87 protein-coding genes (2 of these 87 cut by a window edge) are annotated in these 115,343 nt (G+C 66.1%); 37 read left to right on the top strand and 50 right to left on the bottom strand.

The genetic code is table 11. The features are described from left to right. Positions 1-1,397, top strand: partial view of a dihydrolipoyl dehydrogenase gene (locus O6Y00_RS10775; protein ID WP_353442588.1) — the 3' portion only. Its footprint begins 19 nt before the window's first position; 1,397 of the gene's 1,416 nt are visible here — the last part of the coding sequence; its start codon lies off the left edge, out of view; it ends in the stop codon at positions 1,395-1,397. Positions 1,398-1,576: 179 nt separating this feature from the next. On the opposite strand, the gene O6Y00_RS10770 is transcribed toward O6Y00_RS10775, so the two are convergent. Continuing rightward, the gene (locus O6Y00_RS10770) at positions 1,577-1,777 is read right to left on the bottom strand and encodes a hypothetical protein (RefSeq protein ID WP_253070429.1); all 201 of its coding nucleotides are present in this window, start codon (positions 1,775-1,777) and stop codon (positions 1,577-1,579) included. A 108-nt stretch (positions 1,778-1,885) separates the two neighbouring features. On the opposite strand from O6Y00_RS10770, the gene paoA reads away from it, so the two are divergent. From paoA to O6Y00_RS10750, 4 genes are all read left to right on the top strand, one after another. Further along, positions 1,886-2,530, top strand: a complete 645-nt coding sequence (gene paoA / locus O6Y00_RS10765; protein WP_353442587.1) for an aldehyde dehydrogenase iron-sulfur subunit PaoA — start codon at positions 1,886-1,888, stop codon at positions 2,528-2,530. Next, positions 2,527-3,477 (top strand): FAD binding domain-containing protein, encoded by a 951-nt coding sequence (locus O6Y00_RS10760; protein WP_353442586.1) that lies wholly within the window; start codon positions 2,527-2,529, stop codon positions 3,475-3,477. The genes paoA and O6Y00_RS10760 overlap by 4 nt, the downstream gene beginning before the upstream one ends. A 5-nt stretch (positions 3,478-3,482) precedes the next feature. After that, a complete protein-coding gene (gene paoC / locus O6Y00_RS10755) occupies positions 3,483-5,675 on the top strand; it encodes an aldehyde oxidoreductase molybdenum-binding subunit PaoC (protein ID WP_353442585.1) in 2,193 nt (730 codons plus the stop codon). 91 nt (positions 5,676-5,766) lie between these two features. Continuing rightward, on the top strand, positions 5,767-6,738 hold the full coding sequence (locus O6Y00_RS10750; RefSeq protein ID WP_353442584.1) for an NAD(P)H-dependent flavin oxidoreductase: 972 nt from the start codon (positions 5,767-5,769) through the stop codon (positions 6,736-6,738). 31 nt (positions 6,739-6,769) lie between these two features. Here O6Y00_RS10750 and O6Y00_RS10745 read toward each other — a convergent pair whose 3' ends face one another. Together O6Y00_RS10745 and O6Y00_RS10740 are read right to left on the bottom strand one after the other, a co-directional pair. Next, positions 6,770-7,204, bottom strand: coding sequence for a DUF1465 family protein (locus O6Y00_RS10745; protein WP_353442583.1), 435 nt, complete (start codon positions 7,202-7,204; stop codon positions 6,770-6,772). 132 nt (positions 7,205-7,336) lie between these two features. After that, on the bottom strand, positions 7,337-7,534 hold the full coding sequence (locus O6Y00_RS10740; protein WP_353442582.1) for a DUF465 domain-containing protein: 198 nt from the start codon (positions 7,532-7,534) through the stop codon (positions 7,337-7,339). Positions 7,535-7,760: 226 nt separating this feature from the next. On the opposite strand from O6Y00_RS10740, the gene O6Y00_RS10735 reads away from it, so the two are divergent. Beyond that, on the top strand, positions 7,761-7,916 hold the full coding sequence (locus O6Y00_RS10735) for a YdcH family protein (protein ID WP_353442581.1): 156 nt from the start codon (positions 7,761-7,763) through the stop codon (positions 7,914-7,916). 94 nt (positions 7,917-8,010) lie between these two features. Here O6Y00_RS10735 and O6Y00_RS10730 read toward each other — a convergent pair whose 3' ends face one another. From O6Y00_RS10730 to O6Y00_RS10715, 4 genes are all read right to left on the bottom strand, one after another. Beyond that, positions 8,011-8,394, bottom strand: coding sequence for a PilZ domain-containing protein (locus O6Y00_RS10730; RefSeq protein ID WP_353442580.1), 384 nt, complete (start codon positions 8,392-8,394; stop codon positions 8,011-8,013). A gap of 141 nt (positions 8,395-8,535) precedes the next feature. After that, entirely contained in the window at positions 8,536-9,006 is a 471-nt protein-coding gene (gene dksA / locus O6Y00_RS10725; protein WP_353442579.1) for an RNA polymerase-binding protein DksA, read from the bottom strand. A gap of 568 nt (positions 9,007-9,574) precedes the next feature. Continuing rightward, positions 9,575-10,108, bottom strand: coding sequence for a hypothetical protein (locus O6Y00_RS10720; RefSeq protein WP_353442577.1), 534 nt, complete (start codon positions 10,106-10,108; stop codon positions 9,575-9,577). A gap of 338 nt (positions 10,109-10,446) precedes the next feature. Further along, a complete protein-coding gene (locus tag O6Y00_RS10715) occupies positions 10,447-10,887 on the bottom strand; it encodes a host attachment family protein (protein ID WP_353442576.1) in 441 nt (146 codons plus the stop codon). A 117-nt stretch (positions 10,888-11,004) separates the two neighbouring features. Here O6Y00_RS10715 and serS point away from each other — a divergent pair, with 117 nt between their 5' ends. The 5 genes from serS (at position 11,005) to O6Y00_RS10690 (ending at position 15,947) form a co-directional block, all read left to right on the top strand. Beyond that, a complete protein-coding gene (gene serS / locus O6Y00_RS10710; protein ID WP_353442575.1) occupies positions 11,005-12,282 on the top strand; it encodes a serine--tRNA ligase in 1,278 nt (425 codons plus the stop codon). Continuing rightward, positions 12,282-13,046, top strand: coding sequence for a 5'/3'-nucleotidase SurE (gene surE / locus O6Y00_RS10705; RefSeq protein ID WP_353442574.1), 765 nt, complete (start codon positions 12,282-12,284; stop codon positions 13,044-13,046). Before serS ends, surE begins: the two co-directional genes overlap by 1 nt. Beyond that, on the top strand, positions 13,046-14,200 hold the full coding sequence (locus O6Y00_RS10700) for a peptidoglycan DD-metalloendopeptidase family protein (RefSeq protein WP_353442573.1): 1,155 nt from the start codon (positions 13,046-13,048) through the stop codon (positions 14,198-14,200). The genes surE and O6Y00_RS10700 overlap by 1 nt, the downstream gene beginning before the upstream one ends. A gap of 100 nt (positions 14,201-14,300) precedes the next feature. Then, positions 14,301-15,524, top strand: coding sequence for a tyrosine--tRNA ligase (gene tyrS, locus O6Y00_RS10695; protein WP_353442571.1), 1,224 nt, complete (start codon positions 14,301-14,303; stop codon positions 15,522-15,524). A 105-nt stretch (positions 15,525-15,629) separates the two neighbouring features. Beyond that, positions 15,630-15,947, top strand: coding sequence for a PilZ domain-containing protein (locus tag O6Y00_RS10690; RefSeq protein WP_353442570.1), 318 nt, complete (start codon positions 15,630-15,632; stop codon positions 15,945-15,947). A 2-nt stretch (positions 15,948-15,949) separates the two neighbouring features. Here the strand turns inward: O6Y00_RS10690 and O6Y00_RS10685 are convergent, their stop codons facing one another. Together O6Y00_RS10685 and recG are read right to left on the bottom strand one after the other, a co-directional pair. Next, complete coding sequence (locus O6Y00_RS10685; RefSeq protein WP_353442569.1) at positions 15,950-16,390, bottom strand: DMT family transporter; 441 nt, start codon at positions 16,388-16,390, stop codon at positions 15,950-15,952. Between the two features lie 52 nt (positions 16,391-16,442). Next, on the bottom strand, positions 16,443-18,494 hold the full coding sequence (gene recG, locus O6Y00_RS10680; protein ID WP_353442568.1) for an ATP-dependent DNA helicase RecG: 2,052 nt from the start codon (positions 18,492-18,494) through the stop codon (positions 16,443-16,445). Positions 18,495-18,566: 72 nt separating this feature from the next. On the opposite strand from recG, the gene O6Y00_RS10675 reads away from it, so the two are divergent. Together O6Y00_RS10675 and mfd are read left to right on the top strand one after the other, a co-directional pair. Continuing rightward, positions 18,567-18,833, top strand: a complete 267-nt coding sequence (locus O6Y00_RS10675) for a succinate dehydrogenase assembly factor 2 (RefSeq protein WP_353442567.1) — start codon at positions 18,567-18,569, stop codon at positions 18,831-18,833. A gap of 121 nt (positions 18,834-18,954) precedes the next feature. Next, positions 18,955-22,425: a transcription-repair coupling factor gene (mfd, locus tag O6Y00_RS10670; protein ID WP_353442566.1), complete on the top strand. Its 3,471-nt coding sequence runs from the start codon at positions 18,955-18,957 to the stop codon at positions 22,423-22,425. A gap of 96 nt (positions 22,426-22,521) precedes the next feature. Here mfd and O6Y00_RS10665 read toward each other — a convergent pair whose 3' ends face one another. From O6Y00_RS10665 to O6Y00_RS10650, 4 genes are all read right to left on the bottom strand, one after another. Further along, the gene (locus O6Y00_RS10665) at positions 22,522-23,148 is read right to left on the bottom strand and encodes a CC0125/CC1285 family lipoprotein (RefSeq protein WP_353442565.1); all 627 of its coding nucleotides are present in this window, start codon (positions 23,146-23,148) and stop codon (positions 22,522-22,524) included. Positions 23,149-23,271: 123 nt separating this feature from the next. Further along, positions 23,272-23,688 (bottom strand): secondary thiamine-phosphate synthase enzyme YjbQ, encoded by a 417-nt coding sequence (locus O6Y00_RS10660; RefSeq protein ID WP_353442564.1) that lies wholly within the window; start codon positions 23,686-23,688, stop codon positions 23,272-23,274. A gap of 295 nt (positions 23,689-23,983) precedes the next feature. Beyond that, the gene (secA, locus tag O6Y00_RS10655) at positions 23,984-26,722 is read right to left on the bottom strand and encodes a preprotein translocase subunit SecA (protein WP_353442563.1); all 2,739 of its coding nucleotides are present in this window, start codon (positions 26,720-26,722) and stop codon (positions 23,984-23,986) included. A 99-nt stretch (positions 26,723-26,821) separates the two neighbouring features. Continuing rightward, positions 26,822-27,073 carry a hypothetical protein gene (locus O6Y00_RS10650; protein ID WP_353442562.1) on the bottom strand — a complete coding sequence of 84 codons (252 nt, stop codon included), beginning with the start codon at positions 27,071-27,073 and terminating at the stop codon, positions 26,822-26,824. 146 nt (positions 27,074-27,219) lie between these two features. Between O6Y00_RS10650 and argJ the strand changes: the two genes are divergently transcribed. Further along, a complete protein-coding gene (gene argJ, locus O6Y00_RS10645; protein ID WP_353442561.1) occupies positions 27,220-28,440 on the top strand; it encodes a bifunctional glutamate N-acetyltransferase/amino-acid acetyltransferase ArgJ in 1,221 nt (406 codons plus the stop codon). Between the two features lie 132 nt (positions 28,441-28,572). Here the strand turns inward: argJ and trxA are convergent, their stop codons facing one another. From trxA to O6Y00_RS10610, 7 genes are all read right to left on the bottom strand, one after another. Next, positions 28,573-28,896, bottom strand: coding sequence for a thioredoxin TrxA (trxA, locus tag O6Y00_RS10640; RefSeq protein WP_055877560.1), 324 nt, complete (start codon positions 28,894-28,896; stop codon positions 28,573-28,575). A gap of 64 nt (positions 28,897-28,960) precedes the next feature. After that, on the bottom strand, positions 28,961-32,398 hold the full coding sequence (gene addA / locus O6Y00_RS10635) for a double-strand break repair helicase AddA (protein WP_353442559.1): 3,438 nt from the start codon (positions 32,396-32,398) through the stop codon (positions 28,961-28,963). After that, positions 32,382-35,342 carry a double-strand break repair protein AddB gene (addB, locus tag O6Y00_RS10630; RefSeq protein WP_353442558.1) on the bottom strand — a complete coding sequence of 987 codons (2,961 nt, stop codon included), beginning with the start codon at positions 35,340-35,342 and terminating at the stop codon, positions 32,382-32,384. Before addB ends, addA begins: the two co-directional genes overlap by 17 nt. Further along, positions 35,335-36,033, bottom strand: a complete 699-nt coding sequence (locus O6Y00_RS10625; protein ID WP_435368617.1) for a nucleotidyltransferase family protein — start codon at positions 36,031-36,033, stop codon at positions 35,335-35,337. Before O6Y00_RS10625 ends, addB begins: the two co-directional genes overlap by 8 nt. 53 nt (positions 36,034-36,086) lie before the next feature. Beyond that, positions 36,087-37,055: an aminoglycoside phosphotransferase family protein gene (locus tag O6Y00_RS10620; protein ID WP_353442689.1), complete on the bottom strand. Its 969-nt coding sequence runs from the start codon at positions 37,053-37,055 to the stop codon at positions 36,087-36,089. Then, entirely contained in the window at positions 37,052-37,501 is a 450-nt protein-coding gene (tsaE, locus tag O6Y00_RS10615) for a tRNA (adenosine(37)-N6)-threonylcarbamoyltransferase complex ATPase subunit type 1 TsaE (RefSeq protein WP_353442556.1), read from the bottom strand. Before tsaE ends, O6Y00_RS10620 begins: the two co-directional genes overlap by 4 nt. Positions 37,502-37,619: 118 nt before the next feature. Further along, positions 37,620-39,995: a PAS domain-containing sensor histidine kinase gene (locus O6Y00_RS10610; RefSeq protein WP_353442555.1), complete on the bottom strand. Its 2,376-nt coding sequence runs from the start codon at positions 39,993-39,995 to the stop codon at positions 37,620-37,622. 314 nt (positions 39,996-40,309) lie between these two features. On the opposite strand from O6Y00_RS10610, the gene O6Y00_RS10605 reads away from it, so the two are divergent. Then, entirely contained in the window at positions 40,310-43,345 is a 3,036-nt protein-coding gene (locus tag O6Y00_RS10605; RefSeq protein WP_353442554.1) for a TonB-dependent receptor plug domain-containing protein, read from the top strand. Between the two features lie 389 nt (positions 43,346-43,734). Here the strand turns inward: O6Y00_RS10605 and ahcY are convergent, their stop codons facing one another. Next, positions 43,735-45,195 carry an adenosylhomocysteinase gene (ahcY, locus tag O6Y00_RS10600; RefSeq protein ID WP_435368613.1) on the bottom strand — a complete coding sequence of 487 codons (1,461 nt, stop codon included), beginning with the start codon at positions 45,193-45,195 and terminating at the stop codon, positions 43,735-43,737. Positions 45,196-45,371: 176 nt separating this feature from the next. Next, positions 45,372-45,932 carry a YqgE/AlgH family protein gene (locus O6Y00_RS10595; RefSeq protein WP_353442552.1) on the bottom strand — a complete coding sequence of 187 codons (561 nt, stop codon included), beginning with the start codon at positions 45,930-45,932 and terminating at the stop codon, positions 45,372-45,374. Between the two features lie 109 nt (positions 45,933-46,041). Between O6Y00_RS10595 and O6Y00_RS10590 the strand changes: the two genes are divergently transcribed. Then, positions 46,042-46,521 (top strand): peroxiredoxin, encoded by a 480-nt coding sequence (locus O6Y00_RS10590; protein ID WP_353442551.1) that lies wholly within the window; start codon positions 46,042-46,044, stop codon positions 46,519-46,521. A gap of 103 nt (positions 46,522-46,624) precedes the next feature. On the opposite strand, the gene O6Y00_RS10585 is transcribed toward O6Y00_RS10590, so the two are convergent. From O6Y00_RS10585 to O6Y00_RS10575, 3 genes are read right to left on the bottom strand one after another with little or no spacing between them, the layout of a single operon-like run. After that, positions 46,625-48,967: a xanthine dehydrogenase family protein molybdopterin-binding subunit gene (locus O6Y00_RS10585; RefSeq protein ID WP_353442550.1), complete on the bottom strand. Its 2,343-nt coding sequence runs from the start codon at positions 48,965-48,967 to the stop codon at positions 46,625-46,627. Then, on the bottom strand, positions 48,964-49,950 hold the full coding sequence (locus O6Y00_RS10580; protein ID WP_353442549.1) for an FAD binding domain-containing protein: 987 nt from the start codon (positions 49,948-49,950) through the stop codon (positions 48,964-48,966). The genes O6Y00_RS10585 and O6Y00_RS10580 overlap by 4 nt, the downstream gene beginning before the upstream one ends. Further along, entirely contained in the window at positions 49,947-50,453 is a 507-nt protein-coding gene (locus O6Y00_RS10575; protein ID WP_353442548.1) for a 2Fe-2S iron-sulfur cluster-binding protein, read from the bottom strand. Before O6Y00_RS10575 ends, O6Y00_RS10580 begins: the two co-directional genes overlap by 4 nt. Positions 50,454-50,694: 241 nt before the next feature. Between O6Y00_RS10575 and O6Y00_RS10570 the strand changes: the two genes are divergently transcribed. Continuing rightward, entirely contained in the window at positions 50,695-51,975 is a 1,281-nt protein-coding gene (locus O6Y00_RS10570) for a DEAD/DEAH box helicase (protein WP_353442547.1), read from the top strand. A 55-nt stretch (positions 51,976-52,030) separates the two neighbouring features. Here the strand turns inward: O6Y00_RS10570 and O6Y00_RS10565 are convergent, their stop codons facing one another. Beyond that, the gene (locus O6Y00_RS10565; protein ID WP_353442546.1) at positions 52,031-53,365 is read right to left on the bottom strand and encodes a chloride channel protein; all 1,335 of its coding nucleotides are present in this window, start codon (positions 53,363-53,365) and stop codon (positions 52,031-52,033) included. Between the two features lie 141 nt (positions 53,366-53,506). Between O6Y00_RS10565 and O6Y00_RS10560 the strand changes: the two genes are divergently transcribed. Both O6Y00_RS10560 and O6Y00_RS10555 read left to right on the top strand, forming a co-directional pair. After that, positions 53,507-54,280: an SDR family NAD(P)-dependent oxidoreductase gene (locus O6Y00_RS10560; RefSeq protein ID WP_353442545.1), complete on the top strand. Its 774-nt coding sequence runs from the start codon at positions 53,507-53,509 to the stop codon at positions 54,278-54,280. After that, entirely contained in the window at positions 54,277-55,173 is an 897-nt protein-coding gene (locus O6Y00_RS10555; protein ID WP_353442544.1) for a glycosidase, read from the top strand. The genes O6Y00_RS10560 and O6Y00_RS10555 overlap by 4 nt, the downstream gene beginning before the upstream one ends. A 25-nt stretch (positions 55,174-55,198) precedes the next feature. Here the strand turns inward: O6Y00_RS10555 and O6Y00_RS10550 are convergent, their stop codons facing one another. The 3 genes from O6Y00_RS10550 to O6Y00_RS10540 are packed head-to-tail and all read right to left on the bottom strand — an operon-like array spanning position 55,199 to position 56,618. Then, positions 55,199-55,759 (bottom strand): YkgJ family cysteine cluster protein, encoded by a 561-nt coding sequence (locus O6Y00_RS10550; protein ID WP_353442543.1) that lies wholly within the window; start codon positions 55,757-55,759, stop codon positions 55,199-55,201. A gap of 57 nt (positions 55,760-55,816) precedes the next feature. Next, on the bottom strand, positions 55,817-56,137 hold the full coding sequence (locus O6Y00_RS10545; RefSeq protein WP_353442542.1) for a hypothetical protein: 321 nt from the start codon (positions 56,135-56,137) through the stop codon (positions 55,817-55,819). A 40-nt stretch (positions 56,138-56,177) separates the two neighbouring features. After that, on the bottom strand, positions 56,178-56,618 hold the full coding sequence (locus tag O6Y00_RS10540) for a DUF3617 domain-containing protein (protein WP_353442541.1): 441 nt from the start codon (positions 56,616-56,618) through the stop codon (positions 56,178-56,180). Positions 56,619-56,782: 164 nt separating this feature from the next. Between O6Y00_RS10540 and O6Y00_RS10535 the strand changes: the two genes are divergently transcribed. Both O6Y00_RS10535 and O6Y00_RS10530 read left to right on the top strand, forming a co-directional pair. Then, positions 56,783-57,094, top strand: a complete 312-nt coding sequence (locus O6Y00_RS10535) for a hypothetical protein (RefSeq protein ID WP_353442540.1) — start codon at positions 56,783-56,785, stop codon at positions 57,092-57,094. A gap of 68 nt (positions 57,095-57,162) precedes the next feature. Then, positions 57,163-57,393: a hypothetical protein gene (locus tag O6Y00_RS10530; RefSeq protein WP_353442539.1), complete on the top strand. Its 231-nt coding sequence runs from the start codon at positions 57,163-57,165 to the stop codon at positions 57,391-57,393. 3 nt (positions 57,394-57,396) lie between these two features. Here the strand turns inward: O6Y00_RS10530 and O6Y00_RS10525 are convergent, their stop codons facing one another. The 7 genes from O6Y00_RS10525 to O6Y00_RS10495 all read right to left on the bottom strand — a co-directional run bounded on the left by O6Y00_RS10525 (position 57,397) and on the right by O6Y00_RS10495 (position 64,403). Further along, positions 57,397-59,775 carry a TonB-dependent receptor gene (locus O6Y00_RS10525; protein WP_353442538.1) on the bottom strand — a complete coding sequence of 793 codons (2,379 nt, stop codon included), beginning with the start codon at positions 59,773-59,775 and terminating at the stop codon, positions 57,397-57,399. Beyond that, positions 59,678-60,655, bottom strand: a complete 978-nt coding sequence (locus O6Y00_RS10520) for a FecR family protein (RefSeq protein ID WP_353442537.1) — start codon at positions 60,653-60,655, stop codon at positions 59,678-59,680. Before O6Y00_RS10520 ends, O6Y00_RS10525 begins: the two co-directional genes overlap by 98 nt. An 81-nt stretch (positions 60,656-60,736) precedes the next feature. Then, the gene (locus tag O6Y00_RS10515; RefSeq protein ID WP_353442536.1) at positions 60,737-61,285 is read right to left on the bottom strand and encodes an RNA polymerase sigma factor; all 549 of its coding nucleotides are present in this window, start codon (positions 61,283-61,285) and stop codon (positions 60,737-60,739) included. 61 nt (positions 61,286-61,346) lie between these two features. Next, a complete protein-coding gene (locus O6Y00_RS10510) occupies positions 61,347-62,126 on the bottom strand; it encodes a COG4705 family protein (RefSeq protein ID WP_353442535.1) in 780 nt (259 codons plus the stop codon). Continuing rightward, positions 62,123-62,404 carry a hypothetical protein gene (locus tag O6Y00_RS10505; protein ID WP_353442534.1) on the bottom strand — a complete coding sequence of 94 codons (282 nt, stop codon included), beginning with the start codon at positions 62,402-62,404 and terminating at the stop codon, positions 62,123-62,125. Before O6Y00_RS10505 ends, O6Y00_RS10510 begins: the two co-directional genes overlap by 4 nt. Continuing rightward, positions 62,401-63,576 carry a glycosyltransferase gene (locus O6Y00_RS10500; RefSeq protein WP_353442533.1) on the bottom strand — a complete coding sequence of 392 codons (1,176 nt, stop codon included), beginning with the start codon at positions 63,574-63,576 and terminating at the stop codon, positions 62,401-62,403. The genes O6Y00_RS10505 and O6Y00_RS10500 overlap by 4 nt, the downstream gene beginning before the upstream one ends. Further along, positions 63,573-64,403: a polysaccharide deacetylase family protein gene (locus O6Y00_RS10495; protein ID WP_353442532.1), complete on the bottom strand. Its 831-nt coding sequence runs from the start codon at positions 64,401-64,403 to the stop codon at positions 63,573-63,575. Before O6Y00_RS10495 ends, O6Y00_RS10500 begins: the two co-directional genes overlap by 4 nt. A 259-nt stretch (positions 64,404-64,662) precedes the next feature. On the opposite strand from O6Y00_RS10495, the gene O6Y00_RS10490 reads away from it, so the two are divergent. From O6Y00_RS10490 to O6Y00_RS10480, 3 genes are all read left to right on the top strand, one after another. Continuing rightward, positions 64,663-65,598, top strand: coding sequence for a hypothetical protein (locus O6Y00_RS10490; RefSeq protein ID WP_353442531.1), 936 nt, complete (start codon positions 64,663-64,665; stop codon positions 65,596-65,598). Beyond that, complete coding sequence (locus tag O6Y00_RS10485) at positions 65,595-66,113, top strand: DUF2141 domain-containing protein (protein ID WP_353442530.1); 519 nt, start codon at positions 65,595-65,597, stop codon at positions 66,111-66,113. The genes O6Y00_RS10490 and O6Y00_RS10485 overlap by 4 nt, the downstream gene beginning before the upstream one ends. A gap of 173 nt (positions 66,114-66,286) precedes the next feature. After that, complete coding sequence (locus tag O6Y00_RS10480) at positions 66,287-67,231, top strand: endonuclease/exonuclease/phosphatase family protein (RefSeq protein WP_353442529.1); 945 nt, start codon at positions 66,287-66,289, stop codon at positions 67,229-67,231. A gap of 172 nt (positions 67,232-67,403) precedes the next feature. On the opposite strand, the gene O6Y00_RS10475 is transcribed toward O6Y00_RS10480, so the two are convergent. The 3 genes from O6Y00_RS10475 to O6Y00_RS10465 all read right to left on the bottom strand — a co-directional run bounded on the left by O6Y00_RS10475 (position 67,404) and on the right by O6Y00_RS10465 (position 72,358). Next, on the bottom strand, positions 67,404-70,070 hold the full coding sequence (locus tag O6Y00_RS10475) for a glycoside hydrolase family 2 TIM barrel-domain containing protein (RefSeq protein WP_353442528.1): 2,667 nt from the start codon (positions 70,068-70,070) through the stop codon (positions 67,404-67,406). 361 nt (positions 70,071-70,431) lie between these two features. After that, complete coding sequence (yghU, locus tag O6Y00_RS10470; protein ID WP_353442526.1) at positions 70,432-71,325, bottom strand: glutathione-dependent disulfide-bond oxidoreductase; 894 nt, start codon at positions 71,323-71,325, stop codon at positions 70,432-70,434. Between the two features lie 130 nt (positions 71,326-71,455). Next, complete coding sequence (locus tag O6Y00_RS10465; protein ID WP_353442525.1) at positions 71,456-72,358, bottom strand: SDR family oxidoreductase; 903 nt, start codon at positions 72,356-72,358, stop codon at positions 71,456-71,458. A gap of 96 nt (positions 72,359-72,454) precedes the next feature. On the opposite strand from O6Y00_RS10465, the gene O6Y00_RS10460 reads away from it, so the two are divergent. Together O6Y00_RS10460 and O6Y00_RS10455 are read left to right on the top strand one after the other, a co-directional pair. Continuing rightward, the gene (locus O6Y00_RS10460; protein WP_353442524.1) at positions 72,455-73,291 is read left to right on the top strand and encodes a helix-turn-helix transcriptional regulator; all 837 of its coding nucleotides are present in this window, start codon (positions 72,455-72,457) and stop codon (positions 73,289-73,291) included. Positions 73,292-73,353: 62 nt separating this feature from the next. Beyond that, positions 73,354-73,857 carry a peptide-methionine (S)-S-oxide reductase gene (locus O6Y00_RS10455; protein WP_353442522.1) on the top strand — a complete coding sequence of 168 codons (504 nt, stop codon included), beginning with the start codon at positions 73,354-73,356 and terminating at the stop codon, positions 73,855-73,857. Between the two features lie 72 nt (positions 73,858-73,929). Here O6Y00_RS10455 and O6Y00_RS10450 read toward each other — a convergent pair whose 3' ends face one another. Next, on the bottom strand, positions 73,930-76,227 hold the full coding sequence (locus O6Y00_RS10450; protein WP_435368616.1) for a GH92 family glycosyl hydrolase: 2,298 nt from the start codon (positions 76,225-76,227) through the stop codon (positions 73,930-73,932). Positions 76,228-76,427: 200 nt separating this feature from the next. On the opposite strand from O6Y00_RS10450, the gene O6Y00_RS10445 reads away from it, so the two are divergent. After that, a complete protein-coding gene (locus tag O6Y00_RS10445) occupies positions 76,428-78,872 on the top strand; it encodes a GH92 family glycosyl hydrolase (RefSeq protein ID WP_353442520.1) in 2,445 nt (814 codons plus the stop codon). A 92-nt stretch (positions 78,873-78,964) separates the two neighbouring features. Here the strand turns inward: O6Y00_RS10445 and O6Y00_RS10440 are convergent, their stop codons facing one another. The 6 genes from O6Y00_RS10440 to O6Y00_RS10415 form a co-directional block, all read right to left on the bottom strand. Next, entirely contained in the window at positions 78,965-81,295 is a 2,331-nt protein-coding gene (locus O6Y00_RS10440) for a GH92 family glycosyl hydrolase (protein WP_353442519.1), read from the bottom strand. A gap of 22 nt (positions 81,296-81,317) precedes the next feature. Then, positions 81,318-82,754 carry a glycoside hydrolase family 125 protein gene (locus tag O6Y00_RS10435; protein ID WP_353442687.1) on the bottom strand — a complete coding sequence of 479 codons (1,437 nt, stop codon included), beginning with the start codon at positions 82,752-82,754 and terminating at the stop codon, positions 81,318-81,320. A gap of 28 nt (positions 82,755-82,782) precedes the next feature. Continuing rightward, positions 82,783-85,146 carry a GH92 family glycosyl hydrolase gene (locus O6Y00_RS10430; RefSeq protein ID WP_353442518.1) on the bottom strand — a complete coding sequence of 788 codons (2,364 nt, stop codon included), beginning with the start codon at positions 85,144-85,146 and terminating at the stop codon, positions 82,783-82,785. Between the two features lie 76 nt (positions 85,147-85,222). Further along, positions 85,223-86,275, bottom strand: a complete 1,053-nt coding sequence (locus O6Y00_RS10425; protein WP_353442517.1) for a glycoside hydrolase family 43 protein — start codon at positions 86,273-86,275, stop codon at positions 85,223-85,225. A 108-nt stretch (positions 86,276-86,383) separates the two neighbouring features. Beyond that, the gene (locus O6Y00_RS10420) at positions 86,384-89,395 is read right to left on the bottom strand and encodes a TonB-dependent receptor (RefSeq protein ID WP_353442516.1); all 3,012 of its coding nucleotides are present in this window, start codon (positions 89,393-89,395) and stop codon (positions 86,384-86,386) included. Between the two features lie 460 nt (positions 89,396-89,855). Continuing rightward, positions 89,856-91,067 carry an ROK family transcriptional regulator gene (locus tag O6Y00_RS10415; RefSeq protein ID WP_353442515.1) on the bottom strand — a complete coding sequence of 404 codons (1,212 nt, stop codon included), beginning with the start codon at positions 91,065-91,067 and terminating at the stop codon, positions 89,856-89,858. Positions 91,068-91,413: 346 nt separating this feature from the next. Here O6Y00_RS10415 and O6Y00_RS10410 point away from each other — a divergent pair, with 346 nt between their 5' ends. Together O6Y00_RS10410 and O6Y00_RS10405 are read left to right on the top strand one after the other, a co-directional pair. Continuing rightward, complete coding sequence (locus O6Y00_RS10410; protein WP_353442514.1) at positions 91,414-92,277, top strand: endonuclease/exonuclease/phosphatase family protein; 864 nt, start codon at positions 91,414-91,416, stop codon at positions 92,275-92,277. 135 nt (positions 92,278-92,412) lie between these two features. Beyond that, positions 92,413-94,656, top strand: a complete 2,244-nt coding sequence (locus O6Y00_RS10405) for an alpha-galactosidase (RefSeq protein ID WP_353442513.1) — start codon at positions 92,413-92,415, stop codon at positions 94,654-94,656. Between the two features lie 60 nt (positions 94,657-94,716). Here O6Y00_RS10405 and O6Y00_RS10400 read toward each other — a convergent pair whose 3' ends face one another. Both O6Y00_RS10400 and O6Y00_RS10395 read right to left on the bottom strand, forming a co-directional pair. Beyond that, entirely contained in the window at positions 94,717-95,451 is a 735-nt protein-coding gene (locus O6Y00_RS10400) for a SapC family protein (RefSeq protein WP_353442512.1), read from the bottom strand. Beyond that, positions 95,448-97,052, bottom strand: a complete 1,605-nt coding sequence (locus tag O6Y00_RS10395) for a tryptophan halogenase family protein (protein ID WP_353442511.1) — start codon at positions 97,050-97,052, stop codon at positions 95,448-95,450. The genes O6Y00_RS10400 and O6Y00_RS10395 overlap by 4 nt, the downstream gene beginning before the upstream one ends. A gap of 204 nt (positions 97,053-97,256) precedes the next feature. Here O6Y00_RS10395 and O6Y00_RS10390 point away from each other — a divergent pair, with 204 nt between their 5' ends. The 3 genes from O6Y00_RS10390 to O6Y00_RS10380 all read left to right on the top strand — a co-directional run bounded on the left by O6Y00_RS10390 (position 97,257) and on the right by O6Y00_RS10380 (position 104,596). After that, the gene (locus tag O6Y00_RS10390; protein ID WP_353442510.1) at positions 97,257-100,028 is read left to right on the top strand and encodes a TonB-dependent receptor; all 2,772 of its coding nucleotides are present in this window, start codon (positions 97,257-97,259) and stop codon (positions 100,026-100,028) included. Positions 100,029-100,128: 100 nt separating this feature from the next. Continuing rightward, a complete protein-coding gene (locus O6Y00_RS10385) occupies positions 100,129-103,392 on the top strand; it encodes a glycoside hydrolase family 2 TIM barrel-domain containing protein (protein WP_353442508.1) in 3,264 nt (1,087 codons plus the stop codon). 388 nt (positions 103,393-103,780) lie between these two features. Next, entirely contained in the window at positions 103,781-104,596 is an 816-nt protein-coding gene (locus O6Y00_RS10380) for a glycoside hydrolase family 16 protein (RefSeq protein ID WP_353442507.1), read from the top strand. 9 nt (positions 104,597-104,605) lie between these two features. Here the strand turns inward: O6Y00_RS10380 and O6Y00_RS10375 are convergent, their stop codons facing one another. Both O6Y00_RS10375 and O6Y00_RS10370 read right to left on the bottom strand, forming a co-directional pair. Further along, positions 104,606-105,826: an MFS transporter gene (locus O6Y00_RS10375; RefSeq protein WP_353442506.1), complete on the bottom strand. Its 1,221-nt coding sequence runs from the start codon at positions 105,824-105,826 to the stop codon at positions 104,606-104,608. Between the two features lie 356 nt (positions 105,827-106,182). Continuing rightward, positions 106,183-108,432 (bottom strand): beta-glucosidase, encoded by a 2,250-nt coding sequence (locus O6Y00_RS10370; RefSeq protein WP_353442505.1) that lies wholly within the window; start codon positions 108,430-108,432, stop codon positions 106,183-106,185. A gap of 202 nt (positions 108,433-108,634) precedes the next feature. Here O6Y00_RS10370 and O6Y00_RS10365 point away from each other — a divergent pair, with 202 nt between their 5' ends. From O6Y00_RS10365 to O6Y00_RS10345, 5 genes are all read left to right on the top strand, one after another. Further along, on the top strand, positions 108,635-111,682 hold the full coding sequence (locus O6Y00_RS10365; protein WP_353442504.1) for a TonB-dependent receptor: 3,048 nt from the start codon (positions 108,635-108,637) through the stop codon (positions 111,680-111,682). 230 nt (positions 111,683-111,912) lie between these two features. Continuing rightward, positions 111,913-113,493, top strand: a complete 1,581-nt coding sequence (locus O6Y00_RS10360; RefSeq protein WP_353442503.1) for a tryptophan halogenase family protein — start codon at positions 111,913-111,915, stop codon at positions 113,491-113,493. Continuing rightward, positions 113,493-114,215 (top strand): SapC family protein, encoded by a 723-nt coding sequence (locus tag O6Y00_RS10355; protein WP_353442502.1) that lies wholly within the window; start codon positions 113,493-113,495, stop codon positions 114,213-114,215. Before O6Y00_RS10360 ends, O6Y00_RS10355 begins: the two co-directional genes overlap by 1 nt. Continuing rightward, positions 114,208-115,239, top strand: coding sequence for a cupin-like domain-containing protein (locus O6Y00_RS10350; protein WP_353442501.1), 1,032 nt, complete (start codon positions 114,208-114,210; stop codon positions 115,237-115,239). Before O6Y00_RS10355 ends, O6Y00_RS10350 begins: the two co-directional genes overlap by 8 nt. Next, positions 115,236-115,343 carry the start of a tryptophan halogenase family protein gene (locus O6Y00_RS10345; protein WP_353442500.1) on the top strand. The gene runs 1,407 nt beyond the window's last position, so only the first 108 of its 1,515 coding nucleotides appear in the window; it begins with the start codon at positions 115,236-115,238; the stop codon falls past the right edge of the window. The genes O6Y00_RS10350 and O6Y00_RS10345 overlap by 4 nt, the downstream gene beginning before the upstream one ends.

Here is a 115,343-nt window from a genome sequence, read left to right as displayed (position 1 = left end):
ATGTGGCGATCATCGGTGCCGGCACCGCTGGTCTTGCTGCCGAACGTAGCGCACGGCGTAACGGCGCAAAGACGCTGCTCATCGACGAAGGCTTTGGCGGCACGACCTGCGCGAGCGTGGGATGCATGCCCTCCAAGCTGTTGATCGCGGCCGGTAATGCAATGCACGCGGTCGAGCACGCGTCGGTTTTCGGGGTCGAGGCGTCGGGCAAGGTCGATGGCGTCGCGGTGATGACGCGCGTGCGGAAAGAGCGCGATGCGTTCGTCGCGGGTGTCGAGACATCGATCGATAAGCTGCCCGAGGAGGTGAAAATCGAGGCACGCGCAAAATTTGCGGGTGCGACGATCCTGTCGTTGAGTGACGGCCGCGAGGTACACGCGAAGTCGGTGGTGATCGCAACCGGATCGAGCCCGGCGATCCCCGAGATGTTCGACGCAGTGCGCGACCGCGTGCTGACGAACGAGAGCGTTTTCGAACTAAAAGACCTTCCGAAGTCGCTCGGCATCATCGGCGCGGGCGCGCTGGGCTTGGAACTGGCGCAGGCAATGGCACGGCTTGGCGTCGAGACGATGGTGTTCGACACTGGCGAGACGATCGGCGGGTTGAAGGACCCCCACGTTGCCGAGGCCTATCACACGATCCTGTCGCGCGAGATGCCGATCTTGCTGGGTGTCGAGTTGACGGTCGAGCCGGACGGCGATGGCGTCAAGCTGGCTTGGAGTGGTTCCGCATCGGGTGAGCAGCGCTTCGAGTATCTGCTGGTCGCGACCGGGCGTCCGCCACGGATCAAGGGCATCGGCCTGGAGACGACCGGGCTCACGCTCGATGAGCATGGCATGCCGGACTTTGACCTCGAGACGATGCAGTGCGGCACGGCACCGATCTTCATTGCGGGCGACGCCGACCATGATCGCGCGGTGCTGCACGAGGCGTCTTCCGAGGGGACGATCGCGGGGCGCAACGCGGCGAGTTATCCAGAGGTGACGCCCGGCAAGCGGAGCGTGCCGTTCGCGATCACCTTCACGCATCCCAACGTTGCGGTGATCGGCAAGATCGCCAAGGACGACGACAAGGACAGCGTGATCGGGACGGCGTCGTACGACGATCAGGGCCGCGCGAAGGTCGAGTCGTGCAATGCCGGGCTGGTACGGTTCTATGCGGATCGTCGCGATGGTCGGCTGACCGGCGCGACGATGGCGGGGCCTGCGGTCGAGCATAGCGCACACCTGATCGCGTGGGCGATCCAGAGCGGTTGGACCGCGACCGAGGTGCTTGACCTGCCGATTTATCATCCGACCTTTGAGGAGGGGATGAAGGGTGCGCTTCGTTCGATCTGCAGCGAGGTGCATGCGCCCACCCCGCCGGATCGGGATGACGGGTTCACACCGGGGACGTAACCGAACCCGAGGGAAACGTACACGACCCCGAGAAATGAGTCCCACCCCGGCGAAGGCCGGGGTCCAGTTGGGAGGTGTTGCTAACGGTGGATCGCGATCCGTTATTGCCACCTTTCCAACTGGGCCCCGGCCTTCGCCGGGGTGGTGCTTTTAAGGGCAGCGGTCGCTCGCTCGGCTACCTACTCCTCCAAATCCAGATACGCGACGACGTCGTTCTCTGTCGCCAGATACAACCCCGCCTGCACATCTTCCTCCTGCTGCGCTGCAATCGTCAGGGCCTCCCCGAGCGGACCATAGAACAGCGTGGTTGCCGCCCCACCCTCACCGCTATCGTCTAGATGATACAGCCGCACCGATACGCTGGAAGAAACTGTCCGCATTTCAATACCCTACCGAAATCTCCGTGACGCAAAATTCACGGAACCAAATGCCTAGTAGCGCAACTTTGCCGCGCTTCACCCGTTAGGCCAACATATACAGGGGTTTATATGCATCAGGATGAAGGTTTTCCGGTGTCGCGCCGTGGCGTGATAGCCGGCGGTGTCGCGTCGGCTACGTTGGCGGCGGCGCCCGCCGTACAGGCTCAGACGCAGGGTACGGCGCAAGCGGCCCCGCCGACCATGCCCGTGACGCTCAAGGTCAATGGTCGCACGACCAAGATCAACGTGGATACGCGCACCACGCTGCTGGACGCGCTGCGTGAGAATTTAAAGCTTACCGGCACCAAGAAGGGCTGCGACCACGGCCAGTGCGGCGCGTGCACGGTCATCGTCGAGGGTCGCCGCATCAACAGCTGCCTGACGCTCGCCGTCATGCACGAAGGCGAAGAGATCACGACGATCGAAGGCCTTGGCACGCCGGAGAAACTGCACGCGATGCAGGCCGCGTTCGTCAAGCATGACGGCTACCAGTGCGGCTATTGCACGCCCGGGCAGATCTGTTCGGCGGTCGCGACGCTCGGCGAGATCAAGGCGGGTATCCCTAGCCATGTTACCGGCGATATCGCCGCCCAGCCTTCGGTCACTACCGACGAACTGCGAGAGCGGATGAGCGGCAACATCTGCCGCTGCGGTGCTTATGCGAATATCATCGACGCGATCCACGACGTCGCGGGCACGGAGCGCACGGCATGAAGGCCTTCACCTACGAGCGCGCCACCTCGGCCAGAGAGGCCGCCAGCGCCGCGATCCGCACGCCGGGCGCGAAATTCATCGCGGGCGGCACCAACCTGCTCGACCTGATGAAACTCCAGATCGAGACGCCGCAGCACCTGATCGACGTCAACGGCCTCGGCCTCGACAAGATCACGCCGACCTCCGAGGGCGGGCTCCGTGTCGGGGCACTCGTCCGCAACACTGACCTTGCCGCTGATGTGCGCGTGCGGAAAGATTACGGCGTGCTCAGCCGCGCGCTGGTGTCCGGCGCGTCGGGCCAGCTCCGTAACAAGGCAACCACCGCGGGCAATCTGCTCCAGCGTACGCGCTGCCCGTATTTCTACGACACCACCAAGCCCTGCAACAAGCGCCAGCCCGGCAGCGGTTGCGCGGCGATCGGCGGCTTCAATCGCAACCTTGCGGTCATGGGCACGAGCGAGGCGTGCATCGCGACGCATCCGAGCGACATGGCCGTTGCGATGCGCGTACTCGACGCGACGGTCGAGACGGTGAACGCCGCTGGCCAGACGCGCGCAATCCCGATCGCGGATTTCCACCGCCTTCCCGGCGCTACGCCGAATATCGAGACCTCGCTCGCGCCCGGTGAACTGATCACGGCGGTCACCCTGCCCAAGCCGATCGGCGGGACGCATATCTATCAGAAGGTGCGTGATCGTGCGTCGTACGCCTTCGCGCTGATCTCGGTTGCGGCCGTGATCCAGCCTGGTGGCCGTGGCCGTCTCGCCTTCGGTGGACTCGCGCATAAGCCGTGGCGCGTCGAAGCCGCCGAGGCGCAGATGCCTAACGGCGCCAAGGCGACCGCATCGGCCGTCCTCGCCGGCGCCCGCACCACATCACAGAACGCGTTCAAGCTGCCGTTGGTCGAACGCACCATCGGCGCCGTGTTCGAAGAAGCGAAGGCCTGATCGCCATGAAGTTCGATACCCCCGCCACGGCGAACCCGACCGATCGCATGAAGGTGCTCGGCCAGCCGCACGACCGCGTCGACGGCAAGCTGAAGACCACCGGCACCGCGCACTACGCCTATGAGCGCAACGATGCCGCACCGAACGCCGCCTATGGCTATATTCTCGGCTCGGCGATCGCCAAGGGTCGGATCGAGAGCATCGACGACGCCGATGCAAAGGCCGCCCCTGGCGTGCTCGCGGTCGTCACCTACCAGAACGCCGGCAAGCTCGGCAAAGCCAAGAACCACACGGCGCGGATGCTTGCCGGCCCGGACGTCCAGCATTACGATCAGGCCGTCGCCGTCGTCGTCGCCGAGACGTTCGAGCAGGCACGCGCCGGTGCCAAGCTGCTCCGCGTCAACTATGCGCGCACCGCCGGCAGGTTCGATCTCGCCGCGTCGCAGGCGTCGGCCACCAAGCCGAAGAGCGGCAACCCCGACACCGCGGTCGGCGATTTCGCCGGTGCGTTCGCCAAGGCAGCGGTCAAGGTCGATGAGCGCTACACCACGCCCGACCAGAGCCACATGATGATGGAGCCACATTCCACCACCGCGGCGTGGAAGGACGGCAAGCTCACGCTCTGGACCTCCAATCAGATGATCGCCTGGGCGGTCGGCGACATGAGCGAGACGCTGCTCCTGCCGAAGGAAAGCATCCACGTCATGTCGCCCTATGTCGGCGGCGGTTTCGGCTCGAAGCTGTGGGTCCGCAGCGACGCGGTCATGGCCGCACTCGGCTCGCGCGCGATCGGCGGCCGTCCGGTAAAGCTCGCGCTCGCGCGTCCGCAGGTGATGAACAACACGACGCATCGACCCGCGACGATCCAGCGCCTGCGCATCGGCGCACAGAAGGACGGCAAGATCACCGCCATCGCGCATGAAAGCTGGTCGGGCGATCTCCCCGGTGGTGGTCCCGAGACCGCGCCGAATGCGACGCGCCTGCTTTATGCAGGTGCGAACCGCATGACCGCGACGCGTCTCGCCGTGCTCGACCTCCCCGAAGGCAACGCGATGCGTGCGCCGGGCGAGGCGGTCGGTCTGCTCGCTCTCGAAGCGGCGATGGACGACCTGGCCGAGAAGCTGCAGATGGACCCGGTCCAGTTGCGCATCATCAACGATACGCAGGTCGATCCGGAAAAGCCGTCGCGCCAGTTCTCGCAGCGTGATCTCGTCGGCTGTCTGAAGACCGGTGCCGAACGCTTCGGCTGGAACAAGCGCAACGCCGTTCCCGGGCAAGTCCGCGACGGCCGCTGGCTCGTCGGCATGGGCATGGCGTCGGCGTTCCGCGACAACGTCACGATGAAGTCGGGCGCACGCGTCGGGATCGACAAGAAGGGCGTCGTGACGGTCGCCACCGACATGACCGACATCGGTACCGGCAGCTATACGATCATCGCGCAGACCGCGGCCGAGATGATGGGCGTGCCGATGGACAAGGTCATCGTCCTGCTCGGCGACAGCAGCTTCCCGGCCTCGTCTGGTTCGGGCGGCCAATGGGGCGGCAACAGCTCGACCGCGGGCGTCTACGCGGCATGCATGGCGTTGCGGGATACGGTCGCGCGGAAGCTCGGTTTCAACTCGACTGACGTCGTGTTCGAGGACGGCAAGGTGAAGTCGGGCAACCGCAGCGTATCGCTGTCGGAAGCCGCAGGCGATGCCGGCCTCTCGGCGGAGGACTCGATCGAGTTCGGCGACCTCACCAAGACGTATGCGCAGGCTACGTTCGGCGCGCATTTCGTCGAGGTCGGCGTCGACTCGGCAACCGGCGAGATTCGCGTCCGCCGGATGAGCGGCGCGTTTGCCGCCGGTCGTATCCTCAACCCGAAATCGGCACGCAGCCAGGTGATCGGCGCGATGACGATGGGAGTCGGTGCGGCACTCATGGAAGGCGCGATCGTCGACACGCGGTTCGGCTATTTCGTCAATCACGACCTCGCCGAATATCATGTGCCCGCGCATGCCGACATTCCGATGCAGGACGTGTTCTTCATGGACGAACTCGACGAGAAGTCCTCGCCGATGAAGGCCAAGGGTATCGGCGAATTGGGTCTGTGCGGCGTCGGGGCGGCGATCGCCAATGCGGTCTACAACGCGTGCGGCGTCCGCGTCCGCGAATACCCGCTGACGCTCGACAAGGTGATCGGCAGGATGGCCTGATACCCTGCCCTCCACCCCGCCGCATTATGGGCCGGGGTGGAGGGCAAAACCGGCTCTGGCGCGCGCGAATAGGTTGCGCTAGAAAACTGGCATGACCGTACCCGCTATTCTAAAAAACCTGCGCCTGCCCGTCATCGGCTCGCCGCTGTTCATCATTTCCGGCCCCGAACTGGTGATCGCGCAGTGCAAGGCTGGCATCGTCGGCTCGTTCCCGGCACTCAACGCGCGCCCCCAGGCGATGCTCGACGAGTGGCTGCACCGGATCACCGAGGAACTCAGCGCACACAACCGCGCCAATCCCGATCGATCGGCGGCGCCCTTTGCGGTCAACCAGATCGTCCACAAATCCAACGATCGGCTCGAAAGCGATCTGGAGACATGCGAGAAGTGGCAGGTGCCGATCGTCATCACCTCACTTGGGGCGCGCGAAGATCTGAACACCGCGGTGCATGGCTGGGGCGGCATCACGCTCCACGACGTGATCGACGACCGGTTCGCGCGGAAAGCGATCGAAAAGGGTGCAGACGGCCTGATCGCAGTCGCGGCCGGTGCGGGTGGCCATGCCGGCCGCCTGTCGCCGTTCGCGATCATCCAGGAAATCCGCCAGTGGTTCGACGGCCCGCTCGCACTGTCGGGTTCGATCGCGACCGGTGACGCGGTGCTGGCGGCACAGGCTATGGGCGCGGACTTCGGCTATATCGGCTCGCCCTTCATCGCGACGACCGAGGCGAACGCGGATCAGGCGTACAAGGACGGCATCGTCGCGGGCAAAGCCTCGGATATCGTTTATTCGAACCTCTTTACCGGCGTGCACGGCAACTACCTCCGCGCCTCGATCGAGGCGGCGGGGATGGACCCCGACAATCTTCCCCAGGGCGACCTGAAGACGATGAACTTCGGTGGCGGCGACAACAAGGACGGCGGGTCGAAGCCCAAGGCCTGGAAGGATATCTGGGGCTCGGGTCAGGGCATCGGCGCGGTTACCGAGGTCGAGAGCGTCGCCGACCGGGTTGACCGTCTGGAGCGCGAATATCGTGCCGCAAGAACGCGGCTGGCGCTTTGAGAAACCGGCGGCGGGCGGTTCGTCGTTCGTTCTAGAACGCGTTCGCCAAGGTCATCTGCATCGACAATGCCGGGCTCGTCATCGCGCTCGGTTGGTCCTGGGCTTGATCGAGCCGGGCCACCCGGCGGTACAGATCGGTGCTGGCCTCGATAAGGCGCCGGGCGCGGGGTGGCAGCAGATCGAGCAGCCCCGCGTCCGTGACCGGCGCGTCGCCCAACCGGCGGTCTGGATCGAGCGCATCCGACGCGCGGAGTTCGCCAGCCTGTACCGCCCGCTGTGTCAACAGCCACGCGATGACATGCATCAGCCTTGTCGTCACCTTCAATGACTCGCAACTGAATCCAACGCGCGTTCGCGGGTCGAGCGCCTCGCGTTCGACCCGCCCCGCCTCGTCGAAATAGCTGCGTGCCTCATCCGCCAGCACCATCGCCTCTACGTACAGCGCATCGACGAGGCGGCGATGCATGCGCGATTGAAGGCCGGATCCGATCATTGTCGGGTCAGATGCCACAACCCCGGATCGCAGGACAGGTTCCAAACGCGGCGGTAACCACACGCTGTCCCGAAATGTGTCGTTAGTGAGCAACGCGTTGGGAAATTACGCGATTATATCGGGTATCAACAGGTCTTCGAGCGCGGCGATCTCGTCACGCAGGCGAAGCTTGCGCTTTTTGAGACGCGCCATCTGCAATTGATCGGGCGTCGACGCCAGCGCGAGCGCGGCGATAGCATCATCAAGGTCGCGATGCTCGATCCGTAATCCGTCAAGCCGAACCCTGGTTTGCGCGTCGTCCACCTTATCCCCCGGTTTATGCCGCTACCACTTAGGTCCATAGCAAAGCCGGGCCTCGATGCGAGAGATAAACGCGCGCTAGGCTCGGGCGGAGGGACAATCGACGCGCGATCTCGGATCGTCACGCGAAACCGCTCGGTCAATCGATTTGATCCGTTTTCGATGAAGACATTTTGGTGACACGGTGGTTTACTCGGTCTCCCAACCCGAATGCAGGAGGTATCCCACCGTGCAGACGACGCATCAGACAGCCCTGGAAACCAAGCACGCCGTGCTCGATCAGCGCATCGCCGATGAAACCCACCGGCCGATACCCGATTCGACCGTTCTGGCCGGACTGAAGAAGCAGAAACTGCGCCTGAAGGAAGAGATCGTCAGCCTATAAACATTGCGTTTAATGCTCCCCGGAAACCGTTCCGGGGAGCACGAATTGCGAAGACCGACAGCGGCGACCCGATGAAAGAGGCTTAGCCAGGCCGCTAAACTTTTGTTTGAAACGGCCTCCCCGCCACGCTGGTTCCACCGACTGGCTTGCGCGCCTTTTTCGGATCGATAAGCGAATCGAGCGCGATGCCGATGCGTCCCTCGGTACACCAGGCGACCTTGCCGGCGACCTCACCGATTCCCCTGAGATCAAGAAACACTGGCGTTCCGACATCGGCGATCTTGTCGAGTTCGACCATCAACCCGCCTTCAGAAAGGTTGCGGACGCGCACCTCGCGCATTTTGGTTTCGGTCCCAAGGCGAAGTTGCGCAGTCAGGAACAGACTGTCACGGGTCCGTTGACGTTTGCCGCCATTGTCACCGTTCACGCCGGCATCTGTACCGGCCGGACCGGCCGTCGCCCGATTGAAGCTATCCATCCGCGATCCCGCACCGTCTATTGCATCGGGTTTAGCCCTAACGTCTGACGATAGGCTTACCAAGCCCTCGCTCGTGCGAAAGCATTAGACAACGCCGATCCCCGCCGTGGATAAATGCTGGCTCGGGTCGAGCGGTAGCGATCAATCTTCGCGGGAAACCTTTTCGTTGCGCTCATGCCGTTCCTGCGCCTCGACGGTCATCGTTGCGATCGGCCTTGCTTCGAGCCGTGCCAGGCTGATCGGTTCGCCGGTCACTTCACAATACCCGTATTCGCCCTCATCGATCCGACGGATGGCCGCCTCGATCTTCGAGACCAGCTTGCGTTGACGATCGCGCGTCCGCAGTTCGATCGACCAATCGGTCTCGCTCGACGCGCGATCGGTGAGGTCGGCCTCACGCAGCGAATCGACCTGCAACTGCGACAGCGTTTCCTGCGATTCCCGCAAGATCGCATCCCGCCACAACTGCAACTTTCGGCGAAAATACGCCTGCTGGTTCAAGCTCATAAAGGGTTCGTCGGCACCGGGCCGATAGCCGTCCTCACCGCTGTCGTTCGCAGCGTCGCGATTGGAATTTCCGGTATCGTCCATACGATTCATCACGGTCGCCATACCACTCTCCCTTTGGCCCCGTCGGATCGACCCCGCCGATCTCAAGGGGCCTCCCCCAAATGGTGAAAGCGCCTATAGTCGTGCAGGATCAGGACGACAAGCGACGCGACTTGCGCATATTCGGTGCAGAACGACATTTTCTTGCGCCAGACTCCGCAAGCGTTCTGCCGCGCGCCTCGGTGGCACGCTCCGACGGTGCGCCGAGCAAAACGGCCAGAACTCGACCATTATGTCCCATGCCGGCACGTTAACGTACATCAGGCTGGCGAAAGACGTGTAAATCTTTCGTTAAGCATGCCAAATGTGATTAACGACCTTGCACTTAACGGTTTGTTTTGCAGTTAGTCGGATAGCGATGTTCCGATGTTGCGAACGGGGATCCGGCGACCTGTAAGGGCCGGCAACGAAAGAGTGACGATATGTCAGTGCGGATGGCCTTGGCGAAATTGTGCGCATGCGCGTGCGGAGGTGCTTTAATCGGCGGGGGAGCCGTGCATGTTGCCGAAAGCCCGAACCGAACTGCGGATTCGAAGCGGATTCTCGTCAAGCGCACCTTGGTGAAGCGCGTTCAGCGTCGTGAGGTCGCGTCGGTGTCGCGGCCGCGCGTTCGTCGCGTGACGACAACCACCCGCACCACCTGCGCACCGACGGTGGTCACGGTCGCCAATGCGGCGCCGATACCCGCGCCGGTCGGATCCGGGTTTATTGGTGGCGGCGGCGGCGGTGGCGTCCCGGTCGTCGTCGGTGGCAGCGGCGGCTTCTTCGGTGGCAGCGGCGGCTTTGGTGGCGGATTCGGCGGCGGGTTCGGCGGAAGCGGCGGATCAGGCGGCAGCATCGTCATCTCGTCCACTTCCAGCGGCGGCTCCACCAGCACCGGAGGCTCGTCGTCGTCGTCGAGCGGCGGATCGACCAGCACGGGCGGCTCCTCGTCCTCGACCGGTGGTGCCACCGTGTCGAGCACGTCATCGTCCGCGAGCGGCGGCAGCAGCGGCGACGTTTCGTCGTCGTCGAGCGGCAATGTGTCATCGTCGTCAAGTGGGAACGTTTCGACATCGTCGAGTTCCAGTGGCAACGTATCGACCTCGACAAGTTCCAGCGGCAACGTATCGACTTCGACCTCCAGCAGCAGCTACGGGTCGAGCAGCAAGGGGTGGAGCAGTAACGGCGGCTGGAGTTCCAATGGTGGCTGGCATGGCTCGACCGGCGGCTGGCATCCGGGCAAACCCGACCACCCGGGTTCGAATGGCGGAACGCCTGCGCCCGTTCCTGCCCCGCCGATGGTCCTGCTGTTCGGTGCAGCGGCAGCAGCGCTGGTCGTGAGACGGCGTTTTGCGAAGTCCTCGGTGGCGGCAGCCTGAGCTTCGCCCCTCAGAATGAAGATTCAGGCTGAAAAAAGGCTTGCCGGATTAACCGGCAAGCCTTTTTCGGATCTTGATAAGATCAGGCGTTCTTGAGCGCCTTCTCGATGTCCGCGATCGGATGGCCGGTCAGGTCCTTGTCCAACTCGCCCGCCAGCCGGTTGCTGACCTCCTTGTGGTAATGCTTGCGCATCTCCCCGAGTGTCTTGGGCGGCGCGACGATGATCAGCGATTCGTAATCGTTCTTCAGCGCCCGCACCTTGAGAAAATCGGCGGCATCGGCGGCGAAGCGGTCCTCCTCAAGCTGGTGGAAGTCAGTCGGCTCGACCGAACTCTGCACGCCGCCCCGCGGTGACGAGGCTCGCCCGGCGGCGTCGGTGGCCTGATCACGGGTCGCAGGATTGGACTGCTCCTGCGCCTTCTCGACGACAAGGTTCGGGGCAACATTGTCGCCCTCGTTGCGCAGGAACAGCATTTTCCGGCCGTCTGCCACCAGGACGACGGAATTATGAGGAAGCTGCATGCGGTATCTCCTTTTCGCTGTTCGTATGCACGGTCAACGCGCTGCGCGGTGCCGGGTTGCGTTTGACGCGTAGCGCGCGCCTTGCGTGGGCGTGCCCGTCTCGGCATAGCCTCGGCGATGCACGACATTCGCCTGATCCGAGACGATCCCGCCGCCTTCGACGCCGCCCTCGCCAAGCGGGGCGTCGCACCGCAGTCCGCGTCGCTGGTAACCCTCGACGAACAGCGCCGCGCGACGATCGCGGAATCGCAGACTGCGCAGACTCGCCGCAACGAACTGTCGAAGGCGATCGGCCAGGCCAAGGCGCAGAAGGACGAGGCCAAGGCGCAGGCGCTGATGGCCGAGGTCGCGAGCCTGAAGGAAGCATTGCCGGCACTGGAGGCCGACGAAGCGCGGCTGGGTAGCGAACTCCAGGCCATGCTTGCCGCGATCCCGAACCTTCCCGCGGCTGACGTGCCCGAGGGCGGCGGCGAGGACGACAACGCGCTGGTCCACACCCGGGGAACTCCGACGACCTTCACCTTCACGGCGCGCGAGCATGATGCGATCGGCCCTGCGCTCGGCCTCGATTTCGAGACCGGTGCGGCGATGTCAGGCGCACGCTTCACGCTGGTCCGCGGTCCTGCGGCCAAGCTGCAGCGCGCGCTGGGCCAGTTCATGCTCGATCACGTCGCCGACGCTGGCTTCGAACAGGTTTCGCCGCCGCTTCTCGTCCGCGACGAGGCCGTATTCGGCACCGGCCAGCTGCCGAAATTCTCGGAGGACCTGTTCCAGACCACCGACGGCCGCTGGCTGATCCCGACCGCGGAAGTGAGCCTCACTAACATCGTCCGCGAACAGATCCTCGCCGAGGCCGAACTGCCGCTGCGCTTCACCGCGCTGACGCCGTGTTTCCGCTCCGAGGCGGGCGCTGCGGGTCGCGACACGCGCGGCTATATCCGCCAGCATCAGTTCGACAAGGTCGAGATGGTCTCGATCGTCACCCCTGACATGTCCGAGGCCGAGCATGAGCGCATGACGGCCTGCGCGGAAGGCGTGCTCGACGCGTTGCAGCTACCGTTCAGGCGGATGCTCCTATGCACTGGCGATATGGGTTTCACCGCGGCACGCACCTACGATCTCGAAGTCTGGCTGCCGGGCCAGGCGCGTTATCGCGAGATCAGCAGCGTTTCGACCTGCACGGACTTCCAGGCACGCCGCATGAACGCGCGATATCGGCCCGAGGGCGAAAAGGGCACGCGGTTCGTCCATACGCTCAATGGCTCCGCGCTCGCGGTCGGGCGGACGCTGGTCGCGGTGCTGGAGAATTATCAGCAGGAGGATGGCTCGGTCGCGGTACCGGCGGTGCTCCAGCCGTATCTAAACGGGCTGACCGTCCTGGAGCCGAAGCGCTGATGCGGATCCTGCTCACCAATGACGACGGCTATCATGCGCCCGGTTTGAAGGTGCTGGAGACGATCGCCCGGACCTTGTCCGACGATATCTGGATCGTCGCGCCCGCCGAGGAACAGTCGGGTGCTGGGCATTCGCTCACCCTGTCGCGGCCGATCCGCGTGCGGAAGCATGGCGAGAAGCGGTATGCCGTCGCGGGCACGCCGACCGATGCCGCGATGATGGCGCTTGCGAAGATCATGAACGATTGCCCGCCCGACCTGATTCTGTCCGGCGTTAACCGAGGCGCGAACCTTGCCGAGGACGTGACCTATTCGGGGACCGTCTCGGCGGCGATGGAGGGCGCGCTCGGCGGTATCCGGTCGATCGCGTTGAGCCAGATCTACAGCCGCGAAGGGATGGGCGACAGCGTTCCGTTCGAAGCGGCGGCGGTATGGGGCGAACGCGTGCTGCGCCCGTTGCTCGACGCGCCGCTGGCGCCGCGGACGCTGGTGAACATCAACTTCCCCGCCGGCCCCGCCGACGCGGTGAAGGGGGTGCGCGTCGTCAGTCAGGGCCTGCGCGACTACGGACGGTTGCAGATCGTCACCAACAAAGACCCGCGTGGCTATGAGTATCACTGGTTCGCGCTGGGTCGTACCGTCGAGACGCCCGCGCATGCGACCGATCTCGAAGCGACCGCGGACGGCTTTGTCTCGGTGACGCCGCTCCATCTCGATCTGACGCATACCGAATCGCTGGACATGCTCGCCCGGGCCTATCGGTGATGAGGCGGGCGCGGGCCCTGCTGGCGGTTGGACTGCCGCCGCTGCTTGGGCTCGCCGCGTGCATTCCGCAGGTCGACCGTCCCGCTGGCTACGGCCAGCCTGCTCCGGACAGTCGTCCGCAGCGCCCGCACCGCGAACCGCCGATACAGCGCGACGATACGCCGTCTCGGCAGGACGAGCCCGCCCCGCAGGACAGGTCCGATGATCGTCCCGGCCGCGATAGTGGCGAGGTGACTTCCCTGCCCGCGCCCCGCCCCGCCTGGGAAGCGAGGCCAGTCCGCGCCGATGCGAAGCCGATTTCCGACACCACCTATGTCGTCCAGCCCGGCGATACGCTAAGCCGGGTCGCCGATCGCAGCGGGGCTAGTCTCGAAGCGATCGCGCGCGCGAACGACCTCGACTCGCCCTACACGATCGAGACCGGGGAACGGCTGAGGATCCCGGGCGGTCGCTATCACCAGGTCCGGCGCGGCGAGACGGGCATCGCGATCGCCCGCGCCTACGGTGTCGAATGGTCGCGGATCGTCGCGGCGAACGCACTTGTCGAGCCGTATGTACTGCGCGCTGACCAGCGCGTCCTGATCCCCGACGCGCCCGGTGGCGGTAGGGCGAGCGCCTCGGAGCGCGCGCAAGCCTTTACGCTCGACATCGACGACATCCTCACCGGCGGCGAGCCCGCGCTGGCCAACAACCAGGCGCCCGCCAAACCAATCGCGACGCCGCGCCGCGTCCTGCCGTCGAACGCGGTCGTCACCGCACCGGCACGGCTGGCGAGCGGCGGGTTCCTCTGGCCGGTCGATGGCAGGGTCGTGAAGCGCTTCGGTCCCGGCGCGAGCGGCGAGCGCAATGACGGCATCAAGATCGCGGTGCCGATGTCGACACCGGTCCATGCCGCCGCTGATGGCGTCGTCGCCTATGTCGGCGACGGCATCGCCGCGCTGGGCGGGCTGGTGATCGTCAAGCATGGCGGCGGCTGGACCAGCGTCTACGGCCACGCGTCGAAGCTGCTCGTGCAGCGTGGCCAGAGCGTGAAGCGCGGCCAGACGATCGCGCTGTCGGGCGACACCGGGTTCGCCGACCGGCCGGAACTGCACTTCGAACTCCGCAAGGGGCGGACGCCGGTGGATCCAACCTTACAATTGCCACGAAGCTGAATCCCCCCTCCCGCTTGCGGGAGGGGGCGGGGGAGGGCATGGGGGCGAGGAAGCCCCTCCCCTTACCCCTCCCGCAAGCGGAAGGGGAACGAGACGCACCATGACCTACCAGTCCGACCTGCTCACCACGCTGACCTCGCGCGGCTATGTCCACCAGATGACCGACGCGGCCGCGCTCGATGCGCTCGCCGGCAAACAAGTGGTGCCCGGCTATATCGGCTTCGATCCGACCGCGCCTTCGCTCCACGTCGGCAGCCTCGTCCAGATCATGCTGCTCCGCCGGCTTCAGCAGACCGGGCACAAGCCGATCGTGCTGATGGGCGGCGGCACCGGCAAGATCGGCGATCCGAGCTTCAAGGACGAGGCGCGCAAGCTGCTCGGCGAGGATGGGATCAAGGCCAACGTCGCCTCGATCCGCCGCATCTTCGAACGCTTCCTGACCTTCGGTGATGGCCCGACCGACGCGGTCATGCTCGACAATGCCGAGTGGCTAGACGCGCTCGAATACATCCCGTTCCTGCGCGATGTCGGCCAGCATTTCTCGGTAAACCGGATGCTCGCCTTCGATTCGGTCAAGCTCCGCCTCGACCGCGAACAGTCGCTGAGCTTCCTCGAATTCAACTACATGATCCTCCAGGCGTACGACTTCCTAGAGCTGTCACGTCGCGCCGACTGCCGGTTGCAGATGGGCGGCTCGGACCAATGGGGCAACATCGTCAACGGCATCGAACTCGCACGCCGGATGGACTCGACCGAGGTCTACGGCGTGACCACCCCGCTGATCACGACCGCGGACGGCGGCAAGATGGGCAAGACGATGTCGGGCGCGGTCTGGCTGCACGAGGACCAGCTGCCGCACTTCGATTACTGGCAGTTCTGGCGCAACACCGACGATCGCGACGTCGGCCGCTTCCTGAAGCTGTTCACCGACCTCCCGCTCGACGAGATCGCGCGTCTTGAAGCGCTCGAAGGTGCCGAGATCAACGCCGCCAAGATCGTGCTCGCCAACGAAGCGACCGCGATGTGCCGCGGGCGAGAGGCGGCCGAACAGGCTGCGGAAACCGCGCGGAAGACGTTCGAGGAAGGCGCCTCTGGCGACTCTTTGCCGAGCTTTGCCGTCCCGAGCGGCTCGATCGGCATCGTCGAAGCGCTGGTCGCCCTGGGCTTCGTCGCTTCCAACGGCGAAGCGCGGCGCAAGATCGCAGAAGGCGCGGTGCGGATCGATGGCGAAGTCGTGAGGGAGCCGTCCACCTCGATCGACGTCTCGTCGCCAGCCCGCCTCAGCCTCGGCAAGAAGCGGCATGGGATGCTAACCCCTTCGTAACAGACGCATTCTCGTTTCGAAAAATGCTGCGTTAAGCATGCTCGTTCGCACGCGGTTCACCGCGGGTTCGCTAAGCCGGTGACTTCCGCAAGTGGGGAACATCCGATGCGAAATTATGCCACGGCTGTTCGAGATCATCGCGGCGAGCCCCGCGATGAGGTGATGCATCGCACGCAAGCGGTCGACGGCGATGGTCGCAGCATGAAACTCGTGCTCGTCAACATGTCCGCAAACGGCCTGATGGCGCGGTGCGAGGGATCGCCCGAGGCTGGCGACCGGTTGCGTATCGCGCTGCCGATCCTGGGCGGCGTCGATGCCGTGGTCCGCTGGTCGCTCGGCGGACGAATTGGCTGCGAGCTCGAACAGACGATCCCGCTGGCCGACTATTACGGCATGCTGTCGGTGATGATCCGCAACAGCTGAAGTCAGCCGGCGCGGACGAGTACCACGCCTGCAATCACCAGAAGCACGCCTCCGATGCGCGCAAGGCTGATCGGCTGGGCCGTGAGACCAAGCAGGCCGAACCGGTCGAGCACCAGCGCGGTCACGATCTGACTGCCGACCGCGAGCGTCACCGCCGATGCGAGCCCGAGACGCGGCGTCGCATAGGCAAGCGCTGCGACGAAACACGCGCCATACAGACCGCCGAGCCACGCCCACCACGGTGTGCCCCTGAGCGTCGACGGCATCGTCCGATCGACTGCCGCCCAGATCGCGAACAGGACCGCGGTGCCCATCGCAAACGAAACGAGTGACGCCAGCCAGACCGAGCCGGACGCCTTCGCCAAGGCGGCATTGGTCGGCGGCTGGACCGCCAGCCCAACGCCGGCAAGCAGAACTATGATGATCGGGAAGAGTGCACCCATGCGTCGTCCGTGGCGGCGCAGAGAGGCGAAAGCAACCGGCGAGATGCCCAGCTCAACCCGATCGCAGCAACGCCACGCCGGCGTCGCGGTCGAACAGATAGAGGGCTGTCCTTGCCGCCTGCCCCCGCGGCCCCTGCAGCCCACCGTCGCGGTCAATCAGCAGGCGTGCGTCGTCGTGCGCGCATTGGAGCAGGTCGGCCATCATCTCCGGCGTCGCAAGACGGAACGCCATCTCGCCGGACTGTTTGGTGCCGAGCAGTTCGCCAGCGCCGCGGAGGCGCAGATCCTCCTCGGCGATGCGGAAACCATCGTTGGTCTCACGCATCAGCGCGAGGCGCGCGCGGGATGTCTCGCTGAGCGACGACCCGCGCATCAGCAGGCAGATCGACCGCCCGGTGCCGCGCCCAACCCGCCCGCGGAGCTGGTGGAGCTGGGCGAGGCCGAAGCGGTCGGCATGCTCGATCACGATCAGCGTGGCGTTGGGGACGTCGACGCCGACTTCGATCACGGTGGTCGCGACGAGCACGGACGTGCGGGCTGCGGAAAACTCGGCCATCACCGCGTCCTTCTCCGCCGGTTTCATCCGGCCGTGAACGAGCGCGACCTTGTCGCCGAACCGGGCGCGCAACGTTTCCGCGCGCATTTCGGCAGCAGCGAGGTCGCTCTTCTCGCTTTCCTCGACCAGGGGGCAGACCCAATAGGCTTGCCCGCCATCCGCCAGATGCCGCCCGAGCGCATTGACCACGTCGTCGAGCCGGTCCTCGGAGATTACCCGCGTCTCGATCGGCTGGCGCCCCGGCGGCATCTCGTCGAGGCGGCTGACGTCCATCTCGCCGTACTGCGCGAGCGTCAGCGTGCGCGGGATCGGGGTTGCGGTCATCGCGAGCAGATGCGGCGGGGCGACCCCCTTCGCCTGCAACGTCATCCGCTGCGCGACGCCGAAGCGATGCTGCTCGTCGACCACGACGAGGCCGAGATCCTTGTAGCCGACCGCGTCCTGGAAGATCGCGTGCGTGCCGACGAGAATGTCGATCTCACCGTTCGCCAGCGCCATCAGCGTCGCCTCGCGCACGCGGCCCTTGTCGCGGCCGGTCAGCACGCCGATCTCGATCGGCAGCCCGGCGAGCGTCTTTCGCAGCGTCTCGTAATGTTGGCGCGCGAGGATCTCGGTCGGCGCGAGCATCGCCGCCTGCGCACCCGCCTCGACCGCGATCAGCATCGCCATCGCCGCGACCAGCGTCTTGCCCGAGCCGACATCACCCTGCAGCAGCCGCAGCATCGGCGCGGTCTGCGCGAGGTCGCCCTCGATCTCGCCGACCGTCCGCGATTGCGCGCCGGTCAGCGTGTAGGGCAGCTTCAGCAGGTCGCGCAGCCGGCCGTCGCCCTGCAGCGCCCGCCCCCGCCGCTTGCGGGTATCCGCGCGGACGATCGTCATCGCGAGCTGGTTCGCGAACACCTCGTCATACGCCAGCCGTTCGCGTGCCTTCGCGTCCGACGGGTCGGCGTGGATGCGCTCGAGCGATTCGTGCCAACCCGGCCATTCGCGTTTCGCCTTCAGCCCAGGTTCGATCCACTCCGGCAAGTCCGGCGCGCGCGCGACCGCCTGCGCGGTCAGAGCCGCCAGACGCCGCGAGGTGAGACCTTCCGACAGCGGATAGATCGGCTCGCGCTCGCGCAACTCCTCGTCCGGCTCGACGATGTCGGGATGGACGATCTGCAATTCCTGGCCGTATTCGTCGAGCCGGCCCGATATACGCTTGGCCTCGCCGATCGGCAGCAGCTTCTTCGCCCAACCCGAACTGCCGCCAAAGAAAACGAGGCTGACGTAGTTGCCGAGCTCGTCGGTCGCCTGCACGCGCGTCGGCCCCCGCCCCGCACTGATCCTGTAGTCGCGCGGAGTCAGCGTGATCGTGATGATCCGCCCGGCATCGCTCGACATCAGCTCGGTGCGTGGCAGGCGATCGACGTAGCCGGTCGGCAGATGGAAGGCGACGTCGACGACGCGCGCGAGTCCGAGCCGGTCGAGCGGCTTGGCGAGCGCGGGCCCTACCCCCTTCAGGACGAGGGTTTCGGCGAACAGCGGATTGAGGATTTCGGGTCGCATGACTATCTGGCCTCTATAGCCTAGCCGACGCCCGCCGCCAGCGGTCGCCGGCTCTTCGTGTTTGGAGATACGATGGACCACGAGACCCGCCTCAAGCGCCTGGGCTTTCGCAGCTCGCACCGCGGCACGCGCGAAGCCGACATGATGATCGGCGGCTTCTTCGCGACCTATGGAAGAACGTGGACGCTGGAAGAGCTCGACTGGTTCGAGGCGCTGCTGGAGGAACAGGACGTCGACATCATGGGCTGGGCGATCGGCTCGATCGTGTGCCCGCCTGAGTGGGACGGCCCGATGATGCAGGCGATGCGCGACATCAATTACGTCACGGTCGTGAAGTAGGCTTTCTGCGCCCCTCCCTGGAAGGGAGGGGTCGGGGGTGGGTCGGCCGCTTGGCGGTCGTGACACGCGCCTCATACCAACCCACCCCCAGCCCCTCCCTTCCAGGGAGGGGGGAGTTCGAATGCCAGACCTCAAGACGATCCTCTCCGCGACCTCACCGCTGATCCTCTCCGGCGTGCCGTCCGGCTTCCAGCCGTCGCTGCTCGCCGACCTCGCGCGTGCCGCGAAGACGCGCGCGGTGTTCATCGCGCCGGACGATGCGGCGATGCGCGCGGTTGCCTCGACCGCGGCGTATTTCGCGCCCGATCTCGAAGTGCTGAGCTTCCCGGCCTGGGACTGCCTCCCCTACGACCGCGCCTCGCCGACGCTCCGCATCATGGCCGAGCGTGTCGCCGCACTGCAACGTCTGCAAGGCAAGCCCAAGGGTCCGCAGCTTCTGCTGACCACCGCCAACGCCGCGACGCAGCGCGTCCTCACCCCGTTCCGCATCCGCCAGCTCGTCGCGCGGCTCGCGCCCGGCGAACGGATCGGCCGCGACAAGCTCGCCATGCTGCTCCAGGCGAACGGTTATGTCCGCACCGACACCGTGCACGACCAGGGCGAGTACGCCGTGCGCGGCGGGATCGTCGATCTCTATCCCTCGGGCGAAGACCACGCGCTGCGCCTCGATTTCTTTGGCGACGAGATCGAGAGCGTCCGCACGTTCGACGCGGCGGACCAGCGTACCACCGGCCGGATCGACGGCTTCGTCCTGCTCCCCGCCTCCGAAGCGCTGCTCGACGAGGACTCGATCAAGCGCTTCCGCACCCGCTACCGTGATGCGTTCGGCGCGACCGCGACCGGCGATCCGATGTATCAGGCGATCTCCGAAGGCCGCCGCATCGCGGGCATGGAGCATTGGCTGCCGCTGTTCGAGGAGAAGATGGCGACGTTGTTCGACCATCTCGGCGCCGACGACGTGGTAGTCCGCGACAACGGCGTCGCCGCGGCGGTGGAGAGCCGGCTCGAATCGATCGCCGACTATTACGAGAACCGCAAGCGCGCCGAGGCCGCCCAGCCCGGCAGCTATCGCCCGATGCCCGCCAAGGCGCTCTATCTCGACGCGCAGGAATGGTCCGGCGGGGTCGAGGCGTTCGCCGCGCATATCACCTCGCCGTTCCACGAGCCGTCGAGCGACACCGTGCTCGACTTCGACGTCGACGGCCCACGCGATTTCGGACCCGAGCGCGCGGCGCAGACGAATATATACGAAGCCGTCGCCGATCACGTCGAGAAGCTCAGGAAACAAGGCCGCAAGCCGATCCTCGCCAGCTATTCGATCGGCGCACGCGAACGCCTGGGGAGCCTGCTCGCCGACCACGGCATGAAAGGCGGCAAGCACGCCGAGACCTGGCAGGACGCGCTCGGCATCGCCGACACCGCACGCAGCTTCGGCGTCGCGCTGATCGTCCTGCCACTAGATCACGGCTTCACCGCACCGGGAATCGCGGTACTAACCGAGCAGGACATGCTCGGCGATCGCCTCGTCCACCGCAAGAAACGCAAGAAATCCGCCGATGCGTTCCTCGCCGAACTGGCCACGCTGACGCCGGGCGACCTCGTCGTCCACACCGAGCACGGCATCGGGCGGTACGAGGGCCTGACCTCGATTCCCGTGGGCCAAAGCCCGCATGATTGCGTCGCGCTGAGCTATGCCGGCGGCGACAAGCTGTACGTGCCGGTCGAGAATATCGACGTCCTCTCGCGCTACGGCTCGTCGGAGGAAGGCGCGACGCTCGACCGTCTCGGCGGCGAAGGCTGGCAGCGTCGCAAGTCGAAGATGAAGGAGCGGATCCGCGAGATCGCCGGCGAACTCATCGCGACCGCCGCCGAACGCGCGCTGCATCCGGGCGACGTGCTCGAACCCGATGCGAGCGGCTACCCCAGCTTCGTCGATCGCTTCCCGTACGAGGAGACCGAGGATCAGGACCGCGCGATCGAGGACGTGCTCGGCGATCTCGCCGCGGGCAAGCCGATGGACCGCTTGGTGGTCGGCGATGTCGGCTTCGGCAAGACCGAGGTCGCGTTGCGCGCCGCCTTCGTCGCGGCGATGGGCGGCAAGCAGGTCGCGATCGTCTGCCCGACGACGCTGCTCGCACGCCAGCATTACAACAACTTCGTCGCCCGCTTCGAAGGCTTCCCGATGAACATGGGCCGCCTGTCGCGGCTCGTCACGGCGAGCGAGGCGAAGGCGACCAAGGAGGGTCTCGCGAACGGCACGATCGACGTCGTCATCGGCACCCACGCGCTGCTGGCGAAGAACATCGACTTCAAGCGGCTCGGGCTGGTGGTGGTCGACGAGGAACAGCGGTTCGGCGTCACGCACAAGGAGCGGCTGAAGGCGCTGCGGGCGGACGTCCACATGCTGACGCTGACCGCCACGCCGATCCCGCGCACGCTGCAGATGGCGATGTCGGGGATCCGCGAGCTGTCGGTGATCCAGACCCCGCCGGTCGATCGCCTCGCGGTGCGAACGTACATCATGCCGTTCGACCCGGTCGTGCTACGCGAGGCGTTGCTTCGCGAGCATTACCGCGGGGGGCAAAGTTTCGTCGTCACCCCACGCGTGGCAGACCTGCCCGAGATCGAGGATTTCCTGCGCGAACAGGTGCCCGAGATCCGCTTCGTCGTCGCGCACGGCCAGATGTCGCCGACCGAAGTCGAGGAGCGCATGTCGGCGTTCTACGACAAGAAGTTCGAGGTGCTCGTCTCGACCACGATCATCGAGAGCGGGATCGACATCGCGTCCGCCAACACGATGATCGTGCACCGCGCCGACCGCTTCGGCCTCGCGCAATTGTACCAGTTGCGCGGGCGTGTCGGACGGTCGAAGACGCGCGCGTACGCGTATCTGGTGACCCCGCCTGAGCGACAGATGACGGTGACGGCCGAGAAGCGGCTGAAGGTGTTGTCCGATCTCGATTCGCTGGGGGCTGGCTTCCAGCTTGCCAGCCACGATCTGGATATTCGCGGGGCGGGCAACATGCTCGGCGACGAGCAGACCGGGCATATCAAGGAGGTCGGTTTCGAACTCTACCAGGCGATGCTGGAGGAGGCGATCATGGACGCCAAAGCCGGCGGCATGACCTCGTCGCGGCCGCGCGATTTCAGCCCACAGATCACGGTCGATGCGCCGATCCTCATTCCCGAGGATTACGTGCCCGATCTCGATCTGCGGATGGGGCTGTATCGTCGTCTCAACGATCTCGACGAGGGCCAGGAGATCGAGGCGTTCGCCGCCGAGATGATCGACCGGTTCGGCCCGCTGCCGGATGCGACCGAGAATCTGATCAAGGTCATCGAGATCAAGCTGAACGCGAAACGCGCGTGCGTCTCGAAGATCGACGTCGGGCCGAAGGGCGTGCTCGTCTCGTTCCACGACGACAAGCCGCCGAACATCGACAAGCTGCTGGCGTATGTCGAGCGGCTGAACGGCGTCGCGCGGTTGCGGCCGGACAGCAAGCTGGTGCTGCAGCGGGCGTGGGGCGATCCGAAGGCTCGCCTGCATGGGGCGCTTCAATTGTCGAAGGGCTTGGCGAAAGCGGCTTCTTAAAAGCCCTCTCCCCGAAGGGGAGAGGGAGCAGCGCCATGAAAAAGGCCGGACTACCACTGGGGTAGCCCGGCCTTTTTGGCCTCTCGAAGGTAACGCTTACTTCGGCAGCACGACGCTCGGTCCGATGCTGTCCACAACCTTCCGCGCATCGAACGCGCGAATATTGTCGCGCGGGATCGGCCCCTTGCGCATCACGATCTCAGCCGTCGCCTCATACCGGTCGATCGTGCGGATATCGAAGTCGTTGCCCCATGGGCCACCACCAAAACCGCCATAGCCGCCGCCGAAACCACCACCGAAGCCGCCATAGGGGCTCCAGTCACGCCAGCCGAAGCCGCGCCCGTAATAGCGCCAAGACGGACCCCAATAGCCGCCGAAGCCGCCATAGCCGAACCCGCCACCGATCCCCGGCGTTGAGTAGGTGCGCGACTGAAGATTGGTGTCGCGGTCGGCCATCAGGTAGTAATCATAGCCGTTCTGCAACGTCAGTTCGGCCGCGCGGAAGAACAGGTAGCGCTCGACCGTATCGCGCGACGTGACGCTGTTGCCGGCGAAGCTGACGAGGAAGCGGCCGGGCTCGACCTGACGGTCGCTATAGCCGGTGCGGTTGAACCCCTGCCCCGTCGCGGGGCGATAAGCGGTCTCGGTCGCGCATCCGGCCAGCAGCAGCGCGCCCGTTGCGAGCGCTGCGAAAGCGACCTTGCGACCCGGTGTCTTGAACATGGTGTCGTCTCCGTTCGCGGCGAATGCGGCGAAACGCCGCTTATTAGCCGTCAATGGTGGAACGGTTGATGAACGGGATCGCTCCAATGCGCCACCATACTGACTCATTTTTCATGATCCGGTTCAGTCGCCGATGACATGCAGCGCCAGCGTGCGGCGATGTGGGCGACGGCGGTGTTCGAACAGGTAGATGCCCTGCCATGTGCCGAGCGCGAGTCGGCCGTCGATCAGCGGGATCGAGAGTTGGACCTGGGTGAGCGCGGTGCGGAGGTGTGCCGGCATGTCGTCGGGGCCTTCGTCGTCGTGCTCGTACTCACGCGACTCCGGGGCGATGCGAGCGAAATAGGCTTCAAGGTCGGTCCGTACTTCCGGGGCCGCGTTTTCCTGGATCAGGAGCGAGGCGGAGGTGTGCCGGCAGAAGATCGTGAGGACGCCTTCGGTGAGGCGTTGGTCGCGGGTCCAGCGGGCGATCTGGTCGGTGACGTCGACGAGGCCCTGGCGGGTGGTGTCGATGGTGAGGATCGTGGTGGCTTGGCGCATGGGGTCCTAACGATCGGTCTGGAGGGTTGCTCCGTGTCCCGTTCCCGAGAGTAACCGTTCCCCCGCGAAGGCGGGGGTCCAGGAGTCCCATAGGCCATCGCCGGTAGTCTGGGCTCCCGCCTTCGCGGGAGAACAGAAGGCCGTATAGTCTCAACCACCCCGGCGGAGGCCGGGGCCCAGTTGGAAAGGTCGGAGTAACGAAGCGTACCCGCAGTTAGCAACGTCCCCCAACTGGGCCCCGGCCTCCGCCGGGGTGGTGAACGGTTGGGAGGTTGTAGCGTCAGGTCTCAGCCCCTCAAACTGCCCCGTGGCACTGCTTATACTTACGCCCCGACCCACAAGGGCAAGGCGCATTGCGGCTGACCACGCCCTCCCAGTTCGCCGGATCCTCGCCGATATCGGCCTCCTGCGGCTGCGGGATCTGCAACGGCGGCATCGTCGACGTGATGTGACCGCGCGTGCCCGCATCGAAGTCGTTCGAATTGTCCTCGCCCGTGAACGGATCGAAATGCGTCGTGATGAAGTCCGGCAGCTCAGGCAGCCCGACCGGCGCCTGCATCTGGAACTGCGCATGCGCGATCGTCTTGGTCACGTCCTCGCGGATCGTCTCGAGCATCCGCTGGAACAGCGAGAACGCCTCCTGCTTATATTCGTTGATCGGCGTCTTCTGCGCGTACGCACGCAGATGGACGACCTGGCGCAGCGCGTCGAGCGTCGCGAGATGCTCCTTCCAGTGATGGTCTAGATTCTGCAACAGGATCGACTTCTCGACCGACGTCCACGTCTCCGCATCCAGATCGGCCGACTTCTGCGCGATCGCCTCGTCCGCCATCGCGCGGATCCGCTCTTCCAGAACCTCGGGGTCGACCGACTCCTCGAGCAGCCACGCATCGATCTGCGGCTCGAGGTTCATCACCTCGGCGAGCCGCGTCTTCATCCCCGCGACGTCCCACTGCTCGGGATACGAGTTGGGCGGGCACGCATCGCCGACGATCACGTTGACCGTCTCCGCGCGCATGTCGGTCACCACGTCGCCGACCGTATCGGCATCCATGATGTCCGCGCGCTGCTCGTAGATGACCTTGCGCTGCTCGTTCATCACGTCATCATATTCGACGACCTGCTTGCGGATGTCGTAGTTGCGCGCCTCGACCTTCTTCTGCGCGGTCTCGATCGCCTTGCTCAACCACTTGCTGCCGATCGCCTCGCCGTCCTCGATGTTGTTGCGCATCATCTTGGCGAACAGCGTGTCCGGCCCGAAGATACGCAGCAGATCATCGTCGAGGCTAAGATAGAAGCGCGACAGACCCGGATCGCCCTGACGCCCCGAACGCCCGCGCAGCTGGTTGTCGATACGCCGGCTCTCGTGCCGCTCGGTGCCGAGCACGAACAGACCGCCCGCGGCGAGCACCGCCTGCTTCTCCGCCTCGATCTCGATCGTGATCCGCGCCGCCGCCTCGTCATATTCGGGCGTGCCCTCGACCAGTTCCGGATGCTCGTCGAGCATGCGGAATTCGAGGTTTCCGCCGAGTTTGATGTCGGTACCGCGACCCGCCATGTTGGTCGCGATCGTCACCGCGGACTTGCGCCCGGCCTGCGCGACGATGTGCGCCTCCATCTCGTGGAAGCGTGCGTTGAGCACCTTGTGATCCACGTTCTCGCCGACCAGGAACTCGCTCAGCATCTCGGACTTCTCGATCGACACCGTGCCGACCAGCACCGGCTGGCCGAGGTCCGCGTGATGCTTGATCTTCTTGGCGATCGCCGCGAACTTGTCCTTGGTATCCTTGTAGAACTCGTCTTCCTCGTCGACGCGCTTGACCTCGACGTTGGTCGGGATGCTGACGACGTTGATCTTGTAGATGTCGTAGAACTCGGCCGCTTCGGTCGCCGCAGTGCCGGTCATGCCGCCGATCTTGGGGTACATGCGGAAATAATTCTGGAACGTGATCGAGGCCATCGTCTGGTTCTCGGGCTCGATCTGGACACCCTCCTTCGCCTCGACCGCCTGATGCAGGCCGTCCGACCAGCGCCGGCCGTCCATCATGCGACCGGTGAACTCGTCGATGATGATGACCTTGCCGTCCTTGACGATGTAGTCGATGTCCGACTTGAACATCACGATCGCACGCAACGCCTGGTTGAGGTGATGGACGACCTGCGTGTTCTCGAAGTCGTACAGGTTCTGCCCCTCGAGCAGCCCGGCGGCCTCGAGCATCCGCTCGACCTTCTCGGTGCCGTCCTCGGTGAGGATGATCGTCTTCTGCTTCTCGTCCTTGTCGTAATCGATCGGGTCGAGCTGCTTCACGACCGCATCGACCTGCATGTACAACTCGGACTTGTCGTCGGTCGGGCCCGAGATGATCAGCGGCGTGCGGGCCTCGTCGATCAGCACCGAATCGACCTCGTCGACCACCGCGAAGTTGAACGCGCGCTGCGTCATCGCGCTGCGCTCGTACTTCATGTTGTCGCGGAGATAGTCGAATCCGAACTCGTTGTTGGTGCCGTAGGTGATGTCGGCGGCGTACGCGGCGCGGCGTTCCTCGTCCGACAGGTTCGGGATGATGACGCCGATCGTCATGCCGAGGAAGGTGTAGACCTGCCCCATCCACTCCGCGTCGCGGGCCGCGAGGTAATCGTTGACGGTGACGACGTGGACGCCGTCGCCGGGGAGCGCGTTGAGATAGGTCGCGAGCGTCGCAACGAGCGTCTTGCCCTCGCCGGTCCGCATCTCGGCGATCTCGCCGCGATGGAGGACGATACCGCCGACCATCTGCACGTCGTAATGGCGCTGGCCGAGCACGCGGTGCGCAGCCTCGCGGACCGTCGCGAACGCCTCGGGGAGCAGGTCGTCGAGCTTCTCGCCCTCGGCGAGCCGCGCGCGGAACTTGACGGTCTGCGCGGAGAGCTCCTCGTCCGACATCGCCTGGAGCGACGGCTCGAACGAGGCGATCTTCGCGAGGATCGGGTTGAGCGACTTGACGTACCGGTCGTTGGACGAACCGAACAAGGATTTGGCGAGGCCACCGAACATGGGCTGATTTCCTGAATTTGAGACGCGGCGGCACACGGTAGGCGCACGCGGAAGAGGATCGCTCGGATCCAAAGGTTACGATAAGGTCACACCAAGACGCTATTCGCGGCGGCGCTCTGCCCATAGCGGCACCGAGACGACGGCAATCGTGCGCAGCGTGGTAGCGACCGCGACCTGAGGAAGAACGGGAAGCCCAGATACGGGTCTTATCAAGACCTTGGCCGGCGTTGCTGCTATCGACTGCGAGCAGACGCTGCCCTGTGCTACGGCCTGTGCCGACTGACCACGCCCGCCCGGCACCGCGCCGGTCAGCGCGGACAAGAGTGCGGAGAGGAGTAGCAGCAGGTTCATGCGGAACCGGCTGTATGCGAGCCCGTGCGATAAATCTACCGTTCGTCTCAACAGAGCACCCGGCGGACGCGGCGGAGGAGTGTCCGCCCGGGCGATCTTCGCGCGCGTCGTCTTGTCGCCCGCCCGGCAGAGACTATGAAGGCGTCATGCAGACCTCGCCCCTCGCCTTGCCCTTCCCCGACGCCCCTTCGATCGACGGAGTCGCGCTGTACGTAGCGCGCGCGCAGTACAAGGCGTGGGATCGGTGCGACCTGACGTTCGTGACGCTCGATCCGGGGACGGTGGTTGCGGGTGTACTCACGACGAGCAAATGCCCCTCGCCCGAGGTGGAATGGTGCCGTGCGGCGCTGACGCTCGGGCAAGCGCGGGCGCTGGTGGTGAACGCGGGCAATTCCAACGCCTTCACCGGTTCGCGGGGGCGGGCTGCGGTCGAGGCGATCGCGGCGCGGACGGCGGCGCATCTCGGGTGCCAGCCTTCGGACGTGTTCGTGTCCTCGACCGGCGTGATCGGCGTGCCGTTGCCGATCGACAAGGCCGAGGCCGGGCTCGATGCCGCGTTTGCGACCGCGCCGTGCGGCTGGGAAGACGCCGCCGCGACGATCATGACGACCGACACCTTTACCAAGGGCGCGGTGACGACGGCGGTGATTGGCGATCGCACGGTCACGCTGGTGGGGATCATCAAGGGTTCGGGAATGATCGCGCCGGATATGGCGACGATGCTCGGCTTCATCTTCACCGACGCCGCAGTCGAGCCGGAGTTCCTGCAGGCCGCGCTGTCGAAGGCCAACGCGCCGAGCTTCTCGTGCATCACCGTCGACAGCGATACCTCAACCAGCGACACGGTGCTGGCGTTCGCGACGGGCAAGGCTGGCAATGTCCCGCTGGCGGACGATGACAGCGTGGGGGCGGACGCCTTCCGCGCCGCTCTGGCCGACTTGTGCCACCAACTCGCGATGCTCGTCGTTCGCGACGGCGAGGGTGCGCAAAAGCTGATCGAGATCCAGGTGACTGGCGCGGACAGCGACCGCAGCGCACACCGCATCGCGATGAGCATCGCCAACTCGCCGCTGGTGAAGACCGCCATCGCCGGCGAGGACGCAAACTGGGGGCGCGTCGTGATGGCGGTCGGCAAAGCTGGCGAACCGGCCGATCGCGACACGCTGTCGATCCGGTTCGGTAATACGCAGGTTGCCGAGGGTGGCTTGGCGCTGAGCGGCTACGACGAGGCGCCAGTCGCTGCGCACCTCAAGGGCCACGAGATCGAAATCGGCGTCGATCTGGCGCTGGGCGAAGGCCGGGCCACGGTGTGGACCTGCGACCTCACGCATGGCTATATCTCGATCAACGCCGACTATCGGAGCTGATACCCCTGATGCCGTCACCCCAGCGAAAGCTGGGGTATCCCGGTTGGAGCGAGGGGTGCCTCGAACCAGGAGATCCCAGCTTTCGCTGGGATGACGGAGGGGGCTGTAGGTGCGGGTAGGCTAAGGTCTATTTTACGCCAGTTCGCCCTCAAGCCAAGCCTTCAGCCGACCCTTCGGCTCCGCGCCGACCTTGGTTGCCGCCGGTGCGCCGCCCTTGAACAGGATCATCGTCGGGATACCGCGGACGCCGTACTTACCCGGCGCGTCGGGGTTCTCGTCGATGTTGAGCTTGGCGATCGTCACCTTCTCGCCGAGTTCTTCCGAGATTTCCTCGAGCGACGGCCCGATCATCTTGCACGGGCCGCACCATTCCGCCCAGAAATCGACGAGCACGGGGCCGTCGGCGTTCAGTACGTCCGCATCGAAGCTGGCATCGGTGATCTGCTTGGTCGCCATCGTGAATTCTCCTTGGTTGAGTCGTATCTAAGGTCGCTCGCGTGTGCGCTCAACCACCGGGGCGCTAGCTTTGCTCCGTGGGCCGATAGTGCGGCTTGTTCGCGGCCAGCGTCTCGTCGTTCAGCACGATCAACCGCGGTCCCGCCGTGTACAGCAAGGCTGCCTCGACCGACCGCCCCGGAAAGATCACGCTCAAGGCCTCGGCATAGGCCGCCATCTGCTTTAAATGGTATTCAGGCACATCGTCGATGCCGCGCGGTGCGCGGCGGCCGGTCTTGAAGTCGACCACGCAGATGCGGTCTGCCTCGATCAGCAGGCGATCGACCGTGCCCGACACGACCATGCCGTTCGCGAGGGTCGCAGCGATCGGCGCTTCGGCCAACGTATCAGTGCTGAAAAGCTCGGCAAAGCGCGGATCGTCGAGCACGGCGACCACGCTCTGCACGATTTCGGACCGTGCTGCGGGATCGTCGACGCCGCCTGCTTTTGCCAGCCAGCGATCGGCTGCCGTCGCGCGGTCGGTGGCGGTAACCGCCGGCAGCCGCTCGAACAGCGCATGGATCAGCCGCCCCCGCTCCGCCGCGACGCGCATCGCAGGCGTCGGCGGTGGATCGGACACCGCGTCGTCACCCAGCGCAGACGGTGACAGCGGACGAGGCGGACGCGCTTCCTGCGGTGCGGGTTGATGTGCCCAGGCAGGTAGCTGTGCATTGGCCGCACTCTCGACCGAAGCCGAAGCCTTGGCGATCACCGCAGGCTGGGGCTCGACCCCGACGAATAGCCGCGCGCCCTCGCCCATCGGCACTTCGAGCGCCGTCAGTGCGCGATCGGACGCGGCGTACCAGCTGTTCTCCGGCGGCACGCCCTTCGCGCGCGGCCCGAGCGCACCGGCGATCACCAGCCGCTCTTCGGCGCGCGTGGCGGCGACGTAGAACAGCCGCCAATGCTCCTCCAGTTCGCGTTGCTCGGCGGCCGACACGACCGCATCGAGCGGCCCGCCGCGCTCGCTCGACCGCGGCCGGAATACCGGGATCGGCACAGCCCCAGGTTCGGGCGCCCATTTCAGGATCGAGCGCGGTGCCGCCGACGGGTCCGCCGTCGCATCCGCGAGGATCACCAGCGGCGCCTGCAACCCCTTAGCGCCGTGTGCGGTCATCACCCGGACCGCATCGAGCGGCGCCGACGGATCGCGGACGATCTCGACATCGCCGCGATCGAACCAGTCGAGGAAACGCTGCAACGACGGCGTCGTCGTGCTCTCGAACGTCAGCGCGGCGTTGAGCAATTCCTCGATCGGATCGCGCGCCTCGGTCCCTAGCCGGCGGATCAGTTTGCGGCGGCCATCGAGAGGGCCCGATAGCAGTTCCTCCAGGAACTGGTACGGCGTGGCGATGTCGGCGCGCGCCAGCATCGCCAGCAGAGGCGCGAGCCGCGTCGCGGGTTGCGTGCGTTGCAGGTGACGCCAGAGCGGCCCGGCCTCGCGCGGGGCGGCGGCCATCAGTTCGTCCTGCGTCCAGCCGATCAGCGGCGACACGAGCAGCGCCGCGACGGACAGGTCGTCCTCGGGCTGCAACACGAAGCGGATCGTAGCGAGCAGGTCCTGCACAGCCAGCGGCGCGTTCAGCCGCAGGCGATCGACGCCCGCCACCGGCACGCTCTCGGCATAGAGCCGCGCGACGATCAGCGAGGCGAGATCGCCGCGTCGCTTGACCAGGATCATGACGTCCTCGGGCCGCAGCCGCCGCCCCTTGCTCTCCAGCATGAGCCCGGTGTCGGGGGCGAGCCAGCCTTTCACCGCGCGCGCGATATCGCTGGCGAGTTTGCGGACTGCGTCATCGACCCAGCCCTCTTCGTCGTCCTCGGTGCCGCCCGCCGACACCGGTGGCCACAGGGTCACGGTGCCGGGCCCGGCGACCTCACTGGCGTGGCGCTCGACCTCGCCGATCATTCCAAGTCCCGGCTCACCAGCCGCTTCGATCGCGGCATCAACAAATTCTAGAACGGTTTTGGTCGATCGGAACGAATGGGTGAGCGCCAGTCGCGCCATCGGCAGCCCACGGTCCTCCAGCGGCATATCTTCGCTACCGAGCGCCGCCTCAGCCAACTCTCCGAAATGCCGCTCGAAATATGCGAAATTGATTGGGTCGGTACCTTGGAATCCAAAGATCGCCTGCTTCCAATCTCCCACCGTAAAAAGCGTTCGCACGGATGGTGCGTGGACGCCGCGCCCGACAAAAAATTCGGAGACCAGCGCGCTTACGATTCTCCACTGGCTGAGATTTGTATCCTGCGCCTCGTCGATCAGCAGATGCTCGGACGCCTGGTCGAGCTTGTAGCGCACCCACTCACCGATCCCCGGTTGGTCGAGTAGCGCCACCGTCGTGGCGATCAGGTCGTCGAAATCGACCGCCCCTGCGCGCCGCTTGGCCGAGGCATATCCCCGCGCGTAATCACGCCCGACTTCCAGCCCGTCGGCGAGCAGATCCGCGTACTTTGCCCTAACTTCCAGTGAGAATAGCGCTGAGCAGTTAGTATGAAGTTCGGATGCAATTTCCGCGTACTCCGGCTCTTGCGGAGCTTGTCCCTTTCCAAACGAGCGCTGCTCTCCATCCGCCTTGGCCCACACAGTATGCAGTTCGTTCAAAGTCGTGACGCGATCTTCTACAGACTGCTCCGACCAACTGCGGATTACCTCTGCCCGAGCGATGCCGTTTTTCGTTCCCCATGCGCGGTTTAGCTCGCCAACTCGCCTGATCGCATCCAGATCAAGGGCCTCGCACCATTCAGCAACAGCTTCGTCGATATCTCCTGACGGCAGCTCAAGTTCACGTCTCAGCCACGGCCTGATGCCAACGGGCAGAGCCTCCAGCGCGGGCAACGCACGGGCGCAGGCGAGCAGGAACGCCTCCGCCCCGCCCTCGCCCATCCGGAGCGACAGCCGGCCGACGATCTCGACCGGGCGTTCGCGGCCTTCGCGCTCGGCATCCGACAGCATCGTCGCCAGAGCTTCCCGCGCGAGTCCCGCCTCTTCGCGCGCCTCCAAGGGTCGGAACCCCGGCGTCAGCCCGGCCTCTACCGGGAACGCTGCCAACAATCCTTGGCAGAAGCCATGGATGGTCTGGATGCGCAGGCCCCCGCCCGGCGCGTCGAGCACCTTGGCGAACAGGGTGCGGGCGCGATCCTGCAACGCCTGGACCGGGCTTTCGCCGAGCGCGATCAGGTCCGCCGCGAGCGCCGGGGCGGGCATGCGCACCCATGCGGCGAGGCGCCCGTTGATCCGCTGCGCCATCTCCGCCGCGCCCGCCTTGGTGAAGGTCAGGCAGAGGATCGCGCCGGGATCGACACCGCGCAACAGGAGGCGGAACACGCGTGCCGCGAGCACTTGCGTCTTGCCGGTGCCGGCCGACGCGGACAGCCAGACGTGCGAGGCCGGGTTGCTCGCATCGGCCTGCGCGCCTCTCAGCCGGGGCAGCGTGGCGAGCGCATCACTGCTCACGGCCATACCATTCGTCGCGTCGCATCAGCTGGTCGTACTCGGCATAGGGGGCGTATTCGGGGACGAGTTTGGCGGTGAACGCGGCGCTGCCGGTCAGCCATTCGCCGACGACTTCGGCGAAGTTGTGCGCGGCGATTGCCGTGAACTCGTCGGTCGGGATCTTGTCGCGCTTGCCCTCGGGATCGACCGGGCTCTCGATATAGCCGAACGCGTCGCGCTTCTTGCCGAGCGACCAATATTCGAACGCGCCTGCGGTGCCGGAGACGTCTGGGAACCCGCCGCGCTCGGCGATCAGGCCGAGCAGGCCGAGCTGGAGGCTGTAGCCGGCACGGACGGCGGTCGGCGATGGCGGCTTGCCGGTCTTGTAGTCGATCACCGCGAGGCGTCCGTCGGGCAGCTTGTCGATGCGGTCGTAGCGGCCCGACAAGGTAACGCCGGCGATCTCGATCTTGCCCTTGCCCTCGGCGCTGGCAACGGTGCGGCCGTCTTCGCCTTGTGCGACTATGGCGCCGGCGATCCAGTCGATTGCCTCTAGCAACCGCGGTTGCCAGAGCGCGCGCATCATCGGGTGCGTCCGCTCGTCGTCGAGCATCGCCTTGGCGCGCTGCCGGAGCGTGTCGACGGTGCAGTTGTCCTGCTTCCACCATTGCTCCAGGATGTCGTGCACCGCCGTCCCGCGCCACGCTGCGCTCGGGTCCGCATCGACGGGGTCGAGCGGCATCAGCCCCAGCACGCGGCGCGCATAGAAGGCGTAAGGGTCGGCCTTGAGGCGATCCACCTCGGTGACGGAGATTGCCTTCGGGCGCAGCAGCGCTGGCGGCGAAGGCGCGGGGCGGTCGGCCGGCAGATGTTCGCCCGGATCGTCGAGCGCGCGCGTCCAGCCTTCCAGTGCCGACGCGCGTTCGAACCGGTCCCCCGCGAGCGCCTGTAATCGGAGCCAGAGGCGCGAGGCTAAAGCAGGTGACTTCGCGTCCCGCCGCGCTCGCGTGACGACCGCGCGAGGTGCGCCTAATGCCTGTGCAAAATCATGCGCCGCCGTGCCGACACGCCGCTCCAGACCCGGTAGGCCGAGCTCCATCCGGATGCGCGGTGCCAGCCAGGGATCGGGCGCAGGCCGCCCCGGCCAAACGCCTTCGTTCAGGCCGCCAAGCACCATGACGTCGGCCGTTTGCAAGCGTGCCTCGATCAGGCCGTAGATCGCGAGCCGTGGGTGCCCGCCCGGCGCCGGCCGCACCGCGACCTCGTCTAGCAACGTCCGCAGCAACTGCGGCAGTTCGCGCGGATCGATACGCGGCGGTCCGGCTGGGGCTTCGGCTTCGAAATCGGCGAGGAACTCCGCTGCGGCACGCCCTGCGAGGCCGGACCAGAGATTGTCGCCGCACAAGGTCTGCGCCGTCTCGCGCAGGCAGGCGAGCACCGACGCCAAGGGCTGCGGTCCCTGGTCGAACGCGTTCGCCAGCGGCGTCAGCAGCGGCTGGACGTCGGCCCACCATGTCGCTGCCGTGCCCTTGCGCTCTTCCAGATGCCCGGCGATCCCGTCGAGCCCCGCCGCCGGCCTTGGCCCGCGCAATCGTCGGTCGAGCGCACGCGCGCCATCTAGCCACAGCAGGCGATCCTCGCCCGCGCGCACTAGCGGATGCTTCAGCAACGCCAGCAGCGCGAGCGGCGAGAAGCGCTGTGCCGCCGCCTCGGCCAGCGCGAGCAGCAACGTCCCCGGCGGCAGGATCGACAAGGGCCGCCCCGCGCTATCGTCGATACCGATGCCCCAGCGCCCGAGATGCGCCGCCACGCGTCGCGCCAGCGCGCGATCCGGCGTGACGAGGGCGGCGGTCCGCTCGGGCACCTCCAGCGCCTCGCGCAGAACGAGCGCGATCGCCTGCGCCTCCTCCGCTGGGGTCGCGAGTTCGGCGGCGGTCACGCCCTTCAAACGGCGATCCTCCGCCGCGATCTGCGTCCATTTCCCCGTGAAATCCGCGGGCGCCAGTGCGTTGGCGATCGCTCGGCCGCGCGCGGGGTCGGCATCGTGCCCGCCGCCCTCGCGCCACGTCTGCACCTCGCCTCGGGCGATGCCCATGCGCAGGAGCATCAGCTTCGCATCGAACTGCGGATGCGTCTCGATCGAGCGACGCGTGAGGCCGGTGACCGGGTTCGGATCGTGCGGGCCGAGCGCGTCCCATTCCTCGTCAGGCAGCGCGAGGTCGAGGCCGGCGAACACTACCATACCCTGCGGCATGTCGGCGATACAGCGGAGCAGACGCGCGACCGCTGGTGCGGAATCGGTCACGCCCGCCGCGCAGACGATCCCGGCGGGCGGCGCATTCCGCCAGCGCTGGGCAAGCCGGTCGAGCAACGCCGAGCGCCTTGTCGCCGCATCGATCCGCTCCAGCCGCGCGAGTTCGCCCGGCCAGCGTTGCAGCACGATCTCGAACGTCGCCAGCGCGCGCCGCCAATGCTCGGTGAGTTCGGGTCCAAGCTCGATATCGCGCAACTCGGTCGGCGGTACTTCCTCGACCAGCAACTGATCGAGCGTCCGTGCGAGTTCACCTGCGAGGCGCACCGCTTCGGCGGCATCGACCGGATGGCCTTCGCGCGCGCGCTCTTCGGACACGAGTCGCGCGAGGATCATGCGCCGCTGATAGGGCGGTACCGCGGGCAGCGGTGGATCGATGTCGTCCGCCGGATCGAGCGCAGCGCCGACCGCCTCGCCCATCTCCGGATCGCCCAGTGCGACCAGCCGCGGGAGGACGAGCCCGCCGCCGCTCGCGCGTACGAACGCCTCGGTAACCGCCTTCACCGCGCGGTTGTTCGGCAATACGACCAGCGCGCGGGCGAGCGCCAGCGGATCGCGTGCGGCTCGCCGTGTCAGGCCGGCCACCAGCGCATCCGCGAACGCGCGGTGCGCGGGGATCGTGTAGAGCGTCGGGCGAGCCGCCGTGGCGACGTCAGCCATCCGCGAGCATCGCCTCGGTCTTCGGGATCGCGGCGGGCGTACCGACGTCGAACCATAGTCCCTGGTGGACCTGACCATAAGCGCGGCCCGCGGCAATCGCGCGGTCCCAGAAGATGTTGGTCGAGAACGGTCCCTCCGGCCAGTCCGCGATCAACCGCGGGTGGAGCATCTGGATGCCAGTATAGGCGAACGGTGCGACCCGGCCGGGCTTGCGGCGGCCGACGATCCGCCCGTCGCTGCCGAGATAGAAATCGCCCATGCCGCCGTGATTGTTCGCACGCGCGAGCGGCACCATCAGCAGCAGCGCGTCCATCTTCGCGTCGTCCCAGCGGGACGCGAGCAGCTTGATCGCGTCGACCGGGCCGTCGATCCACAGGTTGTCGCTGTTGACGACCAGCACCGGCGCGTCGCCGAGCAGATGCCGCGCCTGGACGAGCCCGCCACCCGTCTCCATCAGCATTTTCCGCTCGTCGGAGATCACCACGTCGATCCCCGCGAACCGGTCGGTGACGTGCGCCTCCAGCGTGTCCGCGAGGTAATGCACGTTGACGACCGCGCGCTTGATCCCGGCGGCCTGCAACCGCTCGAACACGTGGTCGATCAACGGCTTGCCCGCGACCTGCACTAGGGGCTTGGGTCGCGTCGCGGTGAGTGGCCGCATTCGCTTACCGAGCCCGGCCGCCATCACCATTGCCGTTTCGGGCACGGTACCGCGAGGGATCGGACGGATCGTCTGCTGGCGGCTCACGCGCTCAAGGCCAGCGGATCGCCGCGCAGTGCGGGCGGCACGTTCGCCGTGAACCATGCCGCGACCGGCGCCATCACCGGCTGTGCCAGATCGCGCTCCAGATACGTCCACACCCGGGGGCACATCGTCGCATAATGCGGCTTGCCGTCGCGCTTCCACAGCCGTGTGAAGATGCCGAGGATCTTCGCATTCCGCTGCGCGCCGAGCACGTGATACGCGTTCATGAAGTCTTCTCCAGCGTCCGCCGCCGCGCGATAACGCTCCAGCATCGCTGCCTCGACCGCCGGATCGACCGTCCGCCGCGCATCTTGCAACAGCGACACCAGATCATAGGCCGGATGCCCCGCGAGCGCGTCCTGAAAATCGAGCAGGCCGAGCGATCGCTCCGGACCTACCAGCATCAGATTCTCGGCATGGTAATCGCGCAGCACCGTAACCGGGGTCTCGGCGATGGCATGATCGAACACGGCCTCCCATGCCGCGTCCCAGCCTGCTAGATCGGGCTCGACCCCGACCGTCGGGCAATACCATTCGACAAACAATCGAGCCTCGCGCCGCAACACTGCGCGGTCATACGGCGGAACAGGTCCAGCGGGCTCTGCACGCAGCCGAACCAGCAAGTCGATTGCCGGTGCGTAGAGCGAAAGCTCTTCGTCCGGCGCTGCATCGACCGCCTCCCGCAACCGATCGTCGCCGAAATCCTCGATCAACACGAGTCCCTCGTCGAGATCGCACGCCAGGATAGCCGGTGCTGCAAAGTCGCGTTCGACCAGCCACTCGGCGATCGCGATGAACGGGCGGGGATCCTCGTGCGGTGGTGGCGCGTCCATCAGGATCGCCTTGCGTCCACCCTCGATCGCGCGGAAATAGCGCCGGAACGACGCGTCGCCCGCGACCGGGAGGATCTGCGCGCCTCCCCAGCCATGGGCGTCGAGAAAAGCGGCGGCGCCGGGCGGCGGGGTCATGTCGGCCATCGCGACCTCCAAGCTTCCGGGACTCCGACTGTCAAGCTGCGCGTGCCGTCTGGCTCGATCGTCAGGCTCAGGCGAAGCGCGTCGGGCCAGTAATCCGGGCCTGCACGCTCAGGCCATTCTACGAGCAGGAGCGAATCGTAGCGCGCGTCGTCGAGCGCGAGTTCCTCGATCTCCGCGGGGTCGTCGATGCGGTAGAGGTCGACGTGCAGTACGGGGAAGCGGACTTCGGGTGGCTCGTAGGGCTGGACGATCGCGAAGCTGGGCGATGGCGCTTCGCCGGCGAGGCCGAGTGCGGCGAGCAGACCGCGGGCGACGCTGGTCTTGCCGGCGCCGAGCGTGCCTTCGAGGGTGACGACGTCGCCGGGTCGGACGCGCTCAGCGAGCATCGCGCCAAATGCCTCGGTGGCCTGAGGATCGGGTAGGCGGATCACGCGCATAAGCCCTCTCCCCCTCGGGGAGAGGGTTGGGTGAGGGGCTGTTCCTGGCGCTGCGTTGCTTGGCTGCCCCTCACCCCGACCCTCTCCCGGGAGGGGAGAGGGAGTAGCGCGTCACCGGTCATCGACGTGGCAATTCTACGGTGATCAACGTGCCCGCTCCCGGCTCCGACACGAGTTCGATCGTACCGCCATGCGCCTCGACGAACTGCTTCGCCAATGGCAACCCCAACCCCAAAGCGCGGTCGCCTATAGGCTTGGACTCCGCGAACCGGTCGAACGCATGCGAGACCGCCTCGGCATCCATTCCAACCCCGTCGTCGGATACCACGATTCGCGCCGACGTCGCATTGCCGTCGGTATGCAGCAGCACACGCCCGCCATCCGGCGTCGCCGCGACCGCATGGCGCAACAGATGCTCGACGACCTCCTTCAGCCGCTTCGGATTGCCGTTGACCCGCCCGGTCGAGCGCGCCACCTCGATCGCGAAGTCGAGCTTGCGTCGTTTGGCCGACGGCAGGAGCGTTTCCGCAGCGGCGCGCACGGTGGCTGCAAGGTCCACGTCGCTGCGATCGGTTTCCGCCCGATCGCTCTCCGCCCGCGTCAGGTCGAGCACGTCGTCGACCAGCAATCCCAGCCGTTCCACGGATTCAAGGATCGCCCCGACATAGCCCTCGGCCTGCGGCGTCAGCGCGCCGGCGTACCCACCATGCAGCATCTCCGCGAACCCGCTGATCGAGGTCAGCGGCGTGCGCAGTTCGTAGCTCATGTTGGCGACGAACGCGGTCTTCACCTTGTCGGTCGCCTCGAGCGCGTCTGCACGATCGCGCAACGCTTGCTCCGCACGCCGGCTGTCGGTGATGTCGAGCATCGTGAACAGCGCGTTTCCGTCGGGCAACGGCACGCCGGCGAACTCGAAATGCCGCCCATCGGCGAACGCCACGCGCCCGCCGCGCTGTTGCCGGCCGACCGTCGCCGACCGCACCAGATCGGGGATCAGCGCCGAGCGCGACGGCGTCGCAAGCTTGGCCCCGGCCGCGTCGGCGAAGGCATCGACCCGCGGATGCGCCGCGAGGAATTCCTCCTCTAGCCCCCACAATACGCGAAAGCGGTTGTTCCAGAGCTGCAACCGGCCATCCGCCGCGAACACGCCCAACGCCTCGAACAGATTGTCGAACGTCGCGGTCCGCACGCGCAGCAGCGTGTCGCGCGCGCTGGCGAGTTGGACCTGCTCGGTGCGATCCTCGAAGATCAGCAGCAGACCGCCATCGGGCAGCGGCTGTGCGACGACGCGGAGATGCGTGCCGCCGCGCAGGTGCCAATTTTCCTCCATCGCCCCCGCGCCGGCCGAGCCGCCCTGCGCCGACCCGGTCTGCATGAACCAGTCGCGGCGCTCCGCCTTCCAGCTCGGGAAATCGCGGACTTCGGGTAGTCGGTTGGCCTCGCGCATCCGCTCCAGCACCCGGTCGAACTCGGGCCGGTCGGCAAGCCATTCGCTCCGCATCGCGAACATCCGCCGGAACGGCTGGTTGCAGAACACGAGCGAACGATCGCCGCCGAACTGCGCCACCCCCGCCGACAACCGGTCGAGCATCGCGCGCTGCGCCTCGGCAAACCGCTTCGCCCCCGACCGCGCCTGTTCCAGTTCCTCGATATCGATCGCGAACCCGGCCACCCCACCTGAGGGGAGCGGCACGTCGTAGATCTGCAACGAGCGTCGCGCGCCGTCGATCGTCGCCGGCAGAACCTGCTGGTGCGGCCGCCCCTGCTCGCGCGCGACCGCGGCGCCGGCAAGCGGTCCGCCGCGCCCGGATCCCTCGACGAGTTCGAGCCCGCGGGCCACGACGTCCGCGGCATCGCGTCCCTCGACCGCATCGACATAAGCGGAGTTGACCATCGCCAGTCGCAGGTCGGTCGCGCGATACCACATCGGCATCGGCGCCGCCTCGATCAGCCCGGTCAGCGCGTCATAGGCCGACCCGAGCCGCAGCGTCTCGGCGCCGAGCCGGGCGATCTCTGCCTCGCTATCGGTCGCGTCGAACGCCCACAGCAGCACGGCGCCGGTCGCCCCCATCTCGCCCGGCGCACGCCCGCCGCGAAACGTGATCGCCCGGGTCGAGCCGAGCAGTCGGACCGCGCGCACGAAGCCACGACCAGACCGCTGCGCCGCGGTGATATCTGCGATCAATCGCGCCGCGTCATCGGCAGACAGTCCGGTCCCGCCGGTTGCGAGTTCGGCCAGCGACCGCGGCGGCACGTCGAGCCCGAGCCAGTCCGCCATCCGCTGGATCATCTCGATCCGTCCGCCCGAACGGATCACCGTCGCGATTGCCGGCGAACCGTCGAGGATCGTTCGCAGATGCGCGTTGGCCTCAAGTGTTTCCGCAGCGGCGGCCCGTGCACGCAGCCCGAGATACAATAACAGGCTCCCCGCGACGACCATCGCCAGCAGCAGAACGCCCACCAGCACGACGCTTCCCGAACCGAGCGTGATCATCGTGTTGTGGACAGGATATGGAGCGCGATCATCGGCACCCGTCTAAGCGCCCAGATGGCGATGGGAAAGACGGATGACGGAGACCGTCCGCGATTCTCGTCGTTCGACGTGAGCTTCGCGCGGGCGGTCGGCCACCCACGGCTGCTGTCTCCAACCTTCCCATGCTGTTGCAAGGAAGAAACACTGCGTAATAATCGTTCGCGGCTTATCGCAAGACAATGGCAGGAGCTATGTCCGAGCTCTAGGCCGCGCCGCATTGACGAACGACAGACTCATTGTCGCTTCGCCGGAACCGTAAGCCAGGACGCTCCAGAATGCAGACCTATCGTCGCCGTTTGCTTGCCACGACCTTGTTCGTGGGTGCCGTTACCCTCGCCGCTCCTGCCGTGGCCCAGGTTGCCCCGGCCGAAGCGCCAGCCGCAGATCCGGTGGCGTCGCAGCCAGCCGTTGATCAACCTGCCGCCGCCGCCGCGCCGCAGGCCGACCAGTCCGCAGGCGACATCGTCGTCACCGGCTCGCGCATTGCTTCGCCATCCGCAACCGCTGCCTCGCCGTTGCAGAGCGTCGGCATCGCGCAGATCCAGCAGTCCGGCGCGATCAACGTCCAGGACGTATTGTTGCAGAACCCCGCGTTCGGCACGCCCGGCGTCAGCCGCACGAATTCGAGCTTCGCAACGCAGGGGGCCGGCATCGCGACGGTCAACCTGCGCAACCTTGGTGAGGACCGCACGCTGGTCCTGGTCAACGGCCGCCGCTTCGTCTCGGGCCTGCCGGGCAGCAACGCGGTCGACCTCAACGTCATCCCGACCCAGTTTCTGGAGCGGGTCGACGTCCTGACCGGTGGCGCATCGGCGGTCTATGGTTCGGACGCGGTCGCCGGCGTCGTCAACATGATCTACAAGACCAAGTTCGACGGCGTCCAACTCGACGGCCAGGTCGGCATGTCGCAATATGGCGACGGCTTCGATCGCCAGCTCAACGCGCTGGTCGGCAAGAATTTCGCCGACGGTCGCGGCAACATCATGCTGTTCGGCGGCTATTCGAAGCAGGGCACCGTCCTGAAGCGCGACCGCTATACCGAAGCCGGTTCCAGCGCGGTCGATTCCACCAGCCGCGGCGCCTACGTCACGGGCAACGACGCGGATCTGTTCACGCCGGAGCGGCCGTATCTGTCGGGCTTCGCACCACAGGGCCGCTATTACGCTGGCGACAGGACCTTCACCTATGGTCAGGACGGCGCGCTGCGTGACTGCGTCTCGACCAACGGCACCGCGGGTTGCGTCAACGCCAATGGCACGGCCGCGGGTCCGGACGGCTTCAACCGGTCGAGCTTCCGCTACCTTGCCGTCCCCGTCGAGCGGTATGTCGCTGCGGGACGTGCCAATTTCGAAGTCTCGCCGGCCCTGAACCTGTTTCTCGAGGGCAATTATGCGAAGACCAAGGTCAGCACGGTGATCGAGCCCTTCCCGCTCGATTCGACCTTCAGCAACCCACGCAATTCGGGCCAGATCCCGATCCAGACCGTCGTTGGCGGCATCACGTATCGCAACCCCTATGTGCCGAACGCGATCTTCAACGCGGCGACCGACACCGATGGCGATGGCCTGAAGGACATCTACTTCGACCGCCGCCTCTCCGATTTCGGTCCGCGCACCAGCAGCGTCAGCCGCGACGTCTTCCGCATCGCGGGTGGCGCGAACGGCAAAATCCTGGACGACCGGTTCAACTACGAAGTGTACGGCATCTACGGGCAGACCAAGGAAGCCCAGGTCGGCAGCGGCCAGTTCAATACCGCCAACTTCTTCCAGGCGCTGAACTCCTACCGTGATCCGGCAACCGGCCAGATCGTCTGCGCCAATGCTGCCGCACGCGCGGCAGGCTGTGTCCCTGCGAACATCTACGGCGCAGGCGCCCTCACGCCGGCGGCGTCGTATCTCGCCGTGCCCACCACGCTCAGCACGAAGGTGACGCAGACGGTCGCCGGCGGCAACGTGTCGGGCAAGCTGTTCTCGCTGTTCGGCGCCGACCCGATCGGGTTCAGCGTCGGCACCGAATATCGCCGCGAAAGCAGCCGCAACGACTTCGATCTGCTTACGCAGTTGGGCCTGAACGGCAACAACGCGCTGCCCTCCACCGCCGGTCGCTTCCATCTCTGGGAAGGGTTCGCCGAAGTCGTCGCACCGATCGTCCAGGATCGTCCGTTCTTCCAGTCGCTCAGCGTCCGCGGTGCGATCCGCGTCTCCGACTATTCGACCGTAGGCACCACCTACAGCTATAATTTCGGCGGCGAATGGGCACCGATCGAGGACATTCGCTTCCGCGTGATGCAGGCGCGTTCGGTCCGTGCACCGAACATCAACGAGCTGTTCCAGGCACCGCAGCAGGACTTCCCGAGCGTCAACGATCCCTGCATCGGCGTGACCGCCACGACCGCGGGCACGCTCGGCGCCACCTGCCGCGCGGCACCCGGTGTCTTGGCGAACATTGCCGCCAATGGCGGCAAGTTCACAGCGAACCAGGCCGACGTCCAGGGCGTCACCAGCTTCGGTGCAGGCAACCCGAACCTGAATGAGGAGAAGGGCGATTCGTTCACCGCGGGCGTCGTTATCAACCCGCGTTCGATCCGCGCGCTGCGCAACCTGGTCGTCACGGTCGACTACTTCAACATCCGGATCAAGGATGCGATCGTCCAGACGCCGCTGCAGTACATCCTGAACCAGTGCTACGAGCAGGGTAACACGGACTATTGCGGCCAGATCACGCGCCGTGCAGGTCCCCTGGGCCCGAACAGCGCAGGCTCGCTCGACCAGCTGACCAACAGCTTCCTCAACAGCGGCGGCGTTAAGACGCAGGGCATCGATACGGTCATCACCTATCGCCAGGACCTGACCGATATCGGTCTTGCCGGTACGCTCGGACTACGTGGGTCGTACACCCATCTGATCTCGGGCTACACCGTGCCGCTGCCCGAAGCCGATCGCGATTATTTCGCGGGCGAGATCGGCGCATCGCGTGACCGGTTCACGACCAATGCGTCGTACGACATCGACGGCGTCGGCCTGACGATGACGGGGACGTGGATCAGCCAGGCGAGCCTGGACGATCAGCTGACCGGTGCGCGCCCGGGTACCAATCCGCTCTACCGCGTGCGTCCGCAATTCTACCTCGACTCGCAGATCCGTTTCCAGACCAACGACGGGTTCGAATTCTACATCGGTGGGTCCAACCTGCTCAACAACAAGCCTCCCTATCTCGCCGACATCGGCGCGTCGGCAGGCCAGGATACCGATGCCGGCACGTACGATGCGCTCGGCCGTCGCTATTATGCGGGTGTGCGGATCAACTTCTGATCCTCGCGTATGACCGATCGGAAGAGGGAGCCGGAAACGGCTCCCTTTTTTTGTGCGGTGGACGGCAAACCACGTATCGCTGTGCATTGATGGAACGTCCGCCGCGGTGTCGCTGTGCCAACGACTGCCAGCCCTGACGAACTGCAATCCAGCGGAGGGGCGAAGACGTCGACATCCGGTCCGAGCTCGCCCCTTTTTATACGGCAACGCTGGTATCGCCCGGTATCCCGGCGGTCCGCCTACCCCCGCTTCGTCCTCTCTGCTTCCCGCGACTTTGCGCCTCTGCGCGATCAAACACTCTGTCTTCCGCAGGCTGGACACTCAGAACGAAAAGGGCCGCGCCCACCTGATGGTGGACGCGGCCCTTTACGCAGCGATCGTCAGAACGATCAGTAGCGGTAATGGTCCGGCTTGAACGGGCCTTCGACCGGCACGCCGATGTAGCCGGCCTGCTTGTCCGACAGCTTCGACAGCTTCACGCCGAGCTTCTCGAGGTGGAGCATCGCGACCTTCTCGTCGAGGTGCTTGGGCAGGACGTAGACTTCGTTCTTGTAGTTCTCGCCCTTGGTCCAGAGCTCGATCTGCGCGAGCGTCTGGTTGGTGAACGAGGCCGACATCACGAACGACGGGTGGCCGGTGGCGCAACCGAGGTTCACCAGGCGACCCTTCGCCAGGATGATGATCTGCTTGCCGTCCGGGAACTTCACCAGGTCGGTGCCGGGCTTCACTTCGGTCCAGTCGTAGTTCGACAGCGCGGCGATCTGGATCTCCGAGTCGAAGTGACCGATGTTGCAGACGATCGACATCGGCTTCATCGCCTTCATGTGATCGGCAGTGATGACGTCGGCGTTGCCGGTCGCGGTGCAGAAGATGTCGGCGCGAGACACGGCCTCTTCCATCGTCACGACCTCGAAGCCCTCCATCGCCGCCTGCAGTGCGCAGATCGGATCGACTTCGGTGACCATCACGCGCGCGCCGCCGTTGCGGAGCGACTGCGCGGAGCCCTTGCCGACGTCACCGAAGCCGGCGACGCAGGCGACCTTGCCGGCGAGCATGACGTCGGTCGCGCGACGGATCGCGTCGACCAGCGATTCCTTGCAGCCGTAGAGGTTGTCGAACTTCGACTTGGTGACCGAGTCGTTGACGTTGATCGCGGGGAACGGCAGCTCGCCCTTCTTGGCGATCTCGTACAGGCGGTGAACGCCGGTCGTGGTCTCTTCCGAGACGCCCTTCAGGTTCTTGACGGTCTCGGTGAGGTAGCCGGGGTTCTTCGCGACATACGCCTTGAGCGCACGCTGCATCTCGACCTCTTCCTCGTTCTCGGGCTCGGGCATCGTGTGGCCGGCTTCGAGCTTGGCGCCCCAGAGTGCGAACATCGTCGCGTCGCCACCGTCATCGAGGATGATGTTGGCGGTCTGGCCCTCTACGTCCCGATCCCACGAGAAGATGTCGCCGACATAGTTCCAGTAATCCGCGAGGCTCTCGCCCTTGATCGCGAACACCGGCACGCCCGATGCGGCGATCGCTGCGGCGGCATGGTCCTGCGTCGAGAAGATGTTGCACGTCGCCCAGCGGACGTCGGCGCCGAGCGCGGTCAGCGTCTCGATCAGCACCGCGGTCTGGATCGTCATGTGCAGCGAACCGGTGATGCGCGCGCCCTTAAGCGGCTGCGACGCGCCGAATTCGGTGCGCAGCGACATCAGGCCGGGCATCTCGGTCTCGGCGATGTTGATCTCGGCGCGGCCGAAATCGGCGAGGCTGATGTCGGCGACGACGTAGTCGGTCTTCGCGGGGGCGAGGGTGGTGGCCACGATGGGTCTCCTGGAAATTCTGTGATCGGCGAGCCTCATGCCCGTGCCGGATGCTGGGTCACTTAGGGGATCGGAGGGCTCAAATCAAATATAAAGATATCTTTATATGACGTGTCAGCGTCCCTTGGGCAGCATGTTCTCTTGCGAACGCAGGAGCCCAGGGTAACGAACGGTGTCCTGTGTGATCCTGGGCTCCTGCGTTCGCAGGAGAACGGCTAGGCCCGCCCCGTCTCCGCCACGAGCAACCGCGGGTCCACACCAGCCTGCGCAAACGCCATCGTCCAGCGATCCTCCGCAGCGGTCTCGAACAGCAGTTCGGTGTCCCCCAACACGTTGAACCACCCCGGCCGCGACAGCTCACCCTCAAGCTGCCCGCCATCCCAACCGGCATAGCCAAGCGCCACTACCCATTCCGACGGGCCCTTCCCCTCGGCGATCGCGCGCAGCACGTCGACCGTGCTCGACAGCTTCCACCGCCCGGCGACGTCGACCGAGTCCTGCCCGCCCCAGTCGGACGAATGCACCACGAACCCGCGCCGTGGCTCGACCGGCCCGCCAAAATGCACCGGCGCGTTGGGCGCGTCGCCCGGCTCGATCCCGAACTGTTCGAGCAGGTCGTGGAAGCCCAAACCGTCGATCATCGCCCCGATCCCGATCCCGATCGCGCCATTCTCGTCGTGGCTGCACACTGCGATTACCGCACGCGCGAACCGCGGGTCGCTCATCCCCGGCATCGCGAGCAGGAATTGTCCGGAAAGAAAGGGCGTCTTGTCCATGCGTTCCAACATAGCGACGCGGACGAACGCCCGCCACGCTTGAAATACCCGTCCCCCAGTCCAAGGTACGGCTCGCCCGCGACCAACGCGCGGCGACAGGAGATTTTAGATGACGATCATCGTCGGCGACCGGCTTCCCACCACCACCCTCGTCAAGGCAACCGCAGACGGCCCCGACCAGGTCGATACCGACAGCTTCTTCAAGGGCCGCAAGGTCGCGCTGTTCGCGGTCCCCGGCGCGTTCACGCCGACCTGCTCCGCGAAGCACTTGCCCGGTTTCGTCGAGAAGGAAGCCGAACTGAAGGCCAAGGGCATCGACGAGGTCGCCTGCGTCTCGGTCAACGACGCGTTCGTGATGGGTGCGTGGGGCAAGTCGGCAGGCGCCGGCGACATCACGCTGCTCGCGGACGGCAATGGCGATTTCGCCAAGGCGATCGGGCTGACGATGGACGGCTCGGGCTTCGGCATGGGTACGCGCAGCCAGCGTTACTCGATGCTGGTCAACGACGGCGTGGTCGAGCAGTTGAACGTCGAGGCACCCGGCGAGTTCAAGGTGAGCTCGGCCGAGCATCTCCTGAGCGAGATCTGATCGCGGGATGCCGGGCCGGTCCCGGCATCCCCCGATCCCGCACGACGCGGCCTCCGGGATACCGGCGGACGCGTCGTGAATTGGCGGTAGCGCCGCCGCGCGCTTACAGCAGCTTGTCGAGCGTAATCGGCAGGTCGCGGATGCGTTTGCCGGTCGCATTGAACACCGCGTTCGCAACGGCGGCAGCGACACCGGTGATACCGATCTCGCCAATGCCATGCGCGCCCATCGGCGTGTGCGGGTCGGCGATATCGGTCCACATCACGTCGATGTCGGGCACGTCGAGGTGCACCGGCACATGATATTCCGCGAGGCTCGGGTTCATGATCCGGCCATTGCGCTCGTCGAACTGGGTCTCCTCCATCAGCGCCATGCCCAGCCCCATGATGATGCCGCCACGGAACTGGCTGCGTGCGGTCTTGGGGTTGAGGATGCGGCCGCAATCGAACGATCCGAGAATGCGACTGACCCGGGTCTCGGCGGTGACCGCGTTGACCCGGACTTCGCAGAATATCGCGCTGTGCGAATGCATCGACCAGTGCATCAGCTCCAGCGGCTGCGATGCTTCTTCGACGACGACCAGTTCGTCCCGCTGGGCGCGAGCCAGGATCGACGCATAGCTTTCGCGCCGCGCCGGGTCGTCGAGCTTGGCGAGGCCGCCGTCTTCGCTGCCGACCTCGCCGGGCGACAGGCCTGCGAGCGGGGAGTCATTGCCGGCAAGCTTAAGCAACTCGGCGACCAGCGCATTGTGCGCGGCGATCACCGCCGCGCCGATCGCGGCCGTCTGCTGCGAGCCGCCCGCCATGATCGCGCCGGGAATCGATGAATCGCCGTAACCGACATTCACCTGCTCCATCGACAGGCCCAACCGCTCGGCCGCGACGATGGCGGTCGTGGTCGACGTCCCCATCCCCATTTCGGCAGCGGCGATTTCGACGAATGCGCGAACCGTATCGCCGTCGCGGGTCAGCGTGATGCGCGCGGCGGCGCCTGGCATTCGGTAATAGGGATAGGTACCGGTCGCGCAGCCCATGCCGATCAGCCACTCGCCGTCGCGCCGCGCGCCTGAATTCGTACTACGCGCGGCCCAGCCGAACTTCTCCGCGCCCGCGCGCCATGCCTCGACGATATGTCGTGACGAGAAAGGCAGCCCGGAGATCGGGTCCTTCTCCGGCTCGTTGCGGATCCGCAGCGCGATCGGATCCATCGCCAGTTCGACCGCGAGTTCGTCGATCGCCGATTCCAGCGCGAACGTGCCGACCGATTCGCCGGGTGCCCGCATGAAGGTGTTCGCGAGCATGTTCATCTTGGCGATGTTCACCTGCAGATGGATGTTCGGGCACGCATAGGCGGCGCGCGTTCCCAGGATGAACGGTTCGGGCATGTTGTTGTGCGGCGTCATCACGGACAGCCCGGTATGGATCAGCGCTTCCAGCCCGCCATCGGCCTGTGCGCCGAGCGCAACACGCTGCTCGGTCAACGTCCGCCCGCCGACGACCCGGTAGACGCCCTCGCGTGATAGCGTGATCCGCACCGGCCGACCCGACAGCTTCGCCGCCGCTGCGCCGAGAATCTGGTGATCCCATAGCCCCTTGCAGCCAAATCCGCCGCCGACATAGGGCGAGGTCAGGCGGACCTGATCCGCCTTGAGGTCGAACACCTCGCCGATCGTCTGTGCCTGCGCGGTGACCATCTGGCTCGCATCGTGGACGATCAGGCCGCCGTCGATCCATGCGATCGTCGCGGCGTGCGGCTCGATCGGATTATGGTTGTGCCGCGGGGTCCGATACACATTGTCGACGGTGTGCGGCGCCGTGGCGAATGCGGCAGTGGCATCGCCGATCTCGTCGATCAACGGCTGGCCCATGAACAGCCCCTGCTCGATACCCGCCGCCTTCGCCTGATCGAGCGACGTGGTCGACGGTTCCGCCGCATAAGTGAAGCGCATCAGCGACGTCGCATGATCCGCCTGTTCCTGCGTCTCGGCCAACACGACCGCGACGGGCTGCCCGTTCCAGTGAACGCGGTCGTCCTGCATGATCGGCAAATCGGCAGGCCCAACCGCTGTCGGCGACGAACCGAACACGCCCGGCGGGTTCATCCGCGGCGCATTGCGGTGGGTCATGACGAGCACGACGCCAGGCGCATGCTCGGCCGCGGCGGTATCGATTGCGGCGATGCGCCCACGCGGGATCGTCGCATAGGCGAGCGCGGCATACACCATGTCGTCGAACACGAACTCGGCCGCGAACCGTGCCTCGCCCCTCACCTTGAGCGGGCCATCGAGACGCGACACCGGCGTGCCGATCTTGCCGTGCTTATGCGCGATCAGCGGATCGGGGACACCGCCCGGTATCCAGCTGTCGGGCGCGAGCGGGACCAGTTTGGCCATCGCACCCTGGACGAGCCCCTGTGCGGCACCCTTGACGCTATCGACGATACTCATGCTGCTGCTCCGGCGAGATCGCCGAGGACGGCGACGAGGGTACGGGTGGCGAGTGCGGGCTTGAAGCCGTTGTCACGCAACGGTGTCGCATCGGCGAATTCGGCCAACGCAGCCTCGCGGAACGCGGATTCGGTAGCCGGACCGCCACGTAGCGCGGCCTCGGCCTTCAGCGCTCGCCAGGGTTTGTGCGCGACGCCACCGAAGGCGAGACGCACGTCAGCGATGCGATCGCCGTCGAGTTCCAACGCCGCGGCCACCGAGATCAGCGCGAAGGCGTAACTCGCGCGATCACGAACCTTGCGATAGGTCGAGTTCGCGGCAAACGGCATCGCGGGCAGCTCGATCGCCGTGATCAGTTCGCCGGGTTCCAGCACGGTATCGAACTCAGGCCGATCGCCCGGCAGGCGGTGGAGCTCGGTGAACGGCAAGGTGCGCGTACCCGTATTCCCGTGGAGGTGCACGGTCGCATCGAGCGCTGCCAGCGCCACGCACATATCGGACGGATGCGTCGCGACGCAGGCCACCGACGCGCCGAGCACAGCGTGAATCCGGTTGAAACCTTCGTGTGCATCACATCCCGTACCCGGCGCACGCTTGTTGCAACGCGATCCATCGGTATCGTAGAAATAGGCGCACCGCGTCCTTTGCAGCAGGTTACCGCCGACCGTCGCCATGTTCCGGATCTGCGCCGAAGCCCCGGCAAGGATCGCCCGGGACAATACCGGGTACCGCGTCCTGACTGCCCGGTGTTCGGCCAGCGCAGTATTCCGCACCGCAGCGCCGATCAGCAGACCACCTGTCTGTGTCTCCTCGATCGTGTCGGACAGACCGGTCACGTCGACCAGCGTCGCGGGGGTGGCGACCGTCTCGCGCATCAGATCGACCAAATTGGTGCCACCACCCAGATAGGCGGTCGCATCGCCTGCCCCCATCCTGATTGCCTCCGCCGCGTCCCCGGCGCGTGCGTAGATGAAGGGCGTCATGCTGCCATCTCCTTTGCGACGGTCGCCTGGATCGCCTCGATGATCCCGTTGTGCGCACCGCACCGGCAGAGATTTCCGCTCATCCGCTCCTGCAACTCTTCGCGGGTGAGGACCGTGTCGGCACCGAGGTCGGCGGTCACATGGCTGGGAACGCCCCGTTTCGCTTCCGACGCCATGCCTATTGCCGAACAGATCTGGCCCGGCGTGCAATAACCGCACTGGAAGCCGTCATGGTCGACGAATGCCGCCTGGAGCGGATGGAGATCATGGTCGTCGGCCAGTCCCTCGATCGTCGTGATCGCGCGGCCATCATACTGCACCGCCAGCGCGAGGCAGGACAGGATACGCTCGCCATCGGCCAGGACCGTGCAGGCGCCGCACGCACCCTGATTGCACCCCTTCTTGGTTCCGGACAGACGCAGGGTCTCGCGCAGGAAATCCAGCAGCGACACACGAGGGTCCGCCGGGACCGGTACTGACGCTCCATTCACGGTGATCGGCATCACGCCTCCTGCAGGTTCTGCTTCATACTCGGGAGTCGAACGATCCCGGCGCGACCGTTGTGCCATGGGAAAATCGATTTGGCTTGTGTGGAAATCGCCCATCGGTCTGCCGCAGCCTTCGAGCCGCGCCCCGACTTTGCGCGTTGACGCAGTGCAGCATAAAAACTACCAGCCCGCGCTCTCGACGACGCTAAGCCTCATCCGGTGCAGCCTTGCTCAGCGCTGGAGGCGCCCCGTGACCATGACCATGACTTTCGCCGATCTGTCCCTCGCGCCGTCCTTGTTGCGGGCGCTCGCAGAGGAAGGCTATGTCAGCCCGACCCCGATCCAGGCGCAGTCGATCCCGATGCTGCTGACGGGCCGCGACATGCTCGGCATGGCGCAGACCGGCACGGGCAAGACCGCGGCGTTCGCGCTGCCCCTGCTGCATCGCCTCGCCGCCGATCCCCGCCCCGCCCCCAAGGGCGGCGCGCGTATCCTCGTCCTCGCACCGACCCGCGAACTCGTGTCGCAGATCGCCGCCGGGTTCGAGAGCTTTGGCCGCCATCTGAAGCCGCGCGTCACGACGATCTTCGGTGGCGTCAGCCAGTTCCATCAGGTCAAGGCGCTCGAAGCCGGCGTCGACATCATCGTCGCCGCACCCGGCCGCCTGCTCGACCTGATAGACCAGGGCCTGTGCGATCTGTCGCAGCTCGAGGCGCTGGTACTCGACGAGGCCGACCAGATGCTCGACATGGGATTTGCCAAGCCGATCGAGCGGATCGTCGCGACGCTGCCCACGGACCGCCACACGCTGCTGTTTTCGGCGACCATGCCAAAGTCGATCGCCGCGCTGGCCGAGAGCCTGTTGCGCAATCCGGCCAAGGTCGAGATCGCGCCGCCGTCGACGACGGTCGACCGGATCGAACAGTCTGTGATGTTCCTCGACGCGGCCGACAAGAAGGCAGCGCTGCTGGCGTTGCTGCAGACGCCCGACATGGGCCAGGCGGTTGTCTTCACGTTGCAGAAGAACATCGCCAACGATGTATGCGCGTTCATCGGCGAAGCGGGGATCACGGCCGAGGCGCTGCATGGCAACAAGTCGCAAGGCCAGCGCGAGCGCGCGCTCGACGCCTTTCGCGCGGGCACGGTTCAGGTGCTCGTGGCAACGGACATCGCCGCGCGCGGGATCGACGTCGACACCGTGACGCATGTGTTCAACCACGATCTGCCGAGCCTGCCGGAAAGCTATGTCCACCGCATCGGCCGCACCGGTCGCGCCGGGCGGAGCGGCTTCGCGGTCACCTTATGCGATGCCGAGCAGCGGGCGTGGCTGCATGACGTGGAACGGGAGATCGGCCGCGCGCTGACGGTGCAGGACGATCACGAATGGCATTGCGAAGTGGCACGCCACTCGACCAAGCGCGCGCCCGTACTGGGCGGCGGGCCGGTCAAGCAGGTCAAGCCGACCAAGGAACGCGTGCGGAAGGTCTGGACCGAGGAAGAGAAGCTCGCCGCGAGACTGGCTGCCAAGGCGGCCTGACTGGCGAGGGGGGGGGCGGCATCGTTGCGGCAAGGGCGCGGTCGCCCCGCCTTCGTCACTTTGCGGGACGAGCGTCCGTTATGGCGAATGTCTTCGACAGGCCGTGATACAGCTTGTCGCGGCACACCCACTGACTTGCAGCGTCGGCGATAAAGGCGGTCGCGAACATCGGCAGCATGAGGCCCCGGCTGGCCGTGGTTTCCGACAGGATGATCACCGCGGTCAGCGGCGCTCGGACGACGCCGGCAAAATAGGCGACCATGCCGAGGATCACGATCGCGCTGGCCGGTTCGCCGGGGAAGACCTCCCTGAGCAGGTTGCCGACCCCTGCGCCGACCGCGAGCGACGGGGCGAAGATGCCGCCCGGTAGCCCGGCGATGGCGGTCGCCGCGGTCGCGATGAGCTTGGCGGGTCCGAACCACAGCGGCGCGTCGATGCCGACGATCATCGCGCGGGCGGCCGAATAGCCGGTTCCCCAGGTGAGCCCGGTGCCAACGCCCAAAACGGCGACCACGCTGCCGCAGATGCCGGCGAACTTCACCGGATTGGTGCGCGACCAGCGCGTCACGCGGTTGCCTCCCACCGCCATCGTCAAAATGGCTCGCGAAAAGACGCCGCCGGCCATACCGCCTGCGATCCCTGCGATCGGCACGACGAGCAGCGCGGAGACGAGCGGCATGTGCGCGCCGATCGCACCGAAATACACGTAATCGCCCTGCACCGACTGCGCGACCATGCCGGCAATGACGATCGCGGCCAGCACCAGCAACGTCACGCGCTGCTCATAGGCGGAGGCGAGTTCCTCGATCGCGAACAACAGCCCGGCGAGCGGGGTGTTGAAGGCCGCGGCGACGCCGGCCGCGCCACCGGCGATCACGACACCGCCACGCAGGGGAACGCGCACGATCCTGTGCGTGGCGCCCATGATCGCCGCGGCGAGCTGCACGGTCGGACCTTCGCGACCGACCGATGCGCCGCCGAGAACTGCGCCGACCGTCAGCACGGCCTTGGCGGCGACGGTCCGAACCGAGATCAGCGTCTTGGTCGCCTCGTTCGGGTTCGCCTGCGCGGCGATGACCTGCGGAATACCCGAGCCGCGCGCCAGCGGAGCATAGCGGCGCGTGATCCAGACCAGTGCCATGAAGGTCAGCGGCGTGGTCGCGAGCGGCAGCCAATGCCAGGTCCGGGCGTAGTGGCTGAAGACCCCTGCCGCCCAGTCGGACACTTCGGCGAACAGCGTGGCGACGATGCCGACCAGGATCGCTCCGATCAGGATCGCGCCGCGGGTCCGGAACTGGACCGACCGCGGTCCACGCGCGCGCAGCAAGGCGCGGTAGCGCGACGGCGTCCAGCGCTTTGCCGGCATGAGGCGATCGAATAGGCCAGCCATGATGCGGCTTTAAGGCGATTGACGCGGAGCGTCACCCCCATCGTCTCCGGAGCGTCCAGGAACTTGAACCCATGCTCGACCATGTCGCGCAGATGGCAGCGAATTCATGAAACTCCGCCTCGCCCGGCATGTTGAGGTGCCATGACCCTGTTCGACAACAAGATCGCCATCGTCACCGGCGGTGAATCCGGCATCGGTGCTGCCTGCGCCAAGGCGTTGGGCGACGCCGGTGCGCGCGTCGTGATCACCTATTTCAAGGACGCGGCGGCTGCGCGGGCGGTCTGCGCATCGATCGGCGGCGAGGATCGCGCGATTGCGGTGCAGGCCGATGTCGGCGACGAAGCCGCGGTCGAGCGGTTGTTCACGCAGGCCGAAAAGGCGTTCGGCACGGTCAGCCTGCTGGTGAACTCGGCGGGGCTCAATATGAGCGGGGTCATGCTGGTCGATATGGAGCTCGCCCAGTTCGATCGGGTGATCCGCTCGGATCTCTATGGGCCGTTCCTCACGTGTCGGCGGCTGGTGCGCGCGCTCGAGGCGAAGAACGCCAGGGGACGGATCGTCAACATTTCGTCGATCCACGAACGCGCACCGCGCCCTGGCGGCGTGGACTACGACTCCGCAAAGGGGGGCCTTTCGCAGTTGACCGCGACGCTGGCGCTCGAGCTGGCGCCGAAGGGGATCGCGGTGAACGGTGTAGCGCCGGGGATGATCCTGACGCCGATGAACCAGTCCGCGCTCGATCACCCCGACGAGTTGGCGGCCAAGCAAGCGGCGATCCCGTGGAAGCGCGCGGGCCGCCCCGACGAGGTCGCGGCACTCGTCACGTTCCTGCTATCGCCGACGGCGGACTATATCACCGGCACCACCGTGACGATCGATGGTGCGCTGTCGCTGACGGTGGCGCAGGGCGCGTGACGATCGCCTACGTCGTCGAGCAACTCGACACCGTCACGATTTCTGCCGGCTCCGTGATCGACGAGATGGACCTGATGAGTCCGTTCGTCTGGCAGGAGGGCGATCTCTACCGCATCATGATCCGCGGTGTGCCGCATCCGTTGGGTCCGCACGATCCGACCGGGATCATCGCGCGTGGGGAGAGCCGAGACGGGCTGGCGTTCACGATGGACCCGGGCTTGGCGATCACGCCGGGACCGGGCAGCGAAGACATGGGCGGGTGCGAGGATCCGACCGTGCTGCTCAGCGGGCGGGAGTATCTCGTCTATTATACCGGCGTCGATATAGCACGCTCGCAGGGGTGCATGATCCTGGCGGCGGGGCCCGACCTGACCGCGCTCGTCAAGGAAGATCTGGTGCTGAAGGCGCCGCCCGGCGAAGGCAACATCAAGGAAGCCACGCTGGCGCGGACCGCGGCAGGCGACTGGCGGCTCTTCTATGAATATGCCGCGCAGGGTGCGTCGCGGATCGGCATCGCCGGCGGACCGACGGCGAAGGGTCCCTGGACCGTGCTCCCCGACCCGTTCGGCATTCGCGAGGACAGCTGGGACAATTGGCATCTGTCGACCGGGCCGATCTGGCAGGTGGACGGGCAGGATCCGGTGATGTTCTACAATGGCGCGACGCACGATGCGCGCTGGCGGATCGGCTGGATCAGCTTCAGCCGGGATTTCGCGCAAGTGACAGGCCGTGGCCTCGAGCCGTTGCTCGTGCCACCGCCTGCGCTCAGTCGCGAGGCAACCGACATCGCGTTTGCGGCCTCGACCGTGTCAGAAGGCGACCAAATTGCGCTATATTATTCGCTGGAAGACCGGATGCTGCGGAGGGCGCTGATCGGTCGATACAGTCGATAACGTGGCACCTGCACCGCAGGATCGCTCAGCCGCCGGATGCGAAGACAGCGTAACGCGCACGCCAGGCATTCACTTCGTCCTGTAGATGCGCGGGCGCGGCGGTGCCCGACAGCACCAGACGCGCGACATCGTCTTCGGGATGCAGCAACATCTTCCTCGATCCGTCGCTGAACCAGACCGGAACGAGCTGATCGCACAGGCTGTCGAGTACCGTCGCCGCCATCCCGTTCGCTATCGCCTCGCTGCCGGGCAGTGCTCGGACGTTGATCGACACCGCTTCGAAACAGTTCTGCGGTGCCTGAACGAAATTGACCGACACGAGCAGACCCGATCGATCCGGTCGAGCGTCATCAGGCATTTTCGCAACGCGCCGCCATGCGCAGAACCAGGTCCGGCAGATGCGGGGGCGGACGTCATGGATCCGGCATCCCCCTGCTGACAGGTTGACGCAGGGCGTTCCCGCCGGTTTCTTGAACGCCGGCGTATCGACCGTGAGGACGGTACAACACGCCGTACACTCGCCGCACGCCCGCCCGGGGAGCACGGGTCCCAGCAGGAGGGTTTCGACGTCGGTATCGGTGTGCATTCCGTCAGGTGCTTCTACATCGCCGGGAGAACAGGGGCACGGCATGGTCTCAAGCGTTCAATGGCCGTCGGAGTCGACCGTGAAGACCATCGGCTTGCCACGCGACAGCGGTTCCCATCCCGCACCCAACGCCGCACGCACGCCGCGCGACACGGTTGCGTCGTCGAGCTGCAGGCGGCCGCGTTGCAGACCTTTCAACAGGCGCTTTGGTGGTGGAAATTCGAGCAGCGCCTCGCGCTGGGCGTCCTGCTGCAGCAGCGAAATCGTCATGCCCTTCCAGCCATCGGCATCGGACCATTGCGGCTCGCGCTGGAGGTGCCAGTCATATTTGACGCCATCGATTTCGACGGTGCCGGTAGTGCTTCGAGAGTTCGACATGCGGCGGCCTTAGCATGCCGCCGAGCAGGACGAACCTCCCTTAATCGCCGACGCGGGTCGCTCGCTGGTTCAGCACGATCCGCATCGCTCCCTTCGGCGAGGTCCCCACCACCGTCGCATTGCCGGCGAACCCCGTCCGATCGAACGTGCCGGCTCGAGAGATGTGGAGTGGCTCGCCGCGCTTTTGCGGACAGGTCAGCGCTTGCGAATAGTGACCGTTGGCGATCTGCTGGCTGTCCACCCGACATTGCGCTTTCGGGTCGGGTGCCAACAGCGCTTCGATACCCTGCCCCGGCGTCACGCGCTTGTGCTCGGCCTTGGACTTGCCGCGCATCATGCGGACCATGAAGCCCGGCACGCCGGGAACCGAGAGTTCGGCCACGGTCGACGTGACGTCCCAACGGCCGGGCGCGATCGGCAAAGCGCTCGCGGTTGCGACCGACGATGCCAGGATGAGGGTGAACGCAGGGTATGTGGACATGCTTTTTGCTTACGATTGCTAAGCCTTGGAGGAAATAGCTATGACGATCTGACTATTGCCGCATACCATCGTTTTATCGGGAACGACCGACGGAGCATGGGATTGCAACCACCCAGCCCACCGGCGCGAACCCGACATGCGCCGAGGCAGGAACGGAGAGTGCGATGAGTAACGCCTACGACAAGCAGAAGCGGCTCCATTACGATGTCACCAACGTCGGGTTGCGCGCCCAGGCCACCGCGGTTGGCCTGATCCAGCTGTGTATCGAACTGCGCGACGCGAACATACTGAGCGAGGACGCGATCACGCGGATCAAGAGCACGATCGGCGATGAGCTCGCGGTCGGTCCGTACCGCCGGATCGCGTCGCGCGAGCAACGCAGCGAAATCGATGCGAGGCTCAACCGTCTCTTCACTGGCGAGCAGAAACTGGGGTCAGCTGATTCGCTGTCGTTCGTGACCACCCCCGAAGACTAGGCGTGCCATCGCCGGCCCCTCCCCGGGGTCGGCGCGTTGCGGCGGATCGTGCCGGTTGCGGACGGACATTGGCGATTGCCGCGCTGGTTGTCCTCGCGCCGACAGCGTGGCCATCGCCCGCTACGGCCGTCCCGAAAGGCCGGGCCAATGCCAGCGATGTCGGTCGCGACCTTCTCGGCGGCGCGGCACTCGGCGGCGCAAGCGGGTTGCTGCTGACGGCGCGCCACGACGACCGCGTCCGCCTCGTGCGCTGGGCAGGACCGGGTGGCGGCGGCATCGACGTCGCGGTGAGATGCTGAACCTCAAAAGTCGATCGCGAGCCTCAGCGTGGCGGTTCTCGGCCGGATCGGCACGGTCTGGGTCCCGGCGGCGAGGGTGAACGGATTGCCGAAGCCGAAGCTGTTGCCACGACCGTCGAGGACGTTGGCGATATCGAGCGACCACCGCGCCACGCCCTTGGTGACCGCCACGCCGGCGTCGAGCGTCGCGTAATCGCCCGCGGGTCGATCGAGCAACGGGTCGAAGCTCAACCGCGTCCTTCCGGTGTAGCGTGCGGTGGCATAGATCGTCGTCGGCAGACCGAACGCGTCGACGCTTCTCGACGCGGTCAGCCGCGCCGATATGTCCGGCACGACCGGGAGGCGGCGATCGTCGCGATCCAGCCCCGCGGTCGCCGAGGACGATGTCAGCCGTGCGCGTTGCAGCGTGGTGCCGAAATCCAGCGCCGCCGACGCCACGGTCAGATGCCCGCCGACTTCGATCCCGTAATTGACCGCATTGCCCGCGTCGACCGTGCCGAGCAGTCCGTCGGGGCCTACCGTGTCGCTGCGCAGATGCTCCCAGGTCGATCCGAACACCGCGCCGTGGAGGCTCAGGCGGTTCTGCAGCAAGCCGACGCGCCAGCCGAGTTCGAGGCTCTGCAGTTCATCGCCCGGAATGCGCCGATCGGTGGGATCGGCAGTTCGGCTGATCCCGGCCGGGCGGACCGCGCTCGCATAGCGTAGCCAGATCAGCCCGAGTCCGTCACGGTGCCAACTGAGCGTACCGCTTGGCGTGACGCCCAGCCGATTGGCATTCTCGCGTTCGCGCGCCGGTCCGCGTTGCTCGAGATGGCTGATCGTCGAGAAGCCGCGCAGTCCGAGCTTGAAATCGAGTGCGTTGCTCAATCTCTGCGTACCCTCGGCGAACACCGCGATGTCGGTCACGTCCTCTTCGTCGCGGCGCGCGGCGATCGTCGTGCCGCCCGCCGGTCCGCCAACCGTACCGGCCATGAACCGGCCATCGAGCCGGCTGGTCGAGTGCAGGATGGTCGCGCCCAGTATCCAGGGATGACGCGCGGTGGGATCGCTGATCCGGACTTCTTGCGACAGCAGCTTGGCCGTCCGGTCCTCGACATAGGCGAGCGGCGCTGGCGCGCCGAGCGACGGTGCCAGCGCGCTGGCGTCGTAGGTGCTGCCGAACTCCTGATCGACATAGGCGGTGGTCGCCTGCGCGTCGAGCTTGCCGATCGGCCCCCTGATGGTCAGCGTCCCGGCGGTGAAATCATTGTCCTGTGGTTCGGCGATACGGGTCGCGCGGGACAGGCCGCTGGTCGCATATTGACTGTCGCGTGCGTCGATCCGCTGCGCGACGCCGCTGAGGGTCGCGGCCCAGCCACCACCGATCGCCCAGCGCAGTGCGGCGCGACCGCCGATCCGTCGGGTTCGATTGACGTCGCGGCGATCGCGGCCGGTGTCGTCGATCCAGCCCGGCATCGTCTCGCTCCACGCCGACGCCCGCAGCGCGAGCGTCCCCGCCACGATCGGCAGGTTGAGAACGCCTTCGACGGCGCCGCCCAGCGCACCATTGGTGATCCCGGTGCCCTCGATCGCGGCGCTGCCGCCCAAATGGTCGAGATCGGGCGCGACCGTGACGATTCGCACAACGCCGCCGAGCGCGCCGGTGCCGTAGAGCGTGCCCTGCGGCCCGCGCAACACTTCGATCCGGTCGACATCGACGAAGCGGAGATCGGGATCGGGCGACGCATAGCCAATCCGCGCGTCGTCGAGATACAGGCTGACAAGCGACTGGCTGGTGCCGTTGAACGCGCTGTCGGCGACGCCGCGCAGGAAGATACGGTCTCGGCCCGGACCGAGATTGGTGGAGAAGGCGCTGTCGGTGCTCGCCATGACATCGACCAGCCCACGCCGGCCGGCAAGCCTGTCGAGCACCGTGCCGCCGGCGATGCTGATCGATGCGGGCAGGTCGGACAGGCGTTCGTCGCGTTTGCTGGCGATGACGACGATGTCGCCGGTTGCAAGCGCAGGCGAGGGCGAAGCCGTGCGGCGCGCTACGCGCGCCGGGACGGTCGGCTCGATCCGCCAGGTCCGCGCATCGATCCGGACGGCATGCAGGCGACTACCCGACAATATTCGTCGCAAAGCCTGCGCGACATCGTCGGCGTGATCGATCCTGCGGACACGGAGATCGGGCAACGCACCTGCCATGCCGATCGAGATACCAGTCTGGCGCGCCAGCGCGTCAAGCGCACTTCGCAGCGTCCCCGCCGGGATCGTTATCGTCTGGCCGGCGGGTGCCGATCGATCAGCGTGGGCCGGTGCCGCCCAGATGCACGACGCCATCGAGGCGACGAACGCGTATCGGCAGCACCGCGCGAAGCTGATCGACGAGCCGCGATCCATCACCAATCGTCAATACCCCGGAAAAGCGCACGTTCGCCGCGGATGGGTCGACCACCAACGGGGCGTCCGCATACCGCGAGATGTCGGCGGCAACCAGTGCCAACGGCGCACCGTCATACTCGAGTCGACCATCGGTCCAGTCGGCAACCCGGCCGGGATCGATCTTGCGGCGTTGGGCGATTCGCTTGTCAGGAACGATGTCCAGCCCCTGCCCGGCCTTCAGCACCGTTGCGTCGGTCGTCGCGCCACCGGTCGGCGTTACGCTGACCATGCCCTGTGCGACCGTGATCGCGACGCGCCCGCGCGCGCTGACGACATCGAACCGGGTGCCGAGATCGCGTATGTCGTAGCCGCCCGCCCGAACCATCAGCACGCGCGACGGATCATGGCGGACCGCGAAGCTCGCGGCGCCCTGAGCGATCTCGATCACCGGCGCGTGTCCTCCAGACACCGAGACGTGCGATCCGCGGTCGATCTGCATCCGGCTGCCATCGGCGAGCGTCACCGAGCGGGTCTCGCCGCGCCCGGTGACGTATACCTGCGCTGCAGAATCGGTGGACGGCGCGACGACCATGATGGCAAGCCCGGCCGCCACCGCGCCGCTGATCCCGAGGCCAGCCCAGCGCCACCGCGTGCCAGGCTGTCGTTCGACCGCCGAGACATCGAAGTCTTCGTGATCGTCGTTCGCGGGAAGCAGGTTCGCGATCGCCGGTGCGGCGTCACCGATCTCGGCATCGAGCAGCGCGATCGCGTCGTAGGCCTGGCGATGCGACGCATCCGCGTCGAGCCATGCGCCGAACGCGTCCCATGCCATGTCGGGCGAGTCGAGTTGCGCGTGCCAGGCGGCAGCGGCATCGATGGTCGTGCGTGCGTGCGTCATGATGCCCTCCCATCCGGCGGATGCCCCCCACCTGCTTGATAGACGCCACCGCCGATGGCGAACCGCAGTGCCGAAATGCGATCAATCATCGAGCGCCTTTCGAAGATGCTTCAAAGCGACTGCGATGTGCTTTTCCACTGCGCTGCGGCTGATACCGAGCTCCGCGGCGATCTCGGCGTGCGACGCACCATCGATCCGGTGGCGCCGAAAGACCCGCATCGCCCCTTCGGGCGGACCGGCCAGTATGGCGGCAAGTCGCGCGATCCGTTCGCGGCCAGCGACCGCGTCGAACGCGGAGGGGGAATCGTCGATCGCCTCGACACCCATGACCGCGGTCGTCGTCTCGACATAGCCGGCGTCACGCCGTTCGCGACGCCCACGGGCACGAACCCGGTCGAGCACGATGTTCATGCCGATCCGGTGCAGATAGGCGAGTGGGTTCGCGATCGGCCCCGCCGTCTGGCCGGCCGAGGGTTGCGCGATATGCAGCCAGATATCCTGGACGACATCTTCGGCTTCCGCAGCGCTTCCCGTCCGCCCGGTGAAGAACCGGACGAGCTGAGCGCGGTGTGCCGCGAGCACCGCCGACAGGCCGGCGGGAGGGGTCGGATCGGCGTCGGCTACGGTCACTGCTCCAAGGTCGGTCGCCGCGTATCCGATGCGGCGGTCCTACCCTAGTACCTCGTCACGATCAGGTCCCGCGCGAAATCGACGCGTTCGATCGGCCCGTCGGGTATAATGGCCATACGAGCACGAGCACGACGATCGCGGCGACCAGCACGCCGGAAGCATAGGGCCGGCTGAACGCGAAGCCGCCGCGATCGATCGGTTTGTCGAGCAGGTCGCCGACCGCCGCACCGAGCGGTCGCGTGAGGATGAACGCGCTCCAGAACAGCAGTACGCGGTCGGCCGTCGTCCGGAGATAGAGCGCGGCGATTACCGCCAGCATTACCCCGAACACGATCGCTGCTCCGCCATAGCCGAGCCCGCCGGTGTCGGCCGTCCAGTCCCCCAGCGCGGTTCCCAGCGTCTGCGAAAAGGTGATCGTGATCCAGTAGAACAGTTCGGCGCGCGGCTCGTGGACGGTCGCGACCGAGACCGAGCCCAGCATGCGATGCCACAGCCATAACGACGCGGCGACGCACGCGAACAGCAGCAGCGAACCGCCGGCATAACCGATCCCGAGCGAGCGGGTCGCGAAATCCGCGAGCGTCGTCCCCGCGGTGGTCGAGGCGATTATCGTCGCCCAGTACAGGAACGGGCGGTATCGCGTGGCGGCGATCTGGCGCCAGACCAGCAGGACCAGGATCGCGACGAAGATCGCGGTGGCGGCGAGGTAGCCGAGGTTCATCGACATACTCACCGTGTCGCCCGCCGTTTCGCCCAGCGTGGTGGCGAGGACCTTGATGATCCAGAAGATTAGCGTGACTGCCGGGACCTTCGCGAGCGCCTCGCGGTCGCCGACCGTCATGCCCTGCGCGCCGCCCGCATCGATACCATCCGGAAAAGCCCGACCATGGCAACCGCGACGACCAGCACCGCACAGGCCAGGATGGCGGCATAGAACATTGGGCAGGCCAGTGCCGACCGGTCCGCCGCACAGCCATCCACGATCCGCCCGTCGCCACTGAAGTCGCAGCCGTCGCGTCGCACCGGCACCGGCGCCGGCCCCGGCACCGACAGCGGCAGGGGCACGAGCGCTGTAGTGGCAACAATCTGGTCTGCAAAGGCGAGGCCGAGCGCGGTCATCGACATGATCCTTCTTTGCTTGCGGGGGTGCCCTGCGCGTACAGCGCGAGCAGGTCGTCGAAATGATGGTCCATCGTGCGGACCGGGCGTAGCTCGCGCCCCGCGGGTCCGGCGCGGGCGACCGCCAAGATCGCGTCGGCTGCGGCCTGTGCGTCGCCCGATTGGTACACGACCCCGCCGCCGGACCGCGCCAGATCCGCCGCCCCGCCGCGATCGGGGGCGATCAGCGGCAAGCCCGACGCCAGCGCCTCGGCGGCGACGAAACAGAAGGTCTCGGCCTCGCAGCCGTGGATCAACGCGTCGGCGCTCGCCATCATCCGCGCCAGAGCGGGTCGATCGCTGGTCGGTTCGAGCAGCCGGACATGCGGGTTGCCGGCGATCGCGTCGATCACGGGGCGCTGCCGCGATCCGCCGCCGACGATCACCAGCCCGACGGGCGTGCGCGCCCCGGCGATGGTCGCCGCCTGCGCGACCATCGGCCAGCGCTTCTCGGGGGCGTGGCGTCCGACGCCGATCAACAGCAGCGCGTCCTCCGGCAATCCGCACAGGGCCAGCATCTCGCGCCGCACCGCCGCATCGCGGAGCGTCGGCGAAAACCGACCCGGCTCGACGCCCATCGGATCGGTCAGCACCTTTTGCAGTCCGCCGTCGCGCAGTCGTCCGGTCAGGCTGGCGCTCGCGCTGACCACCATGTCGAAGCGTCGATCGAGCCGGCGCAGATGCCGCCAATACCAGTCGAACGCGCGATCGACCGTCTGCGTCGAGGCGACACCCTCGAACCAGCGATAGGCATAGGCCGAGAGCGGATCGGCGTGCGCGATCAGCGACAGCCGCGCCCGCGCCCGCCGTTCGCTGCGCCAGTCGGCGACGATCGATGCGCTGCGCCACGGCGACGAAACCTCGACCAGATCGGGATTCTCCTCGTCGAGGACGCGGTGCAACGCCGCCCGGTCGGCGAAATACCGATAGGACCGGTCGAGCGGAAATCGCGGCGACCGCACCCAGCGGATCGTCGCATTCGCGCCCCGGCGTTCCATCCCGTCCCGCTCGCCGGGGGCGACCACGACCATCTCGTGCCCGCGCGCGGCGAACGCGACGAGCTTGCGATCGACATAGGTCCGCACGCCGCCGCCGCCGGGCGTGTAGAAGGCGCAGACATCGACGATCTTCACGACATTACCCCCTCTGCCGGCACCAGATCGGCGTAGCGCGCGACCGTTCGACGCGCGGCCAGCGACCGGATGGTGCGATCGATACTGGTCATCAACGACTCCTTCGTGACGTCGCCGGGATGCACCGCCACCCGCAGCGTCGGCAGCCAGTCCGGCAGCGCCCGCGCAGCAGCGGCGACCGCCAGCGAGCTCGCGGTGCGTGCGGTCGACCGGCTCGCCCAGGTCACCACCGGCCCGCGCGCGACGACCGCGTCCGTCGCTGGCCGCCAGACCCGGAAATGATCTTCCGCCAACGCAAAGTCGCAGGCCTTCAGCGCCGCCATCGCACCGGCACCATAGAGCCAGGCTGGCGCGACGAAGCCCGCGACCGGACCGCCGATCGCGTCCTCGACCATATCGCGACCACGCCGCATCCGGTGCTCGGCCTCGTCCGCGCTCAACCCCAGGAACTCGCCCTCGCCCGCGGTCATGTAGCGCGCCTTCAGCCCTGCGGCAGCGGTTCGGTGGTCGCTCGTGTCGCGGTGGACCCAGCCGTGGAGGAACATCTCGACGCCCGCATCCGCCCATCGTCGCAACCGCCGGGCGAAGGCGGGCGCACGGTCGAGCGGCGCTGCGCCCCAATGATCGGGGACCACCAGCATGGCAAAGCGCGGACCGTCGAGAATGCCGCCGATCATGTCGGCAAGCCGTTCGATCGGATCCGCGAACATCGGCGAGACGTCGTGGATCGACACCACGAGGCGGCGTTCGGGGAGGCGGCGTTCGGCGGGGCGGCGTTCGGCGAGGCGCCGATCGCTTGCCAGGGGCTTCGACGCGGTCACCGTCATGTTATTCCGAGAGCGTGGCTGCATGCCCCGGAGACGGCACCGTTGCCGCTCGACCGCAGCCCGCCCGGAGCCCGCCCGCGAATTTTTCTGCGGCGCCTCACCCGAGGCGATCTTCGAAGGTTTTTTCGGGCGTGTCGTCGACCGCGGCTGCGGATGCCGTGATCGGGTGGCGTCCCAGAGCCATGACAGACCTCGGCTCCCCCGCCGCCACGGTATCGCCGTGCCCCGCAATCGAGACGTCGACCCGGAGCATATCCGCATGAGCGACGCGCTTCACCGCGGGGCCGACCGCACGATGCTGCCCGTACCGACGGTGCAACTGAAGCCGATCGCCGTGACCCGGGGGTTCGCGTCCCGCGCGCTCACGCCGTTGCTGTCGGCAGCGATCCTCATCGCGGCGCTGTGGCAATTGCGGCATCTCGACGTGCGCGCGGTGATCGGCATGGTCCCGCGATCGCCGCTGTTCTGGCTGTTGTTCGCGGCGGGCTATCTGGCGATGCCGGCCAGCGAATGGATCATCTACCGTCGCCTGTGGGACCTGCCGCCCCGCGGGTTCCTCGCGCTGCTGCGCAAGCGGATCAGCAACGAGATCGTCGCGGGCTATTCGGGCGAACTGTATTTCTACGCCTGGGCGCGCAAGCATGCGTCGCTGGTCGGCAGCCCGTTCGGGACGATCAAGGACGCATCGATCCTGTCCGCGGTCGTCGCCAACGCCTGTACGCTCGCGCTCGCGCTGGTCAGCTGGCCGTCTCTCGCGGCGCTGCATCTCGGCACGGATGCCAAGATGATGACTGTTTCGGCCGCGGCCATCGCCTTGCCGTCGATGATCGCGCTGGTGATGCGCAAGCGGCTGTTCACGCTGCCGCGGCCGGAACTAAGCCGGATCGCGGTGATCCATCTGCTGCGGATCGTCGCGACGACGATCCTGTCGGCGGCGTTGTGGGCGGTCGCGCTGCCGGCCGCCCCGCTTGCCTGGTGGCTGGTGCTCGCGACGCTGCGACTGCTCGTGTCGCGCCTGCCGCTGCTGCCCAACAAGGACATCGTGTTCGCGGGTCTGGTCGCCTTCACCGTCGGCACCGCGTTCCACATGGCCGCACTGCTTACCATGATCGCCGCGCTCTGGCTGGTCACGCACCTGCTGCTCGGGGCCGTCCTGACCGCCGTCGAACTCGTCAACCCGGAGCCCGTGCAGTGATCCTTCTTACCGTCGCGCTGCTCGCCGCTACCCCGTCGGCAACCTTGGCCTCGACCCCTGCGCTCGGCACCGAAGCGGCGCGGTGCCGCCCGCATGAACCCGGCCCGGCGATCCTCGTGACGGTCGACGGGTTGAAAGATCGCGTCGGCAAGCTGCGCGCCGAAATCTATCCGGCGGTCGACGGCGAGTTCCTCGCCGACGACAATGTGCTGGTGGCGCAGGGCAAGACGTTCCGTCGGGCGGTGATAGCCGTTCCGCCCACGAGCCCCGTGCAACTGTGCCTCCGCGTGCCCGCTGCGGGGACCTATGCGCTCAGCGTGGTCCACGCGCGGAGCGGCGGCCACGGGTTCAGCCTGCTCCACGACGGCATCGGCTTTGCTAGCAACCCCAGGCTCGGCCATTCCAAGCCGGATGCGGATCAGGCGCGCGTCGTCGCGCACGCCGGTATCACGCCGACGACGGTGGTCATGAACTACCGCAGCGGACTGTTCTCGTTCGCGCCGATCAAACGCTGACCTTCGCAATTTCGACGGCCTCCGCGCGTCGCGGACGGCGATACCGCATATTGAAAACCTCGGAAAACAGGATCACCCCGATGTCGAGACACACCGCCCACGCCGTCGCCTGCCTAGCGGTCTTGGTCGGATCCGGATCGCCCGTCGCCGCCACGGCGACTGCCGTTCGCCCGGTGACAACCGTCTCGGTGATGACCTACAACGTCCACGGCCTGCCCTGGCCGGTCGCCGAGGATCGCGGCGCCTCGCTGTCGGCGATCGCCACGCAGCTGCGCGCGATGCGCAGCGCAGGGCGTCAACCCGGCATCGTCGCGTTGCAGGAAGCGTTCGTGCCCGACGCCAAGGCGATCGGCGCCGCGGCCGGTTACCGCTACGTCGCGTTCGGGGCGCCTTCCGACGACGCCGCCCCCGCCAAGACGTCCGGCGATCGTCAGTTCGTTGCGGCTGGCAGCATGCGCTACGGCGAAGGCGTCGGCAAACACGTCGGCAGCGGCCTGGCGATCTTTTCCGACTACCCGATCCTCGCCGTGCGCCGGGTGAGCTATCCGGTCTGCGCAGGCTATGACTGCCTCGCCAACAAGGGAGCGATGGCGGCGCTGATCGCGGTTCCCGGCGTCGCGGGACCGGTCACGGTCGTCGACACGCACCTGAACTCGAATGGCGCGACCGGCGTGTCGGAGCCGCGCGCACTCTACGCGTACAAGCGACAGATCGACGTGTTGAGCGATTTCGTCGGCGCGATGGCGCGGCAGGGCGGGACCATGCTCGTCGCGGGCGATTTCAACGTCGGTCGGGATGTCGAACGACGCGCCTATTTCGCACAGCACATGTTCGGTCGATCGCTGACGCTGACCGGTGGATCGCTCCAGTGCCGGACATCGCCCGCCTGCCGCGTGACGCAGCGCGCCGACATCGCGCTGTCGACCGGCCGTGCCAAGGACTGGTTGATGTACCATCCCGCAAGCACCGTCTCGGTCCGCCCGCTGAGCCTGAGCGCGCCGTTCGGCCATGACGGGGGCAATCCCATGCTGTCGGACCATGTCGGCGTCATGATCGACTATCAACTGGCCGGATCGGGACGTCGGCCGCTGCCATCGGCCGTCCTGACGCGCCGCTAAACGCGCACTCGTGGGACGCCTATGACGTCGCTGCGCGCAAGGCGCTGGATACCGGGCAACGGCGTCGCGGACCTTGCCCCGGTATCGTCGACCTTCGCCCGCCCGCGCGTCGCGACAACCGGACCGTCACCCCTGGTTGCCGCGACCAAGGCCCGCTTGCACGCGTCCATGGTCAGCGCGTGATCTCGATACCCGAGACGATCGCGTCGCCGCGGATCGGCGCGAACTGCAGGTCGAGCATGCCGCCGGTCACCTGCACGGCGATCCGGCGCGTGACGCTCTTCAGCGCGCCACCCGCGACCGCCGCGATATCGAGACCGGCGACCGCGCGCTTGCCGTTGGCGGTCACGTCGAATTGCCGCGCGCCCGCCGCCAACGACGGTTCGACGAAGCTCAGGTCGACGGTGTAGCGGCCATCGGCGAGCGGCACGCGGTAGCCGAACCGGCCTTCGCGATAGGTCTCGGCGACGATCCCCTCGGTGGTGCCTGCGACGACCTTCCTCTCGGGTCGCGGACCATAGCCCGACCAGGCGTTGATCTCGCCGAACGTGCCGCCGTCGAAGAACGCGTCGGAGCCGTAACGCTTGCCGGTGATCTCCGGGGCGACCAGCGCGCCGCTGTCGATCCGGATCGTGCGGGCGGCGTCGGCCGCCACGCGCCATTCGATCGCGTCCTCGACCGCGCCGGCCGGGAATACGCCCCGCGCGACGACGCGGTTGACGCCCGCCGCCAGCGCCACGTTCGGCCAGGCGCAGATCATTTCGGGACAAGCCGTCAGCGTACCGACGACGCGGCCGTTGACGAGCAGGTCGGTGCGCGGTGCGTTGCTGTAGACGCGGACATCGGCGGCCGGATACGCGCGGTCGACATAGCGGCGGCCGTTGACGTGGACGGTCGGCGTTGTGGTCCAGTTCGCCTTGTAGAAATACCAGGCGTCCTTGCGGATCGCGCGGTCGTAGGTCACCAGCCCCTTGGTGTTGACGTCGATCGCATCGCCTTCACGTCGCACGGTGGTGGCGAAGTCGAACGAGTTCCACAGCCATGTCGCGAACAGATACGGCTTGGCCGACAACGTCGCCCACGCCGTTTCGTGGATATAGCTTTCATACTCCTCGGGCTGGTTGCGACCGCGCTGGTCGACCTTGCCGCCGAGCGGATCGTCGGTGTGGATCGTGGTCGCGCCCCCCGCGCCATATTCGGTGACCGACAGCGGCTGGTTCGGTCGCTTGGCACGCAATGCGTCGAGATGTGGACCGAGATCGCCCGGGTTGCCGAAATACCAGCCATAATACCGGTTCGCGCCACTAAGCTCGGCCGCCGTCGCGGTGATCGGCACGTCGGATTTCGGCCCGAGATCCCGCTCGCAACAGGTGGCGAGCGCGGTCGCGCGCGAAGGATCCTCCGCTTTGGCAAACGCGTTCAGTTCGTGCAGCAGCGGCATCGGATCGGGCGCGATGCCGCTCTTGGCGGTGATGAAGGCGGGAATCGACGTGCCGAAATCGACTTCGTTGGCGATGCCCCAGTTGAAGACGGACGCGTGATTGCCATTCTGCCGGATCAGTTCGCGCAACTGCTGGCGGGCATCGTCGCGCAGCCCGGGCGAGGCGGACATCGCCTCGCCCTGCGTCCATTTCGACACCAGCGGGATTTCGTCCCACAGCACCATGCCGTAGCGATCGGCGAGATCGTGGATCACTTGCCCGTGCTGATAATGGGTGAGCCGGATGGTGTTCACGCCCATCTCGCGCATGATCGCGAAATCCTGCTCGATATCGGCGGGCGAGACCGCCCAGCCCTTGCCCTCGCGATCCTGATGATAGCCGACTCCGTGCAGCCGCAGCGGCTTGCCGTTGAGCAGGAAGCCACGCGTCGGATCGGCGCGCATCTCGCGGATGCCGAACGCCTGATCGACCCGGTCAAGCACCGCGCCCGACGGCGACGCGACCTCGACCACAAGACGGTGCAGATACGGATCGGCGACCCCGTTCCACAGATGCGGCGCGGTCACCGACAGCGTCTGCACGCTCTCGGATACGTCGTTCGCGCGCAGGCTGAGGCGGCGCGTCTCGGATGCGACCGTCTTGCCGGCCGCATCGATCAGGCTGACGACCGCGTTGACCGCTTGCGTCCTAGTGCCGTCGTTAGCGATCCGCACGCGGACATCGACCTTCGCGCCAGTCGCGTCGATCGACCTGGTCGTCGCGAAAATCCCGCTGCCGCCGGAATCGAGCATGTCGACATGCACCGCGTTCGTCGCGATCATGCTGACCGGACGATACAGCCCGCCATGCACGAAGAAATCGCCAGCGAGCGGCAGCACATCCGCCGTCGACGAGCCCGGCGCGGGCTGGGTGTTGTCGACCTTAACCAGCAGCGTGTTCGGCTGCCCGGGCCGCATCGCCTTGGTGGCATCGAGCCGGAACCGCGAGAAGCCGCCTTTGTGGTCGCCGATCTTCTGCCCGTTGAGCCAGACCTCGGCGGTGCGGCTGGCTGCGTCGAACTGGAGCCAGGCGCGCTTGCCGGTGAACGCCGCGGCGGGGGTGAAGGTCATGCGGTACCAGCCGACGCCTTGGTATTTGTCGACCGTCTCGGCGCGGTTCAGATGCGTCTGGGGATTGGGCACGTAATAACCGACCCGGTTCCAGGTGTGCGGCACGCTGACCACCTCCCAGGATCCGTCGGCCTGCGCAGCCTGTGCAGGATCGACCTCGCCGCCGCGCTTGAATTCCCACCCCTGGGCGAGCGAGACGACGGATCGGTCCGCGGATCGTTCGGTCTGCGCGATCGCCGGCGCGGCGATAACCGCGACGAACGCGGCTGCGGCATATCTCGTCTGCATAGCCCTCTCCCCTTTTTTTCCTTTGCAGACTTAAATCATCTCGCGCGTCCCCCGACCACCCTTTGATCGAGCGGTCCTATGCTCAGCGGAAGTTGAATACGGGTCGAAGGCCGTAATCGCGCCGGCGAATTCATCGCCGCTGCCGGACTTGCCCGCGAGCATCGAACGCCCGACGCGCGGCAATTGCGCGCGTGGCGCGACCCACGGGAGCGTGGCGGGCTCGCGCCCATCTTCCCCGATGCACCCGCACCAGCGAAAGAGGGCGCTCGATAGTGTCGCGCCAGCCGCTTCGACCGCGCTGCATGGCGTCGCCGCGCGGAGATTGACCCGCTGCAACGAACACCCGTCTTCTGGTATCACCTCACTCCGTCGTGCCGCCGGTGGCTGCCGCATCGAGCTTGTCCTGCGTCCGCGTGTCGAAGTCGCCGGCGTCGTGGCGTTCGGGGAGCTGGCTGGCAGGATCGCCCATCACCCGGTTGACCATCCGGCCACGTTGCACCGCCGGCCGCGCGGCGATCAGGTCGGTCCAGCGCGCGACGTTCTTGTAGTCGTCGACCTGAAGGAACTCGGCCGCGTCGTACACCAGCCCCTTCACGAGCGCGCCGTACCAGGGCCAGACGGCCATGTCGGCGATCGAATAGTCCGCGCCGCCGAGATATTCGCTTTCGCCGAGGCGGCGATCGAGGACGTCGAGCTGGCGCTTCACCTCCATCGCAAAACGATCGATCGCATATTCGATCTTCACCGGCGCATAGGCATAGAAATGCCCGAACCCGCCACCGAGCATCGGCCCCGCCCCCATCTGCCAGAACAGCCACGACAGCACTTCGGCGCGCTTGGCCGCATCGGTCGGCAGAAAGGCCCCGAATTTCTCGGCAAGATAAACCAGGATCGAACCGGACTCGAACACCCGGATCGGTTCAGGGCCACTATGATCGACGAGCGCGGGGATTTTCGAATTCGGATTGGCCTCGACGAAGCCGCTGCCGAACTGGTCGCCGTCCATTATCTTGATCAGCCACGCGTCGTACTCGGCACCGGTGTATCCGGCAGCGAGCAGTTCCTCGAGCATCACCGTCACCTTCACGCCGTTGGGCGTCGCCAGCGAATAGAGCTGGAGCGGGTGCTTTCCCACCGGCAGGTCCTTGTCGTGCGTGGCGCCGGCGATCGGACGGTTGATGCTGGCGAACCGACCCCCGCTCTCCTTGTTCCAGGTCCAGATCTTGGGGGGCGTGTACTCGGCGATCTCGGTCATTCGGGCTCTCCGCTACGGGTATTGCTTCCCGGCGAGGTGAGCCTTTGCCGGACGGGACGCAAGCGTGGAGTACAATTCGCGTTTAGCCGGTGACGCCTTTCAGTCGTCTGCCGGCGAGCTGTCGCGGTCGTCAGCCGATGCTGGACGCCGAATGGTCCATCGCGGCAAGATCGGTGAGGAGATCGGGGCCGGTCGGTTCCCACCCCAGCCGCGCGACCGTCCAGGCGTTCGAGGCGGTCATGTCCAGCGCTGCGAAGGGCGCCATCCAGCCGAAATAGCGCTCGACTTCGTCGGGCTGAATCGAGCGAACCGGCAGGCCGGTACCTTCTCGCAGCGCCTCGGCGATCGCGCGTGCCGTGACGCCCTCCTCGACCGACGCATGGTAGCGCGCGCCCGGCTCGCCCTTTTCCAAGGCCAGCACGTACAGTTTCGCGACGTCGCTGACGTGCGCCGCGGACCAGCGCGTCGCCCCGTCGCCAAGATATGCCAGCGCGCCGGCGCGGCGCGCCTCGGCGATCAGCGGCGTGATGAGCCCGGCCTTGGTGGTGTCGTGCACCTGCGGCAACCGGATGGTGCGCACGTCGATGCGCCGGGCGGTCAGCGCCGCGCCCGCGAGTTCGGTCGCGATGCGCGGATTGGCGTGGCGCGGGTTCAGCACGTCCTCGGTCGCCGGACCACCGTTCAGCGGCGTGCCGATGCCGACTCCCGACGTGATCAGCAGCGGTTTGTGCGTTCCCTCCAGCGCCGCGCCGATCGCCGCGATGTTGCGTTCGTCCTTCCTGGTATTTTCGAAGAACGTCTCGAAATTATGATCGAACGCGCAGTGGATCACCGCGTCGGCCGCCGCCGCGCCGCTGGCCAGCGTCTCGGGGTGTTCGAGGTCCCCGCGATGCACGTCGACGCCGGCCGCCTCGAGTAGCCGGGCGCCGACGTCCGAGCGGGTGAGGCCGATCACCCGGTGGCCGCGATCGAGCAGCTGTGGAATGACGTGCGAGCCGATAAACCCGGTCGCGCCGGTTAGAAACACACGCATATTACATCTCCTTCTTGCCGGAGAGGCATATCGCGCGCTGTCGGAAGCTGTTAAAGTAGTGACGTTATCATGGTATAGCCAACAACAGGATCGCGCATGGCCAGCGAAGCGGGCAACCCACTCGGCGCCTATTTGCGCGACCGCCGCGCGCGTCTCGACCCGGCGGCGTTGGGATTTGGTGGTGGCCGGCGGCGTACCCCGGGGTTGCGCCGCGAAGAGGTGGCCAGCCGCGCCAACATCAGCCCGACCTGGTACACATGGCTGGAGCAAGGTCGCGGCGGCGCCCCGTCCGCCGACGTGCTCGACCGCATCGCCAAGGGCCTGATGCTGACCGAGCCGGAGCGCGAGCATATCTATATCCTGGGTCTCGGCCGTCCGCCCGAGGCACGCTATCAACCGGTCGACGGCATCTCCCCGCGGTTGCAGCGCGTGCTCGACGGGATGGTGCTGAGCCCGGCGATCATCAAGACCGCGCTGTGGGACGTCGTCGGCTGGAACCGGGCGGCAGCGCTGCTGCTGACCGACTATGCCAAGCTGCCGCGCGAAGGCCGCAACATCCTCCGTCTGATGTTCGGCAGCGACCGCGTCCGCGCGCGCAACGAGGACTGGGACGGCATCGCCCGCTTCGTCGTCGGTGCGTTTCGCGCTGACGTGACGCGAGCGGGCGCCAACACCAGCGCGGCCGCCACGGAACTCGTCGCCGAACTGTCGCGCATCAGCCCGGACTTCGCGGCGCGATGGCAGGACAACGACGTCGTCGCGCACGGCGAGGGGGTGAAGCGTATCCATCATCCCGACGCGGGGCTGCTCGCGATGGAGTTCTCCTCGTTCGCCGTCGAAGGTCGACCCGAACTCGGGATGATCGTCTACAACCCTGCCCAGTCAGACGATGCCGAGCGGCTGCGTATCCTGCTCGACGGTGATCAGGACTGACGAGGATCGGACGATAGCGGTGCAGTGAATGAGGCCCGCACGACGGGTGCGGAAGGTTGGCAGTGGAAAAGATCGGCTTTGGCGGGGGGTGTCACTGGTGCACCGAAGGCGTGTTCCAGGCGCTGAAGGGCGTCCTTCAGGTTGCGCAAGGCTTCATCCAGTCGGAGGCGCCTTCCGACACATGGGCGGAGGGCGTGATCGTGAGCTTCGACCCCGGGGTGGTCAGCCTGGAGATACTGGCCGAGGTTCACCTCAGGACGCATTCGGCGAACGGGACCTATTCGCCGGGCGGGCGGTATCGAAGCGCGATCTATGTCTTCGAGGCAGAGCAGCGCGACACGGCAATGCGCGCGATCGCCCGTTTTGCAACGGAGACGGGCGCGGCGTCCCGCACGCTCGTGCTGCCTTTCCTCGGCTTCAAGCCGTCGGACGGGCGCTACCAGAATTATTACCGGACCGACCCGTCCCGGCCGTTCTGTCGCCGCTACATCGACCCGAAGCTGAATTATATCCGGCGTCACTTCGCCGAGGTCGCGCTCCCCGATGCCACGGATCGTGCGCCATGAGCCAATTTCCCGGTCCATGATCGCACCGCCGGGTGACCCGCCCGGCGCACATCGAGAGCGATCGCGATCCGATCAGTACGGCGTCATCGAATAGGGACGCGCCGCCTTCGCGGTTGCCCAGCGCGTATTCGGGGTAGCCTGCATCGTGAAGCGCAACTCTCCCCCTGCGAGGATCTGCGCATGCGTGACGACGCTCTTCGCAAGCGGTACGCCGTTCAGCGTAACGCTGCCGACATAGCGGTTGGTATCCGACAGCCCGTCCGCGATCACCGTGAAAAGCTTGCCGTTGGGCAATGTCATCGCCGCGCGGTTCACGAACGGCCGACCGATCACATATTCGCCGGTGCCCGGCGCGACCGGGTAGAAACCCAGTGCCGTAAACACGAGCCAGGCCGACATCTGGCCGAGATCGTCGTTCCCCGATAGTCCGTCCGGCGTCGGCTTGTACTGGCTGTCGACGATCTGCTTCAGCCGCTCCTGCGTGCGCCAAGGTTTGCCGGCGAAATCGTAGAGATACGCGACGTGGTGGCTCGGTTCGTTGCCATGGATATACTGGCCGATCAGCCCGGCGATGTCCTCGGCATGGCTGTAGTCGATCTTCGAATTGTCGAAGTCGAACATCGCGTCGAGCTTGGCGACGACCTTGGTATCACCGCCAAGCAGGCGGAACAGCCCGCCCTGGTCGTGCGGCATGAACCAGGAATATTGCCAGGCGTTGCCCTCGGTATAATCCGAGCCATAATTGATCGCGGTCGGATCGAACGGCGTGCGGAAGCTGCCATCGGCCTTGCGCGCGCGCAGGAACCCGGTCTTCACGTCGAAGCTGTTGCGCCAGTTGCCCGCGCGCTTTTCGAACCGGTCGGCGACATCGGTCCGCCCGAGCGACCGCGCCATCCGCGCGATCGTCCAGTCGTCATAGGCATATTCGACCGTCTTCGAGGCCGCTTCGGGCTCCTTGTCGATCGGGACGTAGCCGCGCTTCATGTACTCGCCGAGCCCGCCATAGGGCGCGTATTCCGCGCTCGCGACCATCGCGTCGAGCGCCGCATTGGCGTCGTAGCCGCGCATACCCTTCAGATACGCGTCGGCGATCACCGGTACCGCGTGATAGCCGATCATCGTCCACGTCTCGCGCCCGGCGAACTGCCAGACCGGCAGGATACCGTAGGGGCTGAACCGCCGGCTGGCGACGAGCGAGCGGACGACGTCGTCGGTGGTGCGCGCAGGCTGGACCAGCGTCAGCAGCGGGTGTTCGGCCCGGAACGTATCCCAGAGCGAGAAGGTCGAACGGAAGATGTAGCCGTCGGCGACGTGAACCTGGTCGTCGGGCCCGCGGAAGCGGCCATCGGCGTCGCTCCAAACGCTTGGCGCGAGCAGGCTGTGATACAGCGCGGTGTAGACGCTGGTCCGCATCGGCTTGGCCGCATCGATCGCGATCGCGCCCAAGGCCGTGTCCCACGCCGACCGCGTCGCCGCGCGGACCGTATCGAAATTGCCAGGTTCGCTAGCGAGGTTGGCGATCGCCCCCGCCTCGTCGACGCCGGACAGCGCGACGCGTACCTCCAGCGGGGTGTTCAGCTTGCCGAAATCGAGCCTTGCCTCCAGCGCGCGGCCGAGCGTCTCGGCGACCGCATCCGAACCGCGGCTCGGGCCCTGGAATCCCTTGTAGGGAATGTCGGCCTCGCGATTGACGAAGGCGTGATCGGCGATCGGTGCCGAGAACCGCATCGCGAAGTACAGTTTGCGTCCCGGCGCCCAGCCGCGCGTCTCGCGCATCCCGGTCAGCGTGCCGTCGGGCATCAATCGCAGCGACGACCAGGAGATCTTGCCGGGATAATTGTACAGCGAACTCCGCAGGTCGATGACGAGATGCGCCTGCGCGCCCGCTGCGAATGTGTAGCGGTGCACGCCTATCCGCGTGCCCGCGGTCATTTCCGCGCGGACCTTCGCGTCGTCGAGCGTCACCGCGTAATAGCCGGGATGCGCTTCCTCGGTCGCGTGCGCGAACCGCGATCGATAGCCCGATCCCGGGAGGGTCGGATCGCCGGGATCGAGCGAGACGGTCGCGCCCGATACGGGCATGACCAGCACGTCGCCGAGGTCGGAATGGCCCGCGCCCGAGAAATGCGTGTGGCTGAAGCCCTGGATGGTCGGGTCGTCGTAGCGATAGCCCGCCGCATGGCCATAGCATTTGCGGATTTCGCACGACGTGTCGGTGTCGGGGCTGAGCTGGACCATGCCGAACGGCGCGGTCGCGCCGGGGAAGGTATGCCCCTCCCCGCCCGTGCCGATGAACGGATCGACCGCGTCAACGGGCGCGGATGGTGTCTGCGCCTGAGCCGCGCGGGGCGGCATCGGCTGCGTTGGCATCGGCCGCGTTGAAACCGCCTGGGCCAGCGCCGATCCCGAAAGCAACAGCGAAAGGATGATGAGTCTGGACATGACGGGATCTAAGCATTTCCCGGCAGTTCGCTCAATTGACAAACAACCTTTTTTATTAAATAAATATCGGGATCGGCTGTCGCTCCGTCAGAGAGCAGGTAATCAGCAGCGGCAGGGATGGATGGCACATGAAAGCTGATCGCGTCGTCACCCGGCCTCGCTCACGTCATGCCGATGCTGCACGTCGCGCTCGCCAATGCTGCATCGCAGCAATGACGATGCTCACGCTGCTGCCGGGTGTGCATGCCCAGACCACCGCAGTCGCCGCTCGAGATCCCGTCGACGAGGCCAATCCGCTGGTCGGCACCGCGCCGCTCGACCGGCCCGACCTGATCGGCAACGCACCACCGCCCGGCGAGCCGGTCTATTCCGGCATCACCTCGGCCGGCGCACGATTCCCCCACAGTGCGACGGAGGCGGCCCCGGTCAACGTCAACCTCGAGCTGAGCTACCCGAACGGCGTCCCGGCCCCGTATAATTACCCGAACCCGACCATGATCGGCTTCACCGGCGGCGGCGGGCCATCCTATGGCGGACGCGCGCAGCCGATGATCATGCCGGTGGTCGGCGACTGGACGGTGCCGCCCGCCTACAGCCAATCCTATTATGACAAGGCGCGCGAGATCGCCTCGCCCGGCTATTATTCGGTCTATCTCAACACGTTTCGCACCGCGGTCGAGCTGACCGCGACGCGCTCGGCGACCCTGATGCAGTTCACCTTCCCGGCGAGCGAGCGATCGAACCTGATCGTCAACCTGCGCCGCGCGGGCGGCGCGGTGGAGATCGTCGGCGATCGCATGATCCGCGGTGTGTCTGCGGCGGACAGCGACCGCGAACAGGACCGCGGACGCTATTTCGTCGCCGAATTCTCGACGCCGTTCGCGCGCTTCGGAACCTTCCAGGGGCGTGTCGATCGCAAGGGCTGGGGGATCGGGGAAGCCGACGTCGCGGCGAGCCGGCGCAGCATCACGGGCGCGTTCGCGGGTGGCTATCTGACGTTCACGACCAAGGCGGGCGACAAGATCCTGATGCGGATCGCGCACGGCACGAGCTACGCCGACGCCGCGGCACGTCTGCACCACGAACTGCCGGACTGGAATTTCGCGCGCGTCCACGAGGCAGCACGCGCGGCATGGGCCAGCTTGCTCGACAAGGCGCAGGTCACCGGCGGGACGGCCAAGCAGCGGATGCTGTTCTATTCGACGCTGTTCCAGTCGTTCGCGAGTCCGCGGCTGATCGCGGCCAAGGGCGAGAGCTTCACCGACGCCAGCGGCCGCATCCAGACGGCGACCTATGATCGCTACGGTCCGGTGCCGTTCTGGGATACCGGCCGCAACCAGATCGTGCTGATGGAGCTGCTCGAGCCCGACGTGATCGCCAACGTGATGCGCTCCGAACTCGATATGGCCCGCGAGCGCGGCTACATGAACACGTCGTTCCACGGCGACAACGCGGTCTTCCTGTATCTGGGCGCGTGGAAGCGCGGCATTCCGTTCGATTACGCCGCCGTCTACGACTATCTCCGCCGCAACGCGACCGACCCGAAGGGGCCGCGCGGCTATCTCGCCGAATATCAGCGCCAGGGCTGGATCGCCGACGAGATCCCGGCCGGCAACCCGAGCCCGCCCTATGCTGGCGGTAAGGCAGGCGCGGCGACGACGCTGGAATATGCCTGGGACGACGCGGCGATGGCGGAGTTCGCAGATCGGCTTGGCAAGAGCGCCGACGCGGCACTGTTTCGTCAGCGCAGCCTGAACTACCGCAACGTCTTCGACCGTTCGATCGGCTTCGTTCGCGGCCGCACTGCCGACGGCAAGTGGATCGCGCCGTTCGACCCGCAGGAACCCTATTATAATTTCATGATGAAGGAAGCGTCGGGCTGGTCGACGCTATGGCTGGTGCCGCATGACGTCGCGGGGCTCGAAACGCTGCTCGGCGGACGCGCGAAGTTCAACGTCAAACTCGATCGGTTCTTTGCGACACCCTACACTCCCAAGGGCATCTGCCGCGATTGCACGGGCATGATCGGGCAATATGTCCAGGGCAACCAGCCCGATCAGCACGCCCCCTATCTCTACGCCTGGAGTGGGCAGCCGTGGAAGACGCAGGCGATCACGCGGCGTATCCTCGACACGCTCTACGGCAGCGACGCGTCGGGATACGGGTATCCGGGGATGGACGATCAAGGGGCGACGTCGTCCTGGTATGCGATGAGTGCGATGGGCTTCTATCCGGTCGATCCGTCGAGCGACGTGTACGTGCTTGGCAGCCCTGGGTTCGACGACGTGAAGCTGAAGCTTGGTACCGGCCGCACGCTGGAGATCACCGCGCTCAACAACTCGCCGACGAACATGTATATCCAGTCCGCCACGATGAACGGGCGGCCGTGGACGAGGCCCTGGTTCCGTCATGCGGACATCAAGGACGGCGCGACGCTCGTGCTACGGATGGGTCCGACGCCCAACACCGCCTGGGGTAGCGAGATCCGCGACGCTCCCCCTTCCGTTTCCTCGGTTTCCCCCGCTCTGCCCAATCCCCGACGGGCCGAGATCCGTACGCCGGCGCACCCCTAGCCGGCGTTGCGGTCTTTCGACGCTCCGGGACGCAAGGTCCCGGAGCGTTCTTTTTTGAGATCGACGACGTTGTCGCCGGATGCCTGCGAAATTCAGGCGGGTCCTACACCATAGGATGGCGGGCGATCCTGTTTCGCGGCACCGAACCGCGACGGCCTGTCGCCCATAGTGAAGACGAGTTCGCCTCCCTGTACGAGGTCGGCATGGCGGATCCAGTTCCGCGTCCACGGCTTGCCGTTCCAGCGAACCGATTGAACATAGGGCCGGTCGGCCGCATTGCCGATCGCGCGAACGCGGAGCGTCCTGCCACCACCAAGCTGGACGTCGGCGATGTCGAACAGCGGCGAGCCGAATACATAGACGCCGCTGACCGGATCGACGGGATAGAAGCCGAGCGACGACAACACGAACCACGCGCTCATCTGGCCGCAATCGTCGTTGCCGATCACGCCGTCCGGCGCCGCCTTATACATCTCGGTGAGCAGGCGCCGCACCATCGCCTGCGTCTTCCACGGCGCGCCTGCGAAAGCGTAGAGATAGGCCGCGTGCTGATCCGGCTCGTTGCCGTGCGCATATTGGCCGACCAGTCCCGAAATATCGGGCGGCGCGTTGCGCGGCATGGTCGAGGGCGCCGTGAACAGCGCATCGAGCTTGCGTTCGAACGCCTGGTCGCCGCCGAACATCGCGATCAGCCCGTAGCTGTCATGCTGGTTGAGGAACGTCGCCTGCCAGCCATTCGCCTCGGTATAGTCGCGTTGCTTGTCCGGCTGGTGGCCGAGCTGGATCGGATCATAGTCCTTCCACCAGCTGCCATCGGCGAACCGCGGTCGGGCAAAACCGATGCCGGGATCGATGACGTTGCGGTAGTTGAGACTGCGCTTGCGCAACGTCCTGGCGTCGTCATGCGCGCCGGCCGCGTCGGCGAGCACGGCCATCGCCCAGTCGTCATAGGCATATTCCTGCGTGCGGCTGACCGACTCCCAGGTCTTGTCGGCGGGGACGAAGCCGAGGTCGTAATAGAAGCCGCGGCCCAGCGTGCTGTCGACGTCCTTGAAGGTGCGATCGAACGCGCGGCGACGGATCTGCGGCCAGGCCGAGGCATAATCCGCCTTGATGCCCTTGGCGCAAGCCTCGGCCATCACCGACACGCCGTGCCAGCCGATCATGCAGGCGGTCTCGACGCCCTGCAGCGGCCAAACCGGTGGCCCCGCCGGGCTCTGGATCGTCTGGCGAACCAGATCGCGAACGAACAATCCGGCCCGGTCGGGCCGCACCAACGTCAGCAGCGGATGAAGCGCACGGTACGTGTCCCACAGCGAATAGGCGCTGAAGGCCGCCTCGCCCGCGGGCACGGTATGCACCTGCCGGTCGAGCCCAACGTATCGGCCGTCCCGATCGGTAAACAAGGTCGGTGACAGGAACGCGTGATAGAGTGCGCTCGCCATGATCGTCCGCTGTTCGGGCGTTCCACCCTCGACACGAACGGCATCGAGCTCGCTGGCCCAGCGCCGCGCCGCCGCTGCGCGGGTGGCGTCGAACGCCCAACCCGGCGCCTCGGCAGCCAGTGCGGCTTTCGCGCCTGCGACGTCGACCGCCGATATGCCGGTCTTTATCTCGATCGGCGCACGACCGGCATCGTCGAAGAACAAAGCGACCTTGAGGCGATCGCCCGTGATTCCGGTCGCGCCCTTGGCGGCTGGCACGTCGCCGTTGCCGAAGAACGTCACGCGGTCCGGACGGCGCGAAAACCGCATCGCGAAATGGATCCGCCGGCCCTTGGCCCAGCGGTGGACACGCCGGCTGCCGGTGAGCAGACCATCGGCATCGAGGTGCAATGACGCCTCGTCGATCAGTGTGCCCTTGTCCCAGACGTCCTGGATCATGTGCGCCAGATCGATCAGGATGTGGCCCTCGCCGGCAGGGAAGTGGTAGCGGTGCTGGCCGGTCCGCTCGGTGACCGTGAGTTCGGCGAGTACCCCGGACTCCAGCCGCACGCGGTAATAGCCGGGCTCGGCAAACTCGTCGGAGAAACGCTGGCGATACCCTTCGTCGGGCTTGTCGAGCGCACCCGGAACCAGCTTGAGCGGCCCACGCGACGGCACCACCAGCACGTCGAGCATGTCGCCGATGCCGGTGCCGGACAGATGGGTATGCGAGAATCCCATGATCGAGCCGTCGTCGCGGTGATACCCCGAGCAGGCATCCCAGCGCGCATTGTCGGTATCGGGGCCCAGCTGCACCATCCCGGACGGCAGCGACGGCCCCGGAAAGGTGTGGCCGTGACCTCCGGTGCCGACGAACAGGTCGGGTTTCCCCGCGGCGGGTCGCGCAGCGGTTGCTGCCCAAGCCGCGCCGGGGAGCACGCCCGCGAGCGAGGCGAGCCCGGTACCGAGCAGCAACTCGCGGCGATTGGCGGTCGTCATCGCGTATATCCTTCGTACTGTGTCAGTAATGCTCGGCAAGCAACGCCGGCTTGCGGCGTTCGAGATCGAGCATCAGCTCGCCGAACAGCCCGTTGGCCCAGGCGAACCACGTCCGCGTGAACTTCGCCGGATCATCCTTGTCGAAGGACTCATGCATGAAACCGGTGTTGGCGTGCGTCGTCTTCAGCCAGCGCAGGCACTGGCGGATGACCGCGTCGTCGTCGCTGTTCATGGCATGCGTCAGGATCGACATCGGCCAGATCTGGTCCAGCCCGATATGCGGCCCGCCGATCCCCTTCGCCGCGGTTCCTTCGAAATAATAGGGATTGCGGCTGCTCCAGGCGAGCGCCGCCGTACGCCGGAACACCGGATCGGTACGGTCTGCCGCGCCGATCAGCGGCAGTCCCGAGAGGCTCGGCACGTTCGCATCGTCCATGAAGATGGCGTTGCCGAAACCGTCGACCTCGAACGCCCAGACTTCGCTGCCCTTGCCATCCGCCATCTTGCCGTGCGCATCGAGCGCGGCCTGAACCTCCGTCGCCAACGCGAGGCAATCCTGCGCCGCGGCGGTGTCGCCGCGCGCTTCGCGGTAGACCTGGGCGAGCATCTTCAGCGCGGACACGGCGAACAGGTTCGACGGGATCAGGAACGGCAGCACGCAAGCATCGTCCGAGGGTCGGAAGCCCGAATGGATCAGACCGACCTTGCGCGTCGGTGCGCCATAGCCGCGCAGCATCAGCGTTTCGGTCGGTGATGGATCGACCCGTTGGAAGTGATACGGCCCCGGTCCGTCCTTGCGCTGCTGCTCGCGGAAGGTCGCGACGGCACGGGCGGCGCCCTGCGCCCAGAGCGCGTCGAATGGCGCCTTGTCGTGGGTCGCGGTCCAATATCCGTGCGCGAGGCGCATCGTGTAGCAAAGCGAATCGATTTCCCATTTCCGCTCGGCGACGCCCGGCTTCATGTCGGTCTTGTCGTTGATCGCCGACAGGTTCGACCTGGCGGTCGGATCCTCCATGTACGCGTTGGCGTAGGAATCGAGCAGGATGCACCGCGCCTGACGCTGGATCAGCCCGTGGAACACGCGTCGCAGCCCCGCATCCTTCGACGCCAGGTGGACATAGGTCTGCATCTGCGCCGAACTGTCGCGCAGCCATAGCGCGTTGATATCGCCGGTAATCACGAACGCGTCGGGTTTGCCGTCGACCTCGCCGAGCTTCACCGTGGTGTCGAGCGTGCACGGGTAGCAATTCTCGAAGAGCCAGGCGAGTTCGGGGTCGGCGATCTTGGCCTTCACGCGGACGATCTCCGCTTCCACCGCCGGACTGGTGAACCGTCGCTGCGCCTTGGGCGGCCGCTTGCTGGCGAAAGCCGACGTCGTGGCGGCCGCTGCGCCGGACGGGAGCATCGCCGTGATCCCGGCGGCCGCGGTCCCGGCCATCACGGCGCGTCGATCTATCATGGTCATGATCCGTCTTCCTACTGGCAGCTCAGGGCCGTGCCTGCGGGGCGCTCATCGAGAACGGCGCATTCGCCTTGCTGGTCGCCCAGTTCGTGTTGGGAGTCGGCCCCATGACGAACCGCAGCGTGCCGCCGCCCTGGAGCATCTCGCGCGACAGCCACGGCTTGTCGTGCGCCTTGCCGTTGAAGGTCACGGACTGGATGTAGACGTTCTTCGGTCCGTTATTCGGTGCCTCGATCGTCAGCGTCTTGCCGCCCGGCATCGTGACGCGGACCGCGCGGAACAGCGGGCTGCCGATCGCGTACTGGCCGACGCTCGGCGTGACCGGATAGAAGCCGAGCGCGGAGAACACGTACCATGCCGAGGTCTGGCCGTTGTCCTCGTCGCCCGGATAGCCGTCGGGCGTCGGCGAATAGAGCCGCGCCATCACGTCGCGCGCATGCGCCTGCGTCTTCCACGGCTGGCCGGCCCAGTCGTAGAGATAGATCATGTGCTGGATCGGCTGGTTGCCATGCGCATACTGGCCCATATTGACGATCTGCATCTCGCGCGTCTCGTGGATCACCGACCCGTAATAGCTGTCGTCGAACAGCGGCGGCCGGGTGAAGACGGAATCGAGCTTGTCGGTGAACGCCTTGTCGCCGCCGCTCAGGTCGATCAGGCCCTGCACGTCCTGCATCGCCGAGAAGCTGTAATGGATCGCATTGCCCTCGGTGAATGCGTCTCCCCAGGCATAGGGGTTGAACGGCGTCATCCAGCTGCCGTCCTTGTTGCGGCCGCGCATCCAGCCCGATTGCGCGTCGTAGAGCTTGCGATAGTTCTGCGCCTGCGCGGCATATTTCGTCGCGTCCGCAGTCTTGCCGAGCGCAGCGGCGAGGCGGGACAGCGAGAAGTCCGCGGTGGCGTATTCAAGCGTGCGCGCGGCGCTTTCGTTGATGCCGACGTCGTAGGGCACGTAGCCGTATCTGTTATAATATTCGACGCCTTCGCGCCCGACCGCGCTGATCACGTTGCCCTTCACGTCGCGGGGCCGGCCTTCGGAGGTGGTCGCGTTCTTGACCATCGCTTCGTAGAGCTTCTCGACATCGAAGCCGCGCACGCCGTTGATGTAGGCGTCGGCGATGATGTTGCCCGAATTGGATCCGATCATCACGTCGCGCTGCCCCGGGCTCATCCATTCGGGCAGCCAGCCGCCTTCCTGATACGCGTTGGCGAGACCCTGCATGATCTGTCCGTCGAGGTCTGGCCGGACGAGCGCGAAGTAGGGGAAGACGGCGCGCCAGGTGTCCCAGAACCCGTTGTCGGTGAACAGCGGCCCGTCGTGCACCTTGCCGTCATAGGGGCTGTAATGCACCGTCTTGCCCGCCGCGTTCACTTCGTGAAACATGCGCGGGAACAGCAGCATGCGGTACATCGCGGAATAGAAGGTCCGGCGGTTGTCGAGGTTCGGATCGCTGACCTGGATGTGGCCGAGTTCCTTCTCCCACGCCGCCTTCGCCTTCGACTGGGTCTGCGCGTAGCTGTCGCGGCCGATCTCGCTGTCGAGATTGCGCTGCGCCTGTTCGGGGCTGATGAACGACGAGGCGACCTTCACGCCGACCTGTTCGCCGTCGCGCGTCTTGAAGCTGACGACCGCGCCGACATGCCCGCCTTCGCGCGTCGTCTCCGCGGTCATCTGCCAATTGTCGTCCCAGGTCCGGCTGACGGTGAAGTCGTGATCGAACTGCGCGACGAAATAATTGTGGAAATTGCCTGGCACGCCGCCGTGATTGTTGCGGACGTATCCGGTGATGCGGCGATTGGCGGCATCGATCCTGACCATCGATCCACCCGCGAGGCCGTCGAGCAGGATGTGCGCGTCATCGCTCTTCGGGAAGGTGAAACGGAACTGCGCCGCACGATTGGTCGGCGTGACTTCCGCGGTGACGTCATAGTCGGCGAGATAGACCTTGTAGTCGTACGGGTGGCTTTCCTCGGCCTTGTGGCTGTACCAGCTCGCCCGCTCGTCTTCCTTCAGCTTGAGCTCGCCGGTCTCCGCGAACAGCGAGAACGCGGCGTAATCGTTCATCCACGGACTGGGCTGGTGGGTCTGCTTGATCCCGTTGATCTTGGGGTCGTGGTACATATAGCCCCACCCGCTGCCGGGCTTGCCGGTCACCGGCGTCCAGAAGTTCATGCCCCATGGCACCGCGACCGCCGGATAGGTGTTGCCGTATGAGAGCTCGTGGTTCGAATCGGTCCCCATCAACGGGTTGACCAGATCGGAGAGCGCGACGTCCGGCTCAGCCGGCGGTGCCTCGCGCGCGATCGCGGCGCCGATCGGGGGCGCGATCAGAGCGGTGCAGGCAAGGAGCGCGACGGCGCCGCGCAACGCGGGAACGAGGGTCTTCAAGGCAATTCTCCCCTGAGCATTTTCTGTTTCGTCGGCGACGCGGAAGGTGCGGGACCGAGCAGTGTCGCGGGTCGCCTCACCGGGCGCCGCGGATCGGCAGGGCAGCAACGCCCTGCCGGGTCATCACGACGGGCTTGATCGTGCCGTCGGGGGCGAAATACATCCGATCGATCGCGACCTGGCGATGCTCGCCGACGGTGTCGGTCAACGGGCGCCGATGATAGACGATGTACCAGTCGTCGGTGCCGGGCGCGTTGACGACGGAATGATGCCCGGCGCCGCGCGCAAGGTGTTCGTCCTGCGCCAGCACGGTGCCCATCGGCTTGAACGGGCCCAGGGCGGTTTTGCCCATCGCGTAGGCGACGCGGTAGTCGGCATCGGTCCAGCCGCCTTCGGACCACATCAGATAATAGATGCCGTTGCGCTTGATGACGAACGACCCCTCGACGTAACCGGGCGGCGTGATCTCCTTGTAGGTCGAGCCATCGGCGAACGGCAGCACGGTGCGCAGATCGGCGCTGAGGCGTACCACGTTGCAGTGCTTCCAGCCGCCGTAGTACAGATACACCTGCCCGTCGTCGTCGCGGTACACGAACGGATCGATCGGCTGCGCGCCATTGTGGAATGCCCCGATCAGCGGCTTGCCGAGCGCGTCCTTGAACGGCCCGCCCGGCGTATCGCTGACCGCGAGGCCGATGCCGCCGGTTTCCGCATCGCTCTGAATGTCGTTGGCGGCAAAGAACATGTAATAGCGCCCCTTCGCCTCGATGACCGATGGCGCCCAGACGGCGTAGCCTGCCCACGCCACGTTCGCGACGTCGAGCACATGGTCGTGCCGCGTCCAGTGAACGAGATCGGGCGACGAAAAGGCGTTGAAGAAGGTCTGCTTGGTGTAGGACGGCCGTATCGTGTGCCGGGTGCGCAATACCGCCTGCGAAGGCGAGAACCTCGGCGAGACATCGGGCTTGCCCGCATCGTCCGAATAGGTCGGATAGATCCAGTAACGGTTGCCGAACAGGCGGATCTCGGGATCGGCATACCAGCCGGGAATGGCGGGATTACCGGCATAGGCGACGCCCGCCACCAGCAAGGCTGCGGCTATGGAGAGCGCCGTCCGGGTTCTGGTCATCATATTCTCTGGGCCCTCACCGTTCCGTCTCCGACACCCCCCATCGATGACATGGGTGACTGGCATGGGATGGGGTGGCGTCTAATTGCCACCCCCGCCAGCCGATCGTCAGAAGTTATACTGCAGGCCTGCGTAGAACCGGCGGCCGGTATATTGGCTGGAATAATAGCGCAGGTCGGTATCGTTCCCCAGATGCGCGTTCTGCTCGGACTTGGTCAGGTTGATGACCGAGGCCGTCAGCGAAAACTGCGGCGTGATGTTGACCTGGCCGTTGAGATCGACCTGTTCGTATGGCGCCGAGTAGACGTTCAGGCCCGACACGATGCCGCCGACCTGCTCGCCCTTCCGGTTGTACGAGGCCCGCAGCAACACACCGTGCTTCTCATAGAATACCGATGCGTTCCACTGGGTCTTGGCGCTGCCGACCAGCGGCGAGGTGCCGATATTCTCGCCGTTCAGCGTCACGTCGGCGGTCGAGGTGTGGTTGTACGTGAAGTTCACCTGCGCACCGAGACCGAAGTCCAGCGTATGCTGTGCGTAAAGCTCGATGCCCTCGGACACGGCGCTGCCGCCATTGGCCTGGGTCGAGTATTGCTGGACGAGCACCTCCTGGCCCTGCACGGTCTGGGTCAGATCGAGGACGAGCGGCACCACGAAGTTCTTCACGTCCTTGCGGAACAAGGCTGCGCCAAGCACCGAGCCGCGATGGAAATACCATTCGGCGCCGAGATCATACGCCCATGCGGAGAACGGCTTGAGATCGAAATTGCCGCCATTGCCGAACCAGCCAACGCGCTCGCCGAACTGGGCGCGATCGAAGGTGTATGCCGGGGAGTTGAAGTTCAGCGATCGTGACGAGGCGAGATCGTTGAAGGCCGGCCGCGCGACGACCTTCGATACCGCGCCGCGGACCAGGACGTTGCTGGTCACGTCCCAGGCGATGTTGAAGCTCGGGAGGAAATCCGTGTACGACTTGGTCTCCAGAACGGGCGCGAAGACCCGCGTTTCGCGCTGACTCTGCGGAATGACCTGGCAGTTGCCGTCGGCGCCGAGCGGCACGGCCGGATCGAACGGCCCACCCGGCCCGTTCACACAATAATCATTCTCGAAGTACAGCGTATCGGTCGACCGGCCGGACTGCTTCGTGCTGGCCACGCGCAGGCCGATATTACCGCGGACGGGTCCGGTCTTGTAGTTGACCTGTGCATAGCCTGCCCAGATACGCTCGTTGATGTCGTACATGTTCTGCGGCTGGGCGACCTTGACCGCATTGCCGTAGGTCGCGTTCAGATAGCCGAGATATTCGGTGAGGTTGATGCCGGGAAACGACGTCGCGTTGAACCCACCGGGGATGTTGCCGATCCCGTCGCTGTAGAAGAAGCTCGGCTTGGCGACTGCACCCCCTGGCGTGTCCTGGAACCGGAGCTTGGTCGCCGGATCCACATACCAGTTGAGCTCGCCCGTCTCGCGGCGGATCTTGCCGTCACGCCACTTCCCGCCGATCTGGACCGAGTCGATGAAGCTGTCGAAATGCCGGGTGACGTCGAGCTGCGCATAGCGCTGCTGGATCGAACTGTTGGTGAAGCCCGAGCCGGTCGAACCGGTATCGATCTGCGCGATGCCGTTATTGAGGTTTGCCTGGAGCTCCGGCGAAAACGCCATGTTGAGCCCGCCGTCGCTGAAATCCCAGCTGCTCAGGTTGTTGCCGTTCGCGGTTACCGCCCCTGTCAGGCGTGGCTTGGCGGCGACGCTGAACTGCTCCGACGGGCCGCCGGTTGCGCGGGTCTTGCCCAGCACGAACGACACGTCGAGCCGGTCCTTGGTCCATTCGCCATGCACGTCGAAGGTGTTCGAAATATCCTTCTCCCGCGCGTAGCTGCCGGAGATCTGCGGCGTCTCCATCGTGCAGATCGGCGTTCTCGTCAGGCAGCCAGTCCCCGCCGCCGGCACCTGAAAGGTGGCCGACTGCATGATCGTGCCGCTCTTGTCGAACTGCGCACCGGTATAGAAATTGCCGTAGCCCCATTCCGGAATCTTCAGCGAGTTCGACTGGCGATCGCTGTTGAGCTGGAACCGGAAATAATTCGCCGTGATGTGAAGATTGTCGGTCGGCTTCAGTTCGAGCGTCGCCTGGAGGCCGATACGTTCGCGCTTTTCGGTGACGATCGTCTCGTTGACCGACTGCGGTGCCCAATACCCGTTGTAATGCGTGCCGGACTGGGTCGTGGGCGCCCTGTCCTCCGACCAGTAGGAAACGGAATCGTCGTTGGCGAAGGGTTTGCCGTTGACGTCGGTCGCCGGCGTCGGACCGCCGCGGCCGCCATCGGCCCACCACTGCCAACTCTCGGTCGAGCCATCCATCTCGCGGTTGGTGCGCTTCTGGTACGTGCCGCCGACCAGCAGGCCGATCGTCTTGTCTTCGTTGTGCCAGGACAGCTGGCCGGACGCCTGCGGCTCGATCTTCTTGGTGACGTCGGAATCGGTGCCCTCGATCGACACGAAGCCGGACCATGGCTTGAGATCGAGCGGACGACGGGTGTGAAGGATGACGGTACCGCCGACGCCGCCCTCGTCGAGCCGCGCTTCCGGCGATTTGAACACCTCGACGCTGCCGATCATGTTCGATGGCAGCAACACGTAGTTGAACGATCGCGAGGGATCGCCGCTGTCGGCCCCGGCGATGAAGTTGCCGTTGAGTTCGGTGAGCGTCAGGTCGGACTGCAGGCCGCGGATGCTGACCCGGCTGCCTTCGCCGCCACTACGCTCGATCACGACGCCCGGTACGCGCTGGAGCGAATCGGCGATGTTCTTGTCGGGAAACTTGCCGACGTCCTCGGCGGTGATCACGTCGACAAAGGCATTGGCGTCGCGCTTGCGGCTGAGACTCTTCTCGATCGACTGACGATAGCCGGTGACGACGATATCGTCGGCGTTGCCGGCATCCTGCGCGGCGGTGGCGGGCGCGCCGTCGGCGGCCGGGGCGGGTACGTTTTCGATCCCCGTCGGCTGCGTCGGCGCGGTCTGATTGCCGCCAGCGACCGGAGCGGGTGCCGCCTGCTGGGCATGCGCGATGCTGACCGTCCCTGCCAGCAAGCTGACCGAAACGAAGAGCCGCGCCAATGCTCGAGTGCGCAAAGATACCGCGGTGCGACAAACGGGGCGAACAGCCATCCTCAATTCCTCCTCCTGCAGGGCAAGATGCCGGACGGCTCTTTCCCTGATGCCCTTCACAATCCTCCGCCGTCTGCTTCGACCGAGCAGCATCAACGGGGAGACACCCGCGTTTTGCCAATATACAAAGCAAATTGTCAATTAGATTGTGACGATCGCGACGCTGCCGATGGCGATCAGCCGCCAACAGTCACAGCAGTGCGAAATATTGACGGTCGCCGATGCCGACCGCGCTGCAATGCAAATGCAATCGAAGCTGCGTTGCGGCGATGCTTCGCCCATGTTCGAAGACGATCGGCGGCGGGTGACACGGGGTCATTGCAATCGATTTCTGTCGACATGGCGAGAAGAGCGGCCGGTCGCCCGTCCGCATCTGTCCAGCGCTGTCCGTCAGATGCCCACCACCCGATCAATCTGCGGGCATCACGTCCCCGTTGGGCGTGGACGCTTTCCACAAGGCGCCCAGTTTCGGCAGCAGGAAGTGGCTGAACGGAAGGATCGCGGCGCCCACCGCGGGTGCGTCCTCGGACAACGCCGCGCGTTCGACCCTTGCGATGGACGGCGCATCGGTCGCATCGCGGATGATGGCGTTCAGGCGCTGCGCAAGGCGTTCGACGACCTGGCGTGGCAGCCGTCCTCCGATCAGCACCACCGAAGGGTTGATCAGGCAGTTGATCGCATCGAGCGGCGTGCAAAGCCGGTGCGCGGCCTGCTCGACCCAACCGTCGAGGCAGCGCGCGAAATCGGGCGGGGGGGCTTCGTCGCGCAGCGCCGCGACGCCGAAGCCGTGCCGTGCCAGATACTCGGCGAGACCCGACAACGAGACCAGCTTCTGGACCTGCTCGCGTTGGCCCGTTTCGACCGAAGCCGACATGAAGCCCAATTCTCCGCTGCGGCCATTGGCACCCCGGACATAATTGCCATCAAGGACGAAACCGCCGCCCAGCCCCGCCGAGATCAGGATATAGAAAAAGCTGTTGTAACGCTGGCCAAGCCCCAGTTGCATCTCTCCCAGGGCCGCCGCCGCGGCGTCGTTCTCGACGAACACCCGCAGCGGCAGCGGCTCGGCAAAGAGTTCGGCGACATCCAGACCCTCCCACGCGGCGTATCCCGCCGGGCGACCGGGCAGGCTGACCGATCCCAGGTCGTCGGGCACCGCCACGCCGAGACCGACCAGCTTCGAGCTTTCGACGTTCGCCTGACGCAACATCGTCTTGATCGATTTGCGATACAGCGACCGCACCTGATCGGGGAGCGCGAAATCGACTTCGACCGATTTCCGCGCCAGCACCTGACCGGCGAAATCGACCAGCACCACGGTGACGTGATCGCGATCGATGTTGATGCCGATCGAATAGCACGCGTCGCGACGTACCCTGAGGTTGGTAGGTGGCTGCCCGCGTCCGCCGCGGCGCTGCCCCGCCTCCTCGATCAGTCCGTCTTCGGTCAGACGTCGCGTGATGTTCGCGATCGCCGGTGCCGTCAGGCCGGTGATCCGGGCGAGATCGACACGCGTCAACGCGCCGCCGACGCGGATCGCCTGCAACGTGACGCGCTGGTTGTGATCCGCCGCACGTTCCAGGTTGGTCCCGGACAGCCGAGGCCGTTCACCTTGGGTCATGGACGCCTGACGAAGTTGCCATCGATGGCGGTGACATTCGGAGACGCAGTGCGCGGTCGTCTCTCATTCCGGTCCTGCATCCTGCTCGAGTAGGTGCGCTACCAATCCTCCGCGCGGGAACGAGCGTCAAGTGCAACTCCCCTCGTCAAGCGCGACGATCCGACGCCGCGACACGTTGCAAACCCGCATAGAAGGTTCGATTGAATTAGGAAACTTGATGTAATAATCGCAGCGCTACCGCCAGATATGCCGACCTTGCCGTTCGTAGTGATGATGCCGACACGCTTTGGTTGAGCGTCCGCCGGCTGGAGCATCCAACACACCGTGATCACATTGGGAGAAGGCCGTGAATACCATTGTCTGTCGGCATGCCGTCCTGACGCTCGCGGCGCTGCTCGCGGGGTGTGCGCCCTCGCTCCGCGTCATGACGTTCAACGTGCGTTATGCCTCCGACGAGGCGCCCAATGCGTGGTCGGAACGCAGACCTGTCATGATCGGGCTGATCCAGCATCTGCATCCCGACCTGATCGGCACGCAGGAATTGCTCCAGCGCCAGGGCGATGATCTCGTTGCCGGGTTGCCGCACTATCGCTGGTTCGGGCGCGATCGTCGCGGTGGCCACACCGACGAGCATATGGGCATCTTCTATCGACCCGACCGTCTGCGGATCGTCGAGCACGGTGACTTCTGGCTATCGGAGACGCCCGAGGTCATCGGGAGCATGAGTTGGGGCACCGACCTCGCCCGCATGGCGAACTGGGCGATTTTCGAAACGCGTCACCAGCCGTCCCGACGGTTCCTGTTCGTCGATACGCATCTGCCACACCGCGACCAGGACGCGGATGCTCGGCGCCGGGCCGCAGACCTCATCGTTGCCCGCCTGCCGCGTATCGCCAAAGGTCTGCCGGTGATCCTCGCGGGCGACATGAACGCGATACCATCGAGCAGCGCCTACGCCACGCTCTCCGCCGCACTGTCGGACGCGCGCGAACAAGCGAAAATTCGACGGGGTCCGGAAAACACGTTCCACGATTTTACCGGTATCCCGGACCGCCGGATCGACTATCTGTTCCTTCGCGGCGTTCACGCCACGGAGGTCGAGACGAGCACGATCCACCAAGGCGCCACATACCCGTCCGACCATTTCCCGGTCTGGGCCAAGCTGAAGTTCGACCGTAAAGCCAGCGAGCCGCCAGCCGGTGGTAAATGACCTTCGTCCCTTGGTGAGCAACGCATCTAACAGCACCGCGTAAGTTTCATCGCTTGCTACCAAAGCACTAATTATCATACCACGACTGCAATCGCTTGCAGGCCGTACCGGACCGCGCAACGCCAGGGGGTAGGTATGCGGAAGAAGGGGTTGTTCCTCGTTTCGGGGATCATCGCGGCAGTGTTCACGACGGCGGCTCAGGCGAAGGTCACGGCACCTCCAGGCGCGAAAATCTTCCGCCTCGACGGGGCGGGTGTCACCTACGCGATGGGGGTCGACGAGAAGGGATATCTGCAGCCGCTCTATTGGGGAGCACCGCTTGCAGCGGGCGATCCGCTGGTCGCCACCGATCCCGTCAGGACCGGCGATCCGGTGCTGGTCAAGGCGCCTGGCGAGCTTTCCGGGTTCGATCCCGCGGGCTCGGTGACGCTGCAGGAATATCCCGGACAGGGCGAGGGCCTCGTCAGCGATCCCGGGCTGAAGGCGATCTTCGGCGACGGCAATCGTGATCTCGTGCTCAAATATCGATCGCACACGGTCAGGGGCGAGACGTTGATCGTCGAACTGGCGGATATCCGCCGCCCGCTTACCGTGACGCTCCGGTACACGATCGATCCCGAGACGGGCGTGCTCGCGCGCTCGGCATCGGTGCACAACGGCGACAGCCGCCCGGTCCGCGTCGATCAGATCGCCTCCGCCGTGTTCACGCTGCCGGTCGGGGACGATTACCGCCTGCATTACCTGACCGGGCGCCATGCGGCGGAGTGGCAGAAAAAGGACGTCGCGATCACGCCCGCGCTGACGGTGCTCGAGAGTCGCCGCGGCTCGACCGGGCATGGCAACAATCCGTATTTCGCGATCGGCAGGCAGGGTGCCACGAGCGAGGAGCACGGCCCGGTCTGGTTCGGTGCGCTCGCCTGGTCGGGCTCGTTCCGAATCAGCGTCGGCCAGGACAATCTCGGCCGCATCCGCGTGATGGGCGGGTATAATCCCTACGACTTTTCCTGGTCGTTGAAGCCCGGCGAGACGCTCGACACGCCGATCTTCTACGCTGGCTATTCGGACGCAGGCATGGGCGGCGCGTCGCGGACCTTCCACAAGTTCGAAGTCGCACACATCATGCCCGGCGGCACCAAGGCCAAGCTCCGCCCCGTCCTCTACAACAGCTGGGAAGCGACCGCGTTCGACGTGACCGAGGCGGGCCAGGAAGCGCTCGCCGAGAAGGCCGCGAAGATCGGCGTCGAGCGGTTCGTGGTCGACGATGGCTGGTTCGGCGCGCGCAACAGCGACAAGGCCGGGCTCGGCGACTGGACGGTCAACCGGACCAAGTTCCCGAACGGGATGAAGCCGCTGATCGACAAGGTCCATACGCTGGGGATGGATTTCGGCCTGTGGGTCGAGCCCGAGATGGTCAATGTCGACAGCGATCTGTACCGCGCGCATCCCGACTGGGTGCTGAACTACACCGGCCGACCGCGGACCGAGGGTCGCAACCAGCTGGTACTCAACCTCGCGCGGAAAGACGTCCGCGACCATCTGCTCGGCGTGCTGGATAAGCTCGTCAGCGAGAACGATATCGCGTTCCTCAAATGGGATTATAACCGCAACTGGACCGAGCCCGGCTGGCCCGACATGCCCGTGCAGGATCAGCAGCGCGTCTATGTCGACTATGTCCGCAACCTGTATCACATCCTGACCGAGTTGCGGCGGCGGCATCCCAAGCTCGAGATCGAGGGGTGCTCGGGCGGCGGCGGGCGCGTCGATCTGGGCATCCTCGGGCTCACCGACGAGGTGTGGCCATCGGACAATACCGACCCTGCCGACCGGCTGATGATCCAGGACGGCTTTACCCAAGCCTACCCCACGTCAGTGATGATGGCGTGGGTGACGGACAGCCCCAATTGGGCGAACACGCGGACGACCTCGCTCGACTATCGTTTCCTGTCGTCGATGCAGGGCGGCCTCGGGATCGGCGCCAACCTCGACAAGTGGCAACAGGAAGACTTCACCACCGCGAGCAAATGGGTCGCCGCGTACAAGACGATCCGGCAGACGGTGCAGCGCGGCCAGCTGTACCGGATCGATCCGCCGTCGACCGACAATGCGACGTCCGCGACGATGTATGTTGCGCAGGATCACCGCCAGGGGGTGATGTTCCAGATGCTGCATTCGTCGATGTGGCGCGACAATCCCGCGCCGAACCATCCGCAAGGTCTCGATCCAAGCATCACCTACCGGGTGTCGATCCTGGGTGGCGGGGTGTTGCCGGAGGGCGTGCCCGCACGCGCGAGCGGCGCCTACTGGATGGAGCGCGGACTGCGTGCGCCGCTCAAGGGCGACTTCGTTGGTGTCGCATTCGTGTTCGACGCGGTCAGCTAGAGTGCGACGGTCTGCGGTCACGACGGACGTGATCGCAGACCGTCGTTCGGCCCAACAGCCTTAGAACGCGCTCAGCCCGTCGTCGTGGGACAGGCGAGTTATACGAAGCGGCTGCCGTCCGGCCGCGTTGTGAAGCTGGCACAGCCGCTCGACCTGCGCGAGCGATGCGGTGAGAAGCGCGGCCGAGGCTAGCGCGCCCGAACGATGCAGCCGAACCACGTCGGCGTCGGGTAGTCGCATCAGCGCTTCCTTGCCGATCGTGTACAGCCCCTCGATCGCATGGTCTCGTCCGTCATCGCCTTGCAGCACGAGATCGAGCGGACGGACGAGGTGGTTCGCCGCATAGCCGTCGACCAGGTCGCGCGCCGCGCCGATGTCGGTTACCAGCGTCTCCAACGCCGCGGCGACGCCCGTCAGCAGCGGCGACGGCTCACCATCATGGAACAGGGCGTCGCCAGATGCGCCGATCGCCGGATCGTCTTCGGCGACGGCAAGGCCAGCAACGCCGTTCTGGTCCAGCCGGAAAGCGCTCAACTGCAGCGCGCGCGGACAATAGGTCGCGTGGAAGCGACGATCGTGAACGAAGAGATTGATCGGCTCGACAAGGCCGACGAGCGCGACGAGGTTGAACCGTCCCGTATTGGCGTCCTTGGCGAGGCAGAGCGGCATGTCCGCCGCCGCCAGCGCGAGTTCGGACAGGCCGATCTGCACGATGCGCTGCGACGCCCCGACGACGGTACGATCGAAGCGAAGCGTTGCGTGTTCGGCCCGGTTCAGCGCGCGAACGCGGCTCATACCCGCTGCAGTCCATGCTCGCGCACCGCGCGCAAGAGATCACGGTGCTTCGGCAATTTGCTCACCAACTCGGCGCGAACCCGTTCGTTACGCGCAACGAACGCGGCGACCGTCGCGCCCTCGGCCGTCGCGGGCTCGCCGCGGTAGCTGCTGCCGAAGCGCATGCCGTGGAGCACATATTGATAGCTCGGCCAGGAAAACACCTCGCGGGCGTGTGCAAAATCCTGCGGCGCGGGCGAATGGTGTTTCCAGAGCTCAAGCCGTTCCCGCAACCCTTCGGGAACAGACGCCGCCGCCGCATTGTCGCGCCAGAACGCAGTGTCGCGACGCTGCGTGACGACGTAATGCAGCTTCAGGAATTCGATGATCCGCTGCCAATGGTGGCTGAACGTTTCGTTGAACTGTCGCGCGATGGAATCCATCGCCCCGCGGGTTTGCGGCAGTCGATCGACGAGCGTATCGAGCGACGTTTCGATCAGCATCAATGCCGACGCCTCGAGCGGCTCGAGAAATCCTGCCGACAGGCCGATGGCGACGCAGTTGTTCTGCCAGAACCGCTCGCGGTGTCCGGGTTCGAAGGCTATCTTGCGGACGGGCAGCGCGTTGCCCGCGGGGCCGACGTAACGGCGCAACGCTGCCTCGGCCTCGTCGTCGCTCGTGTAGCTGCTGCTATAGACATGACCGACGCCGCGGCGCGTCCACAGCCCGATATCCCAGATCCAGCCCGCGTCCTGCGCGGTCGAAATGGTATGACAGGCGATCGGGTCGTCCTCACCCCGATACGGCACCTGCATCGCAAGCGCGCGATCGGCGAACAGGATGTCGCGGCAGCTGCGAAACGGGACATCGTAGACCCCGCCGATCAGCAAGGCGGAAAAGCCCGAGCAGTCGACGAACAGGTCTCCCGCCAAGCTCCTTCCGTCGCCGAGTTCGACATCGCGGATGTCGCCATTATCGGCACGGTTCACGCGAACGACGTCGCCGATGACATGTTCGACACCGAGCGACCCGACGGCATGATCGCGGAGCAGCGTCGCGAACTTACCTGCATCGAGATGATAGGCATAATTGGCATGGCCGCCATATTCGGGGGCCGTGATCGTCTTGGGTGCCAACCCCGCATCGCACAGCGCCGACTGGTAATCGACCCAGTCGGCAAAGCTGCGTCCCTCGACGCCGGACTGCACGCCCGCCCCTTGCGTCGCGTCGTCCCCCGGCAGGCCGAGCCCGAGCCAATAGGGCGACAGATCGACCTCCCCTGCCCCCGCCGGCGGATTGAGCGGATGATAATAGGCATCTTCGGCGGTGCCGTCGGTCCATCCGACGAAGCGCGCGCCCTGCTTCAGCGCGGCGTCGCAGGAGCGAATGAACGTCGTCTCGCCGATCCCGATCTTGCGCAGCGTGTTGCGCATCGTGGGCCACGTCCCCTCGCCGACGCCGACGCTCGGGACATTGGCGGATTCGACCAAGAGAACCTTGAGCTTGCTTCCCCGGCTGACCGATCGCGCCGCAAGTCGACAGGCCGTCAGCCAACCCGCGGAGCCCCCTCCCACCACGACGATGGTCTCGATGGCGCCCTGGGGATGATCAGCGTTCGACATCACTTCTCCTGTATTTTTTGGCGCTATGGAGCAATATTTTTTATGATGCTATTTATAAGATAATACCGTAGCAAACGATTGAACCAGCCCGATCGAGGCTGGTCGACAACGGCATACAGAGGGAGAGCGATGATGACCAAACCGGGGCGCGTAAAATCTAGGCATCTTTATACGGCATGTGGGCTCGCGAGCGCCCTCGGGGCCATGATCGCAGCCGTTCCGGCGATGGCGCAGACGGTGCCGGCGACCAGCGACCAGGCCGCAGCGAATCAGTCCACGACGCTGCCCGACCAGACCGGCGCCGAGGCCAGCCAGACCGACATCGTCGTCACCGGCATCCGTCGCAGCATCGAGTCGTCGGCCGCGCAGAAGCGCGACGCAGCCGGTATCCTGGATGCGATCTCGTCCGAGGATCTCGGCAAGTTCCCCGACGCCAACGTCGCCGAATCGCTCCAGCGCATTCCGGGCGTGGCGATCGATCGCAGCAACGGCGAAGGCCAGTCGGTCACGGTCCGCGGTCTCGGCCCGAACTTCAACACCGTGCTGTTCAACGGTCGCAGCTTCGCCTCCGACAACTATAACCGGTCGTTCTCGTTCGATCTTCTCCCCGCCGAACTGATCAGCGGCGCGCAGGTGTACAAGAGCTCGCAGGCTCCCTTGCAGAGCGGTGGCATCGGCGCGACGATCAACCTGCAGACACCCAAGCCACTGGCGCTGAAGGGCTTCAAGGGCGTCTTCACCGGCAAGGCGAACTACGAGAAGAACAGCGACAAGTTCACGCCGCAGTTGTTCGGCCTGCTCAGCGACACGTTCGCGGACGGCAAGCTCGGCCTGCTCGGCTCGGTGTCGTACCAGCGTCGCAAGGCGGCGGTGACGTCGATCACCACCGACGGCTATATCCCGAACACGACGGTCGGACCGACCAACGCGCCGCTGTTCACCAACGTCTACGCGCCGCGCAACCAGAATGTCGGCACCACCACCGACGACCGCACCCGCCTCGGCGCGACGCTGGTGGCGCAGTATGCGCCGAGCGACGAGCTGACCTTCACCGTCGACGGCCTGTTCAACCGCTTCAAGAGCGACAGCCAGACGCATGCGCTCGGCAGCTGGTTCGAACCATCGAGCTACACCGCCGCGGCGATCGACGGCAATCGCTCGATCACTGCGCTCACGACCAACGGCAACGCCGATTTCATCTCGTCCGGGGCGGTCCGCGAGACCAAGACCTACGAAGCCGGCTTCAACGCCGAATGGCGGCCCAACGACCAGGTCCACATGGTGTTCGACGCCACGTGGTCGCGCGCGAAGAACGCGGGCGGTGGCAAGAGCTATTTCGCGGTGATCGGCACCCCGACCAGCTATTCCTTCACGGCTGCAGGCGACGACGATGTTCCGTCGACCTTCGGCTACAATGCCGGCGCGCTGACCGACCCGTCGCGCGGCAAGACGCACATCGCCGGGATCAATGGCAACGACGTCACCGAGAAGGTGACCGAATATCGCTGGAACACCGACTGGAAGCCAGGCTGGGGGATCATCGATACGATCCGCTTCGGCCTGAACCGCACTTCGCGCGACAAGAGCAACGTGCCGATCACCTCCGACCCGAACGTCGGCTGCGTCTATTGCGGCTATTCGACATCGGCGGACGCGTCGCTGCTCAGTCCGTACACGTTGAATTCGCTCGGTGCGAGCAGCGGCTCCGTACCCACGCAGTTCCTCACGTTCGACGCCACGAAATATTTTGCGTTCCTGAACAGCGCGTCCGCCGCTGCGGCGCTGGACCGGGCGCGCAACCAGCCGGTGGGCACGACCGCCGCGCTGTTTGCAGCCAGCAACGGCTATGCCGTGTCGCGTCAGCCGTCCAACCGCGTCAAGGAAGTGGTGTATGCGAGCTACGCGGACGTCGACCTCGACGGCGACGTCGCGGGGTTGCCGTGGTTCATCAACGCAGGTGCGCGCTACGAATACACCGAACTGGTATCAGGTGGTCAGCAGCTCCTGCTGACCGATCTTTTGCCGGTGCCTGGCGATCCGACCATCTACAACGGCGTGTATGCCAACAACCGCGTCGGCGTCTCCGTCAACAGCCGGTCGAGCTACAGTAATTTCCTGCCGAACCTGAACGCCAAGCTTAGCTTCACGCCGAAATTGCAGCTTCGTCTGGCGGCGTACAAGACGCTCACCCGTCCGGCGATCGGCGATCTCGCGCCGAGCCTGAGCTACGACACGCTGCGCCCCGCCACGCTGACCGCGAGCGGCGGCAACCCGGCGCTGAAACCCTACCGTGCGACGAACTACGACGCGTCGCTCGAATGGTATCCGACCCGGACGACGACGCTGTCGGCGGCGGTCTTCCACAAGACCATCGACGACTTCATCGTCCAGAGCTTCGGCGAGGAACTGTTCCCGATCGCCAATGCCGGCAACATTCCGGTCGGCGGCCTGATCGTCGGCGCGAACACCGCGAAGTTCAGCGTCCGCCGGCCACGCAACGCGCAGTCGCTCAAGGTGAAGGGTCTGGAGCTCAACCTGGTGCACACGTTCGACTGGCTGCCGGGCGTGCTCAGCGGCTTCGGCGTCCAGGCGAACGCGACCTTCGTGAAGACCAACCGCGAGTTCGACATCACGCAGGTCGGCACGTCGTTCGCCGCGGAAGGGATCGGCAATTCGCAGAACGCCACGGTGTTCTACGAGAAATACGGCATCTCGGCCCGCATGGCCTATAACCGTCGCGAACGCTTCCTGCAGACGCTGGCGGGCGGCCCCGGCAACGAGCCGGTGTTCGTTCGCAACTATGGCCAGTTCGACGGCAGCGTCGCGGTCAACGTGACGCCGTTCGCGCAGGTCTTCCTGGAGGGTACGAACCTGTTCAACGCGAAATACATCACGACCGGACGGTTCGACAATCAGATCCTGACGTACCAGAATTTCGGACCGCGCTACGACGCGGGGGTACGCTTCTCCTTCTGATACCCGGCGCGATACTTGGGCGTGGGCGGGATCCGGTGACGATCCTGCCCGCGCCAGATACACTCGGCGTGCAAGCGACTGACAAGGACCAGATCTCGGCATGAAAAAATTCGGTTTCTTAGGTGGCGTCGCGATCGTCGCGCTTGGCAATATCGCCTCGATCGGCGCCGCATGGGCGCAGGCCGCCGCCCCGGCCCCCGCCGAGCTTCCCGGCGCCCGTCCCCCGAGGGTGCAGCCGGTGCAGGTCGATCCGACCCGGCCCGACTGGGAAAACCCCGCCGTGTTCGCGCGTGGCAAGATGCCCGCCCGCGCTACCGGTTTTCCGTTCGAGACGCGCGCTGCCGCGATTGCCGGGGATCGCACGAAGTCGGCGCGGTTCCAGTCGCTCAACGGAGCCTGGCAGTTCCAGTTCTCGCCGAGTTCGGAGGCGGTCCCGACCGGGTTCGAGCGGCGCGACTACGACGCCTCCGCGTGGAAGAGCATCAAGGTTCCCGCCGACTGGCAGACCGAAGGCTATGACCAGCCTCGCTACAACAACATCGTCTATCCCTTCCCCGCCAACCGCCCGCTGATCCCCCACGCGACCAACCCGGTCGGCTCGTACCGCCGCGACGTAACGATCGCGCCGGGCTGGCAGGGTCAGGACGTCATTCTCCACATCGGTGCGGCAGGCTCCGCCTATCAGGTCTGGGTGAACGGCCAGTCGGTCGGCTATTCGGAAGATTCCAAGCTGCCGAGCGAGTTCGACGTCACGCGCTATCTGACGCCGGGCAAGAACACGATCGCGATCCAGGTCCATCGCTGGTCCGACGGCAGCTATCTCGAGGACCAGGATTTCTGGCGCGTCTCGGGGATCGAGCGCGAGGTCTTCCTGATGGCCGCGCCACGCACCCGCGTACGCGACACCTTCGTTCACGCCGGGCTGTCCGACGACTATCGCGACGGCGTGCTCGGTCTCGATCTCGCGGTGACGCCGGGCGCCGCGACCAGTGCGCGCTATGCGTTGTTGGACGGCGAGCGCCAGGTGATCGAGGGCCGCGTCGCGGTGCCCGCCGGCAAGGATGAGCGTACCGTCATGCTGGCCGGACGTGTGCCGGGCGTGAAGCCCTGGACCGCGGAAACGCCCAATCTCTACCGGCTGGTCGTCGAGCTGACCGATGCCAAGGGCAAGGTCATCCAGTCGACCGCGCAGTCGATCGGCTTCCGCACGGTGGCGATCAAGAACGGGCTCGTCAGCGTCAACGGCAAGCCGATCACCATCCGCGGCGTCAACCGCCACGAGCATGATCCGGAAACCTTCCACGTCGTCAGCCACGAATCGATGGAGCGTGACATCAGGCTGATGAAGGGCGCCAACATCAACGCGCTGCGCACCTCGCACTATCCGAACGATCCGTACATCTACGAGCTCGCCGACCGCTACGGTCTCTATGTGATGGACGAGGCGGATATCGAGAGCCACGCGTATATGGAGCAGGGCAATAATCACCCTGAATCGCGCGCGAAATTCCAGGTCGGCTTCGATCCGGCATGGAAGGACGCGCATGTCAGCCGCGTCGTCAACATGGTCGAGCGCGACAAGAACCACCCGTCGATCATCTTCTGGTCGCTTGGTAACGAGGCGGGCATCGGTCCCAATTTCGAGGCTGCCGCGGCGGCTGCGAAGGCGCGCGACCCGAACCGGCTGATCAGCTATCTCGGCTGGGGTACGTTCGACGGCGTCACCGACCATCGGCCCAATTACTATGCCGATATCTATGCGCCGATGTACGATCCGGTCGTCAAGCTGGAGGATTACGCGACCAACTGGAACTTCAAGCAGCCGATGATCCAGTGCGAATATGCGCACATGATGGGCAATTCGGGCGGCAACCTGAAGGAATATTGGGACACGATCTACGCCCACCCGAACAAGCTGCAGGGCGGGTTCGTGTGGGACTGGGTCGACCAGTCGATGTATCGCTACACCAAGGACGGCAAGCGCTATTGGGGCGATGGCGGCGAATACGGTCCGAACCCTGGTGGCGACATCGAGTTCGGCGACGGCCTGCTCCAGTCCGACCGCACGCCGAACCCCGCCTTCTACGAACTACGGAAAGTGTATGCGCCGGTCCAGTTCGACGGCTTCGACGCCGCGACCGGCAAGGTGACGGTGCGCAACCGGCATGATTTCCGCGACCTGTCGGGCTTCGACTTCGACTGGACGGTGGAAGAGAACGGCATCGCGGTCGCATCGGGCAAGCTGCCCGGGTTGACCACCGCGGCGCGGACCGCGGAGACGATCACGCTGCCGATCGCGGCAGTGCCGCGGAAACCCGGGGCGGAGTATTTCGTCACGGTGAAGGTCCACGCCAAGGATGGTTCGGTGCCGCTGGTGGCGGGCGGTACGGTGCTCGGGTTCGAACAGTTCGCGCTAGCCCCCGGCGCGGCGACCGTGCCGGCTGCCGATGCGAACGATGTCGCGGTGCGCCAGACGGGCGGTAGCCTGACGCTGGCCGCGAGCGGCGCGTCGCTCGACATCGATCGCAAGACCGGCTTGATCACCGGCTATCGCAAGGACGGTCGCGTTCTGGCGACGGGCGGCCAGCCGCATTTCTGGCGCGCTGTGACCGACAACGACCTCGGCATCGGCACCGCCAAGCAGTTGGCGATGTGGAAGACGATGAGCGACACCCGCAAGGTCCGCTCGATCGTCGCGGATCGCGGCGCGATCGTCGTCGGCTATGATCTGGGCGATGGTACCGCGTCGTTCGAGACGCGCTACACGATGGCGGCGGATGGCTCGGTCGGGATCGCGGGCCGCTTCACGCCGATCAAGCAGGACCTGCCAGGGCCATTCCGCATCGGCATGGCGTTCGCGATGCCGACCGAGATGAAGACGGTCGAATGGTATGGGCGTGGCCCGCACGAGAGCTATGTCGATCGGAAAACCTCGGCGCCGATCGGCCTGTGGCGCGGCGCGATCGCGGAACAGAACCACGACTATATCCGCCCGCAGGAGACCGGCAACAAGGTCGACGTACGCTGGATGGAACTGTCGGGTGCGGCGGGCGGCGTTCGCGTCCAGGGCGACCGGCCGCTGATGATGAACGCGCTGGCGTTCCCCTATGCAGATCTCGATCGCAAGACGCCGGGCAGCTGGAAGTCGAGTGACGTCGTGCCGCACGGCCAGGTCACATTGCTGGTCGACGCCGCGCAGTGGGGCGTCGGCGGCGATACCGAGTGGAGCGAAGTCGGCAAGCCCCTCCCCGCCTACCGCATCCCGCTCGCACCGACCGCCGTGACGTTCCGCCTGACGCCGTTCGCCGGCGAAGGAACGAACCCGAATCTGGCTCGGCCCGCCACCGCGGTAACGGGAGAATGACGCATCAGGACGGCTGCCTTGGCAGGTCGTAACACGCGGTTGGATCCTCACGGGTAGCCGGATTTCGTGCGATCTACTGCGCAAGCGGACGTTGCCCCGGCCCGACCAAGTCCGGGCAACGGACATCCCAATCGCACGCGAGTCCGTCTAGCTCGTGGCCATCATCGCCGTTTGGCAAGCTTTGGAGTTTCACCCGGCGCATGCTGACGTGGATGGTCTCGATCTCGCGCGGTGACGAATCTGCATCGAGGCGCCAGCCCGCTTGGCAACAAAGTCGAGGCGATGCACTGTATGTTCGCCTACCTGGTGGACGATGCAGCGCAGGCCGCCCCACCGGGCGTCGTTCGCCAGACAGTGCCACGCTATTCATGCCGAAAAGGGCTGGTCGATGATCCTGCTGATACTTGCGGCGCAAGCTGCCACCTTGGGCGCGACCAATTATAGCGCCAGCGGGCCGATGCCCGCGCCATCGGGCAAACCGAGCTTCGCGGACGAATTCGACGGCAAGGTGATCGATACCGCGAAATGGCGCTTCGACGTGTCGCGCAACGCCGCGGGCTGGTACAATCACGAGCGACAATATTACGCGAAGGATCGTCCGGAGAACGCGCGGATCGAGGACGGATCGCTGGTGATCGAGGCGCGCCGGGAAACGCTCGACAAGACGCGGTTCGCCGACTGGGGCGGCCAAGCCTATACGTCGGCCAAGCTGGTGTCGCGCGAACCACGCGGCTACGGCTATTACGAGGTCCGCGCGAAACTGCCGTGCGGGCGCGGCAGCTGGCCGGCGATCTGGCTGTTGCCGACCGGCGGCAAATGGCCCGACGAGGGCGAGATCGACATCATGGAGATGGTCGGCTGGGACCCGAATATCGTCCACGCCACGCTCCACACCGAAGCGTTCAACCACACCAGGGGGACGCAACGCGGTGCGCAGACCAAGATCGCCACCGCTTGCACCGCGTATCACCGCTATCAGCTCGACTGGCGCGCCGATGCGATCACGATCGGCATCGATGGCCGCGCGATCATGCGCGTCGCCAACGACCAGCCCGGCGGCAAGGCGGCCTGGCCGTTCACCCGCCCCTACGAGCTGATCCTCAATCTCGCGGTCGGTGGCGATTGGGGCGGGCAGAAGGGCATCGACGATGCCGCCTTCCCGCAGCGCATGGCGGTCGATTACGTCCGCTACTGGCGTCGCTGATACGGCTGGCTAACGCCGTCGACGCGCCGCGAGGATGGTGAGCCCGCCGCACAATGTCAGCGCGGCGAGCACCAGCATCACCGCATCATAGTCGGTCGGCGTGGCGAGCGCCCACGTCAGCGTCGGCCCGAGCAGCGCCGGCAGCGTATTGGTGAGGTTGAGCAGTCCCAGGTCGCGACCGCGGTGACGGGAGTCGGGCAGCAACTGCATCGCGAACCCGGCATGCAGCGCGAGGAACACCGATTCACCGGTCGCATAGACGCAGAACGCCGCCGCGCCGCTGGTGAAGTCGTCCGCGAACGCCATCCCGACCAGCCCCGCCGCCGCGACCAGCGCCGCCGCGAACAGGAACGGCTTGATGCGCCCGGACCGATCCGCGAGCCGACCGACCAGCACCGCGATCGGCAGCGGCAGCGTGTAGGCGACGATCATCACCATCCCCATCCGCGCCGCGATCGTCGCCGGCGGGATCGAGGGGGCGACGCTCTCGAGATAATAGAGGAGATAGACGAACAGCGCGCTGCCCGCGACCTGCACGAACAGCCGCGCCACCCAGGCCAGCATCAGGTCGTGACGCGAAACCGCAGCGCGCTCCGGTTCATGGCCCCGATCGGCGATCGGGCGCGCGCGCGTCAGCAGCAGGGGGATCGTGCAACCGGCCACCACCGTCAGCACGACCGCCAGCCGCGTGACATCTCCAAGCGAGGCGGCCCCGACCAGGATCGCCGCCACCGTCGAGGCGACCGGGTTCGCCATCGCCAGCAATCCCCCCGCGACGCCCTTCTGCGTGTCGGGCACCTCGTCCGCCATCATCGCCAGCATCGGCGCGAGCACCGCGTTGACCGCGACCTGGAAGCCGATCACCGACAGGATCAGCGCGGTGGGGGTCGCGGCGACGGCGATCGCGCCATACGCCACCGCCGTACCGACGACCCCGCCGGCAAGCCAGCCACGCCGCCCGCCGCCGCGCGTGTGCGATCGGTCGCTGAGATAGCCGAACAGGACATTGGACAGGCTCGCCGCCACCGCACCGCCGATCGCGATCGCGGTCAGGACATCGAGCCGACGCAGCCCCGCGACGGCCTGTACCTTGATCGGCAGCAACAGAGTCAGGAGCGGGAGATAGGCGACGACCCCGCCGACATAGGCCAGCGCGAAGATCAGCAGGAACCCGGTCGAGCGAAGATCGGGGTTCGGCGCGGTGTGGGGGGAAGCAGGAAGGCGCGCCATCGCCGTCTTCCTAAGCCGCTCGCGCTGGGGGAGGCAATCGCGCTCGCTCTCATTCCCGCCTGTCGCGCCGAATACGGCGGCGGCGATCATCGCCACTGTTTCTTGTTCTCCCGCGACGGCGGGAGCCCAGTCTGGGTCCCCGCCGTCGCGGGGAAACAAGTTTTCCGTGCACTTCCGACCGATCGCGTCGACGCCCCCCCCGTCCGCAACGTCTTCTCCCCTCCCTGGAAGGGAGGGGTCGGGGGTGGGTCGGGTTCCGTATCATGGAACGTGCACGGCACAGGCGGCCTACCCACCCCCAGCCCCGCCCTTTCAGGGAGGGGGGAAGAAGAAGGCCCGAGGCTCTCCACTGGCCGCTATGGCTTCATCGTCGCCGCCTCGAGCGTCGCCGTCTTCACCAGCGTCCGATCCTGTGCATTGTGCGCCAGCGCCACGAGGTACGCGCCGCCAGCGATCCGCCAGCCCGGCAGGCTCGTATCATAGTCGGCGACGATTCGCGGCTCCGCGGTCAACGTCACGCGCCGCGTTTCGCCGGGCTTCAGCGTGATCCGCGAGAAACCCGCCAGTCGCATCGGCATACCCGCGCCGTCCCGCGTGACGTACATCTGCGGGACGTCCGCCCCTGCCCGCCTGCCCGTGTTGACGATGTCGAACGTCACGTTGAGCGATCGGCCGCCGGTCACGACCGCGTTGCGGTAGGCGAAGCTGGTGTAGCTCAGCCCATGGCCGAACGCGAACAGCGGCCGCTGGCGCTGCTTCTCGTACCAGCGATAGCCGACGTTAGCGCCCTCGACATACTCGACAGGGAAGCTCTCCAGCTGGAAGGTCGATGCGTTCGCCGGGTTGGCCGCTGCCTGTGCTTCGACGGACGTCAGGCGGTCCAGCCCGACCGGCGCCGCGCGCGGGGCCTGCGATGCCGCCGCCGGGAAGGTGATCGGCAGGCGTCCCGAGGGCGTAACCCTGCCGGTCAGGATGTTCGCGATCGCCGCGCCGCCGCGCTGGCCGGGATACCACGCTTGGAGCACCGCCGGGACCGAGCCGATCCACGGCATCAGCACCGGCCCGCCGGTTTCGAGCACCGCGACCGTCCTCGGCTGAGCGTTGGCGACCGCGGCGATCAGCGCATCCTGATTGTCGGGCAGCGCCAAGGTGGCGACGTCCTGCGCCTCGGTCGTCCACTGCGTCGCGAAGACGATCGCGAGATCCACGGCCCGCGCCGCCGCCGCCGCGGCCGCGACGTCCTTGCCGTCGACGAACGTGACGCGCGCGGCGGGCAACGCAGCCTGGAGCGCCTTCAACGGCGACGATGCGTGATAGGTATAGCGCGCGAACGACATCGCCGCGCCCGACGCCAGTGGGATCTCGATCGGGGCGCCGCCGACCGAGCGGACCTGGCTCGATCCGCCACCCGACAGGACGCCGACGTCGGCCCGGCCGCCGATCACCACGATCCGCCTGGCGGTCACGGCCATCGGCAACAGGTCGCCGTCGTTCTTGAGCAACACGATGCCCGCCTCCGCCGCGCGCTGTGCGACTTCGGCGTGCGTGGCGTACGGCGGCGTCTGCGCGACCGTCGGCACCGGCGTGTCATAGGCGCCGGTCTCGATCAGCCCGGTCAGATAGCGCACGATCATGTCGTCGAGCCGCGCGATCGGCACCGTCCCCTTCGCAATCGCATCCTTGAGCGGACCGGCGAAATACATCGCCTTGTCGAGCTCCTGCCCCGATTGCTGATCGAGCCCGGCGTTGGCCGCCTTCACGGTCGAATGCACCGCGCCCCAGTCGCTCATCACCCAGCCGCGATAGCCCCAGTCGCGCTTGAGCACGTCGGTCAGCAGATGCCTGTTCTCGCACGCCCAGTCGCCGTTGACCTTGTTGTAGGCGCACATCACCGAGCCGGGCCGGCCCTTCTCGATCGCGATCTGGAAGGCGAGCAGGTCGCTCATCCGCAGGCTCGCCTCGTCGATCCGCGCGTCGACCACCATCCGCCCGGTTTCCTGCGCATTTAGCGCGAGATGCTTCACCGTCGACACGATGTGGTTCGACTGCACGCCGGCGATATGTGCGCCCGCCATCTCGCCCGCGAGCAGCGGATCCTCGCCGAGATACTCGAAGTTGCGCCCGTTCCACGGGTCGCGCGTCAGGTTCACCCCGCCCGCCAGCAGCACGTTGAAGCGCTTGGCGCGCGCCTCCGCACCGATCATCGTCCCGCCCGCGCGCGCGATCCCGACGTCGAAGCTCGCCGCGGTCGCCAGGCTCGACGGAAGCGCGGTGGCGACGTCACCCCTGCGTTGCTCGACCTGGTTGGCGACGCCGAGCGAGGCGTCGCTCTCGCGCACCAGCGGCACGCCGAGACGCGGGATGCCGTCGATATGCCCCGCCGACGGGATCAGCTCGTTCGCGGTCTTGCCCGCCGCCATCGGTGGGAACAGCCCGTGCGCGAGCGCGATCTTCTCGTCGAGCGTCATCCGCGCGACGATCGCCGCGGCGCGGGCGCGCGGATCGGTTTTCGCGGCCGATGAAGTAACAACCTCGCGCGCGGTCGCCGGTGTCACCATCACCATCAACGATGCGCTCATCAGTGCGGTGCGAAAACTCTTCGTCATCTTTAAGGTCCTCCCGAGGTTCGGCAGCGCTCTACGGCGGCAGTCCGTGACGGCGTGTTGCGCCATTGCCACTATCAACAGCATAATTTGAGAACGTTCACAACTGTAGCGCTACCGTGCTTGACACATTGTGAGAGACAGAGAATGTGAACGTTCACGGGGAAGGCGCAGCTCATAGCGTCGGCTACAGGGGAGAAATATCATGCGTCGCTTTACAGCTCGCTCGCTTTCGCGTTTCGTCATCGGCACTTCGGCGCTGGCTCTCGTCGGTTTGCCCGGTATCGCCATGGCGCAGGACGCCGCTGCCACAGTTGGCAATCCCGGACCGTCGGACATCTCGCCACAGGCCACCCCCACCGATCCGAACGCGACCACCGACGATATCGTCGTGACCGGCATCCGCGCCTCGCTGCGCGAGGCGATCGACATCAAGCGCAACGGCCAGGGCGTGGTCGACGCGATCTCGTCCGAGGACATCGGCAAGTTCCCCGACACCAACCTCGCCGAATCGCTCCAGCGCATCACCGGCGTGTCGATCGACCGCTCGAACGGCGAAGGCTCGACCGTCACCGTCCGCGGCTTCGGCCCCGAATACAACCTCGTCACGCTCAACGGTCGCCAGATGCCGACCTCGACGCTCGGCGACGGCGCCAGCGCGCCCGCCTCGCGTTCGTTCGACTTCGCCAACCTCGCCTCCGAAGGCGTCGCCGCGGTCGAGGTCTACAAGACCGGCCGCGCCGCAGTGCCCTCGGGTGGGATCGGCTCGTCGATCAACATCCGCACCCCGCGCCCGCTCGACAAACCAGGCACGCGCGGTAGCATCGCTGCCAAGGGCGTGCTCGACAGCTCGCGCAACGGCAAGGACCAGATCACGCCGGAAGTGTCGGGCATCCTGTCGACGACCTTCGCTGACGACCGGATCGGCATCCTGTTCAGCGGCGCGTACCAACGCCGCAAGGCCAGCAACAACTCGGCCAGCGTCGGCTTCCGCGACGGCTTCCTCGGCGCCGAGAACAACTGGGGTACGCTGGCGCAGCCGGGGACGCCGGGCGCCGCGAACATCACCAATCGCCCTGGCCCGACCGATGTCTACGAGATCCCGCAGAGTGCCGCCTACGACGTGATCGACATCGACCGCGAGCGCATCAACGGCCAGCTCGTGTTGCAGGCCAAGCCGACCGATACGCTGACCGCGACGGTCGACTTCACCTATTCGAGCAACAAGGTCGAGGTGCGCGACAGCAGCGTCGGCATCTGGTTCAACTTCGGCGACACGCGCAGCGCGTGGACCAATGGTCCGGCGGCGGGCCCGGTCTTCTATTCGGAGAATTTCGCGCCCGGCAAGGATCTGTCGTACAGCAGTTCGCTGACCGCGAACAAGTCCGAGAACAAGTCGCTCGGCGGCAACCTGACCTGGGAAGCACCGGGCAACGTCACGATGTCGCTCGACGCGCATCACTCGACCGCGGTGTCGAAGCCGACCAACGATTACGGCAGCAGCACGTCGATCGGTGGTGCGATCTTCGGCGTCCAGTCGCAGACGATCAATTTCGAGAAGGACCTGCCGGTCATCTCGTACCAGATGTATCCGGGGATCGATCCGCTCAACGCATCGCTGATCACGCCGACGGGCAACGCGTTCCGCAACGCGTATTTCAAGGACGAGATCAACCAATTGCAGCTGAAGGGTCATTACGACCACGACGACGGCTTCCTCGACAGCATCGACTGGGGATTCTCGTACGTCGATAACAAGGTGCGCTCGGCTTACGGCTTCATCCAGAACGAGACCTGGGGCGGCATCGATCCGCGCGGCGCATCGTTCGGCGCGGCGGCGGTGCCCGACGATTTCTTCACGCTCACCAGCCTGCCGGACAAGTTCAACGGCGTCGCCGGTTCGAACGACGCTTCGCTGCCGCCATCGATCTATACCTTCAAGTTCGAGCAGATGGCCGAACTGCTGCGCTCGAAGTATAATATCTGCAGCGCGCCGCAGACGGGTGTAGCGACGCCGGGCACGTGCCTCGCAAATTACACCAACGATCGCCGCGTTCGCGAGCAGACGATATCGCCATACATCCAGTTCAACACCAAATTCTCGGTGTTCGACATGGCTGCGCACATCATCGGCGGGGTTCGCTATGACGAGACGCAGGTGAACTCATCGGCCCTGGTGCCGATCCCGAACGGGACGCGCTGGACCGGCGCCAACGAATTCGCCCTCACCTACGGGGCCAATTCCTTCACCTCGCTGAAGGGCCGGTATCACAACTGGTTGCCCGCGATCGATTTCGACATCGAACCGGTCCGCAACGTCAAGTTGCGCGCGTCGTACAGCCATACCATCACGCGCGCGGATTACGGCAGCCTGCAGGGCGGCCTGAACATCGATTCCAACCCGCGGATCGGCGGCGGCACCGGCAGCCAGGGCAATCCGAACCTTCTCCCCTTCAAATCGAAGAACGTCGATCTGTCGGCGGAATGGTATTATGGTCCCGAAAGCTACATTTCGGTCGGCTATTTCACTAAGGACGTGGAGAACTTCATCGGCACGAACCAGCTGAACACGCCTGCGTTCAACCTGCGCAACCCAGGCTCAGGCCCGCGCTATCGCCAGGCGGTGGCGGCGCTGGGAACGACGGACAACCTGCGCGTACGCGATTATATCCTGCGCAACTTCCCAGCCTCGTCGCAGATCACGGGCACGAGCGATGCCGGCTTGCTGAACGGCAACATCTTCGGTCTGCCCGAGGACGATCTGTTCAACTTCCAGCTGAGCCAGCCGTTCAACAGCGATCAGACGGCCAACATCAACGGCTGGGAATTCGCGATCCAGCACCGGCTGTGGGAAACCGGGTTCGGCGTCATCCTGAACTACACGATCGTCAACGGCGACGCGAAATACGACAACACGATCGATCCCAACATCGGCCAGTTCGCGCTGACCGGGCTTAGCGACAGCGCCAACGCGGTCGCCTATTACGACAAGAACGGCATCCAGGCGCGCGTCGCGTATAACTGGCGCGGCGAGTTCTACGCCGGCGGTGCGTTCGATCCGACTTATGTCGAGGCGTATGGCCAGGTCGATGCGAGCGCGAGTGCGGAGCTGAAAAAGGGGCTGGCAGTGTTCGTGGAGGCGATTAACCTCACCGGTCAGGGCCGCCGCGGGCACCGTCGGTCGGACAATTTCGTGACCTTCGCACAGCCCGGTTACGCGCGATACTCGGCGGGGTTGCGCTTTACCTTCTGAGGCGGACCCGCTCGATCCTCCCCTGCCAGGGGGGGGTGGCTGGCACCTGCCAGACGGAGGGGGAGGAAGGGTAACCGCTGTTTCGTGTCCTCCCCCTCTGTCGCCTACGGCGCCACCTCCCCCTGGCAGGGGAGGATTATAGAGACCGCAGTAACTGGGAAAAGATGGCGTTGCCGGCGATGGCAGGGCAAGTCGGGACGCACTCGAACGTGGGAAACAGGCAGCGGACGATGGCCAAGGATACCGGCCCCGAAGCAACGAGCGACCACCCGATCACGAACATCGTGGTCGTCGGCGGCGGTACGGCCGGCTGGCTCGCCGCATGCCTGATTGCCGCGCGCGCCGATCGCGGTGCGCAACGGCCGCTCTCCGTTACCCTCGTCGAATCCCCCGATGTCGCGACGATCGGGGTGGGCGAAGGCACCTGGCCGACGATGCGCCGGACGCTCGAACGCATCGGCATCACCGAGGCCGACTTCCTCCTGGCCTGCGATGCCGCGTTCAAGCAGGGTTCCCGGTTCGACGGCTGGCGCACCGGTGCGCCCGACGACAGCTATCTCCACCCCTTCACCGCGCCGATCGAAGGCGATCCGCGTGACGTCGTCGCGGCCTGGGCAGAACACGGCGACCGGTTCGCCGATGCCGTCGGCGCGCAGGCCGAACTCTGCCGCCAGAACCTCGCACCGCGCCAACGGGTGATGCCTGATTTTGCCGGTACGCAGAACTACGCGTACCATCTCGACGCGGGGAAACTCGCCGCGCTGCTCATGCGCCATGCGACCGACCGGCTGGGCGTCCGCCATGTCCGCGATCACGTCGTCGGGATCGATGCGACCGAGGACGGCGAGATCGCGGCGGTGCGTATGCGCGCGTCGAGCGCAATCGCCGGCGACCTGTTCCTCGACTGCACGGGCCACGCCGCGCTGCTGATCGAGCGGCATTACGGCGTCGCGACGGTCGATCGCGGCGGCGAGCTGTTCAACGATCGCGCGCTCGCGGTGCAGCTGCCGGTCGCGCCCGACAGCGCGATCGCCTCGCAGACCAACGCCACCGCGCACACAGCGGGATGGATCTGGGACATCGGCCTGCCGACCCGGCGCGGCATCGGCTGTGTCTATTCGTCCGCGCATCTGAGCGACGATGCGGCGGCGGACACGCTGACCCGCTATCTGCGCGCCACCGCGCCCGACGCGGCCACGCCGTCGTTCCGCCAGCTCCGGTTCCGATCGCGCCACCGCGACCGCTTCTGGCACCGCAACTGCCTCGCGGTCGGGCTGTCGGCCGGCTTCCTCGAACCGCTCGAGGCGTCGGCGATCGTGCTGATCGAATTGTCGCTCGACGCGCTGCTCGACAATTTCCCTACCACGCGCGGCACGATGGCGATCCACGCCGACCGCTTCAACACGCTGTTCCGCTATCGCTGGGACCGGATCGTCGAGTTCCTGAAGCTGCATTACGTGCTCAGCACGCGTGACGAGCCCTATTGGCGCGATCACCGAGATCCGGCGTCGATCCCGCCGCGGCTTGCCGAGCTGCTCCAGCTCTGGCGCCACCAGCCGCCGTCGCGCGCCGATTTCCCGATGATCGACGAGATATTCCCCGCCGCCAGCTATCAGTACGTGTTGTACGGCATGGGCTTCCCCGCTCCCCCGCGCGGGCCGATCGTTACGGCGGATCGATCGCGCACGAACAGCTTGCTGGGGCAGGTCGATCAGCGCAGGCGTATGCTGGCCGCTGGCCTGCCAACCAACCGCGCCTATCTCGATGCCCTGCGGCATGCGACCCTGCCCGCCATGGAACCGATCTCCTGATGCCCGACCACGCCATCCTGACCGCCGACGACCACCGCGACCTGCGGATCCGCACCGACCGCGCGCCCGAACTGGGCGACGCGATCATGGCGTGCCTCACCGTCCCGAGCGAGTTCCGTCGCGTCCAGACCGACTATCCGATCCTGTTCCAGCGCGATCAGGCGCAGGGCACCGTCACCGCCGTCGCGCTGTTCGGATTCGAGGACGGCGAAAACCTGTTCCTCGCCGATGGCCGTTGGGACGCGCGCTATCGCCCGCTCGCGATCGACAGCCAGCCCTTCCTCGTCGGCCGCGGCGCCGATGGCTCGGACGTGCGCCAGGTCCATATCGACATGGCCAGCCCACGGGTCGCTGCGGACGGCGGCGAAGGCATGCGCGTGTTCGACGATACCGGCCGCCCGACGCCGTATCTCGAGCGGATCGCCGACCAGCTGCGCGCGCTCGACACCGACTATGTCGCCTCGGCCGACTTCTTCGCGGCGTTGCAGCGCTACGACCTGCTCGAACCGCTGACGCTAGACGTGACGCTCGACGACGGCGCGAAGAACCGGCTGGTCGGCTTCCACGGCATCGACGAGGATCGGCTGATCGCGCTCGACGACGCCGCGGTCGCCGACCTGCACGCCGGTGGCCATCTGATGCCGATCTTCATGGCGCTCGCCTCGCTCGGCAATATCGGCGCGTTGATCGCGCGCAAGAATCGCCGGATCGCGCATGGCTGAGGCCCGGCCCGGCATCTTCGCGCAGATGGCAGAGGTTCGCGAGATCGCGGTCGACGGTTCCGCCGACCTCGACCGCCGTCTGCGCGAGGCGACGACTCCGTTCATCGTGCGCGGGCTCATCGCCGACTGGCCGATGGTGCAGGCCGGTCGCCAATCGTCACGGGCGGCGCGCGAGTTTATCCAGCGCCACGCGCGCGACCTGCCCTTCGCGGTCTCGGTCGGCACGCCCGACAGCCGCGGTCGGCTGTTCTACGACGACACGCACGCCATGAACTTCCAGATGCTGCGGGCAAGATTGCCCGAGATCTTCGCGCGGATCGACGCCAACGAAGGTGCCGCCGACGCGCACGCGATCTATCTCGCGTCGATCGACCTGCACCAGTTCTTCACCGGGCTGCACGAGGCGAATCATGTCGATCTCGGCGAACGGACGCCGCTCGCCAGCATCTGGATGGGCACGCGCACGCGGATCGCGGCGCATAACGACGTGCCCGACAATCTCGCCTGCGTCGCGGTCGGTCGGCGGCGCTTCACGGTCTTCCCGCGCGACCAGTTCCGCAATCTCTACCTCGGCCCGGTCGACAACACGCCCGCCGGCCGCGCGGTCAGCATGGTCGATTTCCACGATCCGGATTACGCCGCGCACCCGCGGTTCCGCGAGGCGCTGGAGCATGCGCAGGTCGCCGAGCTAGAGGCGGGCGACGCGCTCTACATTCCGGCGATGTGGTGGCATCATGTCGAAGGGTTGTCCGACTTCAACGTGTTGGTAAATTACTGGTGGCGCGAGAGCCCGCGCTGGCTCGGCCAGCCGCAGGACGCGCTCAACCACGCGATGCTGGCGATCCGCGATCTGCCCGCCGACGAGAAGCAGCATTGGCGCGACATGTTCGACCATTACGTGTTCACCAATGGCCCCGAGGTCGTCGAGCACATCCCAGAAACCGCACGCGGCGTGCTCGCGCCGTTGACCCCCGACAGCGCGGGTCGCCTCCGTGCCTTCCTCCTGAGAGCGCTCAGCCGATGACCGAACACCCAATGCGTCGTGTCGTGATCGCCGGCGGCGGCACCGCCGGCTGGATGGCCGCCGCCGCGATCGCGCGCACGATGGGCAGCAGGATCGACCTCACG

This window comes from Sphingomonas faeni, from assembly GCF_040407565.1.
Lineage (GTDB): Bacteria > Pseudomonadota > Alphaproteobacteria > Sphingomonadales > Sphingomonadaceae > Sphingomonas > Sphingomonas faeni_F.
Note: the sequence above shows the minus strand (reverse complement) of the source record. Positions and strands in the feature narration are given on the sequence as shown.

Bases quoted from the DNA above. Each gene is read 5' to 3' on its own strand.
- O6Y00_RS10770 (WP_253070429.1), bottom strand. From the start codon at position 1,777: ATGCGGACAGTTTCTTCCAGCGTATCGGTGCGGCTGTATCATCTAGAC.
- paoA (WP_353442587.1), top strand. From the start codon at position 1,886: ATGCATCAGGATGAAGGTTTTCCGGTGTCGCGCCGTGGCGTGATAGCC.
- O6Y00_RS10760 (WP_353442586.1), top strand. From the start codon at position 2,527: ATGAAGGCCTTCACCTACGAGCGCGCCACCTCGGCCAGAGAGGCCGCC.
- paoC (WP_353442585.1), top strand. From the start codon at position 3,483: ATGAAGTTCGATACCCCCGCCACGGCGAACCCGACCGATCGCATGAAG.
- O6Y00_RS10750 (WP_353442584.1), top strand. From the start codon at position 5,767: ATGACCGTACCCGCTATTCTAAAAAACCTGCGCCTGCCCGTCATCGGC.
- O6Y00_RS10745 (WP_353442583.1), bottom strand. From the start codon at position 7,204: ATGCATCGCCGCCTCGTCGATGCGCTGTACGTAGAGGCGATGGTGCTG.
- O6Y00_RS10730 (WP_353442580.1), bottom strand. From the start codon at position 8,394: ATGGATAGCTTCAATCGGGCGACGGCCGGTCCGGCCGGTACAGATGCC.
- dksA (WP_353442579.1), bottom strand. From the start codon at position 9,006: ATGGCGACCGTGATGAATCGTATGGACGATACCGGAAATTCCAATCGC.
- O6Y00_RS10715 (WP_353442576.1), bottom strand. From the start codon at position 10,887: ATGCAGCTTCCTCATAATTCCGTCGTCCTGGTGGCAGACGGCCGGAAA.
- serS (WP_353442575.1), top strand. From the start codon at position 11,005: ATGCACGACATTCGCCTGATCCGAGACGATCCCGCCGCCTTCGACGCC.
- surE (WP_353442574.1), top strand. From the start codon at position 12,282: ATGCGGATCCTGCTCACCAATGACGACGGCTATCATGCGCCCGGTTTG.
- O6Y00_RS10700 (WP_353442573.1), top strand. From the start codon at position 13,046: ATGAGGCGGGCGCGGGCCCTGCTGGCGGTTGGACTGCCGCCGCTGCTT.
- tyrS (WP_353442571.1), top strand. From the start codon at position 14,301: ATGACCTACCAGTCCGACCTGCTCACCACGCTGACCTCGCGCGGCTAT.
- O6Y00_RS10690 (WP_353442570.1), top strand. From the start codon at position 15,630: ATGCGAAATTATGCCACGGCTGTTCGAGATCATCGCGGCGAGCCCCGC.
- O6Y00_RS10685 (WP_353442569.1), bottom strand. From the start codon at position 16,390: ATGGGTGCACTCTTCCCGATCATCATAGTTCTGCTTGCCGGCGTTGGG.
- recG (WP_353442568.1), bottom strand. From the start codon at position 18,494: ATGCGACCCGAAATCCTCAATCCGCTGTTCGCCGAAACCCTCGTCCTG.
- O6Y00_RS10675 (WP_353442567.1), top strand. From the start codon at position 18,567: ATGGACCACGAGACCCGCCTCAAGCGCCTGGGCTTTCGCAGCTCGCAC.
- mfd (WP_353442566.1), top strand. From the start codon at position 18,955: ATGCCAGACCTCAAGACGATCCTCTCCGCGACCTCACCGCTGATCCTC.
- O6Y00_RS10665 (WP_353442565.1), bottom strand. From the start codon at position 23,148: ATGTTCAAGACACCGGGTCGCAAGGTCGCTTTCGCAGCGCTCGCAACG.
- O6Y00_RS10660 (WP_353442564.1), bottom strand. From the start codon at position 23,688: ATGCGCCAAGCCACCACGATCCTCACCATCGACACCACCCGCCAGGGC.
- secA (WP_353442563.1), bottom strand. From the start codon at position 26,722: ATGTTCGGTGGCCTCGCCAAATCCTTGTTCGGTTCGTCCAACGACCGG.
- O6Y00_RS10650 (WP_353442562.1), bottom strand. From the start codon at position 27,073: ATGAACCTGCTGCTACTCCTCTCCGCACTCTTGTCCGCGCTGACCGGC.
- argJ (WP_353442561.1), top strand. From the start codon at position 27,220: ATGCAGACCTCGCCCCTCGCCTTGCCCTTCCCCGACGCCCCTTCGATC.
- trxA (WP_055877560.1), bottom strand. From the start codon at position 28,896: ATGGCGACCAAGCAGATCACCGATGCCAGCTTCGATGCGGACGTACTG.
- addA (WP_353442559.1), bottom strand. From the start codon at position 32,398: ATGGCCGTGAGCAGTGATGCGCTCGCCACGCTGCCCCGGCTGAGAGGC.
- addB (WP_353442558.1), bottom strand. From the start codon at position 35,342: ATGGCTGACGTCGCCACGGCGGCTCGCCCGACGCTCTACACGATCCCC.
- O6Y00_RS10625 (WP_435368617.1), bottom strand. From the start codon at position 36,033: ATGGTGATGGCGGCCGGGCTCGGTAAGCGAATGCGGCCACTCACCGCG.
- O6Y00_RS10620 (WP_353442689.1), bottom strand. From the start codon at position 37,055: ATGACCCCGCCGCCCGGCGCCGCCGCTTTTCTCGACGCCCATGGCTGG.
- tsaE (WP_353442556.1), bottom strand. From the start codon at position 37,501: ATGCGCGTGATCCGCCTACCCGATCCTCAGGCCACCGAGGCATTTGGC.
- O6Y00_RS10610 (WP_353442555.1), bottom strand. From the start codon at position 39,995: ATGATCACGCTCGGTTCGGGAAGCGTCGTGCTGGTGGGCGTTCTGCTG.
- O6Y00_RS10605 (WP_353442554.1), top strand. From the start codon at position 40,310: ATGCAGACCTATCGTCGCCGTTTGCTTGCCACGACCTTGTTCGTGGGT.
- ahcY (WP_435368613.1), bottom strand. From the start codon at position 45,195: ATGAGGCTCGCCGATCACAGAATTTCCAGGAGACCCATCGTGGCCACC.
- O6Y00_RS10595 (WP_353442552.1), bottom strand. From the start codon at position 45,932: ATGGACAAGACGCCCTTTCTTTCCGGACAATTCCTGCTCGCGATGCCG.
- O6Y00_RS10590 (WP_353442551.1), top strand. From the start codon at position 46,042: ATGACGATCATCGTCGGCGACCGGCTTCCCACCACCACCCTCGTCAAG.
- O6Y00_RS10585 (WP_353442550.1), bottom strand. From the start codon at position 48,967: ATGAGTATCGTCGATAGCGTCAAGGGTGCCGCACAGGGGCTCGTCCAG.
- O6Y00_RS10580 (WP_353442549.1), bottom strand. From the start codon at position 49,950: ATGACGCCCTTCATCTACGCACGCGCCGGGGACGCGGCGGAGGCAATC.
- O6Y00_RS10575 (WP_353442548.1), bottom strand. From the start codon at position 50,453: ATGCCGATCACCGTGAATGGAGCGTCAGTACCGGTCCCGGCGGACCCT.
- O6Y00_RS10570 (WP_353442547.1), top strand. From the start codon at position 50,695: ATGACCATGACTTTCGCCGATCTGTCCCTCGCGCCGTCCTTGTTGCGG.
- O6Y00_RS10565 (WP_353442546.1), bottom strand. From the start codon at position 53,365: ATGGCTGGCCTATTCGATCGCCTCATGCCGGCAAAGCGCTGGACGCCG.
- O6Y00_RS10560 (WP_353442545.1), top strand. From the start codon at position 53,507: ATGACCCTGTTCGACAACAAGATCGCCATCGTCACCGGCGGTGAATCC.
- O6Y00_RS10550 (WP_353442543.1), bottom strand. From the start codon at position 55,759: ATGCACACCGATACCGACGTCGAAACCCTCCTGCTGGGACCCGTGCTC.
- O6Y00_RS10545 (WP_353442542.1), bottom strand. From the start codon at position 56,137: ATGTCGAACTCTCGAAGCACTACCGGCACCGTCGAAATCGATGGCGTC.
- O6Y00_RS10540 (WP_353442541.1), bottom strand. From the start codon at position 56,618: ATGTCCACATACCCTGCGTTCACCCTCATCCTGGCATCGTCGGTCGCA.
- O6Y00_RS10535 (WP_353442540.1), top strand. From the start codon at position 56,783: ATGAGTAACGCCTACGACAAGCAGAAGCGGCTCCATTACGATGTCACC.
- O6Y00_RS10525 (WP_353442538.1), bottom strand. From the start codon at position 59,775: ATGGATCGCGGCTCGTCGATCAGCTTCGCGCGGTGCTGCCGATACGCG.
- O6Y00_RS10520 (WP_353442537.1), bottom strand. From the start codon at position 60,655: ATGACGCACGCACGCACGACCATCGATGCCGCTGCCGCCTGGCACGCG.
- O6Y00_RS10510 (WP_353442535.1), bottom strand. From the start codon at position 62,126: ATGACGGTCGGCGACCGCGAGGCGCTCGCGAAGGTCCCGGCAGTCACG.
- O6Y00_RS10505 (WP_353442534.1), bottom strand. From the start codon at position 62,404: ATGACCGCGCTCGGCCTCGCCTTTGCAGACCAGATTGTTGCCACTACA.
- O6Y00_RS10495 (WP_353442532.1), bottom strand. From the start codon at position 64,403: ATGACGGTGACCGCGTCGAAGCCCCTGGCAAGCGATCGGCGCCTCGCC.
- O6Y00_RS10490 (WP_353442531.1), top strand. From the start codon at position 64,663: ATGAGCGACGCGCTTCACCGCGGGGCCGACCGCACGATGCTGCCCGTA.
- O6Y00_RS10475 (WP_353442528.1), bottom strand. From the start codon at position 70,070: ATGCAGACGAGATATGCCGCAGCCGCGTTCGTCGCGGTTATCGCCGCG.
- yghU (WP_353442526.1), bottom strand. From the start codon at position 71,325: ATGACCGAGATCGCCGAGTACACGCCCCCCAAGATCTGGACCTGGAAC.
- O6Y00_RS10465 (WP_353442525.1), bottom strand. From the start codon at position 72,358: ATGCGTGTGTTTCTAACCGGCGCGACCGGGTTTATCGGCTCGCACGTC.
- O6Y00_RS10460 (WP_353442524.1), top strand. From the start codon at position 72,455: ATGGCCAGCGAAGCGGGCAACCCACTCGGCGCCTATTTGCGCGACCGC.
- O6Y00_RS10450 (WP_435368616.1), bottom strand. From the start codon at position 76,227: ATGCCAACGCAGCCGATGCCGCCCCGCGCGGCTCAGGCGCAGACACCA.
- O6Y00_RS10445 (WP_353442520.1), top strand. From the start codon at position 76,428: ATGAAAGCTGATCGCGTCGTCACCCGGCCTCGCTCACGTCATGCCGAT.
- O6Y00_RS10440 (WP_353442519.1), bottom strand. From the start codon at position 81,295: ATGACGACCGCCAATCGCCGCGAGTTGCTGCTCGGTACCGGGCTCGCC.
- O6Y00_RS10435 (WP_353442687.1), bottom strand. From the start codon at position 82,754: ATGATAGATCGACGCGCCGTGATGGCCGGGACCGCGGCCGCCGGGATC.
- O6Y00_RS10425 (WP_353442517.1), bottom strand. From the start codon at position 86,275: ATGACCAGAACCCGGACGGCGCTCTCCATAGCCGCAGCCTTGCTGGTG.
- O6Y00_RS10415 (WP_353442515.1), bottom strand. From the start codon at position 91,067: ATGACCCAAGGTGAACGGCCTCGGCTGTCCGGGACCAACCTGGAACGT.
- O6Y00_RS10405 (WP_353442513.1), top strand. From the start codon at position 92,413: ATGCGGAAGAAGGGGTTGTTCCTCGTTTCGGGGATCATCGCGGCAGTG.
- O6Y00_RS10400 (WP_353442512.1), bottom strand. From the start codon at position 95,451: ATGAGCCGCGTTCGCGCGCTGAACCGGGCCGAACACGCAACGCTTCGC.
- O6Y00_RS10395 (WP_353442511.1), bottom strand. From the start codon at position 97,052: ATGTCGAACGCTGATCATCCCCAGGGCGCCATCGAGACCATCGTCGTG.
- O6Y00_RS10390 (WP_353442510.1), top strand. From the start codon at position 97,257: ATGATCGCAGCCGTTCCGGCGATGGCGCAGACGGTGCCGGCGACCAGC.
- O6Y00_RS10385 (WP_353442508.1), top strand. From the start codon at position 100,129: ATGAAAAAATTCGGTTTCTTAGGTGGCGTCGCGATCGTCGCGCTTGGC.
- O6Y00_RS10380 (WP_353442507.1), top strand. From the start codon at position 103,781: ATGATCCTGCTGATACTTGCGGCGCAAGCTGCCACCTTGGGCGCGACC.
- O6Y00_RS10375 (WP_353442506.1), bottom strand. From the start codon at position 105,826: ATGGCGCGCCTTCCTGCTTCCCCCCACACCGCGCCGAACCCCGATCTT.
- O6Y00_RS10370 (WP_353442505.1), bottom strand. From the start codon at position 108,432: ATGACGAAGAGTTTTCGCACCGCACTGATGAGCGCATCGTTGATGGTG.
- O6Y00_RS10365 (WP_353442504.1), top strand. From the start codon at position 108,635: ATGCGTCGCTTTACAGCTCGCTCGCTTTCGCGTTTCGTCATCGGCACT.
- O6Y00_RS10360 (WP_353442503.1), top strand. From the start codon at position 111,913: ATGGCCAAGGATACCGGCCCCGAAGCAACGAGCGACCACCCGATCACG.
- O6Y00_RS10355 (WP_353442502.1), top strand. From the start codon at position 113,493: ATGCCCGACCACGCCATCCTGACCGCCGACGACCACCGCGACCTGCGG.
- O6Y00_RS10350 (WP_353442501.1), top strand. From the start codon at position 114,208: ATGGCTGAGGCCCGGCCCGGCATCTTCGCGCAGATGGCAGAGGTTCGC.